Here is a 101,860-nt window from a genome sequence, read left to right as displayed (position 1 = left end):
CAAGTCCGGCGCCGGACAACTTTCTAAAACCACAACTGCAACCATGGGGACTGGCTCCCGCGACGCCAACCACCCAAGCCGCGAAAGCGCCCCAAACCACCCCCGAATCGCGGGTGCCGCCAGGGGGACTGGCTCCCGCGACAAAAACCACCCCAGCCGCGAAAGCGCCCCAAACCACCCCCGAATCGCGGGTGCCTGTACCCGCAGAAAAACGCCCCCCGCGCCACGCGATTCCACCCCCAGGGACTGCGGCGCCCCATCACCCCGGGAAGCAACAGCCCGCACGCGACCCAAAGCGCGCACAACCAACCCACAACACCGCCAACCGGCGCGGCTGTCCTGTCGCCAACCCAACCCGCCCCGCGCAAAACACCGCCCATCGACATTCCGCCCAATCCCCGCTATACTCTCGCCATGAGCCGCCACCCCACGCCCAACATACGCGCCCGCCGCCACACCCGGTCATCGCGCCTCTTGTGCGCGCTGGCGCTCGGCGTCCTCCTGTGGATGGCTCCCGCCTCATCACAAGCCCTCGATCCCGACATGCAAGCAACAATCCCACCCGCCCCACCAGACGACCCATCCGATCCCCGAACCCGAAATTGGTACTACTTCGTCGCCATGGTCAACGTCTACCCGCGCCTGGAATCAGAAGACCTGGTGGACAACCTCCTCGAACCGGTTCTGCGGGGCCTCTCGCCGGGCCACCCGGGCGTGCGCACCATCAGCGACCTGCGCGACGACCACCTGCTCTGGCCGCCCCACGTGGGCCTGGGCGTCAATTTGAACGACCACTGGTCCGTCTTTTTCGAAGCGGGCTATACCGCCGGAAAAGTGCGCACCCTCAAAGACCGCCCCAGCCTCATTCTGCTGCCGCTCCACACCGACTTCGAGATCAAGCGGAGCGGCCTGTTCGCCGGAATCGGGGTGGACTACTTCCCGTGGGGCATGCCGCCGCGGCAGGAATACACGGGATTTCGATCCCGCCTCGCGCACGCGCGCCCCTTTCTCGGCACCCGCCTCACCTGGACCCACGCGACCTACGAAGCGAAGGTAAAACTGGGCATCCACCCCTTCCCAAACTTTGTCAATCTCCATTTCGACGACGCCTGGACCCTCCCCAGCCTGACGGCGGTGGCCGGCGTCGATATCCCCCTGTCCCGCGACACCACGCTGGCCTTCAATGCCGGGTACAACCACTTCTGGGACCGCGCCTTCGACTTCGGGGGCCACGCCTTCACCATCCAGTGGCGCCGCTATTTCGGGGCCGCGCGGGACTAACGCGCCCTTAACATAACTATGCCATAATGACGCGCCCGGTCCGGGCCACATTAGACAAAGGCGCACCATGGCGAACGAAACCATACTGATAGTCGAAGACGAAGCCGATATCCTCGAATTGCTCCGCTACAACCTCAACCGGGAAGGCTACCACGTGCTCGAGGCGACCACCGGCGAGGCGGCCCTGGATATCATCCGGAAGTCCAGCCCCGATCTGGTCCTGCTCGACCTCATGCTCCCAAAAATCGATGGTCTCGAAGTCTGCCGCCGCGTACGCGGAAGCAATGACCACAAGACCCTTCCCGTCATCATTCTCACCGCAAAGGGCGAGGAAGCCGACGTCGTCGCTGGGCTCGAACTCGGCGCCGACGACTACATCACCAAGCCCTTCAGCCCGCGCGTCCTGCTCGCACGGCTGCGCGCCGTGCTCCGGCGCCAGTCCCTCGATATCCCCGGCGACGACGAGAGCGTGCAGATTCACAACATCGCCATCCACCCGGGCCGGCACGAAGTGCTGGTCGACGGGGAGGTGGTGAACCTGACCCGCACGGAGTTTCAAGTGCTCCACTACCTCGCGCGCCGGCCCGGCTGGGTGTTCACCCGCTACCAGATCGTCGATGCCGTCCACGGGGATGACTACGCCGTCACGGAGCGCAGCGTGGACGTGCAGATCGTCGGCCTGCGAAAAAAACTGGGCACGGCTGGGAAGCACATCGAAACCGTTCGCGGCGTCGGGTACCGCTTCGCGTCGCCCTGACCCCGGCCCGGCCGGCGATCCCATTCCGGCCAAAACGCACGCCCGGCGTGCACAAATAGAGCAATCCCCTTTTCATGGCGCGCACCCGATTCATCTGGCACATTTTTCCGCCCTTCCTGGCCGTTGTTCTCCTCACGCTCGGCCTCGTCTGGTACGTCGCCAGCCGTGAGGTGGAAGACGCGCTGCTGCGCCAGACCGAAGCCGATCTCGCCGGACGCGCCCGCATGCTCCGCGCCCTGGCGGCTCACCCGGAACTTCACGACAGCCCCGCGCTACTTCAGGAACGCTCCGAAGCCCTGGGCCTCGACAGCGATGCGCGAATCACGATTATCGAGCCCGACGGCACGGTCGTTGTCGACTCCGACGAGCCCCCGGCGCGGATGGACAACCACGCCAGCCGCCCGGAAGTCGCCGCCGCGCTCGAAGGCCGCCTGGGGCGCGCAATACGCCACAGCGACACCATCGCAACGCGCATGATGTATGTTGCGCTTCCGGAAAGAAACGAACCGGGCTCGCGCGTGTACCGGGTTGCGCTACCCCTTACCGCCATCGAGGAAACGCTGGACGCCATCCACCGCCGCCTGGGCCTGGCCATCGTCGGCGTGTCGCTTTTCGCCGCCCTGCTCAGCTGGATCGTTTCCCGGCGCATCATGCGGCCGCTCGCCGAAGTGAAAGCCGGCGCGGACCGATTCGCGCGCGGCGATCTCGCGCGCCCGCTCGCCGTGCCCGATACCGAGGAATTCGCCGGCCTCGCCGAAGCCATGAACGATATGGCGGCCCAGCTCGCGGATCGCATCGAAGCGGTGGAGAAGCAGCGCAATGAAATGGAGGCGGTATTTTCCAGCATGATCGAGAGCGTGCTCGCGGTCGACACGGAGCTCCGCATTATCAGCATCAACCAGGCCGCGATCGCCCTCCTCGGCGTACAGCCGAGCGCGGTGAAGGGACGCCCCATTCTCGAGGCGATCGGCAACCGCGCGCTCCAGCGATTCGCGCACGACGCCCTGCAAAGCGATGGCCTGCTGGAAACCGAATTGACCGTCGAGCACCAGGATGCGATCCTGCTGAAAGCCCAGGGAACCGTGCTGCGCGACGGCTCGGGCGCGGCGATGGGCGCCGTCATCGTGCTGCATGACATCACCCGGTTGCGCCGCCTGGAGGAAATGCGGCAGGACTTCGTCGCCAATGTGTCCCACGAGCTGAAAACCCCCATCACCTCGATCAAGGGCTTCGTGGAAACCCTGCTCGACGAATCCGACCCCAGCCCCCAGAATACCCGCCACTTCCTCCAGATCATCGAAAAACAGGCCAACCGGCTCGACGCCATCATCGAAGACCTGCTTTCGCTCTCGCGCCTGGAACAGACCCCGAACGCCTCGGCCCTGCAAACCGAGAGCGCGCCCGTCCTGCCGATCGTGGAGGCCGCCGCGGAGCTCTGCCAGCACCAGGCCGAGCTGCGCGGGATCCGCATCCAGATCGAATGCCCCGACGATCTCGCGGCCCCCGTCAATCCGCCCCTCCTGGAGCAGGGCCTCGTGAACCTCATCAACAACGCGGTTAAATACAGCGACGAGGGACAAACCGTCATCGTGCGCGCATTCCCCGAAAACACCGCGCTCGTGCTCGAGGTCGTGGACGAGGGCGCCGGCATTCCCGCCAACGAGCTGGAGCGCATCTTCGAACGGTTCTACCGCGTCGATCGCGCGCGAAGCCGCGAACTCGGCGGCACGGGCCTCGGCCTCTCCATCGTAAAGCACATCGCGCAGGCACACCGGGGCAACGTCACCGTCGCAAGCGCACTGGGCCGCGGTAGCACCTTCACCATGCGCGTGCCGGTCCGCTGACCGACCGCGTGGCGGGCCTGGACGAATTGCCGCCATTGCGCATAAGACTTGTTAGCAAATGGTGAGCAAAACGCGCAAGGGCGGCGCGGGCTATTCGCCCCTCAACGAACCCACCACCCCTGGAGAGGACGCAGGCCTGCCAAATACCCATAAACATAGTGCAAACAATAGGTTGTGACTATTATACGCACCCGGAATCCGGCTTCGGCCCGCGCGATCAGCGGGCGCGGGCCGGAATTTGACTCCAATCCCGCGCTTGTGTCCTAATCTTTCCCTAACATTGCCCGGTAGCCGCAACGGCAGTGCGCCACCCCGACCAGGTCGCGCTGGCGGTGCACCCCGAAACAGGCCCGTTACCACCGGCAATGGGTTCTTGTCGCGCGTTTCGCGGCGGTCGCCACCCGCGCGCTCGGGCCGGAAACAGCCCCCCGTAGTACGAAGGAATCGTTGTGCGTCATCCCACTGTTCGTTTCTGGGCCCTCGCCCTGTTTATTCTCCTCCCCGCAGCGGGTGCGCAGGAATTAACCCCGCGCGAAAAGGAAATGCTCGACCTTATCGAAGCGCTGAAGGAGCGGGTGACCGCGCTGGAAGAAACCGTGGAGCGTCTCGAAGCGGCCCCCACGGCGCCCCCCGAAACACCGACCGATACCCCCGCGAAATCGCAACCGACCACGGCGCCCGCGCCGGAGCCCGCAGCCCCCAACGATCTCCGGGTGTACTGGGACAGCGGGCTCAACTTCGAATCCCGCGACGGCCAGTTCGAGTTGAGCATCGGCGGGCGCCTTCACCACGACTGGTACTGGTTCGATCACCGGCACGGCCGCTTTGCCCTGCCGGATCAGGAAGACGGCACGGATTTCCGGCGCGCGCGTATCGATATCTCCGGAACCCTGTACGAGAACCTGTCCTTTGAGTTCGATTTGGACTTCGAGGACGGCGACGCCAGCTTCAAGGACGTCTTTCTGGAGTTGAACCACCTGCCGCTGGTTCAGAATCTGCGCGCCGGCCACTTCAGGGAGCCCTTCTCCCTCAACGAGCTGGAAAGCTCCAACGACATCACCTTCATGGAGCGCGCCCTGCCCAATGTCCTGGCGCCCTCCCGCAATGCCGGCGTCATGCTGCACGGGGCCTGGCTCGGCGAGCCCGGAAAAGCCCGCCTGACCGGCGCGGCGGGCATATTCCGCGCAACCGACGACTTCGGCTTCGACGCGAGCGACGGCGGCTACAGCGGCACGGTCCGCGTCACCGGACTGCCCTGGTACGCGGCGGACGGGCGGCGCCTGATTCATCTGGGCGCCGCCTACACCCACCGGAACCCGGAAGGGCTGCTCCAGCTTGCTCAGGCCCCGGAATCCGGCGGCGCGGACGACCTGCTCGACACGGGCGAATTCAACGCGGATCGCGTGCGGGCGACCGCGCTCGAAGCCGCCCTGGTGTACGGCCCGCTCTCGCTGCAGGGCGAATACCTCTGGAGCGACATCGACGCCAACCGCCCCGGCGATGGAAACGTTGACGGGTACTACCTCCAGGCCAGTTACCTGCTGACCGGCGAGCACCGCGCCTACAAACACGGCGCCGGCGTCCTGGGCGGAATCACTCCACACCGCAACTTCCGCCTCCACGGGCAGAATCGCGGCTGGGGCGCCTTCGAACTGGCGCTGCGTTATTCGCACCTGGACCTCAATGCGAGCCGAACCGACTTGTGGTCCCGGGTTTGGTACGGCGACACAGCCATTCGCGGCGGCGAGGCCTCAAACCTCACGCTGGGGCTGAACTGGTACCTCAACCCCGACACGCGGGTCATGTTGAACTGGGTCCGGTCGGACATCGAACGCGGAATCCGGGACGAAGAGCTCGATATCCTCCAGACGCGATTTCAAATCGGCTTTTAGCCTTCGGGTTGAACCGGCGCGGGATCGGCCCACATAATGGAGCCAATCGCGCGCATCCGGCGCGCGGCAATGCTCATTGCGTGAAGAGACAGGCCAGTTTTTCATGTCCAGAAAGGGATTCACACTCGTCGAGTTGCTGGTGGTCATCGCCGTGATCGGCATCATCGCCGCCGTATTGCTTCCGGCGCTAGCCCGCGCCCGCGAAGCCGCCCGCCGGGCCAATTGCCAGAACAATCTCAAGCAGCTCGGGCTGGCGTGCGCGATGTACGCGTCGGAATCAAACGGTTTCTTCCCGCCCCTCTCCCCCTGGGGCAGCGTGCGCCCCGACACGCGATCCAGCCCGCTCTGGAGCGCGCCGCAAGCCTCGTCCATCTACCCGGAGTATCTCACCGATTTGAATGTCGCGGCATGCCCCTCGGACAGCGGCGGGGATCCCGGCTGGTTGAGCGTGCTGGCGCGCGTGCCGGACGATGGCGGGGATTTTCGCTCGTGGCAGGAGGCCGCCCGCGCCGCGGAAGACGCCGAATCGCTGGACTACTACCAGACCGCCGAGTTGGGCCGCTCGTACGTGTACAAGGGCTACGTGACCTCCTCTATCCCGGAGTTTTACGGCTTCTGGGGCGCGTCGACCGTCAACGCAATCGTGGGTTCCGCTACGATCCTGAACCTGGGCCAGGTCCACGTGAAGGATTACTCGAAAGATCTTGCGCTGGATGCGGGGCCGTGGCCCGTGTGGGTGCCCGGGCCTCCCGCCGCCACCGGAACCTCGGGCGGCGATCGCGTCCTGCGCCTGAGGGATGGAATCGAGCGCTTCCTCGTCACCGACATCAACAATCCGGCCGCGGGCGCGCGGGCGCAATCCGAGTTGCCGGTGTTCTGGGACACCTTCGGCAGCAGCGAATTCTCGGACAACGAAGCCGGAACCGTGACCTTCAATCACCTCCCGGGCGGCTGCAACGTGCTCTACATGGACGGGCACGTCGAGTTCATCCGCTATCCCGGCCGCTTCCCCATCGTGGACGACGGCCAGGTCGTGAAGGAGAATAGCCACTACGGCCTCGGCTGAGCGCGCTGCGCGGCGGCGCATTCAGGTGGCTCAGGCGCCAGCGATTTCCAGGGGCTCAAGACCCAGCTTCGCGAACAGGGCCTTGTCCCGGTCTTCCCCGGGATTCGGCGTCGTCAGCAGTTTTTCGCCCGCGAAGACGGAATTGGCGCCCGCCAGGAAACAGAGCGCCTGCGTCTCGTCGGTCATGGCCGTCCGCCCCGCGCTGAGGCGAACCATGCTGGCCGGCATCGCAATGCGCGCGGTCGCGATCATGCGCACCATTTCGAGCGGATCGACCGGCGGCTGATCCTCAAGCGGCGTGCCCTCCACCGCCACCAGTGCATTGATCGGGACGCTCTCCGGATGCGGGTCGTGTCCCGCCAGCACCGCGAGCATCGCAATGCGATCCTCGATGCGCTCGCCCATGCCCACGATCCCGCCGCAGCACACGGTAACCCCCGCCTTCCGCACATGCTGGATTGTGCGGAGGCGGTCCTCATAGGTGCGCGTGGTGATGATCTCGTTGTAGTAGTCGGGGCCGGTGTCGAGGTTGTGGTTGTAGGCGTCCAGCCCCGCTTCCGCCAGACGGCGGGCCTGGTCCTCGGTGAGCATGCCCAGGGTGCAGCAGGCTTCGAGGCCCAACGCCTTCACCCCGCGGACCATATCCAGCACCTGATCGAACTGTTTGCCCTCGCGCACTTCACGCCAGGCCGCGCCCATGCAGAAACGCGTCGAACCGTTCGCCTTCGCCTCGCGCGCCGCCGCCAGCGCCGCATCCACGTCGATCAGCGCCTCCTTCTCCAGTTCCGTGTTGTGGTGCGCGCTCTGCGGGCAATAGGCGCAGTCTTCCGGGCAGGCGCCCGTCTTGATGCTCAGCAGCGTGCACTGCTGCACCTTGTTCGGCGCGTGGTATTGCCGGTGCACCGCCTGGGCCTGGAAGACCAGCTCGGTAAGCGGGAGATTGTGAATCGAAAGCAACTCGGCGTCCGTCCAGTCGTGGCGGATCGCGCCGAACGGGGAATCGGTGCGGCTCATATGATGTATAAACTCCTGATGCGAGATAAATGCGTTGGGGCGGCCCATAGGATAGAGCCTGCCCCACCATCACCATCTCTTCTGTCAGCTTCAATAGTTAGTCTGTAGTGGCGCCGTTATAGCGAAAATATTTTTCTATAAATAACAAAAAATGTGCCCTATAATTGGGTTGCACACAAGAGCCATGGTGGCTTTTGACCCCAATCAAGGACACGCGCACATGCTACCGTTTCAGAAGGAACTTTTTCCACTGCTTCCCCCCGTCGCGGGCAACAAGGATGTGAGGGAGCTTCGTGCGCTGCTCGACCGCGTGGACGAACTGCTGCACCAGAGCGGCCTTGAGACGGAGTACGTACTCAAGTTTCCCGAGGCCCGGCGCAATACGCCCAGGAAGGTTGGCCGTCTCGTCCGCGCCCTCCGGTGCACGTTGTTGCGGATGCTGTTCCAGCTGCCGTATGGCAGGGCGGCCCGCGAATTGGGCACGAATTACTTGTATCAAAAGTTTTGCGGGCTGATAAAAGTCGACGTAATTGAGTCGCCCTCGTCCTCCACGCTGGAGCGCTATGAGAAACTGGTTCCCGCCGACACCGTCCGGCGGCTGATCTGCCACCTCAACGGCGTGGCGGCCCTTGCGGCCGGCGCGCCCGAGTCGTCCGGCGCGCCCGAGTCGTCCGGCCTGGCCCTGAAAAAGCCGGTGGAGCTGGGCGCGGTTTATGCCGACTGCACGGCCTTCAAGGCCCGGGTGCACCATCCGGTGGACTGGCTTCTGCTGCGTGACGCGACGCGTACGCTGGTGCTGGCGATCGAGCAGGTGCGCAAGCGCGGCATCCGCAACCGCATGCCCCAGAAGCCCAAGGCCTATCTGCGCGCCATGAACAAGCTGTGCATCGAAATGACCCACGCCCGCCGGGCGAAGGATTCCCGGAAGGTGAGAAAGCGCGTTTTCCGTCGGATGAAGAAACTGATGCGCACGGTGGAGGGCCTGGCGCAGGGGCACCTTGAAAAGCTCCGCAAACAGGGCGCTTCCCGGGGCCTTGGCCTGATAACGCTGCGGATGCTCGAGGATAAGTTCACGGCTGTTCTCGGCCAGGTGGACGCCATCGTTCACCAGGCCCACGAGCGGATCATCGGAGAGCGGCGCGTAGCCAACAAGGACAAGACCCTGAGCCTCTACGAGCCCGACATGCACGTTATTGTCCGCGGCAAGACCGGCTCCGAGGTCGAATTCGGCAACACCCTGTTCCTTGCCGAACAGGCGGACGGGCTCATCGTCGACTGGCGCCTGTACAAGGAGCAAGCCCCCGCCGACAGCAAGATGGTCCCCGAGCACCTCGAGCGCATGGAAAAGGACTGCGGGATCGCCCTGGGCAAATTCACGGCCGACCGCGGCTTTGACAGCAAGGCCAACGGGGCGGCGCTGGAATACGCCAATACAGCCAACTACATCTGTCCCAGGGACCCGCAAGCGCTCGGGGAGCGCCTCAACGAGGACGACTTCCGCGAACACCAGACACGGCGCGCCCAAACCGAAGGGCGCATAGCCATCCTCACGCGCAACTTCACAGGCAGCCCCGCCCGCAAATGGGGACACGCCAACAAAGAGCGCCTCTGCGCCTGGGCCATCCTCGCGCACAACCTCTGGGTCCTGGCGCGCCTCCCCCGGCGCCCGGACGGCCTCGCCCTGGCCGCCTGAACGGACAAATTCCGAACATGTGCATAACCCTCAAGGGATTGATCTGTCTATGCAACAACAAATGCGCCGCACCCCGCCCAAAAGTGGCCGAAAAACCACCCGCGTGCGCCGCCCGGCCAGGTCGGTCCGAACCCAGCCCCGGGCCACTTGAACAAATCGGCGAAAATGGGGCAGGCTCTAGGATAGCACGATTCGGAGCGCTGGCGCCCCGTATCGGCTACGCGGCGCGTATGGCCTGTTCCAGCAGTTCGATCATCGCGCCCAGCTCCGCTTCCGTGCTGGTGAGCGGCGGCCAGAGATAAAGCGAGGCGCCCAGCGGGCGGATGAAGAGCCCCAGCTCGTTCGCCTTGAGACTGGCCCGGCGCGCCAGGGGAGCAGCGGCCATTTCACACATCCCGATCAGGCCGAGGCTCTTCTGAAAGCGGACGCCCGGCAGGGCCCCGATCCGGCGCATGCCCTCCGCCAGCTGCGCGTAGCGGGGTGCGCAGGACGCCGGCACGCCGAGCTCTTCCATGAGGTCCAGCGTCGCCAGCGCGGCGGCCGAGGTGATTGGATTGCCGCAATACGTGTGCCCGTCGAAGAAGATGCGCGCCGCCGCGTCGGGCCGGCGGAAGGCCCCGAAAACCCGGTCCGACGCCACCGCCACGCTCATCGGAAGGTAGCCGGCCGTCAACGCCTTGCCCAGGCACATGATATCCGGGACAATTCCGGCCTCCTCGCACGCGAACATGGATCCGGTCCGCGCGAAGCCCACGGCGATCTCGTCGGCGATCAACAGGACGTCGCACGCATCGCACAACACGCGGAGCCGTTGGAGATAGGACTTCGGATAGATGTGGATGCCCGCCGCGCCCTGGCACAACGGCTCCACGATCACGGCGGCGATGGTATCCTGATTCTCGCGGACGATGCGCTCCATCTCGTCGAACGCCCGATCCGCGGCGGCCTCCTCTTCGGGTTCGCCACTGTTGCACGGGGCGAAGGGCGAGGGCGCCCGCAGGGCGGGCTTCACCAGGGCGGCGTAGGGCTCGTGAAACCACGACACATACCCCGCGCCGATGGCCCCGAGCGTGTCGCCGTGGTAGCCCTCCTCCAGCCCGACAAACTGGGTCTTTTCCGGCCTGCCGTTGAAGGCCCAGTACTGCACCGCCATCTTCAGCGCGGCCTCGGTGGCGCTCGATCCGTCGCAGGCGAAATAGCTGTAGTTCAGATCGCCGGGGGTTATGTAGGCGAGCCGTTGCGCGAGCTCCACCGCCTTCGGATGGGACATGTTGCCGAGAATGCAGTGCTGCAGGACGCCCGCCTGCTCCCGCACCGCCGAGATGATCTTCGGGTGGCTGTGGCCGAAGCTCACCGCCCACCACGACGCGATGCCGTCATAGAGTTTGCGCCCGTCCGCCGTATAGAGATACACGCCCTCGGCCCGTTCAATGCAGGTGTAGGGCTCCTGCTCGAAGGTGACCGCGTCGGTGTAGGGATGCCATAAATGCCTGTTGTCCACTTGCCGCAATGCCGCGAGATTCATTCAATACTCCAATGGTTTAACATTAACACTACCAGCAATTCTGTAACAGCTTAACCGCTTTATGTACAGAAGATTTTCAACCACGAATGAACACAAATTCACACGAATAAGAGAGACTATTGACCGGGTTCGAAGACGCGGCAGGTCTGGAATGATAAGGGTACAGTTCTGATATTACCGATGAATTTCGCGCGCTATGAAGCGGGCCTTCAGCCCTCATCGCTTATTGGATCCCTTTGCCTGGGCCGATAGCCCAGGCTGGTTTGAAACAGGCCTTCGGCCCTGAATATCGTTTCTTCAGCGCCGGTAACACTTTGGCCGTACGAAATAGCGCCAGATCTTTTTTGTCATGCCGCGATATTACGACGAGAGTGCGCAAGGCTGGGAGCGCAGGCGGCCCCGCCTGCAATGCACCGGAGGTGCATGGCGTGTCTGCAGTATCGGAACGTCTCATCGGAGAGACGATTGGACCCGGACTGGCGCCGCTTATCCGATTCGCGCCTGCGGCGCGATGCGGGCGGGCCGCCCGCGCTCCCATTGGTCCGCACCTCCGTTGCGGCGCGGATTTGTGTCGTCGAGAAATCAAGCTAACGTCATTCCGCTAAAGTGTTACCAGCGCCGAAGGCGCCCGATCATATCAGCCTGGGCCGCAGGCCCAGGAAGAGTGACAGCGATTTTGGCCAGGGCTGAAAGCCCGTATCATAGCGGGTTTCCGGAGAAGTGCAAGAAATCGAGACTATTCTCACTTCCCCATTGTCTGGGCGCGGTACTATCAGAACTGCACCCAGTGATCATAGGTCCGCCCAATCAGCTCTCTTGTTGCTTGGATGCCTGGCTGTGGGCCCGGGAAAAGGCCGGATTCATGTACTGAATATCGGTTTTTTATTCGTACTACTGTCCGTCATTTTGTTGTTGTTTTGGCAAGTTTACTGGAAAGTCACGCGGCAATCCATTCTTTCAAATCAGGGTAGCACGTTAGCCATACGAAGCAGCCCCAATTCATTCTTGTCATGCCGAGATACTACGACGAGAGCGCGCCAGGCTGGGAGCGCAGGCGTCCCCGCCTGCAATGCACCGGAGGTGCATGGCGTGTTTGCAGTATCGGCGCCTTTGAGCGGGGAGACGACTGGACCCGGATCACAGCCGTGTATCCGATTCGCGCCTTCGGCGCGATGCGGGCGGGCCGCCCGCGCTCCCATTGGTCCGCACTTCCGTTGTGGCGCTGGTTTGTGTCGTCGAGAAATCAAGCCAACTTCACTCCGCTAAAGTGTTACAAATCAGGTTACGTGGCCGAAACGCGGTTTCGAAATTCGGCCCCATCTACCGGCGAAGTCTTGAGAAGACGCCCCAAAGGGGCACGGCAGCTTCGAGCCCCGGGCAACGCCCGGGGTTAACCGAATAAATTCCTGTAAGCCCAGAAAGGGCGGCGGAGTTCTTGCTCGTACGCTGAACTGCGCTGCCCTTTCAGGGCGAATAAAAACTGCACCACGCTTTTCCCTGGGCGTTGCCCAGGGCTCGAAGCTGCATTGGCCCTTCGGGCCGGAAGAGCGGGAATCCCGAGTCCACTACAGTCAATATCGACGCGCCTTGAAGCTCCAAATAATTCGCGTTCTTTCGTGGTCATTCGCGGTTCAAGTTTATTCGGTTGCCGCCTGAGGCTACCCTGTGTCCATTCGTGGTTCAACAGCTACTCAACTTCAGATAGCCAATGTGTTACAAAACGTTTATGATTCCCCGCCTGAATCGGCCCCCCGGCCAGGAAAAGGCATTGCGCCGCTCCGTGTTCCCGCCTACGATATCGGCAACCGGCTCCACTCAGCGCATGCGTCCCGCAGGGATGGCGGCAGCGGTTCCGTTTCCCCCGATGCGCAGCGGTCAAACAGGCGCTTGCCAAACTGGCCATGCGGCGCGCGCTTATCGTAACGGTGTTTGTAATCCGTGTCCTCGTCGGCATATTGCCCGTCCAGATAGGCAAACCACGTCTGAATGTTTCTTTTCGGCACAAAAACTGCCACGGGATCGCCGGGAGAACGGAGAAACTCCTGATCCAACTGGCGCTTCCGCTCGTTTGGGTCGTGGCGATCGCCATCGATCATGACAAGCAAGACTACGTTTCGTCCCTGGCCGTGCCTGCTCCGGAGCGTCCGCATCGTTTCGCCGTATCGCTGGCGAACCCATTGCTCGGCCGATTGTGCGGCCGGGGGACACGCCTCCTTCGAGATGATCTGGCGTTCCCGCCAACCCGCATGCGCACAGTACCCCTTAAGGAAGTGCAGATGCGCCTTGTCCTCGCAGAGGATCATGATCTGCGGGCGGCGCCTACTCATTCACCAGCCACCCGAGTTCCACCAGCTTGCTCGCGGGAAGGCCGCCGTTGTTGTCGAGCGTTACCGGCGCGATGCGCGTCGGAGACGCGGCGCCTTCGCGATAAAACCATTGGCCGGCGTCTCCGGCAAGGAGATTTATGAGGCGCGGGTGGTGCGAAATCAAAACGGCCTGCATGCTTCCGTCCAGAACCCGGCTCTCCAGGGAATCCAGCCAGAACTGAATCTCGGGAAGCGCGAGGAAATTCTCGGGTTCATCCAGGCAGAGCACAGCGCCCTGGCGCGGCAGGCAATACAGGAGCGCGTACAGAAGAATGAGCGTACGCTGCCCGTCCGACAGCTCGCTGAAACGGTACGAATCGGAGCCGCCATTTTCCCGGCGAAATTCGACGTTGAGCAGCTTCGACTCGCCCGCTGACACGAGATTCATGGAGTCGAAGCCCGGAAGAATCCCCCGCAGCCCCTCGGTGAACTCAAAGATCTGGCTTTGCCGGGTCTGTGAAAGGTGGCGATACCAGGCGGCAAAATTGGCCATGTTCTGGACCGGCATCTCATCTTCGCCCTGCGCTTCGGCGGATACCGCGGAAATGTCGAGCTTCACGACAAAAAGGGACTGAAGGCATGCGCGAAACCGCATCGGCTTCGAACTGCCGGGGCGCTCCTGCAATGCGGCAACCCCCGAGCGGGCCCTGTCGAACAGGAACTCGCCTCCGGGAGTGTAATCGTCCTGATACACCCTTGCGCGCGCCTGATCCTCGGCGTCTGTTGCAAATTTGTAAAGCGATTTTCCCTGGTGAAGAAGCTGCTCCGCGGCAACCCGGCATTTCTTCTCTCGCGGTGAATACTCAACACGCAACATGTATTGATACGTTTCGGCGGCATCTTCGAGCGTGAGTTCAAATTGCTGGTGGCGCTGACCCCCATCCCATCGGGTGATATCTTCGAATTGGAAGACCTCATCGGCGCGCGGATTGCTCTCCGACAGGAAGTTTCGAAGCTTATACAACACATCGAAGACCGAGCTCTTGCCCGAACCGTTCCCCCCCAGAAACAGGTTCATCTCCTGAAACTCGATGCTGAAATTCACCAGCGTTCGAAAATTGTGGACATAAAGCCGCCGAAGCATCGGCTGTCTCCTTGTTTTCCCGGGCGGCGCGGTGATCGCGCAATGCTCCGCGCCCATGCCCGCGCCGGATCCGGCGCGCGCCTCCAGCCGCAAGCCTATCAAGTCCGAAGCGTGATCGCAATCAAACGCGCGGCCTCCGCTCGCATACGGCCCTCACCCTTGGAAATAATGTTCGATGATATGGAGGCCGGACAGCCCCTCTTCGAAACGCTCCCAGGCCCCATCCGCCTCCAGGTCGCCCAGCCACGGGATGTTCCCCAACACCTCGACGCCGCCAAATCGGGCGACGGTATCCGGGTTGTCCCGCGCGATGAAGTCCTCGCCGGCGACGGGGGCGGCCGCGTTGAAAACCACGCCGGCAATCGGCACTTCCGCCTCGCGAAGCGCGTCGATTGTCAGCAGGCAGTGATTTACCGTGCCCAGGCCGATATGGGCCACGATCAGCACGGGAACCTGCAACTGGATGATGAGGCTGAGCAGCGTTTCGTCCTCATCCAGCGGCACGAGCAGGCCGCCCGCGCCCTCGATAAGCACGCCCTGGTGCGTTTCCCCGAGCTGGCGCGCGCAGGCGCAGCAGTGCTCGATGCTGGGATAGGCCCCGGCCATGCGCCCGGCGAGGTGGGGCGAGCAGGCCAGCTCGTAGACATACGGGCTCATGAGGGCGCGCTGCTCGGGCGTGATTGCCATGCCCGCCGCCTTCAGGTGCGCTTCCAGGTCGGGCGCCAGGAGGCCATCCGGCCCGGGCAGGCCGCCCGTCTGCACAGGTTTCATGGTGACGATATCGAGCCCGCGGCGCCGCAGCGCGCGCAAGATACCGGCGGTGACGAGGGTCTTGCCGACATCCGTGGACGTGCCGGTGACAAAGAGTCCGTTGTGCAAGGGTGTAACTTCCTTTGGTTGCAGGGGGCCGCCATGGTAGCGCACGGCGGGGCTCCGATGCGATCCGGCGATGTTTGTGAAAGGGATCAAACGCGCCGGGGCAGGTGGGGTTCGAGGGCCGATTCGAGCACGGCGACATCGTGGGGCGCGTAGCCGCCGTAGTGGTTGTTGACGTAGCCGTAGACGCGCAATTGCCGCTCCAGGGCGGCCTGGATCGGGGGGATCCACTCGCCCGTGCCTTCGTCGCGGTTTACAACGACTTCCTTCCACACCTTGGTCTTTTTTTCGATCGCGTAGCGGTCCCCGAGCCAGCGGATGTAGAGGAACGGCGCGGTGTGCAGATCAATCTGTCGGAACAACATGTTCGGACGGCTCATCCAGGGGTGGTCAATCAGCGCGAGCGCAATGTTGTGCGTCCCGAGGAGATCGAGCAGCGGCGCGCTGATCCAGGCCTTGTTGCGCACTTCGACCGCGAACTGAAAGCCGCTTTCCGGCAGCAACGGCAGGAATAGCGCCAGCTTTTCAAGAAACAGGTTGATATCCACGCCGGTCCGCTGGGCGAAGTACGGAAACTGGAAGAGCAGCGGCCCGCACTTGTCCCCCAGGATTTCCATGGCGGTGAGAAAATGCTTCAGTGCGGGCTCGCACCCCACGAGAAAGCGATCGTGCGTGATTTCCTTCGGGGCCTTGGCGGCGAAGAGGAAACCCGGCGGGGTCGCGTCTTGCCATTTCATCAGGGTCGTGTCGCGCGGCACGCCGTAGAAGCTCGCGTCGATCTCCACCGTCGAAAATCGCTCCGCATAGTGCGCGATATAGTCCGCCGCCTTCACGCCCGGCGGGTAGAAGGCCTCCTCCCAGCCCTTCGCGGTCCAGCTGCACGTCCCCAGACGGAGCAATCCGGCGTCCCAGGCCATCGGCTCAGGTCCTCGGCGGCCGCGCGAGGGGACGGATCTCCACCTCGCTGACGCAGTTGCCCTGGCGCGTGTTCAAGACGTCCAGGCAGGCCTGTCCGACTTCCTCCGGCGTGACTTTCCAACCGTGATCGGCTCCGGGGTCGTGCCGGTGCGAGGCGGAATCTACGGACCCCGGAAAAATCGTGGTGACCTTGATGCCGTAGTCGCGCACCTCCTGAAACAGGGACTGCGAGAAGCCGGTGCAGGCGTACTTGGTCGCCGCATAGGCGCTGCCGCCCGCCAGGGGAAACTTCCCGGAGATGGAGGAGATGTTGATGAGGTGGCCGAAGCCCTGCTCGCGCATGGGGCCCAGTACGGCCCGGGTGGCGTAAAAGAGGCCGTTGACGTTCGTCTCGACCAGCGCGTTCCATTCGTCGAGGCTCAGTTCAAAGCAGCTCTTGCGTATCACGAGGCCGGCGTTGTTGATGAGCGCGTCCACGCCGCCCAATTCCGCCAGGAGCGCGTCCATGGCGGCGGCCGTCGCGGCATGATCGCGAATATCGCAGGGCGCCACGGCATGGGGGCCGCCGTGCGCCGGCAGTTCCTCCCGCAGGCAGTTCAGCTCCGGCGCGGACCTCGCCAGCAGGCCGAGTTGATGGCCCGCCTCCGCGAGCCGGGTGGCGATTCCCCGGCCAATGCCCTTGCTTGCGCCCGTGATGATAACCCGCATGTCAGCCTCCCGTGGTTCTGCGCCCCCGCGTCAGGGACGGTACAGCGTCACCGGCGCGCCGGGCCGCAGTTGCAGCGCGCGCGCCGCGCTCTCCATCGACACCGCGATCTCCAGATAACCCGAGCTGCCAAAGAGCGCAACCAGCGCGCCCGGCGGCACATCGCCGTAGGTACGGTGAATGCGCGGTAGCGTTTTCGCGGCGACCTGCACGCGGTAGTCCGACTCCTCCGGCGCCATGTCGCGGCCGATGTTCGTGATGCAGTTTCCGAAGCGGTCCAGATGGATGATCACGCCGTGGATCTGGCCCTCCGCGTCCGTGTGCGGTTCGGGGATGTCAATGCGCCGCGGATCGCCCGCTTCCGGGCCGAATTCCTCCAGCGGGCGGCCAAGCGAAGCGTGGGCCGCGGCGGGGGCAAAGATATCGCGCCCATGGAAGGTCGCACTCGGATCGCGCAGCGTGAACGCGGGATTCTCAATGACGTGCGCGCGCGTAACCGTGCTCCGCCGGTCAAGCAGCGTGAGCAGTCCATTATCGGGCAGCACCAGCGTCTGTCCGGCGCATTCGGCGATCAGCGGCTTGCGGTCGGAACCAACGCCCGGATCCACGACCACGACATGGATAACGCCCTCGGGAAAGTACGGGACGGCGCCCGCCAGGAACAGCGCCCCTTCCAGGACATTCTGCGCGCCGATGCCGTGGGTGAGGTCCTCGATACGCGCCGCCGGATTGATGCGGTGGATCACGCCCTTCATGGCCGCGACCCACGGGTCGCGGGTGCCGAAGTCCGTGGTCAGCGTAACAAGGGGAGGACGGGCGTCGCCAGACACCGCGTCAGCCCTCGGCGGGCGGCGCCAGGCGCACGCAGTTGCGCCCGGCCGCCTTGGCCGCGTACAGGGCGCGGTCGGCGGAGGCGATCAGGGCTTCGGGCGTGCGCCCGTGGGCCGGAAACTCGGCGAGCCCCTGGCTAATCGTGACGCGGATGGGCTTGCCATCGTATTCAAAGGAATAGGATTCGATGCTCGCGCGAAGCTTCTCCGCGATGGCCGCCGCTTCGGCAAGGGCCGTATCGGGGAACAGGATGATGCCCTCGTCGCCGCCGTACAGGCCGGCGTAGTCCGTCGCGCGGACGGATTCGCGGATAATCCGGCCCATCGCGCCCACGACCATGCGGCCCGCCAGGTGCCCGTGTGTGTCGTTCACTTTTTTCAGGCCGTCCAGGTCGGTCATCGCGAGACAGAACGCCACGCCCGGCCGCGCCGCGCGGAGCGCCTCGTCCAGCCGGAGCCGGAACGCGTCCATGGCGAGGAGTCCGGTCAACTGATCGTAATGAATCAGGCGGTGCACATGCTGGTGAAAGCGCGCGTCGATTTCATCCTGGAGGACAAACTTGAAGAGCACGTCGCCCATCTTGACTTTGTCGCCATTTTGCAGGCGGGCCGAGGGCGTGCGCGTGTTGTTGACGTGCGTGCCGTTGCTGCTGCCGAGGTCGGTCACCCGGAAATAGCGTTCGCCGCCTTCTTCGACCAGGTCGATCTGGGCATGCTGCCGCGAAACCGACGGGGCGTTGACGCAGGTATCGCACTCCACCGAGCGGCCGAGGATCATGGACGCGGCCCCGACCTCGATTTCCTTGCCGATTTCCCATCCCGCAAGCACGATGAGGCTGGCTTTCGCCTGCGCCTGGCGCGCCGGGCCGAGATCGGCGGGATTGAGGAACATCGTCGCGTCCGCGCCGAGCGCGTCCGCCGGGTCCTGGGTGTCGTGATCGGTAAATGGGTCGTTCATGGGCGTTCAAACTCAGCTGGGCCAGAGGGTGCGGTTCGGGAAGGGCGATCGGCGCAGCCGCCGCTGCTGGACACGCCGCATCCGGGGTTATGATAGCAAGGCCTCCGGCGCAAGGCAATTTTGCCGTTCAGGCCCATTTCTCGCAGCCCCGGAACGGCATACAGGCGCCTTCGATGTACCGCGGCCGGGGATTGTACTCATTTACACCGGGAGGCGCGTCCCCCCGCAGGTGAAAGGCGCTCGGGTGGGGGCCGGGTTCGTCGCGCAGGATCCGGGTGCTGGTCGGAATGTAGCGGATGGTCAGAGCGCGCCGCCATTTGGGCGAGGTATTGGGGTTGGAGCCGTGAATCACGTTGGGATGGTGAACCGACACGTCCCCGGGCCCCAGAATACAATCGACCGCCGCCGATTCGTCCACCAGGCCCGCGTCCATGCCCGAGTTCAATACGTTGGGGACATCGTTCCGCTCGGCGAGGGCCTGCAAGTCCATGGTCTGGGTGCCGGGGATGACCCGCATGCACCCGTTCTCCGGCGTGGATTCCGTCAGGGCGAGCCACAAGGTGACCACGGACATCGGATCGAGCGGCCAGTAGCTGCCGTCCTGGTGCCAGAGCACGGCCTGGCCGTCGCGGGGCGGCTTGCAGATGTAGTGGGTGCCGTAGAGCGCGATGTCCGGACCGATGTACTCCTCCGCAATATCGAGGAGGCGCGGGTCGCTTACGAGGCGTATCCAGAAGGGGTCGTGCTGGCACAGGGTATGGTGCAGGTGCTCCGGGCGCAGATCGGGATGTTTCGCCAGGAGCCAGTCGACGTGCGCGTTGGCCTCGGCTATCAGGCCGGCGTCCAGCACCGCCCGATAAATGGCGAAGCCCGAGGCGTCATAAAGGTTGCGAGGGGACAGGTCCGTTTCCATGCAGCGTTCTCCGGTAGATATGCACGCCGTGCCGCGCGACGCGTCATGGTAGGCCAGCCGACCCCGGAAAGCAAGGATCCGCGGGGCGAAGTCCGGTATTGATTTCCCGTCGCGTGAACCGGGGCCGACAACTCCTCTATACTGTGGCGCCCGCGGACCCGCCGCCCCCCGCCCCATCTCGAAGCGCGCGGGGGCAGTCAGGTTCGCACATTCAACCGCCGGGTAGTATCGCGGAGTATCCCTATTCGTGTCTCAATCCCTCACGCTTTCCAGCCAGGCCCGGCTGGTGCTTGTGCTGAATGTCCTCTACAACGTGGCCGACGCCCTGTGCAGCGTGTTTGTGGGGGTGTACTTCTACGTCCACAGCATGCGGTTCGAGGTGGTCTGTTATCACTACCTCGCGCTCTACGCGGTGACCCCCGCCGTGTACCTGTTCTCCGGCTGGTGCGCCCAGCGCTTCGACCGCCTGCATGTGTTTCGCATTGGCGTGGGTTTCCACGCCCTTTACTACGGGGCGCTCTTGTGGATGCGGGAGGGCGCGACGGACCACCCGGTAGCGTTGGGCGCCTTGCTCGGGGTGGCGTGGGGTTTCTTCTGGGCGGGCAACAACACCTTCAACTACGACGCGGTGGAGGCGCCGCAGCGGGATTACTTCTTCGGATGGCTCAACGCGGTCACGGGCGCCTCGCGATTCGGCGCGCCGGCGGTGAGCGCACTGATAATGTGGCGGATCCCGGAGGAGGAGAAGGGCTACTATGTGCTCTTCGCCCTGGCCGTCGGGCTGTACCTGCTGAGCATCCTCGCCAGCGCCGGGATTACCCGCGACAGCCGGGGACGCCCCTTCAACCTGAGGCGGGCCCTGTTTCCCGGCCGCGACCAGCGGGACTGGCGGCTTGTCATGGCCGCGTCCGCGACCCAGGCCGGCTCTTTCCACATCTTCTACTTCGTGCTCGGCCTGGCCATGTACATGAAAACCGAGAATGCGGCGCTGGTGGGGGTCTACACGGCCCTGCAGTTTATGGCGGGCATCATCGTGTCGTATATGGTGGGCCGGACCGTTCGCCCGGAATCACGCCTGCGCTCGATGCGGATCTCGGTCACGCTGCTGATGGGGGCGGCGTTGATGATCGCCTCGCTGCTCAATGCGTGGACCCTGGTGCTGTTCGGCATTCTCCGGTCCATTGCGCTGCCCATGTTCATGATCCCCTATTCGAGCATCCGGCTGGATATTATTGACCGGAGCGCGAGCGAGCCGGCGGAGCGCATCGAGTACATGTGCGCGAGCGAGGTTCCGCTGGCGGGCGGGCGGGTGGTCATGATGGTGTTGCTGCTCGTCCTGGTGGGGGGGCTGGGCGAGCTCGGCATGCGGATCGGGCTGTTTCTCCTTTGCGCGAACAGTATTTTCTCCTACCTGCTCATCCGGCGGACCAGCGTGGTGCAAAGCGGCCCGCCGGTGGTATGATAGGAAGAGGTCTGGAGGGGCCTGACGGGTCATACAGGCGCGCGCGGGCGTGAAACATCGCCGCGGGCGCGGGAAGCAGCTTCCGGGCGCCGGACTTCGGGCCGGCGCGCGGACGCAGGGCGGTTTATGGCGACGAAACGGTCCACCATACAGCGGTACAGCGTTACCTGCAAGTGCGGCAATGTCATGCGCGTTCGGAAGCGGCATTTCGGGCGGATGTGCCGGTGCACCGTATGCGAATTCCCGATTTACGTGACGGTCAACAGCGTGACGCCGCCGGTTCACCCGGACGACAAAGTCACCTTCCACCACTACGACGCGGATTCCATACCGTTTGAGTGGGAAAAGGGCGATCTATTGATGGAGCTCTACGACGTGCGCGACGAGCTCGGGCGCGGCGGTATGGGCGTGGTGCACCGGGTGCATCACCGCGGCTGGGGCATCGATGTGGCGGTGAAGAGCCCCAAGGAACGCCTCGTTTCGGAAAAGGGCTGGGTATCGACCTTCGAGCACGAGTGCGAAACGTGGATCAACCTGCCGCCCCACCCGAACACGGTTATCTGCTATTGTGTGCGCCGCCTCGGCGGGATCCCCCGGGTGTTTGTCGAATATGTGGACGGGCCCGACCTGGGCAAGATGATCCGCGACCGCAGCCTCTACGCCGGCAGCCGCGACGATGTGCTCGACCGGATGTACGACATCCTCATCCAGACCGCCCTGGGGCTGCACCACGCGCACGTGAACGGCGTGGTCCACCAGGACGTCAAGCCGAAGAACATCCTCGTCGGCCCCACCGGCGAGGTGAAGGTGACGGACTTCGGCCTGGCCCGCGTCGGCGTAATGGAACGGGATTCGACCCCCGGAACACCCGGGCGCCTGGTGCGGTGGGGGCCGCTGGGCGGGACGCCGGTGTACAGCTCGCCGGATTACACGCGGCTGAACGAGGTCACCGCGCAGAGCGACGTCTGGAGCCTGGCGCTGGCTACGCTGGAGATGTTCGCCGGGGAGGTGTTCTGGCACGACGGGCGCGAGGCGCGCAAGGTGCTCAAGACCCTGCTCGAATACGGCGCGCGGTATCCGGAAGTCCCCCGCGTTCCCGATTCGCTCGTGCCGGTGCTGGAGCAGTGCTTTGCCGACGAGCCCAACGAGCGCCCGGACGGCATGCGCGGCCTGGTCGCGCTGCTGCAAGACTCCTACGTCCGGGAACTTGGCCGACCCTATGAGCGCAGCCGGCACGACATCGAGATCCGGAATTTCGATCTGATGAACAACCGCGCGGTGTCGCTGGCGGACCTGGGGCAGTCCCACGAGGCGGAAGTGCTGTGGACGGAGATCCGGGGGGCGGACCCGACGCATATCGAGGCGCGCTATAACCTGGCGCTGCACCAGTGGCGGACCGGGCGTATCTCGGACAACGAGGTGGTGGCGAAGCTCTACCGGATCTGCGCGCTGCACGAGGGAAACTGGATGCCGCCGTACCTGCTGGCCCGGGTGCTTGTCGAGCGGGGCGACGCGGCCAACGCGTGCACGGTGCTCGAGAACCTCGCGCCGGAGCACAAGCGGATCCGCGAGGTCGCCTTCGGGATCGCCGTATCGCACGAGCGGCTGCCCAAGGACCGCAAGCTGCTGTGGGAGGCGCTGGCCCATTCCTCCCCCGTGACGGCGGTGCACGCCTCGCGCGACGGCAGCCACCTGCTTTCCGGCTGCGAGGCGGGGAAGGTCCGGTGGTGGAAACGCGAGGAGCACCTGCTGATCCACACGCTGGAGGGGCACGAGGGCCGGGTGAACGCGTTCGCCTTGCGCCGCGCGGAGACGATCGCGCTGTCCGCCGGGGAAGACGGAGCGATACGCGCCTGGGATCTCGCGGGCGGGGCCTGCCTGCACGTGCTCCGGGGCCACGAGGGGCCCGTGTGGTGTCTCGATCTCTGTGACGAAGCGCGGACGCTGGTCTCGGGCGGCGCCGACGGCACGATACGCCACTGGAACCTGATCACGGGCGCCTGCGAGCACGCCATCGACACGAAGGCGTCCCCGGTGCGCAGCGTGGCGGTCAGTTCGAATGGGCTCTACGCCATCAGCGGGCACGAATCCGGGACGATCGGGGTCTGGGATATTCGGAAGGGGAAACGCCTCAAGGAATTCACGCAGAACAAGGGGCCCGTGCTGTCCATGGCCGTAAGCCACTCCCGACCGATTGTGGTCACCACCAGCGGGCAGAATATCCGCGTGTGGAACCTCGGGCGCGGGGAGATCCTGCATACCCTGCGCGGCCACAAGACGGACGTCACGAGCGTCTGCATCGACCAGATGAACCGTTTCGTCCTCTCCGGCTCGGCCCAGGGCACGCTGAAAATCTGGGACATCAAGACCGGCCAGTGCATCCGCAGCCTCCCCGGCACCGCGCCGCTCGCCCTGAGCCAGGACGGCCGCTTCTGCTTCACCGGGGACACCGGCGGGATCCTCAAGGCCTGGAGGGTCCACCTCGACGAAGCGCCCCTGATCGCGCCGTTTGTGATCTGCCGCGATTTCATGAAGAAGTCCGAGATACCCGAAGTCGAGGTTTGAGGGGCAGGCGGTGAGGGCGTATTGGGATTCCGGGCTTCCGCCGGGACAGGCAGGGATGCCTATCCTCCTGTTCGGCGCCTGTCCCAGATGGGGCCGCCAGGCGACGGGGGCGCTGGCAGTCTCGGATGAGTTCGATCCGCCGAGCGCGAGGACGATGATCGAATGACACCCGCACTCGAGCCGTGCGCTCGCTTGTCAGAACTTGAAACTCACGCCCAACATGGGGCCGGACAACGTGGAATCGTAGCGCCGGCTATCATCGCGGTAGTCGATGTCCACATGCCGGTAACCGACGTTTATCGCATAGCGGTTCGACAGGTCGTAGTGAAGATTCGTGGCGAACTGCCATGTCAAGCGGGACCCCGCGCCAAAACCACCAAAATCCAGGCGCCAGTCATAGCGCCATTTCTTCGCCAATTGCATCTGGTGGCGAACGCCGACAAGCGGCTCGACCCAGTGAAACGTATCCCGAAAACGCCCCGCAATCTGCACCTCCACATCGGAATTGAGGTGAAAGTAGCGAAAGCCGGCCAGAAGGTCGAGGCCATGCCGCTCGCCGCGGAACTGGCGAACGCCAGCCGCCTCGATCATGGCCTGGCGAATGTCTGAGTGAACGGCCAGCCCGTTTGAATGGGATTGATTTGAGAGCCGGACATACATCGCATCCGCGTAAAAAGCAAAGCGTTTGCGATGCGCCTCAAAGAACAGGAGGCCACCGTAGTCGAATTGGCCCAACGCGTCCTCAATGCTGGTGAACTCCGACTGGAGATAGGAGGCCGTGCCAATGGTTAAGTCGTTGGTCGGGAGCCACGCGTACGGGAGCAGGACAAATGTCCACGCGTCCTCTGGCCTCATCTCGGGCGCCACCGACTCTTCCGCCGACGCCGGGGAGACGTGGGAAAGCAGTATCAGCATCACGAGAATCAATTTGAATTCCACGCGACGAATACACAACGCGTAAACTGACCTGCTCAACACCATCCTCCTTCAATACGTGGATGCCGGGAGGCGTTTCACGCATTATGCGCCGCCCGCGCGCAGCGGCAGATGGAGTATAAAACTTTCTGTAAAAGGGGCTAGACAAAGATGGCCGTCATTTGCTCCAGTCTAGGTGTTTTTGGAAGAAGCCAAGACGAGGAGTAATGACAGCCATGAAGGATTTTGCGGATTATCTGAGCCAGATTCAAGAAGGAGGGGAGGTAGACATCATGAAGTTGATGCTGGAGACCATGGCGAAGGCGGTGATGGAGGCTGGTGTGGCCGAGCACGTGGGGGCGGACCGTCACGAGCGCTCGGAAGGCCGGAAAGGCCATCGGAACGGGTACAAGCCGCGCAAGCTCAAGACCCGGGTTGGCGAGCTTTCCCTGGATGTCCCCCAGGTGCGCGGCACGGAGCCGTATTCGCCGCTGTTCTTCGCCAAATGGGAGCGGAGCGAGCGAGCGCTTTTGACGGCCTGCGCGGAGATGTATTTCATGGGCGTATCCACCCGGAAAGTGAAGCACGTGCTGGAGAAGATGGGCGGTTTTAGCCTGTCGGCGAGCACGGTTTCCTGCGTGGCCCAGGAGCTGGACGAGAAGCTCGCGGAGTTCCGGGAGCGCCGTCTGGACGAGCGGGAATGGCCTGTACTGATGGTGGACGCGTGCTACGTCAAAGCCCGCTCTCACGGCCGGGTGCGCAAGCAGGCCGCTCTCGTGGTTGCGGGCATCAACGATGACGGGCGCCGGGAAATTCTCACCTGGCGTCTGGCGGATTTGGAAAGCGAGGCCACCTGGACCGAGGTGTTCCGCGAATTGCGCCAGCGTGGCGTCACGGGCGTTGAGCTGGTCGTCTCGGACGGGCACCTGGGCATACAGGCGGCGGTGGGCACGCAGTGGTCCCAGGCCACCTGGCAGCGTTGCTGGACCCACTTCCAGCGCAACGCGCTGGCCAAGGTGGGTCACAAGGATAAGAAGCCGCTGGCGCAGGAGCTGCGGGCCGCCCGGAAGATTGAAGACGTCAAGACAAGCCTGGCCGAAGCGGAGCGCGTCGCGGAGCGCTGGGAGAATCAATACCCGCAAGTCGCCACGCAAATACGGGAGCAGTTCGAGGAGACCCTTGCCACGCACGACCTGCCCGGCCCGTGCCGGCGGCGGGTGTACACGACGAACATGATCGAGCGGGTCATGGCTGAGATCAAGCGGCGAACGAATGTCGTGGGCATCTTCCCCAATGTGGCGTCCGCGGACAGGCTGATTGGCGCGCACCTGCTCGAACGCCATGAAAGCTGGGTCTGTGAGCGGGCGCGCTACCTTACGATGAACTGGGTGGACGAACGCAGGGCGAATACGAAGAAGCAGAAGCAGAACGCGGCATAACCAATACTAGTACAGTTTCCCCCTCCCCCCGGGGGGAGGGGGAAACTGAAAAACAACCCGAGGTCAAAACCTAAACCCAGGCTTCAACCAAGACACCAAGACAAATTACAGAAAGTTCTTGACACCAACCAGCGGCACAAGCGCAACGCAGTTGCTTCCGCGGGCGATTGGAAACGCCGGGGCAAGCATTCTCTCGCTGAGACGTCGCAAGGAGTGTTTGGGATTATCCGGGAACTCCTTCCCTTCAACGGTGTTCAACATCCCGAGAGCGCATGATCCTCGTTTAAATCGCAACCGTTTGTGATGTATCAGCGGTTGCGACGGGTTAATCTGGTCCGCAAATCTCGGGAACTCGCCATGAAAAGAAGAGAATTCCTGGTCGCGTCGGTTGGGTTGTTGGCTGGAAGCACGTGGGCTGAACTGCCTGGGGCGCGGTCGGACGGCGCGTTGCCACCGGGCGGCAGCGCTCCGGGACACTCCAAGCCGAATATCGTGGTTATTCTCGCGGACGACCTTGGGTACGCCGACCTGGGATGCCAGGGTTGCCGGGACATCCCCACTCCCCACACAGATTCATTGGCGACGAATGGCATTCGCTTCACGAACGGCTATTCAAATCACCCGGTTTGTTCGCCGTCACGGGCGGCGCTTCTGTCCGGGCGCTATCAACACCGGTTCGGCTTTGAACACAACTCCGGCCCGGAGGAGCACGCCGCCGAGAATTTTGGTCTGCCGCGCGAGGAGCTTACCCTGGCGGAACGCCTCAAGGGGCTGGGGTACGCGACAGGCATGGTGGGAAAGTGGCACGTGGGCTTCAACGAGGGGCTTCGACCACATGAGCGCGGATTCGATTATCATTTCGGCTTCCTGGGCGGCGCCCACAATTATCTGCCGGGAGGTAAATCGCGTGCGGCGCTGGTGCGCAATGGGGAGCGTGTTGAGGAGAGCGACTACCTCACCGATGTCTTCGCGCGCGAAGCGTCCGACTTCGTGGACCGCGGCAAGGACGGCCCGTTCTTCCTGTATCTCGCGTTCAACGCCGTTCACACGCCCTTGCAGGCCACCGGCAAGTATGAGGAACGGTTCGCCGACATCGCGGATCCGAAGCGGCGGACCTACGCGGGCATGCTGTCCGCGATGGACGATGCCGTGGGACGCGTGCTGGGTAAACTCCGGGAACACAACCTCGAAGAGGATACCCTGGTCTTCTTCTACAGCGACAACGGCGGTCCGACCCGGCAGACCACGTCGAGCAACGCGCCATTGCGCGGATACAAGGGCCAGGTGCTCGAAGGCGGCATCCGCGTTCCATTCCTCGCGCAATGGAAAGGCGCGCTCCCGGCGGGCGCCGTGTATCCGCATATGGTCATGGGCTTCGATGTGCATGCCACGGCGCTCGCGGCCGCGGGGGGCGCCATGCCCACGGAAAAGCCTCTGGATGGCGTGAACCTGCTTCCGTACCTTACGGGCAAAGAGGATGGCGCGCCGCACGAACGGCTTTTCTGGCGGGCGGGCCAGCAGCGCGCAGTGCGGGAGGGCAATTGGAAGCTGGTCCAGGTTGCAGGGGAGGAATCCCAGCTCTATAACCTCGGGGAGGACATCGGGGAGAGCCGTAATCTTGCCGAAGCGATGCCGGATATCGTCCAGAGGCTGCAATCGGTCTATGGAGACTGGGACAAGCAGATGAGCCCCGCGAAATGGGTGCGACAGGACGGGCGGTCTTCCCGTTCCGGCCGCCAGCCAGGGGAGAGACAGCCGAACGCCGAGCGCCGGGGAGCGCTGCAGGAGCGTTTCAACGAATACGACCGCGACCAGGACGGCAAAGTAACCGCGCAAGAGTTTCCCCGCGCGGATTTGTTCGAAGCCATGGACGCAAACAAGGACGGCGCCCTGACGCTTCAAGAAGCACAGAACTACAGCCGAAGCCGCAGGCAGGTGGAAGAGGAGTAGAGAATGTGCAAGCCGTTGGTGTTGGCAGTTCTTGCAGCCTCCACGCTGGTTATCGAGTCCGCCTTTTCCCAGGAAGGGGCTGGGTCGCGAGGCGTCTCCTTTGATCGCCTTGACAGAAACGGGGACGGCCGGATTGGGCGCGACGAGTATGAGGGGCCTCTATTCGAGCAAGTGGACACGGACAAGGACGGTTTTGTAACGCAAGCGGAGTTCCGTGGTTTCGTCGCGGGCCGGCGGGCCGGATCCCCGGACCGGGCCGAGTCGAGTCCAATTGCATCCCCCGCACCGGGAACTCTTACAGCAATTGAGACCGTTTTCGAACTTTGCGTGTATGACGCCGAGGCGCTTGTACGGTTCTATCGCGACGGTATCGGTATGCGCGAAATCGAGTCACCCGTCAAAGGCGCAGGCGCATTGCTGGAATGGGCCGGCTGTTACTTACGGCTTCGCGAAGTCGCCATTGAACCTTCTCCGCCCGCGACAGGTAGCCCCGTTCGGCAAATGCTGGCCTCCAATGGTTACCGCTGGTTTTCCCTGTGGTTCGCCGACGCGGCGGCCGTGGGCGAGCGCCTGGTCGCCGCGGGCTACCCAGCTCCCGTCAGGGGCGGCAACGTGTGGATGACGCGCGACCCGGAAGGCAACGTCGTCGAACTGATGGGGCTGCCGCGCGGCGTGACGGAAGAAACGTTTACGTGGGGAATGGCCGTCAGCGACGAGGCGGTCGCACGCGAGTTTTATGGGGGCGCCCTTGGCCTTCACGAGTTCGAACCCTGGACGCTGCCCCCACCGTTCAACGTTGAGATGTATCTCTTTGCGACCGGGGCCGGACGGGTCAAGTTTGCCGCGCCGCCGGGCGAACGCCCCAACGAAGCCGTGGCCGGTGATAACGCATTGGGACTGCGCAGCCTGACACTGCGGGAAGAAGACCTTGGCGCCGCACTCGACGGGCTGCGTAAGCGCGGCGTCTCGCTCGAAGAGGCGCGGGCCGCCGCCGGATCGCGCTGGCTTGTCCGAGATCCTGATGGCAACCGTATTTACCTTGAACAGGCGTCCGCGGAGGTAATCGCCGGGTCGAAGGCGAGGGCTTCCGCTTCTGAATCTCGGCCGCAGGTCGGGCGCGCTGTATCCCGCGACCGAGACGGCGCGGATTGGCAGGCGACCCGCGCACGACTGCTTGCCAACGCGCCGGAACCCGCACCGCACAACGAGGAAATCGTTGAGCAGCGTCCCGGCGAACCGCCGCTGAAGAAGATGCCCGAGGGCGACGCCGCACAGGATGCCACCGGCCGCGGTCAGCTTTTTGAGAGCATCTCTGTACCCGGCATCACCGATTTCCAGGAGGGCATGAACGGGTTTGCAACCGCCGATCTCAATGATGACGGGTTGCTTGACCTTTTGACCACGTTTTCACCGCGCCGGGGGACGGGGCAGCGCTTTGGCGCGGGCGAGAAGTTGCGTGTCTTTCTGAATGAGGGCGATTTCGTTTTCAAGCCGCACACGGTGACGCTGCTGGATTCGAAGGTGAGCCTGGACGACTTCGGGCGGGGCCAGGTTCCCGTGCTGGCCGACTTCAATCGCGACGGGCATCTCGACTTGTTCGTGACACGCCACGCCCCCATGTCAGGCGGAGTGAACCGGCGCGGCATCGAGTCCGTGGGCAATTCCCTGTTCGTTTCCGACGGCGCGTGGGACCGCTTGCGGGATGTCTCGGAGGCGATGGGCATTCGAAACGAACTCGCGTACAACCGGCAACCGTCGATCGGGGATGTGAATCGGGACGGCTGGCTCGACATCGCGATCGGCTGCGACAACATCAAGGATGCGCAGGGAGGCTTTCCGCACAGCCGGCTCTACATCTTCCGGCCGTCTGGCGAGCGGTTTGAGGACGGCCGATTCGAAGACATCGGGGGCACGGAACTGATCCCCGATTTCGGGGGCTTCCACCATGATCCGGCGAGGGACAAGGCCGGGCCCGACATCAATCTGTACGACCTCGACAACGATGGGGACCTGGATCTGGTCCAGACATTTCACGTTGACGTGATGGATCTCGAAGCGCCATATACGCCGGTGGAGTATCGTCAGGGCGTGTTTTGCTGGAAGAACATGTTGGTTGAGACGGGGCAATTCCGCTTCGAAAAAATCGTGGGGAACGGCCTGGCCTGTGAAGCGCGCTTGCGGTACGACCGCGAAGCAAAGACGCTGTCTCCGGAAGGAAGCGCGCCCGGCCTCCCCTATGTCTCGTTTGCCGACACCGACAATGATGGCGATCTCGACCTTCTCGCGGTTGGGCCCGGTATGCCCGGATGGGCGCCAAGAACGGAGTACGCCGGTGGACGTTTCTGGCGAAACCTCGGCGGATTCCTTTTTGAAGAGGCGACCGACGCCTCGGGATTGACCCCCGTAACTTGGACGTATGCGGAGTGGATGCATTTCTTCGACGCCCCGATTGCGAGCCGGTCCAGGGCGCGGATGAATGCCGACGAGCGAAAGCCCTACTATTCCGATGCCGTCTTCGGGGATTTCGACAACGATGGCTGGCAGGATGTCGTCGTGCTCGATCGCAGCGAATCCGCCAATATTTCCACGCGCGCGGCGCTCTTCATGAACCGTGGCCAGGGCGCCTTCGAACTTCAACCCACCACTTTCAGCGGGTTGGATGCGGGCGGCATCAGCGGGGAGGCGGCCGATCTCAACAACGACGGACTGCTGGACCTGGTGATAGCGAGCGATCCCGACAACAGCGGCATTCCTCTAAGCATGGCGCGCTACGAAAGCCGGGTTTACTGGAACACCGGTCTCCACGGCGCCCGCGAGAACCACTGGCTGCGGTTGCGTTTCTCCGGCCTGAATGACGCGGAGCTCATCGGCGCCCGCGTCGAGGTGCGTGATCCGGGATCGGGCAAGCTCCTGGGCGCGCGTTGGATACACCCCGCGCACGCCTACAAGTCCGGCGGGGCGCTGGAAGCGCACTTCGGACTTGGTGAACATGACGAAGTGGAGCTGATGTTGACCCTGCAAGGCGGCGAGACGCGCAGCTTCACCAAGGTCAACGTCGACAACATCCTTGACCTGGACTTTGCGACCGGGAATCTTTCGCGCGCAGAAGCAGGAACAGATCCTCGATGACTCGATGGCTCCTCCGCGCCTCGTTGCGTGGACTGCGCCTCGGTGGTTTGCGGTGGGACGCCCGCCCACGATTCCGCAAGGCGTACCCCCGTCGCAGCCCAACATGAATCAGGTGCAAACAGCGAATCGGCTCGGGGGCTCGTTTCGGGCGGGCCGGGTTGGGCATAATGGGGAACGGGCGCGCCTGGCTGGTTGGGCGCCGGAGGAATCCCGGGTTATGGAATACCGTTCTCTCCCCTTTCAGAAGATCCTGCTGGTTTGCACGAATTGCCGCGAGCCGGGTGAGCGGGTGTGCTGCGCGGAGCGCGGGAGCGCCGATCTGCATGCGGACCTGAAGCGGTGGGTCAAGGAACAGCGGCTGCAGCGCTATATCCGGGTGTGCAAGTCGGGGTGTATGGACCGATGTGAGTCGGGTCCGAACGTGCTTGTGATGCCGGATAATCAGTGGATATGTGGGCTGGACCATGCGGGGCTGGCGGCGTTGAAGGCGATGCTGGCGCGGGAGTTTGAGGCTGTGCTGGCAGATTCGGATTCGGCCTGAGCGGAGCGGGTAGTGGCGTGGGATTGGATGCGCGCCTTCGGCGCGATGGACAGCCGGGACGGCTATCCTACATTGGCGCCTTGCGGCGCTGAACACAGCCGGGACGGCTGTGCCACTTTCTTTTCGAGGTGGTTTTGGTGAGGGGCAGGGGAACTCTTGGAGCTTGGCTCACTTTGCCGCAGACAGGCCGAAGGTCCGCCGTGGCGGAAATGTCCGCGATCCTTTGCGCCTTTCGGCGCGATGCGGGCGGGCCGTCCACCACGGCGCATCTTCGACCCGCGCTCCCATTGGTCCACGTTTCGTTACTGGAATGGGGCGGCTATCCTGCGGTTGCGCCTTCGGCGCGATGGACAGCCGGGACGGCTATCCTACATTGGCGCCTGGCGGCGCTGAACACAGCCGGGACGGCTGTGCCACTTTCTTTTCGGGGTGATGATGTGGGGTTTGGGCGGGACGGCTATTCTCTGGCGGATTCGGCGGCGACGCGGCGGGCGAGGGCGACGGTGAAGTCGATCGCTTCCTCGATGGTTTTCTCTTCGACGGCGGTGAAACGGTCGCTGAGCTGGTTCCAGTGCGCGGGCAGGCCGGTATCGTCGAGCCCCATGAGGGTCAGGGCCTTCATCCCGCGCGACAGCGGGACGTGCGCGGCGGTGGGCACGGCGCGCAGGACGCCCGCGCGGACGGGGCGATCGGCGGCGATGGCGTTCGCGAGGCCGGTCATCTGTTTGTCGGCGCGAAGGGCGTAGAGGAAGCCCTCGGTCTTGAGGTAATGCAGGCGGCCGGCGCCGACGGCCTCCAGGTTGATGAACCAGGTCCGGTCGCGGGGCAGGCGGTGCGCGGGCAGGAAATGGCGCATGCCGCTCATCCAGGCCTCGTGGCTGCCGAGGGCCACCATCCAGACGTCGGCTTCTTCCACGGGGTTCCGGCGCAGGGCTTCGGCCACGCCGAGCAGGGCGGCCACGCCGGAGGCATTGTTGTTGGCGCCGCGGATGTCCTCGCCGCGCCCGGCCCCGAGGAAGAGCGCGAGCGCGCCGGCGCCGAGGGCCGCGATGGCGATCCAGCGGAGCCCGAGCCCCGGGTAGGGCGGGCCACCGGAGAGCGCGTCGGCGGCGCAGGTCGCCAGGACCAGGACCATGCACGAAAGCAGGAACAGGTGCATCGGGCGCAACAGCGGAATCCGGTTCGGCAGGGTCATCGGGGAGGCGCAGCCGCTGTCGTAGTAGGCGATGAAGACGATGGTGGCGCGGGGGCGCAGGCCGAGGAAGCGGGCGGTCACGTTCTGGGAGGGGTACTGCGGCATGAAGCGCGAGAGCCCGCGGTAGCCGGCGAATTCGGCGAGGTAGAGCGCGAAGACGCCGAGCCCGTAGCCAAAGGCGACCTCGGGCCAGAGGAACGCAATCGCCCCGACGATGAGAAACTCGGACATGTAGGAAGCGAAGAGGTAGGGGTAGTTTTCCGGCGCGTGGAACGGCTCGACGCTCACATCCGGCGTGTATTCACGCAGCCGGTCGGCGATATAGGCCGATGCCTCGCGCTCCTCCTCGCTCTGGGCGCTCCGGTGCGGCAGGCGGCCCGCCAGGTACATGAGGTCGTCGTGAATTTGTGTTAAACCCAAGCCACTTTCCTTCCGCGCGCGACCGTTTCCGTCCGCCCCAGTATAGCCGCGTGACGGGCGCCCGGGAAAGATCCGGAGGAACCAACGCGGGGTCCGTTGCCTATACGTCCAGGGCCTCGGCCACGGCGGCGGCGGCGTGGCGAAGGTCGTCCTCCGAATGGGCCCGGGTGACCGAGAATCGGAGCCGGGCCGTTCCCGGGGGCACGGTGGGCGGGCGGATGCCGGTGGCGATGATGTCGCGGTCCAGGAGGGCCGCGCCGAGGTCGACCGCGCGCTGGTTGTCCCCGACGGGGACGGGCACGATCTGGGTTTCGCTGGGCTGTACGGGAACGCCGCGCGCGCGCAGCTCGGCCTGAAACAGCGCGGATTGCGCGCGCAATTCGTCGCCCCAGCCCGGATGATCCGCGACGGCGCGCACGGCGGCGCGGGCGGCGGCGGCGTTCATCGGGGTGAGGCCGGTGCTGAAGATGAAACTGCGCGCCGTGTTGATCAGGAGGTCGCGGTAGGGGGCCGAGCCGGCCGCGAAGGCGCCGCCCGCGCCGAAGGCCTTTCCGAAGGTGCCGGTAATCAGGTCCGGCGTGACGCCCAGCGCGCGGCAGAGCCCCCCGCCCCCGCCCCAGACGCCGAGCGCGTGGGCCTCGTCGACCACCAGCACCGCGCCCGCGGATCGGGCGAGCCCGGCGATGGCTTCCAGCGGGGCCAGGTCGCCGTCCATGCTGAAGACGGAATCGGTCACGATGATTTTGCGTCCGGTGGGCGGCGCGGCGTCGAGCAGTTCGGCAAGGTGATCGGTGTCGGCGTGCCGGTAGACGTGGATCGCGGCGCGGGACAGGCGCGCGCCGTCGATGATGCTGGCGTGATTGAGGGCATCGGAGAAGATGGCGTCATCACGGCCGGCGAGGGCCTGGAGTACGCCCACGTTGGCCTGGTAGCCGCTGGGGAACACAAGCGCGGACGCCTGGCCGGTCAATTGGGCGATAGCCTGTTCCAGATTGCGGTGGATGTCCAGATCGCCCGACATGAGCCGGGAGGCCGTGGCGCCGCAGCCGTAGGCGTCGAGGGCCTCGCGGACCGCCTGCTTGAGCGCGGGCGCGTTGGCGAGGTCGAGGTAGTCGTTCGAGGAGAAATTGAGGAGACGGCGCCCGTCCTTATGAATGATGCCGCCGGCGCCGGGCCAACTGCGCAGCGCGCGCCAGCGGTGATCGTCGCGAATGGCCTGCAGGATGTGTTCGTAGGGGTGGGAAGACATGCCGGAATACCTGTGTGAATACGGGACTTCCGCAGCGCTGCGGCGGATGAATCTGGAAAGGCGAACCCCCTTTTGCGTATTATCCCCCGTACTGTCAGGCCAGATCCACAATCGCGGAGGGTTGAAACGCATGAAGCTGAATCCGAATATCTTTCGGGAATACGATATCCGTGGCGTCGCCGGGAAAGATCTTGATGAAAGCACGTATGAACTGCTCGGCAAGGCGTACTGCGCGTACATGCGCGGCAAGCGGAAGCACAACACGGTGGTCGTCGGCCGCGACGGACGCCTGACGGGCAAGGCCTACTCCCGCGCGCTCATTGATGGGCTCACGGCCTGCGGCATGAACGTGATCGATATCGGGGAGGTTCCAAGCCCGGTCCTGTATTTCGCGCTGAACACGCTGAAGGTGGACGGTGGCCTGATGCTGACGGCGAGCCACAACCCGAAGGATTACAACGGGCTGAAGATCGGCGTGGGAAAGACCACGATCTACGGGGACGAGATCCAGAAACTCCGCAAGATCGCGGAGGCGGGCAAGTTCCCGGAAGTGAACAAGACCACGACCATCACGCGAATGGATTTGGTTCCGAAGTATATCGCCCGGATTACGAAGGGGATCACGCTCAAGCGCAAGCTGAAGGTGGTGGTGGACGCGGCGAACGGCGTGGGCGGCGTGGTGGCCGTGCCGCTGTACGAAAAGCTCGGCTGCGAGGTCATTCCGCTGTTCTGCGATGTGGACGGGAACTTCCCGAACCACCACGCGGACCCGACGAAAGAAGAGAACCTCGCCGACATCAAGAAGGCGGTGAAGAAGCACCAGGCCGACCTGGGGATTGCGTTTGACGGCGACGTGGACCGGCTCGGCGGTTGCGACGAACTGGGCAACCCGCTCTGGGGCGATCGGCTGGTGGCCGTGTTTGCGGAGAACATCCTGAAGGACAAGCCGGGGTCGACGTTCATCGGCGAGGTGAAGTGCAGCCGCAGCATGTACGCGCACATTGAGAAGAAGGGCGGGAAGGCGATCATGTGGCGGACCGGCCACTCTCACCTGAAGGCGGCGCTGAAGCAGTTCCACGCGCAGCTGGCGGGTGAGATGAGCGGGCACATCTTCTTCAAGCACCGCTGGTATGGTTTCGACGACGCGATCTACTCGGGCGCGCGCCTGCTGGAGATTCTGGCGGCGGGCCGGAAGCCACTGAGCGCGCACTTTAAGCACATCCCGGTGCGCCCGATCACGCCGGAGCTCGAGTATGACTGCGAGGACGACCGGAAGTTTGACGTGATAGCCCAGGCGCGGGACTATTTCCAGAAGGACCTCGGGCTGGACGTGGTGACGATTGACGGCGCCCGCATCGAGTTCAAGGATGGCTGGGGCCTGCTGCGCGCGTCCAACACGTCGCCCAAGCTCGTGGTCCGCGTGGAGGCGGATACGGACAAGCGGAAGAAGGAGATTCTGGCGATGATCGAAGGCAAGCTCAAGGAGCTTGGCGTGAAGGTGAAGTAGTCCGTCCGTAGCGCTTATGATTCCGGGCCGCCGGCGATGCCGGCGGCCCGTTTTCGTCTCGAGTTACGAATGCGTGGCGCGGCGGTCCCGCCTACAACTTGGGCGTATTGGGTAGGCCGCCGGTGGCGATCGGCCCGACGATTTCCCGGGCCTTGTCCACCTTTTTCTCCAGGTCCTTGAGCTGTTTGGCCATTTCCTTGAGGTCGTCCCCGAAGCCGGCGGTGCGCGTCAGCGCCTTGTTGAGCGCGGCGATTTCGTCCAGCGCGCTCTTGAGATCCTTATCGCAGTTTTCGGCGTCTTTCATGGTGGACTCGACGTTCTTGCGAATGCCCGGTATTTTGGCCGAGATTTTCTTAAACGTTTTTTCCTGCTCCTCGATTTCGTCGGCCAGCGCCTTGACCTTCTTGGTGTCCTTCTCCTTCTTCAGCGCCTTCTGGTTGTCCTCAATTATTTTCTTGCCTTCCCAGAGGGCGCCGTTCAGGTTCTCGAACTCGGCATAGCGCTTCTTATTCTCCGTATTGATCTTACCGGCCTCTTTCACCAGGGCCTCGACCTTCTTCTCAAGTTTGGGGAGATCAGACTCAACATCAACCTTGGGCATATCTCTCTTCCTCCGAGGCGCGGCGCAAACGCACGCCCACTGTTTTCCCTGCTTATCCCTACCTGGACTCGACCACCGATACGCCGAAGCGGCCGGCGCGAAGGCCGTTCGTTCCGGAAGCCGGATTACGCTAGCACATGCCCCATGACAAAACAAGAGATTTTGTGACATTGAAGCCGGGTGAAGCAGCGGGCGGGCATGGCGCGCGGCGTATCCGCGATTCACGAGGTGGCGCGGTGGACAGCCGGGACGGCTATCCTACTTTTTTGCGGAACGGGTTTACGGATTCTTGTGTGGGGATTGTTCCGCTGAGCGGAACGGCATGCATTCCCACGGGGGACCGTGGGAACGAGTTTCGGGTGGTGAAGAGTGAAGGGGGAAGGGCGCTTTGGGTCTTGTGGCTTGTTTTGCCGCGGAATGTCCGCGATCCTGGCGCCTCGCGGCGCGATGCGGGCGGGCCGCCCGCGCTCCCATTGGTCCGCACTCCCGTTGTTGCGCGGGTTTGTGTCCTCGAGAAATCAATCCAACTTCATTCCGTAGAAGTGTTGCACGTTTTCGTGGTTTTTCCCGTCCAGGCAGGGCCCTGGAGCTAACAGAAATCTAACCGGATCCACGCACTTCCCGCAGGATGTTGTCGTAGAATTTCATTGGATAGCGGGCCACTCCAGGCCCCCTGTCCACGGCTGCAATTCCTGGAGTTTCAAGATGTTACTGCGCGGTATCCATGCCGCTTTCGGCCTGCTCTGCCTGGTCGCCTTTTTGCACGCTTGCTCGGCGGGGCCCACCGGCGGCTCCGGGGCTTCTCTCACCCGCCTTCAGGGCGCGGGGGCAAGTTTTCCCGCGCCGCTGTACATGAAGTGGTTCCGGGATTTTTCGGACCTTCGGGACGGCGTTCAGGTGGACTACCAGTCCGTTGGCAGCGGGAGTGGCGTCAAGAGCCTGATCGACCGGACCGTGGATTTTGCGGCGAGCGACGCCGCGATGACCGACGAGGAGCTGGCGCAGGTACCCGATGGGGTCGTGCTGCTTCCCATGACGGCCGGGAAGATCGTGCTGGCGTACAACGTGGAAGGGGTCGCCGGGCTGCGTCTTTCGCGGGCGGCCTATTCGGGTATCTTCCTGGGCGCCATCACGCGCTGGAACGATCCGGCCATCGTGGCGACGAACCCCGGCGTGGCGCTGCCTGATGCTCCTATCAACGTGGTGGTGCGGGCGGACAGCAGCGGGACATCGTACGTGTTCACGCAACACCTGAGCGCGATCAGTTCTGAATTCGCGGCGGGCCCGGGGACGAGCAAATCGCCGAACTGGCCGGTGGGCACGCGGGCGAAGGGCAATGAAGGGGTGACCGCGAGTCTGATGACGACGCCGGGGTCCATTGGCTACGTGGAATACGGGTACGCTTCGGGCCAGAAACTTCCGATGGCGCTGCTGGAGAACCGGTCCGGGGCCTATGTCGCGCCGACTCCGGCTTCGGGCCAGGCGGCATTGACGAGCGCGGCGCTGCCAGACAACCTGGTGGGCTGGATCCCGGATCCGGAAGGCGCGGACAGCTACCCGATCGTGTCGTACACCTGGCTTATCGGGTATCGCACCTACGGCGACGCCTCGAAGGCCGCGATCTTCCGCGAACTGGTGAATTTCTGCCTGGAGGCGGGACAGGCCGACAGCGAAGCGCTGGGGTATCTTCCGCTTCCCGCGGAGATCATCGCGCGGGTCCGGGCGGCCGCCGCCGAGATTCATTGAGGCGATCATGAGCCTGTCCAAACCGCCAACACGGGGGCAACGTACGGCGAACACCCTGCTTCGCGCCGCCAGCCGTTCGGCCGCGTGCGCGCTTTTGCTGCTCGTTATCGCCATCGCGCTCACGATTGGCGCCGAGGCATATCCGGCCATACGCCAACACGGTTTGGGCTTCCTGCTGGGTCGTGAGTGGGACGCGAACACGAACACCTACGGCATCCTTCCGGAGATCTGGGGCACGCTGTACAGTTCCCTGCTCGCGCTCGGGCTGGCGTCGGTTTCGGGCATCGCGGTGGCGATCTTCATCACCGAGGGCTATCTCGCGACCACGCTCACGGCTCTGCTCGTGCGATTCGGGGCGCGGGACAACGGGCTCTGGTCGGGCCTTCCGGCGCGCGCGGAGCATGTGCTGCGGACGCTTATCCAGCTGCTTGCGGCGATCCCCAGCGTGGTGTATGGCCTGTGGGGCATCTTTGTGGTTATTCCGGCCATCCGCCCCGCCTGCAATGCGATCCACGAAGCGATCGGGGGCATTCCGTTCTTTGGGACGCCGCTGAGCGGCCCGGGCATCCTGCCGGCCGCTATCGTGCTGTCCATTATGATTCTGCCGACCATCGCGGCCATCGCAACCGACGCGCTGCACGCCGTTCCGCGTCGGGTGCGCGAGGCGTCGCTGGGCCTCGGCGCGACGCGCTGGGAAACGCTGCTGCATGTGGTGCTGCCGAGCGCCTCCACGGGCCTTTTCGGTGCAGTGGTGCTGGCGTTCGGGCGCGCGCTGGGCGAGACGATGGCGCTGGCGATGCTGGTGGGGAACGCGAGCGCGATCAGCCTCTCTCTCTTCTCGCCGGCGAACACGCTCGCGGCGCTTCTGGCGAACAGCTTTCCGGAGGCGGGGGCAACGGAACTGCCGGCGCTGATGTACGCCGCGCTGGCGCTGCTTTGCATCACGCTGCTGGTCAACATGATGGGCACGGCGATCATGCAGCGCGCGACACGCTATGAGGGGAGCCGCGCATGAGCGCAATCACCGTGCACGATACCCGATGCCTGGAGCGATCGCTGGGGAGCCGACGCACGCTGGTGAACGCACTGCTGACTGGTTTGACGGCGCTGCTGACGGCGGCCGCGCTGACCCCACTGATGGCGGTGCTGATCATGCTGCTTTATCGCGGCAGCCAGCGCCTGGACCTGGCGGCGCTGACGCAGTTGCCCCCGCCGCCGATGCAGCCGGGCGGCGGTATTGGCAACGCGATCGCGGGTACCCTCGCGATGACCGGGCTCGCGGCGATGATCGCCGTTCCCGCCGGCATCCTGGGGGCGATCTACCTGGCGGAGATCGCGCCGGAGAGCCGCTTGGCGCGCACAACGCGATCCGCGGCGAAGGTCCTTTCCGGCCTGCCGGCCATTCTTGCCGGCGTGTTCACCTACGGCGCGTTTGTGCTGTTCACGGGCGGGTATTCGGCGGTGGCCGGCGGGATCGCGCTGGCGATTCTGATGCTTCCCACCGTGGTGCTGGCGGCGGAGGAGGCGCTGCGCGCTGTGCCGAACTCGATGAAACAGGCCGCGGCGGGGCTTGGCGCGACGCAGTTCCAGTATGTCTGGATGGTGCTGCTTCCGGCGGCGTGGCCCGGTGTGCTGACGGGGGTGATGCTTGCGGTGGCGCGGGCGGCGGGCGAGACGGCGCCGCTGCTGTTCACTGCGCTGTTCAGCAATTACTGGCTGGCGCCGGGCGGGCAACCCGACCTGATGCAGCCGACGGCCTCGCTTGCGGTACTGATTTACAACTTCTCCGGCGTGCCGTTTCAGAACCAGGTGGACCTGGCATGGACGGCGGCCCTGGTGCTCGTGCTGATCGTGCTTGCGGCCAACCTGGGGGCCCAGGCGATCGCGCGGCGCTACCGCCACTAGCGCGGCTGTGCTGGGACAGAGGAAGGAAGACGACGATGATACTCATGCGTGAATCACGGCCCGGCAGCGTGCTTACAGCGCGCACGGAGCGGGCGGAACGTGTGGTCGAGGCGTCCATCAACCGCCTGTACTACGGAACGTTCCTGGCGGTGCGCGACACGCACCTGGCGATAGAGAAGGGCGCGGTCACAGCGCTTATCGGGCCTTCGGGCTGCGGCAAGAGCACGGTGCTCCGCTGCCTGAACCGGATGAACGACCTGATTCCCGGATTCCGCCTGGAGGGAACGGTGCGCTTCCTCGGGCGGGACATCTACGAACCGGCGATCGATCCGGTCGCGGTGCGGCGGCACATCGGGATGATCTTCCAGCAGCCGAATCCCTTCGCGATGAGCATTTACAACAATGTCGCGTTCGGCCTGAAGATCAACCGCATCGGCGGCGACCGCGCGGAACGGGTGGAAATGGCGCTGCGCGGAGCGGCGCTGTGGGACGAGGTGAAGGACAAGCTGCACACGAGCGCGCTTTCGCTTTCCGGCGGCCAGCAGCAGCGGCTGTGCATCGCGCGGGCGATCGCGACGGAGCCGGAAGTGCTCCTGATGGATGAGCCGTGCTCCGCGCTGGACCCGATCGCCACGCGGCGCATCGAGGAGCTAATCGGCGAACTCAAGCGGCGCTATACGATTGTGATCGTGACGCACAACCTGCAGCAGGCGCGGCGGGTGGCGGACAAGACGGGCTTCCTGAACGTGGACACGAGCAGCGGCTGCCGCACCGGGTTCCTGGTGGAATTCGGGGACACCGAGCAACTGTTTCAAGACGCGCGGGATGCGCAGACGCAGGCCTACCTCCGCGGCGACTTCGGCTGAGGGCCTGTTCGCCGGGCGCCTGCAAAGTCGCGAGTGGCTATGGCCGTGTCAGGCGGACGGTGTTGGCGAGCCCGCTGAACAGGTCCCGCGCCTCCAGGACCCACGCGCCCCGAGGGTCATTCAGGGCGAACGGCAGGGCAACGGCGCCGCTACCCTCATCGGCGATCACGTGTCCGGGGGCCCACGTTGCGGTGGCGCCGTCCGGCTGGCGTAGCGCGAGTTGAATCGCCCGGGCGCCGCCGCCATTTGCCTGGATCACGATTCGGACCGGCGCATCCTGTTCCGCGCTTCCCTGCAATTCCAGCACGGGTGCGGCGGACTCCTCCGGCAGCAGCGCGTAGAAGCTGGCGCGCGCCTTGCGCAGCGCGGCTTTGAATTCCCGGACGTGGCCGAGGGCCTTTCCGGCGCGCAGGTCGTATACGAAGCGCGGCGCCGGGAGAGAGACCGTGACGTCTCGGTCCACATCATCCAGCAGGGCGATCAGTTCGACATCTCCGTCGCGCCAGCGGGTCACTTCCAGGCCCCGGGGATGAGGCAACTGCATCTCTTCGTTCCCCGGCGCGGTGGCGGGCGTCTGCTCCTGCTCGTCGAGGAGGCGGGCCACGGCGCGATCCGCGGATTCGCCCGACGCGGCACGGACGCGCACCGCCGGCTCCACGCCGCCCACGGCCAGCAGGCCCGGGAGCAGATCTTCCATCGGCGCATAGTACACGCCGAAATTCAGGAGGATCGCGCGCCCGTCGCCGTGATCGTTCACCACGGCGGCGGGATACTTCAGGCCGTGGTGAAAGTGGATCGGGAAATTCCAGCCGAGCGCCTCGCCGGTGGTCAGTTCAACGGCCGGGTCGGTGTGCATCTGGGGGTAGATGTCTTTCCCGTACCAGTTCCCCCACTCCATGTACAGCGGCGCGCCGTTCAATTCGCCCTGCACGCGCATGCGGTCCAGCTCGACCGCGTTCTGTTTTCCCGTACGCTTGACGCCGAACAGATCGTCCAGCGCGCCTTCCTCTCGGGGCTTGCAGCGGTCGTTGTAGAGCCCGGGGCGCAGGTCCGCGATGAGCGTCCCCCCGCCCTGGACGAAGGCGCGGATAACATCGGCTTCCTTGTCGCCAATGGCGAAAGCGAGTGGCAGAATGAGCACCTTGTACTTTGAGGCGTCAAACTCGCCGAGGCGCAACTGGCGGTCCGTGACATAGTCGAACTGGACGCCCGCGTTGTGGAGCGCCTCAATCCACCGCTCGTGGTCGCGCACGTAGAGCCCGTAGGACGGGTTGCCGTCGAAATGGGCGATATAGGTGGATGGCAGGCTGTAGAGCATCGCGACGCCGTCCGTCTCCATGGTGTAGCGCATGAGCAGGTCGCCGAGTCCCTCCCGCACGATTCGGGTGTCCTCGATGAGGGCGCGGGAGGTCGGGGAGGGCGCCAGGTCGGGCGCCAGGAAGCCGTGGTAGCCCTGGCCCACGTTGTCCAGGCGCCACCATTGAACCGCGTTAAAGCCGTTGGTGATCTGCCCCCAGTAGTAGCCGAGTTCAACGTCGGGATCCATGCTGTAGCCGATCCAGTTGCCGCGCGGGAAGGCTCCCTTCGCCAGCGAGCGGACCACCTCGCTGGCGGGGTCGTTGTAGGGGCCGAAGTACTCCATCTCGCGCATGAAGAGGTCGATATCCCCGCCCTGGCGCGAGCGCGTGGTCAGGCGGCGGATGCTGAAGCTGTCGGTGCCCTCAAATCCGGTGAGCGCGTGCGGGTCGATTTCCTTGAAGGCCTTCACGAAGCGCTTGCACCACTGCACGTAGGACCAGTTCTGGAAATCCTGCCGGTCGTACCAGCGCGCGAAATTCTCCCGTTGCAGCGCGCGCATTTCGTCGTTGATGTCGCCCATCTCAATCTGTTTTGCGCTGGTTACGTGGTCGTCGGTCTCGTTTTTCACGAGCCGTTGCGCGTAGAACTCCCGGAACCACGAGGGTGCGTCCGCGGCGGGCAGATCCCCCGCGGAATCGGCGTCGACTTCGTCGAAGGAGGCGAACCGCGTGCCCCAGGAGGCGTTCAGCGCCTCGATGCCGCCGTAGACCTCGTCGCGGAGGTAGTTCTGATACGCCACGCGGCAATGATCGCTCAGGCAGCCGGCGCGCACGGCGTTTTCGTCGCCCAGCGAGTAGACGAAGGTTCCCATTTTGCGTGCGTCGTCCGCGCGCGCGACGGTTTCCGCCACGAACTTCGCCATGCCTTCCTCGTCATGCACGCAACCGGACTTCAAGACGCCATTCTCGTCCAGCATGGCGAGCAGGGAGTGGCTGCTCGCGCGGAAACTTGCGGCATAGGGCACAAAGGCGAGATTCGCCGCCGACAGCGCCGGGAGCGGATTGTTCTGCAATACGGAGGTGACGCCGTAGCGCGCCATGGCCTGCGCGCCGTAGGGGGCGAGATCGGTGGTGTGCGCATTCCACAGGACGAAGTGGAACTGATCGCGTTTTCGGTTGGTGATGCGGACCATGGCGTGCGCGGTATCGAATTCGTATCCGCCGTTCGCCAGCACCGCCTCCACACGGACGAGCATGGGAAACCAGGCGGGCACTTCCACGGAAAATCTTGCCGCGCCCCCCGCTTCCAGCGTCGCGGGCGCCTCGCTCAGGAGCCGGTTGGCGCCATCATAGACGCGAACCACTACCGCATCACCGGCACGCATGTCATCCACCAGGATGGCGCCCTCGATGCGTTCGCCGATTTCGGCCCAGTCGCGGTCGAGATCGAGCGCGCCGATCTCCCGACCGGTCGTCACGAACAGATCGGCGCCCGCCCAGGTGAGCACACGGCCGTCCTTTTGCGCGCTCGTTTCGACGTAGTACGCACCACTGCGGAGCCATGGAATTTCCAACGGGAGAAGGCCCGTGCCTTCCGCCTCCTGCGTCACGATCTCGCGTTCATAGGAAACGCCGTCGCGGATACGCACCGTCAGCCGTGTCTCGGGCGGCAGTCCGCCCCAATGCAGGACCCATGGCACGTCGGGATTGAAGCGCCCGCCTGTGCCTTCGGGACCTATCGTTCTGGTGGGCTCTCCGGAGGCGCCGCTCGCGACAGAAAACCGCATCGCCTTGCGCGCGGCCTCGGCCATTTCCGGCGGGAGCATTTCGATGGGGTTGTTCCCGATACCGAGGAATCCCTGGGGGAGCTTGCCGGCAGCCCAGAGAAGCGCGCGCCCCTGGTGCTCCATCCGATAATCGAATCGTGCTTCCCAGCCGGCTTCATACGTGAGCGCCTCACGGGGAAACAAGTGGATGATTCGCGACTTCCCGTAGCTGTAGAGCCGCTTATACGCCAAGCCGGAAGGCATCCACTGCCGGTCCGCATCTGTTGGGAACTGGCCCGCTTGCAGGTTTCGCGCCTGGTCCTGCGGGGTAAAGGCATCCGCGCCCCAAGCTGCTTCCTCGCCAGTTCGCTCGTTGCCCACATACACCAGCCCGGTTCCCCGCTCCAGCGCCGCGAGCACGGCGGCTTTCGCCGTGTCGTTCAGCTTCGCCAGCGGAATCTGGTTCATGAAAATCACGTCGTACGGCGTTTCGAGGAGCCGCAGCAGGCGTTTCGTGGCCAGCTCCGGATCGCCATACCAGCGCGGATCGCCGTCGCCCACCAGGCGGTCGCCGGGCGGGAAGCAGTAGACCGCGTCGGCGTCCAGATCGAAGCGTTGCATCAGCTCGATCATTTCGCGGCATTCGGTCCCGCCCTGGTACCACGGCGCGAAGAAGAGCACGCGCGTCGTGCCTTGCGCGTAGGGCTTCGCCCACTTCGTATGCGGCGTTTCGAACTCCATGGAGAGGGCGTGCTCGGCGTCGAGCAGTTCGGGGCCGGGGGGTATGTCGGCGCGGGCGAAGAGGGTCAAGGCGAGCATAATCGAGGCTGCAAGGAATACCCAGAAATAACACTGTACCCGCGCTATGCGCCACTGCATGGCTGATCTCCCGACAACACATGAAAACCATTAAAGCCCGAAATAATGGAGCTTGAGTGTAGTGGAGTGCGGGCGCGCGTTCAAGCGGGTGGCGGGCTGTGAGCGTAAGACGTTGGCGGCGCGCCGCGCGTGTGAGGTGGCGCGGGAAAGGCGGGGTGGTGTTGCTCCAGGCACACGAACGCGCTGGGGCGCGATCGCGTGGCACGGCGTTGCGTTGGTTTGGGGTGATTGTGGTTGGGGGGCGTGATGGCTGTGCAGGGTGGTGGTTGACTTGCTGGTGGCGGGACTGGATTGCGGGGCGAAATGGAGTAGGGCGGGTTTTGACCGACCGCGTGGCGATGGCTATAGTCTTCTCATGCTGGTTTTGGGCCTGTTCGCTCCACTCGGGAGATCAATCTTGTACCCAATTGTCTCAAAGTCCCTGATATTCATCGCCCTGTTTCCTCCGCTGGCGTTCGCCGGCGCTGCGCCGGTGGAGTTTACGCGCGACGTGCTGCCGATTCTTGCGGCGAAGTGTTTCAATTGCCACGGGCCGGATGGCGAAATGCGCAAGGCGGGCCTGCGCCTGGATGAGCGGGCGGGCCTGTTTGAGCCGCTGAAGTCGGGGGCGGTGGCGGTGGCGCCGGGCGATCCGGCAGCGAGCCTGCTCCACGAGCGCATCACGGCGGCCGATCCCGAGGATCGAATGCCGCCGCCGGACGCGCCGAAGCCGCTGACGAAGGCCGAGATCGAGACCCTGGCGCGCTGGATTGCGGAGGGCGCGCCGTGGTCGGGCCACTGGGCCTTTGAGCCGCTTCGGGCGCCGCCGGTTCCTCAAATCGCGGGGGACACGTGGTCGCGCGGTCCGATTGACCGGTTCATCCGCGCGGCGCAGGAGGAGCGGGGCCTCTCGCCGGCGCCCGAGGCGGATCGGCGGACATTGATCCGGCGGCTTTCGTTTGATCTCCTGGGCCTCCCTCCCACCCCCGAGGAGGTGGAGGCGTTCGTGAACGACGAGCGGCCGGACGCGTACGAACGGCTGGTGGATACACTGCTGGCGTCGCCACGCTATGGCGAGCGCTGGGCGCGGCACTGGCTCGACGTGGCGCACTACGCGGACACACACGGTTACGACAAGGACAAGCGCCGGGAGCATGCCTGGCCGTACCGGGACTACGTGATCAACGCGCTGAACGCGGACAAGCCGTATGGCCAGTTTATCCGCGAGCAAATCGCAGGGGACGCGCTCTACCCGGCGGATCCGCAGGCGACGGTGGCGCTGGGCTTTCTCGCGGCGGGGCCGTGGGACTTTGTGGGGCACGTGGAATTGCGCGAGGGCACGATCGACAAGGCAATCACGCGGAATCTGGACCGGGACGACATGGTGAGCACGGCCATGGCGGCAATCAACAGCCTGACCGTGGGCTGCGCGCGCTGCCACGACCATAAGTTCGACCCCATCAGCCAGGAGGACTACTACAGTTTGCAGGCGGTGTTCGCGGGGGTGGAGCGGGCGGACCGGATCTATGACGAGGACCCGGCGGTCCACCAGCGGCGGCAGGCGATCATTGGAGAACGGGATCGTTTGCAGCAAGCCGACGCCGCCTACCGGAAACGCATTGACGCGCTGGAATCGCCGGAACTGGCGGCGCTGGCGGAGGCGCTGAAACCGATCGAGGAACGGCTGAACGCGCTGAAGAAGTCGGAGAGCCCGAGCAACGGCTACCACAGCGCCATCGAATCGAAGGCGGACGCTGTGAAATGGGTGCAGATCGACCTGGGCGCGCCGGTGGCGATCGATCGCATCCGGCTGATCGCGGCGCGGCCGGTGGACTTCACCGATACGCCGGGATTCGGGTTTCCGGTCCGCTTCAAGCTGGAAGCCGCGGACGAACCGGGCTTCACCGATCCGATCGTCCTGCTCGATCAGACCGCGGAGGACCATCCCGCGCGGACGGACCAGCCCTTTACGCTGGAAACCGGCGGCGTCAAGGCGCGCTACGTGCGGATGACCGCCACGCGGCTGTGGAAACGGCTGGAGGACTACGTTTTCGCGCTGGCGGAGCTGGAGGTCTACGGCGGCGGCGAGAATGTGGCCCGGGATAAGCCGGTGACAGCGCTGGACTCGATCGATCAGGGGCGCTGGCATACGGCGCACCTCGTGGACGGCTACGACAGCCACCGGCGCATCGGGGAACTAACCGAGGGCGACCCGCGCGGGGACGCCATCGCCGGGCTGGAGCGCGCGGCGGCCGCGCTGCGCGAAGAAAGCGAGGCGCTGCGGCTTGCGATGCTTCCGGAGGGCGATCGCGCGGCGTATCTGGAAAATCGGACGGCGCTGGCGGAGGTGAACGCGGCATGGGACGCGCTCCCGGAGCCGCGGCGGGTGTACGCGGCGGCGAACCGCTTCCCGCGCCAGGGCAACTTCACAGCGCCGGACGGCATGCGCGACATTCACCTGCTCCTGCGCGGGAGCGAGAAGACGCCGGGCCCGCTGGTGGGTCCCGGCGCGGTGGGGTGTCTGCCGGGCCTGGAGAGCCGCTTCGAACTGCCCGAGGGCCACGATGAATCCGAACGCCGCGCGGCGCTGGCGAAGTGGCTCACGCGCGAGGAGAACGCGCTGACCTGGCGGTCCATCGTCAACCGCGTGTGGCACTACCATTTCGGCCAGGGCATCGTGGCCACGCCGAACGACTTCGGGCGGATGGGCGCGCCGCCGACCCACCCGGAACTGCTGGACTGGCTGGCGCGCGGCTTTCTGGAAAATGGGCAGTCGCTGAAGTGGCTGCACCGGGAAATCGTGACGAGCGCGACGTATCGCCAGACCTCCGGGCACAATCCCGCCTTTGCGACCATCGACGGGAGCAACCAATACCTGTGGCGGATGAACCGGCGGCAGCTGGAGGCGGAGGCCCTGCGCGACGCCATCCTCGCCGCGAGCGGCGCGCTGGACCTCACCATGGGCGGCCCGGGCGTGGATTTCTTCGTGTTCGAGGACGATCACTCGCCGCGCTACAAGTATGCCGAATACGACCCGGCGGACCCGGCGGGCTACCGGCGATCGATCTACCGCTTCGTGGTGCGGAGCGTGCCCGACCCCTTCATGACGAGCATGGACTGCGCGGACCCGTCGCAAAGCGTGCCGGTGCGCAACGAGACGCTGACGGCCATCCAGGCGCTGGCGCTGCTGAACAACGCCGCGATCGTGCGGCAGGCGGCGATCTTCGCGGACCGGCTCGCGGCGGACGCGGACACCGTGCCCGCGCAGCTTGGCCGGGCCTTCCAGCTGGCGCTGAACCGGGCGCCGTCGGACAGCGAACTGGAAGTGCTCTCGCCCTACGCGGAGGAACACGGCCTGGCGGCGGCGTGCCGGGTGATCTTGAACAGCAATGAGTTTATGTTTGTGGATTGAGGGAGGAAGATATTTCACCACGAAGGGCACGAAGGACACGAAGAAGAGAAGAATGGAGAAGAATGAAGTAGAAACCTTGAATATCAGATGGCAAGTTGGGCCTGTGGGTTGCATTTCTGTCTCGGAAGAATTGAATAGATCGATACTTGCGATTATGGGGTAAGGTCATAACTTCGGGTGTCGGCAATCGTATGAGGTAACCGTTTACCTTACTTTCCCCATCACGCAGTTTACGTTCTTGTTATTGAGTATGGCGCAGAAAGCCGCACAAACACCCGGAAGAACCCATTGAAAGGGAGCACAATGGAATTTGATCAACTTTCGAGTCGCGTGATTGGTTGCGGAATCGAGGTCCACAAGGAACTTGGACCCGGGCTGCTGGAATCAACGTACAAGTTCTGCTTTTCGCATGAGCTGAGTTTGCAGGGCATCCCGCATCGCATCGAAGACCCCGTGACGGTCTATTACAAGGGAATCGAGGTGGAATGCGGCTACCGGATCGACATCCTGGTAGACGATACGCTGGTGGTAGAGTTGAAGAGTGTCTCTGAATTACTCCCAATTCACGAAGCCCAGTTGTTGACCTATATGCGGCTCGCGAAAAAGCCGGTAGGACTGCTAATGAATTTCAACGAAATCCGCTTGAAAGATGGCATTAAGCGCATGGTATTGTAGTATTTGTCTTTGGTTCCAGATTTCGCCTGATAGCCATCTTTGATAACCGAAAATCGTAGACTTCAATAATCTTCCAATCTTCGTGTTCTTCGTGCCCTTCGTGGTGAACATATTCTCTGACTCCATCAAAAGGGAGTTAACATCCCATGAAATACGACCCAAAACACCAGCCCCGGCGCCCGCTTTCCCGGCGCGAGTTTTTGTGGAAGTCCGGCGGCGGGCTGGGCGGCATCGCGCTGGCCCACCTGCTGAACCGGGAGGGCGCCTTTGCCCAGGGCGCACCGGGCCTGCCGGATGGCCCGCACCACCCGCCGCGGGCGAAGCGGGTTATCCAGCTGTTCATGTCGGGCGCGGCGAGCCAGTGCGATACGTTCGACTACAAGCCGCTGCTGGCCGAGCGCGCGGGACAGCCCTTTGATCCGGGCGGCAAGGTGGAGTTGTTTCAGAGCGAGCCGGGCGTGGTGATGCCGGCGCCGTGGGCGTGGAAGCAGCGGGGCGAGTGCGGCAAATGGGTGAGCGATCTGGTCCCCCACCTGGCGACCTGCGCCGACGATATGGCCTTTTTGCCCGCGATGGTGGCGAAGTCGAATGTGCACGGGCCCGCGACGTTCATGCAGACGACGGGGTTCCTGCTGCCGGGCTTTCCGAGCGTGGGGTCGTGGGTGACGTATGGGCTCGGGAGCGAGACGGACAACCTTCCGACCTTCGTGGTGCTTCCGGACGCGCGCGGATTCGGCCCGGGCGGACCGAAGAACTGGGGTGCGGGGTTTCTGCCGTCGAACTATCAGGGCACGCTGATCCATCCCGCGAAGCCCAATCCCATTGCGGATCTCTTTCCGCCGGAAGACGAGTTCGTGAAGCCGGAGAACGACGCGGCGGGCCTGGCCGCGCTGGAGCGCCTGAACCGCATACACCTGGCGGATCGCGCGGGCGATTCGCGGCTGGACGCGCGCATCGAGAGTTACGAGCTCGCGGCGCGGCTCCAGATCACCGCGCCGGAGGTGCTCGATCTGTCGGGCGAGACGGAGGCCACGAAGCGCCTCTATGGCCTGGCCAATCCGGTCACCGAGGACTTCGGGCGCAACTGTCTGCTCGCGCGCCGCATGCTGGAGCGGGGCGTGCGCTTTGTGCAGGTCTGGAGCGGCGCGGACAACGCGTTCCCCCGCCGCAACTGGGACTCACACGAGGACCTGGAGAAGGATCACGGGGAGATGGCGGCGAGCATGGACCAACCGGCGGCCGCGCTGCTGAAGGATCTGAAGGCGCGCGGCATGCTGGACGACACGATCGTCATCTGGACCACGGAGTTCGGGCGCATGCCGTGCAGCCAGGGCAGCGCGGGGCGCGACCACAACCCGTTTACGTTTACGTCGTGGCTGGCGGGCGGCGGGATCCGGGGCGGGGTGACGCACGGCGCGAGCGACGAGTGGTCCTACAAGGCGGTGGAGAATGTGACCTATGGGTACGACCTGCACGCCACGGTGTTGCACTTGCTCGGGATCGATCACCGGAAGTTGACGGTGCGGCATAATGGCATCGACCGGCGGCTGACGGACGTGCACGGGCATGTCATCCGAGAGATTCTGGCGTAGGCGGCTTCAGAGCAGGGTATTTCGGCATCGATTAGCCAATCTGAATGGTCTGCGTGCCGGCAAATTCGGATTCGAGCACCGGCTCACCGACTTCGAGAAGCAACTGAATGACTTCCGCCATGTTTTCGCGCAGTTCGTCCAGGGTCTCGCCCTGACTGTGGGCGCCGGGAAAGCCAGGAACGTACCCGATGTATAGATTGGTTTCCGGACAGCGCTCGACTATGAATGTATAGCTGTTCATCTACGTGCTCCATGCCGCCGCAGGCTGCTTCGCGAGGCGGATCCCTCTCATTATACACGAATGCCGTGGCGGCCCTGCCGGGGCGTTCTTTGCTATCGTTGCGTCCTTTGCGGTTAAATCCCTCCGAACCCGCTGGAGCGACGACATCGTGAAAATGCTACTCATCTTGCTGGCGCTGCTACCTGGCATCCTCGCCGGGGCCGAGCCCTCGCAGGACATCCCGGATCTGCCCGATCCGCTGGTCTTCCTCAATGGTGATCGTGTCACCGCAACCGCGCAGTGGCCGGCGCGCCGGGAGGAGATGCGCGCGCTGCTGCTGGAGCACGAATATGGCCGCGTCCCGCCGGCGCCGGGCAATGTGCGGCTGGAGGCCGAACTGGAACGCGGCGCGCGTTTCGATGGCGCGGCGGACTTTCGCGCGGTTCGCATCGCCTTTGGCCCGGATCATGGGCTGAGCACGACGGTCCACTGGTATCATCCCGCGGGGGCCACCGCGCCTGCGCCCGTTATGCTGCGCTTCGGGCTGGGCGGCGAACACGCGCCGGCGGCTCTGGCGCGCGGCTATGCGTTCGTGTGCTTCGAGCAGACCAGCCTGGATCCGGATACCGAGGGCTACGACGAGGCCGGCCCGGCCCAAGCGGCCTACCCGGACTGTGACTGGGGCAGCCTGGCCGTTTGGGCGTGGTGCGCGTCGCGCGTGATGGATTATATCGAAACGATCCCGGAAGTCGACTCGGCGAAGACGGTGATCACGGGCCACTCGCGCACGGGCAAGGCGGCGCTGCTTGCCGGGGCGCTGGACGAGCGTTTCGCGCTGGTCGCGCCGAACGGTTCCGGCGCGGGCGGGGCGGCGCTCTTCCGCCACAAGCCGAAGGGCATTGAAACGCTCGAACTGATCACCCGGCCGGACCGGTTCAAGAGCTGGTTCCACGCCGATTTCGGCCGGTTCGCGGACAACGAAGCGGAACTGCCCTTCGACCAGCATTTCCTGCGCGCGCTGGTCGCGCCGCGGGCGGTGCTCTCCACGGACGCCTACGGCGATCTGTGGGCGAATCCCGAGGGAACGCAACGCGCCTGGGCCGCGGCGCAACCGGTGTATGATTTTCTCGGCGTCCCGGATCGCAATCTGCTGCATGTCCGCGAGGGCGGACACGACCAGCTCCCGCCCGATTTCGCGGTGCTGCTCGATGTCGCGGATGCGATTTTCCGCGACGTCGCGACGCCCGAGGAGCTGCGGCGGCCTTACTTTCCCAGGGACCAAATGGTCGACAGGCGCGTTCCAAGCCCTGATGCATAGTGATTATTGAAAGGTTTAATGGGGCGCGCCTTGACAAGAATCGCGCCGGGACGGCACTTTTCCAGACGTGATGCGCGCGTGCATGCCTGATGGTCACGCGTCGCGATCGCGAACGAAGGAGCGCGTGTATGAGCGAACAGGAATACAGCCCCGGCCTGGCGGGCGTTATTGCGGGGGAAACCGCGATCGCCTGCGTCAACAACGGCAAGCTGCTGTACCGGGGCTACCCGATTCAGGAGCTGGCGGAGACGGTCACTTTCGAGGAAGTGGCGCATCTGCTGCTTTTTGGGGAGCTGCCGACGCCGGATGAACTGGACGCCCTTCAGAGCACACTCGACGATTACCGGCCACTGCCGGAGCCGCTGGTGCGCGCGCTCCGCGAGATCCCGCCGGAGGCCCCGATGATGGATGTGCTCCGGAGCATGGTCTCCTATGCGGGGCATTTCGACCCGGTCACGGGCGACGACGAGGAGGCGAACCGGCAGCGCGCGCTCTGGCTGACGGCGCAGATCGCGGGCATTATCGCGGCGCGCTTCCGGCTGTTGAACGGGCAGGAGCCCTTGCCGCCGCTTGTGGGCCTGGGCCATGCCGCGCAGATTCTCTATCAGTGCCACGGGGAAGTTCCAGATGAGCTTTCCGCCGAGCTGATCGATCTGACGCTGGTGCTTTACGCCGAGCACGACTTCAACGCGAGCACGTTTACGGCGCGGGTGATCTGTTCGACGGAGTCCGACATCGTTTCCGGGATCACGGGGGCCATTGGGGCGCTGAAGGGCCCGTTGCACGGGGGCGCCAACGAGGCGGCCATGGAAATGCTGACGCGCTTCTCGTCGGCGGAGGAGGCGGCCCAGTGGGTTCGGGAGGCGCTCGCGCGGAAAGAGAAGGTGATGGGCTTCGGGCACCGGGTGTACCGCACGGGCGACCACCGGGCGAAGATCCTGGAGGATAAGCTGCGCCAGCTCGCGGTGCGGAAGGGTGAGGACAACTGGATGGCGATCTATGACGCCATCAAGCAGCCCATGGTGGAGGAGAAGAAGATCTACCCGAACGTGGACTATCCCTGCGGTCTGGTGTACTACCTGCTCGGGCTTCCGCTGGACCTGTACACGCCGCTGTTTGTGGCGTCGCGGGTGACGGGCTGGTCGGCGCATATTCTGGAGCAGGGACACCACAACCGAATCTACCGCCCGCTGAGCATTTACCGGGGCCACCTGGAGCGTCCGGTTCCGCCGCTGAGCGAACGGTAGCGGTCGGGTTGCAGGGACAGCAGGGACAGCAGGGACCACAGGGACCACAGGGACCACAGGGACCACAGGGACCACAGGGGCCACAGGGAACCAAGGGACCACTGGGAACCAAGGGACTGAGCCGCGGAACCGGGCGCCCTGGAACGTCTTGCGCCTGGCGGATTAGATCCGGTTTCGGCTTTCACGAACACCGATAGCACGAACGCCGGGAGGATTGCTTTATCATCCTCCCGGCGTTTTCAAATACAGTGGCACGATATGCGTGCGATCAGGCGCCCTTGTTCAACAGAGAATCGAAGGTCGCGAAGTAGATGTTCGCGATGCCTTCGCCTTCGCTGAACTTGACAAACTCGGCGTGCCCGTCCATGAAGAGGATATTCGCGCCGCCGGGCACGTGATTGTAGTCGGCGACCTGGCGCCCGAGCCGGTCCCACATTACGAAGATTTCGCTTTGCGCCTGGGCCGAGGCGCCGGCATTGTTGATATCGGTTATCAGGAAGCGCTCGATACCTTCGCGCAGGCGCATGATGGTGTTTCCGCCGGCAGTCCCCGTACCCGCGGGAACGCTGATGTTTTCCTTGGTGAACTGATTGAACGCCTCCAGCTTTTGCTGGTTGGGCGCGCTTGAGAAGTCGATGTACAGCGGCACAAGCGTGTTAATAAGCTGCAGGATCATGGCGTTCGCCTGCACCGGAATCAGCAGGGTCGGGTCGTAGGGGTCGAAATTGTAGCCGCTGCTGTAATTTGCAAGTCCGGTGGCTTCCATCGTGGCGACCATGGTCGAGGCGGAAACGGTGGGGTCCGAAGACCCGATCTGGTCCATGATATAGCCGTAGTACGCGTAGCTCTGGTCGACCGCGCTTGCGCAGGAGCCCCCGTGGCTGCACCCGGCGCGTTCCGATTGGGCGCGCCGGTCCATGCTGCCGAAGAGGTTTTCGCCCGCCGTGGAAAAGCCGTTGTCGACCCCCGTCCAGCGGGAGGCGTTTCCTTCGATGTCCGACGGGCAGATGGCCGTATTGGGGTCGGTCAGGTAATCCGGGTAGATCTCCGGAACGGAAGGGCCGTAATTGGAGACGACATTGACACCAGCCGGGTCGCCGTCCTGCGGAATGTACGCCTTGATGAAGAGGCTCGGCCACTGCTCGCCCTGACTTTCGTTGGCAAACATTTTGAAGACGAGCCCGAATTGCTTGAGATTGTTCTGGCAACTTGCGCGCCGCGCGGCTTCGCGGGCGCGGGCGAGGGCGGGCAACAGAATTGCCGCGAGGATACCGATGATCGCGATGACCACCAGAAGCTCAATAAGTGTAAATCCCTTGTTCTTCATGGTAATGAATTCCTCGTTTTTCAGGGAGCTCCCTGAATGTTATCTGTTAAGTGTAATCCCGCCCGGACCTCCTTTCACCGTCGGGGGTTTCCGGAATCCCGAGCCGTGACGCACAGCCGGTCGCAAATACGGAACGTCCGCCGCGTACGTCCAGAGTGGATTCCTGCTACTGCCTTACCCCCATAGTGCCGCACTTTGCGCGCGGTGTCAACTATCTGGCACACCCTTGCTCCGGTTGCCGCGCCGCCTGGGAAGTATGCATACTCAACGATTAGCTGTATATCAGGCCAGGACTACGGCAGAGGAGCACTTCATGAATACCCACGCGGCCCGCACCAACCGGCTGTTGCGCTACACCCGACAACCGTCCGGACTACCCAACGCGGTGCGGCGCGCGCTGGACGCGGACACGCCAGAACAGAAGCCGGTATTGTTCGCGCTGGCCGATCTCGACGCGGAACTGAAACTGGGCGCGCTGTGGTGCGTGCTCACGGACCGGGCGTTGTTCCTGATCGAGGAAAGCGGCGGGCGCCGCTTCCGCGCTGATCGGGATTCCATTGTTGAAGCCCGCATCCAACAGGGATTGAGCTGTAGCCGGATGCTGCTGCTGGGCGCCGGTGGGGAGACCGCCCTGGCGTCGATCCAGTTCAGCCACCGGCAGCGCCCCGCCTTTGAGGCCATCAAATACCTGCTGGATCACCCCGAGGCCCGCCCGCCGGAGGGCGCCGCGGAGGACCTGTATCAGCAGAGCCTGCTCCGCCCCATCGAAACGGCCCAGGCATCGGTCTCGGAGGACAGCTCGGCGGTGCTGTGGCGTCTCATTTCGTATATGAAGCCGTACTGGCGGCGCGTATCGGCGGGGGTGCTTTCCGCGCTTGCGATTACCGCGCTGCAGCTCGTGCCGCCCTTCCTGACGGGGCATTTGATTGACACGCTCGTGCGACCGGTGCAGGATGGCTCGCGCGATGCGATGTCGGCCCGTCCGGAAGCCCTGTGGCTCATTGCGCTCCTCGGCGCGGCCTACTGCGGCGTGCAGTTTTTTGCGTGGGCGCGCATGCGCTCGATGGCCTTGCTGGGCGAATTCGTGGCGCGGGATCTCCGCCGCGAGGCGTACGACCACCTGCAAAGACTGAGCCTGAGTTTCTTCTCCGCCCGGCAGACCGGCAGCCTGATCAGCCGGGTCAGCTCGGACACCGATCGGCTCTGGGAATTCCTGGCATGGGGCTTTGTGGACTTCATCGTGGCGATCACCACGCTGTGCGGGCTGAGCGCCGTGCTGCTCTGGCTCGATTGGAAGCTCGGTCTCGTGATGACCCTGCCACTGCCGGTGCTGCTGTTTGTGCTGTTCCGCTACGGCCAGCGAATGCACCAGCTGTTTATCCGGGCGTGGCGCCGTTGGAGCGCGGTGACGGCGGTGCTTGCCGACGCTATCCCGGGGATCCGCGTGGTCAAGGCGTTCCACCAGGAAGACCGGGAGCGCACGCGATTCAACGCGAGCAACGACCTGGCCTGTGCGAGCTTCAACCAGATCCACCACACCTGGACGAGCTTCTGGCCGTTTTTGTGGCTTTCGGTGCAGGGGATGGCGCTGTCCGTGTGGATTTTCGCGATGCCGCGCCTCTTGGGCTACAGCCCGACCGCCGAACCGCTCCAGGTGGGCGTGTTTGTGTCGTTTGCGTTGTATGTGGGCATGTACATGCAGCCGATCGAGATTCTGGGGCGGATGACCTTTATTCTCAACCGCGCGACGAGCTCGGCCCACCGCGTCTTCGAGATCCTCGACACGGTTCCCGAGATCCGCGAGGCGGAGCGCCCGGTGCGGCTGGAGCCGGTCCAGGGGCGCGTTTGCTTCGACCAGGTGAGCTTCGGCTACGACGGCGTCCGGCACGTGCTGAAGAATGTCAGCTTTGATGTGGCTCCCGGCGAGATGATCGGCCTGGTGGGGCCCTCCGGCGCGGGCAAATCGACGATAACGAATCTGATCGCGCGTTTTTACGATGCGTCGCACGGCGCTATCCGCGTAGACGGCGTGGACGTACGCGAACTGGACCTGGGCCAGTACCGCCGGCAACTCGGCATCGTGTTGCAGGATCCCCATCTTTTTCATGGTTCGATCCTGGACAATATCCGCTATGGCATGCCGGAGGCGGATCTGTCGGCGGTGATTGCGGCGTCGCGGGCCGCGAACGCGCACGACTTCATCTGCCAGCTTCCCCAGGCCTACGACACGGTGGTGGGCGAGCGCGGCCACACGCTCTCGGGCGGCGAGCGGCAGCGCGTTTCGATTGCGCGGGCGATCCTGTGTAATCCGCGCATCCTGATCCTGGACGAGGCCACGAGCAGCGTGGACACCGAGACGGAACACAAGATCCAGGAAGCGCTGGACAAGCTGGTGGAGGGGCGGACGGTATTCGCGATCGCGCACCGGCTCTCGACGCTCCGGCGGGCGGATCGGCTGTTTGTGGTGGACGAGGGGCGGATTGTCGAAGAAGGCGGGCACGCCGAGCTCCTGCGGAAGAAAGACGGCGTCTACCAGCGCCTGGTGCGCATGCAACAGGAGTTGCATGAAATGTACGTGGCGTAAGAGCGAGGAAGAGCCATGATCGGAAACAAGAACTTCGAGCCGCCGGCTCCGGGCGCATTGCGGCTACACCGAGGGGCGGATGGGCGCACCGTGGCTTCGTGGGACGGCGAAACACGGGCCGTGCAGGCCCAACCGTGCTTTCCGTGGTCGGCGCCGGACAACTTTATATCCCTGCGCGACGATGACGGGCGCGAAGTGGCGCTTGTGTCCGATCCCGGCGCGCTGGACAGCGACAGCGCCGGGGTGCTGCGGCAGGCCCTGCGGGAGGCCGCGTTTGCGTTCGAGATCACGCGGGTGATCGCGGTGCGCAAGGAGTTTGAATTGCGGTACTGGGACGTGGTCTGCGCGGAAGGCGCGCGCGTATTTCAGACCGGCGTGGATGACTGGCCGCGGACTCTGCCGCCACGCCGGCTGCTGATCACGGACGTCGCGGGGGATGTTTACACCATTGCGGATTGGACGGCGCTCGACGCGCACAGCCAGAAGCAGCTTGCGATGTATATTGATTGAGGGAGGTGGAGATCGTAGAAGAACCCGGCGTGAGTGCCGGCATTCCGTCTACGGTGGATCGCTGACCCTGCCGGCATGGGCGGCTTCGCCGCCCGGGACAGCCGGGACGGCTATCCTACATTTGCGGCTTCGGCGCTGAACACAGCCGGGACGGCTATCCTACACTTGCGCCTTCGGCGCTGAACACAGCCGGGACGCCCGCCTCCGGCGCGTCATAGAGCTGTGCCACTTTCTTTTCGAGGTGGCTTTGCTGGGTTCAGGGGAACCCTTTTGGAGGTGGGCTCACCCTGCCGTGGACACTCCCGTCCGCGATCCTTGCCCCCACACTGCTTCGCGATTTCTCGGAACCGTTGACACGTGGAATGGCCACGAAATCGTGCTGAATTTCATTGCGGCGCTTGCGAAATCCGGAACTTGGTGGTAGCATTCCTGTTGTGCAGCAGTGACCAACTTTGACGGGAATCGGGCAGATGGATCGTGTCAAAAAAAAGAATATTCCGGAAAACGCCGGCTTCAGTCTCGTCGAATTGACTTTCGCCGCTGGCGTACTCGCCCTGGGCCTTTCCATGTTATTTGGATCGCTCCTGTCGCTGGCGCTGGTCGCCCGCCTGAACGAAGAGCGCGCCGTCGCCAATGCGCACTTGTCCAGCGTACTGGATCAGGTGCGCACGAAATCCGTCGATGATTTGATGGAATACCAGCCGCCCGCCCTGGACACCCCGGGCGTCCGGCGCGCGGTGACCCTGGTGTGCTTCGACGCGAATGGCGAGTCCATTCCACTGCCCCTGGAGCGCCCCGCCGGTTCGGTGCTGATCCGGCCCGCCCTGCCCGACCCGTTCGAAGTGCGCGCAACGCTGCTCTGGAGCAACGCGCGCGGCCAGGTGTTCGAGTCAAGCGCCACGACGCTGGTGAAGCAGTAGCATGGTGCGGGATCCGGCGCGATACAACGCGGGCGTAACGCTGCTTGAACTGGCCGTGGCGATGGGGATCTTCACGGCGCTGATGGGCGTGCTCTTTTCGGTATCCCTGAGCCTGGGCGATTCCGCGCGCGTGCATGACGTGAAGGTGAACGCCGGAGACGAAGCGCGCCGCGCCCTGCTCCTGCTCACGCCGCGCCTGCGCCAGGCCGCCGCCGGCAGCATCAATACGGAGCAGCTGCCCGGGGAGGTCCTGCGATTCCGGATGGCGGACGATCTGGACGGCAACGGCACGGCGGTGAATGCCGGAAACGCGCTTGAACTCGGGCCGGAAATCGCGGTCCTTCGAGACGACAACGACCTGAACGAAGACGGCCTGACGGCGTCGCAGCTCATCCTGATCGATGGCGATCGCGTGCGGGTGCTGGCCAACAACCTGGCCGCCCCGCGCACCGGCCCGGACGCGGGCTTTCTGGTGGAGGCGGTCGAGGGCCGCATTTCCGTCACCGTTCGCACCGAGGGCCACTCCCGCCGCGGCCACCCGATCAGCCAGTCCCTGACGCAGCTGGTCACACCGAGGAACTGACCCGATGCGGCCAACGAACGAAAAGACGAACGGCGGCATGGCGCTGCTTCTGGCCGTATTCTTCATCGGCGTCGCCGTCGTGGTGACGGGCGCGCTGATGGGCCGGATCTACCAGCAGCGCACCGCGGTCACCCATTTTGAGGACTACAACGCGGCGCTCTTCGGGCTCGATGCGGCCATCAGCCGTTCCGAGGCGAAACTGGAGGCGGGCGAGGACGGCTCCATCGGCATGGAGGATTGGGAGCCGGTCTGGAACGAGCGAAACGAACTCGTATTACCGGATTTCGATTCGGACGCGATCTCGCCGCAGCGCCTGCCGTCCATGGAATCCGTCGAATACGCCGCCTACGCGCATGCGTGGGAGGACGATGGGCGCGACAACAACGGCAACGGCCTGGCCGACGACGCCTCCGAGGAGGGGATGTACACGGTGTACGCCATGGCCCGTTCCGGGGCCGCCGTGCGCCGGGCGGAGGCGGTCTACAAGACCGATAATGTGAACGCGTGGCAGAACGCGATCTTCGCGGGCCCGGGCCTGAGCGGCGGCCTGATCAACGGCAGCGTGAACGCGGCGGGATCGGTCCACATGCTGGGCGACGGCCTGCTGGATGGCGCCATCGGGCTGGCCACGCTGGGGCTGGGCGGGACAACCCGCGTGCGCAACAACTACACCGGGATCCCCGATGCCCTCCTGCGGCACATTCCCGATCCGCCGCAAACCCTCTTTGAAGGCGAGATCGTCTCGACCCTCCGCGCCACGTTCCGATCGCGGAACGGCCTGATCAACCTCACCGCCGATTCCGCCCTCGGCGACGCGCAAGCCTTCGGAAACGCCGTGAAGGAGACGCTCGACGCGGTCTTTGTCACGGGTGGCTGGATCGGCGGCGGCGTGCTGCCCGATGGCGATCGCGGCGAACCGCAAAACGTGCACAGCGACAACGGCTGGGATGAACTTTACGACCTGGCGGACCGGGTGGTGTTCCCCAGGCTCTCGGACCCGTTTCAGGACGCGCAGGGGCGTCAGGTGGCGCGGGGGGACACCGGCGATCCCTACAAGCACGAAGAATACTTCGCGGAGGTACTGGTCGGCGATCCGGAAATCCCGAATGACGGCATCTACACCGGAAACATCACCTTCGACACCGCCGGCGCCCACTTTTACTGGAATGCGACGACGGGCGAGCAGATGTCGGGGTCGCTCCCGGCGGTCTCTCCCCCGAAAACGGATGATTATGTCCTCTTCAACCGCGACCGGGATGTCCTGGAGATCAACGGCCAGATCTACGTCACGGGCAACGTGAACTTCCGCGGGAAGGGTTCGCAGAAGAGCCTCTATTACACGGGAAGGGGCGCGATACTGGCCGGCGGCTCCGTGCAGATTGATTCGCACCTCCTCGCCTGCAACGGCGGCGATCCCTCGGATTTGGAGGGGAGCTTCCCGGTTGAAAACGCGATCGGGATCATGGCGCGGGAGAACATCGTGATCGGCGGATCCCTGCTCGACCTGATCTTTCGCTCCGATATCCACCTGATGGGGGCCTTCTACGCGGGCCGCCGCGTGACCTCGCTGAAAACGGCGAAGGTGGCCGGCACGATTGTGTCGAACTACTTCGATCTCACCCTGAACCCGCCCACGGTGTACCAGGTTCCGGAACTCGGTCGCAACCTGCCCGAGGGCATGGTCGGCGATTACCCCATCATCGCGGCGACCCAGATTTCCTGGCGGGAGCTCGGCCTGTGATCGCCGCGGCGCGCAACGGGATGCGGCGGTACGGCCTCAACGCGCTCCTTTTCGCGGCGATACTCGGCGCCCTCTGGGGGCCAGGCGGAAACAGCGCCGCCACAGACGCTGGCGCGGCGGATCCGGATCGCGCAATCGCCGCCACCCCGAATCCGGGCGGCGAGGAAGTCCAGGCGGCGCGGCGGGCCGCGCTCGAACGCGCGCTGGAGATGCAGGGGGAACGCGATCCCGGCACGGTCCCCGCGGAGCGCCAAATCGCGCAGCACCTCGATCAGTTGGCGCGTACGGGCGAACCCGGCGAACAGGCCGCGCGCCTGTGCGCCCTGGGCAACCTCCACATGCAACAGCGCGGTGATTTCGCCGCGGCCGCGGGGTATTACGAACGCGTCATTGAGGAACATCCCCAGTGGGAGGGCGCACACGCCGCCTACGGCCTGCTGCTGACCTGCTACAAGCGGCTCGGGGACGCCCCGCGCGAACGGATCCTCTACCGGAACCTGCTCGAACGCTTTCCCGACGACAGCCCGCCCGCCGAACTCGCGCGCAACGCCCTCGGCCTGGGCCCCGGCCCCATTCCCCCGCCCGACACGCGCCCCAAACACTACTTTGACTAGCATCGCGGAGGGAAGCCGCGCGGGCATTTCATTTTTGGGGACTGCTTCCGGCTGGTAAGTGGGCCAGAATCTGGAAACGGGTGCAATGCTCCAGCCGGTAGCTGTATACGCCTACGGCGCATCTGCGACCCCAAGAGCCGTTGGGAAGGAAGCGGGTGTTGGTTCGGTGTGCGTTTCGTGGGGTACCGCCTATCAGGACGCTTCGCGTCATCCAAGGATGAAAATGGACGGCGGCTTCGCCGCCTGGCAGGCGGGACGCCTGCGCTCCCAGCCTTGCACGCTTTCTTCGATGGCTTGCGATGTGACGTGGTTGGCATTTGGTAAATGTATGCCTCGGCGCCTCTGGGCGATTTCGAAACAATCTCACGGTTCTCGAAGTTGGTTCGCGGTGTAATAGGCGTCCGCATGAACCAGCGGCGCGCCTTCCGCACTCCGGACGCCTTCCGCGTGGATCTCGTGGATGTGGTACTGGCGGATGTCCGTCTCCAGCCGCACTTCCAGGCCGTCCTCGCTCACCGTCACCCGCCGGATCGCGTGGGGCTGGGTGTCCACCTCGGGGCTGCCGTAGTTCTTGTGGTACATGAGCGTGTAGCTGCTCATGGTGTAGGCGGCCGGGTCGCTCGCGGTCTCGGCATTCACCGGCTTGGTGAAGCGCAGGGTGAAGCCGTCGTGCTCAAGCCGCATTTCCTGAATCTCGAATGGCGTCTGCCGGTTCCAGGTTACGCGATCGATCCCGAATGACGCCGTGCCCACCGAGTTCCAGCCCCGGTTGCTCTCGCCGACGATCAGGGATCCGTCCCGGGCCCAGGTCATCCGCAGCACCGCGCTCTGGAAGCCGTCGAGGAAGTTGAAGCAGGCCCCCTGGTATTCGCCGTTGACCCGCTCCAGGAACACGCGCGATATGGCGGCGGTGGTGAAGTCGCCCACGAGCAGCTGGCCGCGAAATGGGCCTATCTGGTCATCGTTCTCGACCGCCAGAATGTCCGTAGTGCTCATCCCGACCTTCTTGTAGGGGAACCAGACGGCCGGCAGGCTGAGCATGGGAAACTCCGCCTTGGCCTGCGGCAGCGGGATGCCGGACGGGATCTTTTCCGGCCGCGCGAAGGGCGCGCCGGGGCGATCGCAGTGCTTGAGCGAACTGACGTGCCCGTAGAAGGCGCCAGCGCGCAGCTGGTGCAGGGATCCCGCCGGGATCCAGTCGCCCTGCTGGTCGGTGAAGAAGACATCGCCTTCGAGGTTCTCCCCCACGCCGGCTGGCGAGCGCATGCCCGCGCACTGCGGCTCCAGGCGGCCGTCGGGATACACCTTCAGCCCCCAGCCGCGCCACGCGTCCTGCTCGGGGTAGTTGGCCTTGCCCATGCCGATGTTCAGCGTGACCCAGAGGCCGCCGTCCGGGTCCGGCACGGGGCCGTAGGCGTATTCGTGGTAATTTCCGGTGATGCCCCAATCGCTGGTGACGGTGTTGTACTCGTCGATGACGTCGTCGCCGTCGGTGTCGCGAAGGTGGGTCAATTCCGGGCGCTGGGTGACGTACAGCCCGCCATCGCGGTGGAGCAGTCCCAGCGGCTCGTGCAGGGCCTCGGCGATCTTCTTGAACGTGATTTTCGCGGGGTCGTTCTCGTACAGCCCGCCGATCAGCCACACCTCGCCCATGCGCGTGGCGGCGGCGATGCGTCCGTCGGGCAGTGTCTCCAGCGCGCTCGCCTCGAAAGCGACGCCCGGCGGCGTGGGAATGGGTTCGATAGTGTAGGCGGAGGCGTTTTCGGCGTGGGTGATGTGGGCGAGGAGGATTGCGCTTAAGATTACAAGAAATCTGGCGAAAGGGCGTGTTGGCGATGACGTTGAAGTCTTTTCACCCACAAGCTGTTGGCCGCTTGAAGCGGCCCGCTTGAGGGTGGCACCCAACGAGTTCCTGGTGGCGCCCGACGTGTTCCTGGGGCCATCCGTCGTGTTTGTGATGGTTGCGGGTGTGAATTCTCGGGCGTACTCCGTTGGGCTTACCATGTGATCACCTGCTCGATGGTTGCGCCGGCTTCGGTTACGGCGACGGGCAACACCCAACCCACTTCCTCGGGGCCGGGCTGTCCGGGCGGGCCTTCGGCCACCCGCAGGGTTACTCGACCGATTTTGTAGGTGTTTCCGGCGCCTTCCACGGGATCGCCGATGCCGAGGCGCAGGAAAATGGTTTGCGGCGGGCCGGTGAAGGTCAGGCGGCGGACGAGGCCGACGCCCTCTTCGTTGGGGCGGAGGGCCTCTTCTATGTGGACCTCACCAAGGGTATAGCGGAAGACGGGCGTGCGGCTTGAATCGAGCCGGTAGCCCCGGTAACGGATTTCTTCGCTCCTGTCGGGCCACGTGCCTTCGAGCGTGCGGTCCAGGGGCGCGCCGGCGGGAAACGCAACCACATCGGTCCCCAGCGGCTTCACGAAGGGCACGTAGCGATCGGCCCAGGCCGACTCCGCGTCGATGAATCGTCCGCGCCAGGCGATGGCGGGCCGTGCGCCCCGCGCATCCCAGGCGAAGTTCAGCCCGCCAGGGAAGCCCACGGCGATGGCGTTCGGCCCGACGCCGTCGATAAACGTCCGGTGCACCAGCGGTCGGTCGGTCGGCCGCAATTCGTAGTCGGTGTCGTCCTCCATGCCCTCCGGCAGGCGGGTCTCCTCCACCTCGCGCAGGTAGATCCAGAGCGCCTCGATCTGCTTCCGGGCGTCGCCGCCGAACAGCTTGCTGTTGAGGCTCTTGTTGCCGTCGAAAAAGTCCGGCATGCGCGTCTGCGGGCGCAGGCTCGCGGGTTCGAGCATGTACTTGAGGAACCAGGCCGGCTGCAGGCGCGCCGGCACGTGCGCCAGGTCCACCGCCGGGATGCCGAGCGAACGGTGGCCATTGAGATCGTGGCAGGTCACGCAGCCGAGGCCGTTTACCCCCATCAATTCGCGCCCGTAGTGGTTGCGGTGGTGGTGCTCCAGGCCGCTCACATCCACCTCCATCGGTTCGGGGTCGCGGTCCGCCTCCAGCAGCGCTTCGGCCAGCGGTTCCACGAACTCCGCCGGAAAATGCGGCATCCGCGTCGCCATGTAGGGCCGTACGCGCCCCGCATCGGTCAGAATGTCGCGCAGCCAGCCCGGCGTCAGTTTCGCGCCCACGCCCGTCAGGCTCGGGGGCAGCCGCCCTTCGTCGCCCAGGTCCAGCGCCTCCGTTTCCGTGAAGTAGGCCGCCCGGCCCGGCTCCGGTCCGCCGGCGCCATCCCGATCGTGGCAGGCGTAGCAGTTCAGGGCGACCAGCGTGTGGTTGATCGCGGCCTCGGTGGAGACCTTCTCGTCCGCGGGCGCATCGCGCAGGGCCGCGAGCGCATTGCGCTGATTCTCCGCGAGGCCGAAGCGCGCCGCGCCGGCGGGCGGATCCTCGGCCAGGCATCCCGCGGTCCAGTTGGCCGCGCCATCCAGCCGGGGCGCGGCGTGCCGGTTTTCTACGCCATCCAGGGCGTGGCACGCGGCGCACCCGAGCGATTCGAAATGCGCGCGGCCGCGTTCCGCGCGCGCGGGGTCCACGGGGGCATCGTCACCACCGGGCGGGGCCGGGGAACGGTTCACGAGCCAGTGCGCGATGGCGGCAGCTTCGTCTTCCGCCAGTGTCATGTCCGGCATGCGACCGCCCGGCCGCGCGTGCGCGGGGTCCAGGAGGAAGGCCGCGAGCGCGGCCGCCGAGGTTTTCCGGCCCAGATGCGGCAGCGGTACGGAAGGAAGTTCAATTGGCGGCAGCTCCACCAGCCCCGAATCCGCGAAGGGATCGTCGCCGCCGCCCGTCTCCGGGGGTTGCGCCGGCGCGTGGCACGCGGCGCACCCGACGCTGTGGAAGAGGTGTGCGCCGCGCTCCAGGGTCTCTTGATCGGGCGCCGCGCCGTCCGCCTGAAATGGCCCGCCGAGGCTGCGGAGAAAATGCGCCAGGTCGCCCGCGATCGCCGCGCGATCCGCCGCGTCGTGTCCCGAAAGCAGATCGGGCATCGTGGACCCCGGCTTCACGTCGTGCGGCGCCGCGAGAAACGCCTCCAGGTAGGCCGGGCGAATACGTTCCGCCACGCCCAGCAAATCGGGCGCGGTGCGCGGGGGAAACGCCGACGCCCGGGGCCCGTGGCACGCGCCACACTGGAGTTCGTTGAAGAGCAGCGCGCCGCCCGACACCCCGGCGGGCCCGCCGCCATCCGCAAAACGGTCAAACCCCGGAACCACCGGCGCCGCGCCAACGTGGGCGGCTAGCGCGATGCACAATGCGATGCAGGCTGGTCTGAGCGGCACGGGTTGCTCCTGGTGGACTGGGTGGACTGGGTGGACTGGGTGGACTGAGTGGACTGAGTGGACTGAGTGGACTACGTGGCCTTGGCGCCTTCTCACCCTTTCCGCCTGCGGCGGACGTGCCGCACCTTCACCCCGCACCTTTCGCCCGCTCCGCCTTCAACGCCTCGATCCAGGGCTTCAGGTATACCCCGTTGTCATGGTACGTGCGCCCGCTGAACAAATTCCCATCCACGACGGACGCCTCGTTCACGAAGATGCCGCCGCACACCTCCAGATCGAATCGGCACTTCGGCACCGTCGCCATGCGCCGCCCGCGGACACAATCCGCATAGGCGGGGATTTCCACGCCGTGGCACACGGACGCGACCGGCTTGTTGTGTTCGAAGAAATGCTTCGTCACGCGCACCAGGTCCGAGTCATAGCGGATGTACTCCGGGGCGCGCCCGCCGGAGAAGAAGATACCCAGGTATTCCTCGGGCTGGATCTCCGAGAACGCGACGTCCGCCTGGAGCGTGTAGCCCTCCCACTCCTTCGTGATCGTCCAGCCCGGCTTCACCTCGTGCATGACCATCTGGTAGCGGTGGCGCTCCGGCCCGGCGACGACCGGCTGAAAGCCGTCTTCCTGCAGGCGGTAGTAGGGGTAGAGGGTGTCGAGCGTCTCCGACGCGTCGCCGATGATGATGAGGACTTTGTTCATATTCGTGGTACTCTCCAGTGATTACAGGGACAGCAGGGACTTCAGGGACGGCAGGTGTTTCGGTCTCTGCTGTCCCTGAAGTCCCTGCCGTCCCTGAACGCTTTTACGTCAACTTCCCCAGACAATCCTCCAGATACGCCCTGGATCGGTTCAATGCGGCGGTGGATTCCTCGATCGTGGGGAGGATCGGGATGCCGCGCGGGATCGGGTGCATGAAGACCGATGTCCAGCCGCTGTATTCGATCTCCTTGAAGGCCTGCAACACGGGGATGAAATCGAATTGCCCGAAGCCCGGGAGCTGCTGCATTTCGTGGGCCTTGGGGATTTCGCCGGTGCTGCCGAACCCGTGCTCCCACGCGTAGAAATGGCTGACCTTCGGGCCCAGGTCGCGGATGAGGCCGGCCTGCAGCGCGGGGTCCTGCGGCAGGTGATAGGGCGCGTACGCGATGCCGAGCGCCGGGCTCGTCGCCAGTTCCGCGAAATACCGCATGGAATCGGGGCTCTGGATCAGTGCGTTCCCGTGGTTCTCGATGCCCACGGTAACGCCCGCCTCTTCCGCCGCGTCCACGGTCGGCTTGATCTTCTCGATGAAGCCCTGGATGCGCCCCTTCAGATCGGGGCCCTCGCTGCCGCCGCCGCCGCTCGCGGCGATCACCAGCCGCGCGCCGATGCGGCCCGCGAGCTTGACCTCGTCCAGGAGTTTGTAGGGCCCCAGGTCGTAGCGCGTGAGGATGCCCGGCTTCACCTGGTGCTCCGCCAGCAGCGCCAGGAAGGCCTCCTCGCCCATTGCGTCGAGCTCTTCGCGCTGGCTGCCGTGCTTCTTCGGCCACAGGTCAATGTGCGTTGCCCCGGCCTTCGCCACTTCGGGAAGGATGTCCTTCAGCGGCAATTGCCCGTACAGGCTGGAGGCCAGGATGTAGTCGAGCTTGAAGGCGGCTTGGGCGCGCGCGGCGCCCAGCGGAAGGATCGCGGCGGCCGCGCCAGTGGCGGTGGCCTTCAAGAAATGACGGCGGGATACTGCCATGGGGCTTCTCCTCCGACGCCGGCCGGCTGCCCATGGGGCGGCGTCGTGTTGTATGCGCGCTGCGCAAGCGGCGGGCCGGACCGCGCCCGGTGCGGGGCGGCCCGGCCGTGTCATGCATCAATATTCTTCGAACGGGTTACGCGCCCAACTTCGCCCGCGCCACGTCGACCATCGACTCAAAGATCTCGCGCTGTTCCGTCAGCGCCGCGATACCGTCCTCGATCTCCGTGCGGCATTCGAGGCAGATCCAGCCCTTGTAGTCCATCGCGACGAACAGGTTCATGAGTTCCTGGTAGGGGTAGTCGCCCACGTTCAGCTCGCGGATGTGCGCCGTCGCGCCGAAGCGGTCCTTCACCAGGTTGAAGTTGTATTCGAGGCCCTCGCCCTGAAGGTCCTGGTCGTTCGAATTCCAGCACACGCCAACATTCGGGTTATCCGCCACGTCCATGATGGCCTTGATCGTGGGGAGTTCCGCGCACGAGCCATGGACCTCCAGCCGGATCTCCTGGCCAAAGTCGCCGGCGAACTTGCCCACCTCGTTGAGCGACTTGCCGATCTGCTCAATGGTCACTTCCCGCGGCACGCCCTCTTGAAAATGATCGGGCTTCACCTTGACGCCGCTCGCGCCGATGTCGTGGCTCAGGCGGATAAACTCGAAGGTCCCCTCGATGTTCTTGCGAAGCACAGCGGGATCCGGGGAGTCGTACTTCTGGTTCGTACCCGGGCCCAGGCAGATTACAGGGCTGTCCGCGAACTTCTTCTTGACCTCCGCCCGGGCCGCCTGGGAAATCTCCGGCTGCACGCCGTGCGCGTGCTCCGTGCGCAACTCCACCCCGAGTACGCCGCTCGCCGCACAGTTCTTGATGATGGTGTCCAGATCCCAATGCTGGCCCCAGAGGTAGGTCACCAGCCCGAGCTTCATCTGGCTGCCCGGAAGCGCCTTCGCCAGCGCCGCCGGCGAGATGGCCGCGGCCAGCGCGCCCGCGCCCGCCGCCTGCAGGAAGGTCCTGCGCGAAAAGTCGTTCATCTTGAAAGGCTCCATCGCGGCCGGCCCGAACGCCGCCGCCAATTTCCAAGGGGTTGCCCCGCGGCGCGACGCCGAACAGGGATACTCCGGCAAGGATAGGTAAAAAAAGGCTTCAAGATCCAACCCGCGCCAGGTTCCGGCGGGGCCCGCCGTACGATGGCGTTTTGCGGTTACGCGGCCCGGGCGCGGCCCGGGTGCTGGCTGGAACGGATAACATTATCGATAACTCTTTCTTTGTACACAAAGTCCAGATGCTGTTTCGAAGCGGGCGGCGCTCGTGCGGATATCCCATAACTTATTTGTTTGCATAGTTTTCCGGAGCCATATGTTTCTATGCCCGACCCCGGAGACTTCCCAGGGCCCTCGCGACTATTGACGCCACGTCCGGATAGTGGTACCATACTGGCGTTATCGGTAATTCAACGCTACGGCCAGCGCGGTCTCGATTCTCCGCGACCGCGGCCCGGCCCAGGTCGAGTAGGCTGAATTTGTGCGCGATATCGAAGATTGGTTCCCCCCATTGAAACGTTCCCTAAGCAATCACATCGAATTACTGGAGAGTTCCATGAAAAAGAGAGGTTTCACCCTTATCGAACTGCTGGTGGTCATCGCGATCATCGGCATTCTCGCGGCCATCCTGCTGCCGGCCCTGGCCCGCGCGCGGGAGGCCGCCCGCCGCTCAAGCTGCCAGAACAACCTCAAGCAGCTTGGACTCATGTTCAAGATGTACACCAATGAGAGCAAGGGCGAGACCTTCCCGTCCGTGTTCTTCAAGGCCGTTCCGCCGCCGGCGGGCAACCCCGACTACAACAGTGTAAAGGCGAACTTCGGCCCCTACGTCCTCGAGGTTTATCCCGAGTACATCGCGGATCCCAATGTCTTCACCTGCCCGTCGGACGCCGACGGCAACGCGGCCAACTGGACCGGCCAGAGCGGAGAGATTCTCTTCGGACGCACCGACTATGACGGCACACAGCCCCGCGCACAGAACGGCAAGGGCTGCAACCACGGCGGCACCTGCATGAACGCCGTCGACCAGAGCTACGCCTACCAGGGTTATATCTGGGATCGCGTCAGCAATGACGATCCGACCGCCCCGGTTGGACCGCTTACCACGGCGCTCCTGGGCGCGACCGGTTCCGGCCCGGCCCAGGCGGTCCTCTGGTTGGAAGGCATCCTCCAGCGTATCGTCCCCAATTTCCCGCCGAACGGCGATCCGGTCAAAGCCGAGGCGATCAACCGCGTCACCGAGGGCGATATCCCGGTTGCGGCGCCGAATGGCACCGGTGGCGGCAGCTCGATCCTGAAGCTGCGCGAAGGCATCGAGCGCTTCCTAGTGACGGACATCAACAACCCCGGCGCGAGCGCGCGTGCGCAGTCGGAGATCTTCATCATGTGGGACCGCATCAGCACGACCCCGGCCGACTTCAACCACGTGCCCGGCGGATCGAACGTCCTCTACATGGACGGCCACGTGGAATTCATCAAGTTCCCCGGTGAAGTCCCTGTGCAGAGTGGCTTTGCGGCCTTCGACGCCATGGTCAACGAAGGCAACTGATTCCACATCCCCGAATCCGCATTCCCGCGCCCGGTTCCCCACCAAAGGAGCCGGGCGCTTCTTTTATCCCACACCCCCCAGATTCCAGGCCGCCCCAGCGCCCGCAGCCCCCAGTAGGCCCTGGACGCCTAAAGACCTAAAGCCTCCAGCCTGAAGCCTGAGAAAACGGCGCGCGATAGTCCACCGCCTTGAGCAACTTGTCCGCCTCCGCGTCGCCCACGACCACTTCGTTCTCCGGGTCCCACTGGAGCCTGCGGCCCAGCGCCTCCGCCACGTAGCCCAGGTGGCCCGGCGTAATCGATCGATGCCCGACTTCCGCGGGCGCGATACAGGCCTCGCGCGTGCGCACGCCATCGAGAAAGTTCCCCACGTGGTCGTCGGACGCGTAGGCCTTTACCGGACCCGGATCAAAGTCGCGCGCGAACCAGGCCATGTCCGACCCGGTCTGATCGCCCCGGTTCGCCCAGATCCAGCCATCCTCCCCGATCCATTTCACCCCGCCCGCGTGCCGCGTGCTGATGCTGATGGTCATGCCATTCGCGTAATGGCTCCACACCTCGTAGTCCACGGGCGTGTCATAGCCCTCGAACCTGGACCAGGTCCACCTCCCGGGCGCGGTCACTTCCACGGGGCCGCTACGCTCCACGCCCGTGGCCCAGTGCGCGATGTCGTTGTGGTGCCCGATCCAGTCCATCAACTGCCCGCCGCCGTAGGCCCGATGCCAGCGCCAGGCGCGGTGGTGCCGCGCGCGCATGTAGGGCAGCAATTCGGACGGGCCGCACCAGAAATCGTAGTCCAGATTCTCCGGCGGGTCCGTAATCGAGGGGTCGCCCTGGGGCTCGTCGAAGCCGCGGGGCAGCCCCACCTCCACATGGACCACTCTGCCGATGCGCCCGTTCCGCACGAGCTCAACACAACGGCGGAAACCGCGATCCGAGCGCTGCTGCGATCCCACCTGGAAGATAGCCTGCTGTTTCGCCACTTCCGCAACCACGAGTTGACCCTCGCGGAAGAGGTGGGTCACGGGCTTCTCGCAATACACATCCTTGCCGTTCCGCATTGCCTCCAGACAGATATGCGCGTGCCAGTGATCCGGCGTGGCCACCACCACGACGTCGATGTCCTCCCGCGCGCAAAGCTCCCGAAAGTCGCGGTACGCATCGCACCCGGCATACGCGCCGCTCCGCATCTGCTCGCCGTAGAAGTCCTCCACCACCGCCTTCGCGGCGTCGCGCCCGCAGGGGCTGCGCTTCTCCCATTCCTGGTCGCGGTAGTGGAGCGCCTGCACATCGCACACGGCCACCACCTGCGTCCCCGACGCCTGCAGGAAGCGGCCCACATGCCCCATGCCGAGCCCGCCGAGGCCAATGACGCCCACAGTGATGCGCTCGCTGGGCGGTGGAACAACCTCATTGCCACGCGCCCGCGATGGAATTATCACCGGCGCGATCGACGCCGCCATCGCGGCCCGCGCAAACGTCCGGCGGGAAATCTTCATCATAAATCCCTTCACCCGGGACTCGTTCCCACGGTCCTCCGTGGGAACGCATACCGTTCCGCTCGGCGGAAAAACCCTTCACCCTTCACCCTTCACTCCACCACCGGATACGGCACATCGTAGCCCTTCACCGAATGCCACAGGATCCGGTTGAACAGGCCCTCGTCCGCGTTGTCGATGTCATCGAGCGGCATCTTCATCGACTGCTTCGCGTAGTACCGCTGGAGTCCGCGCGTCGCGCCGATCGGGGGATTCATCTCGTCCAGCGGGATGATGTTGGGCTTCACCTTGTACGGCGTCACTTCCGGCGTCTCCTGGAAACAGTCGTTCATCGGCAGGGCCGCCAGCGTAAGCTGGTTGACGGGGTCAAGCCCGAGGATCAGCTCGATCGTCCGCAGCATGCTGCTCTGGTTGTAGTGGGTGCTCACCACCGCGCCCCGCCGCGTGTAGGGGCTGATGCAGAACGCCACGGTCCGGTGCCCGTCCACGCTGTCCAGGCCCGCCTGCGGATCATCCTCCACCACGAAGATCGCCGTTTCCGGCCAGTACGAGCTGTGCGTGATCGCGTCCACAATCTGGCCCAGCGCGAGGTCGTTGTCCGCCACCGCGGCCCGGGGCGTCGGCATGCCTTCGCGCGTGCCCGAGGTGTGATCATTCGGCAGGAGCATCGTCATGAAATGGGGCAGGTTTCCATTCTTCTCGAACTCCGCGAACTCCTCCAGAAACACCTTCGCGCGGTACACATCCTGCACCACCCCCGGGAAGCCGATGAAGCGGGGATTCATGTTCGCCTGCAACGTCGGAATGTGGGAAGTCGCCTCGATTTGGATGGCGTCGCCGCCGTTCTGGTATTGCGCGTAGATCTGCGCCCAGGTTGCGTCCTTCGGGGTGATCTTCGCCTGCACCATTTCGCCGTAGTTCCGGAATGTCAGTCCCTTCGCGAGCACCTGGTCCCAGATAAACCCGGACGACGCATAGGCGAGCGCGTCATCGCCCGCGTAGGGGTAGCTGCGCGTGAACCCGCCGAACTGCTTCTCGATATAATCGGTCACATACCCCTCGGCCACCCACTGGTGCCCGTCGGCGCTGAGTACGCCGTTGCAGTAGAAGTTGTCCAGCAGCACAAACTCTTCCGCGAGCGCGTGGTGGTTCGGCGTCACGTCCCGGCCGAAGTGGACCAGGCTCGGATCGCCGTTCCCCTGCGGCAGATCGCCCAGGATCTGGTCGTAGGTCCGGTTCTCCTTGATGATGTAGAGCACGTGCTTGATCGGCGAGACCTCGCCCGGCCGCGTGGGCACGGGCGTCTCCCGCTTCTCGCGGGCCGGCTTCGCGCCCATCGCCGCTTCGATCTGCGGAAGCCGCATGTTGGTTGCGACGCGGTAGGTGAGTTCCTTCAGCTCGTCCCCCTCGGGCGTGGGGATAATCGACACACTCCCGCGGTGCGTGTGGGAGTTGTAGTACTCGCCCGGCGGCACCTCAACCGCCTGATAGTCCCCCACGCGCTTCGCAATGTGCTCGAACTCCTGATTCCGCGATCCCACGCCCTTGGTGTTGGCCACATACAGGACATTCGAGGCCGCATCAAACTGCACATCGCCCGGATACCAGCCGGTGGGAATGAGCCCCGTCACCTTGCCCGCCTCCAGGTCCACCACCGCGATGCAGTTGTTCCCGCCGAGCGCCGCGTACAACGAGGCGCCATCCGGGGAGACCGCCAGCGCATTGGGCGCGCTACCGAAAGGAAGGTTTGGCGCGGGTTTCACGACAAGATCGCCCTCCACCGCGACGAGCCCGGGCTGTACTGCCGACGTCGTCAGCACCGACACCGTATCGCTGTTGGCATTGGCGACATACAACCGGTCGCCATCCGGTGAAAAGGCCATCCCGCTCGGGTGCAAGCCGACTTCTACATCAAAGGACGTCCAGGCTCTGGCGGCGTTCATGGGCGTGACGTGGTGCTCCCGATCCGCGACCTGCGCCGCGCTCGCCCCTTCCGCCACCAACACCGCGGCGATGGACTGCAACTGGATGATGGATACGCTTCCCGTGTTCGCAATCCCGCGCGCATCCACCGATACGCGGCTTCCGGAAGTCGGGCCCGTGGCCGCGCCCTCGGCGGGACGGCTCCCGCCCCAATTGGTCACAAAGAGGTAGTCCCGATGCAGTTTCACGTCGTAGGGCGCGATGCCCACCGGGATTTCCTCCAGCACCTTCCTCTCCGCCAGGTCCACCACGCCGATGCTGTTGTTGCGGCTCAGGCAAATGTAGGCGAGCCCCCGGCGCTCATCGATTGCAATGCCGCCCGGCGCGGAGTCCCCCTGGCCGCCGGGCCCCGGAAGCCCGATCTCCGCATCCCACGCAAATGTCCCATCCGGTTGGCGCGCCCCCCGGTGCGCGTAGCGCTTTGCGGACGTCACCCAGAACGCGCCGCCGTCCGGCATCCACTCGAGCCCGCAAAAACTGGCGCCGTCGCGCGGCATGGGCAGGGTTTGGAGGATTGACCCGCTGGTCGCATCCAGCAGCAGCACATCCAGCCGGTTCTTCACCGCCAGCAGCGGCTCCGACGGATGCTTCGCAACCCCCACCGGCCGCCCGGGAAATTCCACCGTCAGGCCCGCGGGATCGATCAACTGGTTCGTGGGCACGATGTACGTCCCATCCCCCAACGGCCCGACCACGGCCTGATCAAGAAAGTCGGTGGGGCGTTGTGATACCGGATCCGCGCTCCGATCAGATTCCGATTCCCGCGTCGTGGCGCATCCCGACAGAACGGACAAAAGCAGCAGCCAATGAACGAAGCGCATGGTTCTTCCCTCCACATGTGCGATGCCCACTATAGCACACGATGGGAAAGACACGCGCCAAGGCCCACCCGCACGCCGGTCAATCGCATTTATACTTCCAGTTCGAGCCGAGCGCCATACGAACCACCTGAAATTTTAGAAAAGGGCGCGTGTTGGAGCGCTGGCATTTCGCCTGCGGCGAATCCCGGACCTTGCCGGCAGAGATGCCGGCGCTCCAACACGCCCACGTTCATTGATTCAAGGCCCCAAATCAACTCAACTTTACGCCCAAATGCCGCGATCGGGTTTAAATGCGATTGCCCTGCATCCGCGCGCTGATCACCCGCTATTTCGGCGCGACAACGGTCCCGTGCTGGACCAGATTCTGGGCGTAGCTCCGCAGCTCGTCCACCTCAATGGGTTTCCCGAGATAACACGTGACCCCGACATCCAGCAGATCGGCGATCTCGCTGACGCGCGCCAGGCCCGACGTGAGGATGACCGGCAGCTTCTTGAAGTTCTCCCGGCTCCGAAGCTCCCCGAGCAGGCGCCGTCCGTCCATGTTGGGCATGGAGATATCCGTCACCAGCAGGCGCGCGTCCGGGTTGTCCTCGAGCACGTGCAACGCCCGCTCGCCATCGCTGCACAGAATGGCGCAGTAGCCGAGCGACGCCATGACGCGCGCGATGAAGCGGGCGACATAGAGATCGTCATCGGCAACGACTACTTTTACGATGGATCCCATAAACGCTCCGGAGTAACTGCGTTACTTCTACTATATACCCCGGCGCACCCGGGCGCAACCGGTCAGGAGAGGCGCACGCTGTACATGTCGATGTCGTGGTAGGCGTCGTGCAGGAAAAGCGCGGCCCGCTCGCGCCCGGCGTGGGTGAAACCCGACGCCAGAAGAAAGTCGCCGAGGCCCGGATCCCCCGGTCCGGCCGCCGCAACGAGCGTGGAGAAGGCGTCATGGCGCGCCGCCTCGCCGAGAATGTGCCGGAAGCTCCGCCGCAGGCCGGGATCGGCATACTGCTGTGGGTTGCGCAGGTAAATCCACACGCGCGCCAGTTGCAGGCGGGGTTCGGGCCGGATCTTCAGCAACCCAATCGGATCGCCGCGGCGCGAGATAATGACCAGCTCCTGCTCGATGCCGCGTGGGTGCAACGAGTCCATTTCGCGGTCGTACCGGGTCGCGAGGAAGGTCCCGTATTCGTTGCCCAGAAAGTAGACCGATTCGCTCCAGTTCTCCCAGCGCGCAAGCAGGGGCGCGTCCGCCTCGGCAATGGGCCGGACGCCCGCCTTCAGCGTCATCGCCGCTTTCGCCGCCTGCCAGAGCGAGAGGCGGCCAGCGGGCTGTACGGACTGGTATATCCGGTCGAAGTTAACCCCCTGGGACGAAAGGAGGTTGAACGCGGCGATCGCCGACGCGAACCAGTCCCGCTGGCGATCGCACCAGGCCGGATCCGGGGTGCGGATGGCGCCGGTGCGCGCCGCGTGGATGGCGCTGTGGCCGCCCCCGCACAGGTTCCGCGCCCAGCAGGTATTACACGGCGATGTGCTGATGGCGCCGAGATCGTCGAACGGCGCCCGCCGGTCCTCGTCGATTCGCCCGTCCGCCAGATTCCCGAGCCGGAAGGCGTCCTGTCCGGCGAAATAGCGCGAGGGGTAGAGCTCACCCCGCGCATCGATCGCGAGCTCGTGTGTCCCGCTGGCGTCGGATCGCGGGCGCGGCGCGCCTTCGTAGATCTGGTGAAAGGTGGCCGCGATCGGCTCCAGACGAAAATGCTTTCCCGCGAGCAATTGCTGCGCGTAGTAGACCGCCGCCGCCCGCATCCCCTCCAGCACCGCGGCCGGGTCCAGGCCGGGATCGCGCTGATAGGCCGCCGACAGATCTATTTCGATCCGCGTGAAGCCCGCGCCGTGCAGATGAACGACGGCATCCCGGAACGCGCCCGACGCGGGGGTCAGGATGGCCGTGGCGCCCTCCAGGACGCCGGCCAGCCCCGAGAGGCCCTTTCCCAGCGCCGCGTCAAAAGCGCGCAGGGCGTCCGCGGGCGCGTCCGGCGCGACGCTCCAGGCGAGGGACAGCCCGTGCGGGCCCAAGGCGCGCGCATCGCGGCCGGACAGCGATACGGGCGCCTCCAGGACGATTTCGAGCGATTTTCCCGCGAGCCGCGCGTTGCGGAAGGCGGCATCGACCGATTCCAGCAGCCGCGAGGCCGGCCCGCCGGGATGGATGTGGAGCGCGATCGCATCCCGGTCGCGCGAGCGCCCGAGAAGCAACGCCATCGCCCCCTCGAGGACCACGCAGTCACCATCCGTCCAGACGTCCACCCGTTGCAGGGCGCGCGCCACCTCGAATTGCTTGAGCAGCTCCGCGGGGCTTCGCCGCGGCAGGATCGCTTTCGTGGATCGGAGCCATTCGAGTTCGCCTATCACCTCCTCCACCTCGCGGCGGGGGTGATCCTGCCCGACCAGGTGCGCGATGCGGTTCACCGGCGTTTCGGGATAGTGTTCGAGCACGGCCCACGACACCGCATCGCACTCGAAACAGAAGCAGGTCTCCGTGTCCACCACGAAACGCTTGCCGCCCTGCTCGAAGCGATGTAATGCCGGCGCGCCCATCAATAGGTCCCCAGCGTACCCTTCGCGCGGCTCCACGTTTCCATAAAGCGGAATACGGCCACGCCAAGCCCGAACCAGACCGCGCAATTGACAATCAGAAAGAACATCGACGGGTGCTGCAATACCGGGCGGTAGTTCTCGAAATTGTCACCCACGATGCCCTGGTTGGAGATAAGCGTCCACTTGAGCAGGATGGCGGCGTCGGTAATCGGCAGTATGTGCATGAAGGCCGCCATGATGAAGCCCCGGTTCAGCATCTCCTCGGTGGCGAAAATCGCAAGGGCGAACAGGCCCATGCGAATGAGAATGGCGACCTGCCCCACCTGCTTGAAGACCAGCACGAGCCCGCCCATCATGAATCCGAATCCGAGCAGATTTACGAAGGTAAGGCAGAGCAGAATCGGCACCGCAACCGGATCGAAGTGCAGCGTCCCGCCCACCGTGGCGGTGACCATCCAGACCATGAGCGACGAAGAGAAGATCGAGGTGACCGCCGTGACGATGGTGCGCGCGAGAAAGTTGGTCACGAGCCCGTGCGGGCTGAGGCAGAGCTGCTCCAGCACGCCGGTCCCGGCCATGCTCTGGATGCCCTGGGTAAACATGCCCACGATGCCGAACGCGAACATGCCAATGATGAATCCCAGGACGAAATTCGTCGCCTGGCCCGCGTCGCCGAAACGCCCGTCCATGGCGCTTGTCACTTCGTCACGGCTGACCATGAACCCCATGATCAACACCAGCAGCATGCCGTACCCCATAATCATGCCGGTCACCGTGCGGAACCAGTAGCGGCGCATGACGATGAGCGCGCGCACGATTTCGGCTTTCATGACGAGAAAGAAACTCATAAACTCAAACGCTCCTCCGCGGGCGCGGCCGCAGGTTATATGCTGCTCGTTGTAAGCTGGAGGAACACGCTCTCCAGATTCTGCTGGCGCTGGGAAATGCTCCAGAGCTCGTGGCCCGCATCGCGCAGGCCCGCCATCACCCCGTAGAGCGCCTCGGATCGGGCCGCCGGTTCCGGGGTGATGTTCACCACCAGCAGCGGCCCATCGGCCGACTGTTCCGTTACCGCGCTCAAGACGCCGGGTAGCGCCTCGAAGGCGGCCGTATCGACTTCGCGATCGGTCCGGAAGACGTAGACCTGATCGGAAAACAGGCCGATCAGTTCCGCCGTCGGCTTGCAGGCCACCAGCCCGCCCCTGTCGATGATGCCAATGTGATCGCAGAGCTCCTGCGCCACGTGCATATCGTGCGTGGTCACAAGAACACTCTTGCCATGTTCCCGCGTCATTTCAATGATTTTGTCCTTGATGGCGCGCGCGCTCTGCACGTCAAGCCCGGTCGTGGGCTCGTCCAACAGCAGCACCTTTGGATCCGCGATCATCGCAATGCAGATCGCCAGCTTCTGCTTCTGGCCGCGCGAGAGGTGGCGCACCTGCGTGTGTTTCTTTTCGCGCAGGCCGATGAAATCCAGGAGCTGGTGGGATCGCTCCTTGAGGATGCCGCCCGATACATTCTTCAGGTTGCCGTAGTACGCCAGGTTTTCCAGCGGCGTCAGCGGCCACATGCTCGTGCGCGTGCCTTCGAGCACCACCCCGACCTTTTCGAGGACCCTGCGGCGGTTCCGCTCGACTTCGAGCCCGTCGATGTACACGGCGCCCCGATCCGGCTTCACGAGGCCCGAGAGCATTTTTACCGTGGTCGTCTTTCCGGCGCCGTTGGGGCCCAGCAGGCCGAAGATTTCGCCGGGCTGGATATCGAAGCTGACTCCGGTGACCGCCTTCACTTCCTTGCGGACGTAGACGCGGCGCTTGCTGTCCTCCTCTTCCTTGTGGAAGAAGTGGCGGAGTATAAAGGTTTTTTCGAGGCCCTCCAGGCGAACCAGGGCTTCGGAAGATACGGCCATATCAGGTATCACTTTCCATGCATGGGGGAATAAACTGGCGCCCGCCACCGGGCGCCAATTGCCGCGCGCGGCGCGGGTTCCGCGGAGCCCGCACCGTCCGCGGGGTCCTTCGATTGGTCGAAATAGACAATTTCCAGATTGCGCACAGCGTGCACCAGCACCACCAGCGTAAGGCTTCCCGTCAGGTGGTAGAGCGCGCCGAGCAGGATGGAAAACGCCAGAAACTCGGCGGAATCCACCACGTGATTATAGAAGAAGTGCCGGTGCACCACCGAAAAGACCACCGCCGTAACCAGGATTGCGGCCCAGGCGTTGCCCGTCCAGGCCAGCAGCAAGCCCTGCGCGGCGACGCGGTACACCAACTCCTCGATCAGGCTCACGTCAATGCACGCGAAGACCTGCCGGGGCGATCGCGCCGCGTACGCCGAAACGGGGCGCGGATCGGCGATGTAGACGCCTATATCGCGCAGGCTTTCGAGCGAACGGTGGCTGAAGAGCAGCGATATCCCGAAGATGAGATGGCCGCCCGCCAGCCCCAGTATAACCCATTGCGGGTGAAAAAGTCCCCGGCCGAGGATCCCCTCCTCCCAGGCGTAGTACCCGGCCAGGACCAGCAGCACGGTCTGAAGCGCGCCGCCCGCCACGTAGAAGATTCGAAACGCCGCGCCGCCGCCATGCAATTCCAGATGCTTCCGTCGAAGCTGGTTGAGCATGACCAGCATGAGCAGCGCCCCAGCGGACGCCAGCACGGCCGGCGAATGGAGCCAGGCGGAAAGCCGCGCGCTCTCCAGCGCATGAACGGCGAGAAAAAGCGCAAAGGGCATGAGCGGGGCCGGCATGCCCCGGTGCAGGTGGGTCTCGGCGTCGGCCTCGGTTTCCGGTCCGCTGGCGCGGTGCAAGGCGATCGCGTGCACGAGATATGCGGCCAGCACGCCGAGAAAGAGCCCTGTCACGGCGCGGGCTCCGGATCCACCGCGCCGAGCATCTCGATCATCGCCTGGAGGGAGAAGCCCTCCGCCGCGACCGCGTGGCGCGCGCGCAACGCGTCGAATTCGGGCCGCAGCAGGCCATAACAATACAGATCGTGCGGCTGGCCATCCCGGACCACATGGTCCTTCAGCGTCAATTCGCGCCGGGCGCCAGTCTTCTCGAATATCCGCCACGAAGCCGTGTTGAAGCTGTAGATATAGGCCGTGATCCGGTGAAGATTCAGCTCGAAAAAGCAGTACTCAAGCGCCTGGTAAATGGCGCTGGCGGTGATGAGCTTGTTCCGGAGCTGGGCCTGGCCAAGATACAAATCAATGCTGCACGAACGGTTGCGCCAGCTGATGTTTTGCAGCGAAAGCAAACCGATCGGCCCGTGTTTCGCGCTGTCGACGATCAGGTAGATCCCGCCGGGCATCGTGTGGCCCGTGGCGCGCCCAAGCATGCCCACGATCTTCTCGCGCACCTGGCGGGGCGACCGCGCCGGATCCCCATACAGAAAGTACAGAAAATCGGGGCTTTCCATCCAGCGCACCACCGTGTCCAGATCGTCCCGCTCCGCGCGTCGGATAAAGGTCTCGGTCTTATAGGGCATGGTTCGGGGCGCCGATCTGCGTGGGTTCACTTTGGGGATTGCCGCGGTAGAGGGATTCCATATTGTGCCAGCGTCCCCGCGCGTGGAGCACATCGCGTTGCACGCCGGCGGAAACGAAGCCGTGCCGCGCCAGGTGGGCTCTAAACGCCGACTCGGATTCGAGGCACGTGGCGACCACCTTGCGGAGGCCCCAGCGCACAAACGCGCGCTCCAGCATGACGCCCGTCGCCTCGCCGGCCAGGGGATCCCCATAATCGGATTCGTCGAGGAACAGCAGGCTGTATTCGCAATGGCGGGCTTCCGGATTGAGGCCGCGTAGCGTGCAGAAGCCGCGAATGCCGCCCGTGCGGTCCTCTATGGTGTAGAAGGCGCTTTCGGCGAATTCCTTGCGGTTGAGGAACTCCGCGAGCTCCTCCAGGGTGGGCAGTATCGGTTCCCGGCGGCCATCCAGCAACCCGGCGCGCAACACGCCGTCGCGGTAGAGGGCCGCGAGCGCCGCCACGTCATCGTGTTCCGTGCCGCGAATGTAGCTGTAGGCGCCCGTGATCACCGCGTCCGTTCCCTATCCCCGCAGCGCGCGGCGCCCGCCAGGCAAACCAATCGGGGCCTGCGCCCGGGCGTCAGGCCCCGCTCGATTGCGTCTGGCTCAGCGGGGTCTCAGAACCCCGAAACCGCCTCGTCCGTCTTTGCGTTGCGGAATTCCACCCAGGCGCGGAAAAGCGCGTTGTAGAAATCCAGAAACGAGTCGGCCCGGGGGGTCGATACCGGCTTGATGTGCTTCATAGGTCCACTCCGTAGGTTCTCCAGTCCGCCCCTATTAGACCATATTTCGGCGGCGGCTACAAGTCAAAAAAACCGGCGGGACTCATTCCGGAGCCGGGTTGCTCGGATCCTTGTTCACGAACAGCGGAATAATGGCGGTCAGGCCGTCTTCAAGCGCCGGCCAGGCCCCCGCCGCGGCGACCAGGTCGCGCAGGGCGGTCAGCTTGACCTCGGGGGCCACGTCCTGCGCCTGGTGGGGGCGCCGCGAGATGAGGGCCAGCCGCCGCACGCCGCGTAGCCCTCACGCGCCCGACTGCGTGGGCGTCTTGGAGTCGGCGAACGCGGGAAACACGGTCTGGACCAGCTCCAGGAGGAAGCACAGCAACACGTGGTAGTCGTTCTGAAATCCCGAACACAGGGGACTCTGCGCTTTTTCGGGACGGCGGGAAAGGGTTTGAAGATGCTTCATGATGGTACCTCGGTAAGCGGGGCGAGCCACCGGCGACAATTTCCGGCGACCGCCCTGTGGTTCGGTCCGGCGGCTGCCGGCGGCCTAACGGCTCCCCCCCGGCAGCGGAATATTGGGAAAATCGGAGTTCTCTTTCGCGAGAACCGCTGTCGATACCGCGAAAAGGATGTTGGCGACGAGCGAGAATATCGCGGAAACGTTCACATTCGGCAGTTGCGCGGGCCGCGGGCGCCGGCTGATTACGGATAGATGTTTCACAAGAAAATCCCTGGATGTGTCTGTAGGCTCGATTCGAGGTGGCCGGCTGCCGGGGCGCGCCCCGGAAACGAACTAGCTCCCCGATCCCGCGCCCTCCTTGGTTTCAAAGAACGCCGCGATCGCGTCCGCGATGCCGGCCGCCAGCGCGAGCTTTTCTCCGGTGGTGAAACCATCCGCTTTTTCGGGCAATCGTGACAGATTCTGGAGGTGCTTCAACAATCTCGTCCTTCCTGGGTAGTGTAACGCAGGCGAAGCATAACACAGGGAGGCCGGGCCAGAAAACCGGCGCGCGCTGGTACCGCCCGCTCCTCCGATAGTACCGGCACGCCGCTTCCGCCGTTACACCTGTGGATACCATCCCCAGTGCAACGAAAAAAGTTCCCCGGAGGCTGACAAGAGCCCGCCTCCGGGGAAAAACGCCGATGATCGGCCGGGTCAGACCGGCACGCGGCCCCGAATGACGCTTTCATATCCGTGGCTGTCGCGATCATGTAGCGTCGATTCGCCCATGAGGTAGACGTCGATCGCGCGCGCGGCCTCGCGGCCCTCCAGAATCGCCCAGACCACCAGGGACTGGCCGCGCCGGGCGTCGCCCGCGACGAAGTATTTCTCGCGCGAGGACTTGTAGTCCGTCATGGTCGCTTTGATGGCCTGCCCGAAGCGGTTGCGCTCCATATCGAGCCCCAGATCCTTCACGAAGGTATCGGTTTCCGGCTGGGTGAAGCCCATGGCCAGCAGCACGAGGTCGGCGGGAAGGCGTTCCTCCGTGCCGGGCACTTCCTTCATGGCGCGGCGGCCGTTCTCGTCCGGCTCGCCCCATTCCAGCTGCACGGTGTGCAGCGCGGCCACGTGGCCGTTGCCATTGTCCTCAAAGTGCTTGGTGAGCACGCTGTAACGGCGCTCCCCGCCTTCCTTGTGGCTGGAGGAGGTCCGGTACACAAACGACCACTGCGGCCACGGGTTGTCTTCGGCCCGCGCCAGCGGGGGTTTGGGCATCAATTCCAGGTTGACGAGCGACTTGCACCCCTGGCGCAGGCTCGTGCCGACGCAGTCCGATCCCGTGTCGCCGCCGCCGATCACGATCACGTGCTTGTCCGTCGCCAGAATTTCCTCGTCCTTGACGGGTTTGCCGAGCACGCGCCGCGTCTGCTGCGGCAGGAAATCCATGGCGGGGTAGATGCCCTTCAGGTCCGATCCGGGGATATTCATCCCGTCGAAGGTTCGGCTCTTGGTGGAGCCGATGGTGATCAGCACCGCGTCGTACTGATCCAGCTTGCTCGTGGGCACGTCCACGCCCACTTCGGCGTTGCAGATGAATTCCACGCCCTCGGCGCGCATCTGGTCGACGCGGCGGCGCACGATGGCCTTTTCGAGCTTGAAATTGGGAATGCCGTAGAGCAGCAGGCCGCCGGGTTCGTCCGCCCGTTCATAGACGGACACGTGGTGGCCGGCGCGGTTCAACTGCTGGGCGGCGGCCAGGCCGGCGGGGCCGGATCCCACGATCGCCACGCGCTTGCCGGTCCGGTGTTCGGGCGGCTGCGGGACGATCCAGCCCTCGCGCCAGCCGCGATCCGCAATCTCGCGCTCGTTAATCTCGATGGTGACCGCCGGCTCGTTGATGCCCAGGACGCAGGCCGTCTCGCAGGGCGCCGGGCAGACGCGCCCCGTGAATTCCGGGAAGTTGTTCGTGGAATGAAGGACAAACAGGGCTTCTTCCCAGTCGTCGTCCTTCATGAGCTCGTTGAAGTCCGGGATCTGGTTGCCCAGCGGGCAGCCGCTGTGGCAGAACGGGATCCCGCAGTTCATGCAGCGGTACGCCTGTTCCTTGATCTTCTCCGGGGGCAGCGAGTGCGAAAACTCCCGGTAGTGCTGGAGGCGCTCCGCCGGATCGTCGTCGTGCGCGATCTCCCGGTCGAAAACCATAAATCCCTTGGCTTTATCAGGAAGCATGCGTCACCTCCGGTTGTTCCTGTTCCTGCTGCTTCAGTACGGCGGCGTAGTCGCGGGGCATCACACGGATAAATCGCTTCGTCTCCGCGTCCCAGTTGTCCAGGATCGCCCGGGCCGTTTCGCTTCCGGTGTAGTCCGCGTGGCGCTCCAGCATGCGCCGGAGTTCCGGCAGGCTCTTCTCGTGGAGCGGCTTCAGGTCCACGCTTTCCGTGTTGCAATGGATCGCGAAGTCGCCGTCACGGTCGTACACGTAGGCAATACCGCCGCTCATGCCGGCCGCGAAATTGCGGCCCGTGCGGCCCAGCACGGCCACGCGCCCGCCGGTCATGTACTCGCAAGCGTGGTCGCCCACGCCTTCGACCACCGCCCAGGCGCCGCTGTTACGCACGCCGAAGCGCTCGCCCGCCAACCCGCGGAAGTAGGCTTCGCCCTCGGTCGCGCCGTACAGGGCCACGTTGCCGATGATGATATTCTCGCCGGGCTTGCCGCGGAATTCCGGTGGCGGGGAAACGATAATCTTGCCGCCGGAAAGGCCTTTCCCAACATAGTCATTGGTCTCGCCGATGACGTTCAGGGTCATCCCCTTGATGATGAACGACCCAAAACTGTTCCCGCCGATCCCGTGGCAGTCGATCCAGACCGTGTCCTCGGGCAGGCTGCCGCCGTACATGCCGAGCTTGTGGCGCCGGGTCAGTTCGCTGGCGAGCATCGTGCCGACGGTCCGGTTTACGTTCCGGATCGTTTGCGTGAAGCGAACCGGCGCCTGGTTCTCCAGCGCGGGCTTTGCCTTCTCCATCAGCACATGGTCAAGCGCGCCTTCGATGCCGTGGTCCTGCGGCTTGCTCTGGTGCAGGGTCGATCCGTCCCACGCCTTCGCCATGTAGAGGATGCGGGAGAAGTCGAGGTGCCGCGCCTTCCAGTGTTCGGGCAGCGGCGAGAATTTCAGCATGTCCGCGCGGCCGATCATCTCGTCCATCGTGCGGAATCCGAGTTGCGCCATGATCTTCCGGCATTCCTCGGCCATGAAGAAGAAGTAATTGACCACGTGCTCGGGCTTGCCGTCGAATTTCTTGCGCAGTTCGGGGTCCTGCGTCGCGATACCCACGGGGCACGTGTTCAGGTGACACTTGCGCATCATGATGCACCCCGATACGATCAGCGGGGCCGTCGCAAAACCAAACTCGTCCGCGCCCAGGAGCGCGCCGATGGCCACATCGCGGCCGGTCTTCAGCTGGCCGTCGACCTGCACGCGGATGCGGTCGCGCAGGTCGTTTTCGACGAGGACTTGATGCGTTTCGGTGAGGCCGAGCTCCCAGGGCAGGCCGGCGTACTTGATCGACGTGAGCGGTGACGCGCCCGTGCCGCCGTCGTGCCCGCTGATGAGCACCAGGTCGGCCTTGCCCTTCGAAACGCCGGCCGCGATCGTGCCGACGCCCACCTCGGACACCAGCTTCACGGACACCTTGCCGTGGACGTTTGCGTTTTTCAGGTCGTGGATCAGCTGCGCCAGATCCTCGATCGAGTAGATATCGTGGTGGGGCGGCGGCGAAATCAGCTCCACGCCGGGCGTGGAATAGCGAACTTTCGCAATGTTGTCGAACACCTTGTGGCCCGGCAGCTGCCCGCCTTCGCCCGGCTTCGCGCCCTGCGCCATCTTGATCTGCAGCTCGTCCGAGTTGACCAGGTACTCGTTCGTCACGCCAAACCGGCCCGACGCCACCTGCTTGATGGCGCTGCGGCGCAGGTCGCCGTTCGCGTCCGGCTCGAAGCGCCGCGGGTCCTCCCCGCCTTCGCCGGTGTTGCTGCGCCCGCCGATCCGGTTCATCGCGATCGCCAGGTTTTCATGGGCCTCCGCGCTGATGGATCCGTAGGACATGGCGCCGGTGCAGAAGCGCTTCACGATTTCCGACGCGGGCTCCACCTGTTCCAGCGGGATCGGGTTCCCCTCGCGGAATTCGAGCAGGCCCCGCAGCGCCGCCAGCGACCGGTTGCGGTTGTTCACCTCCTCGGCGAATTCCTCGTAGGTCTTGGCGCTGTTCAGGCGCGTGGCGTGCTGCAGGCGCGCGACGGTTTCCGGGTTCCACATGTGGAACTCGCCCCGGCGCCGCCAGCGGTAGGATCCGCCCACGTCGAGGTCCGGGCGCCGCGCGGGCTTCTCGGGATAGGCCATGGCGTGGCGCATGAGCGACTCGATCGCCACTTCCTTCACGCCGATGCCCTCGATGCGGGTGGCCGTGCCGGAGAAGCAGCGCTGCACGAGCGCCGTGCTCAGGCCGACCGCCTCGAAAATCTGCGCGCAGCGGTAGCTGTGCTGCGTGGAGATGCCGATCTTGGACATCACCTTCAGCAGCCCCTTTTCCACCGCCTTGATGTAGTTTTTCTGGGCGTAGCCGGGCTTCGCTTCGACAACCAGCTCGCGGTTGCGGAGGTCGTCGAGCGTTTCCAGCGCGAGGTACGGGTTCACCGCGCCCGCGCCATAGCCCGTGAGCAGCGCGAAGTGCATCACCTCGCGCGCCTCGCCGGTCTCGATAATGAGCCCGCATTCCGATCGTTTGTGCTTGTGCACCAGGTGCTGGTGCACCGCGCCCACCGCCATCAGGCTCGGGATCGGCGCGTGCGTCTTGCTCACGCCCCGGTCCGAGAGGATGATCATGGTCTTGCCGCCCTGTACGGCCTCGACCGCTTCGCGGCAGATCCGGTGGAGCGCCTTGTCAAGCTCGCCGGGGCCCTTCTCCGCGTCAAACAGCGTCGAAATCACGGCGCTGCGGAAGCCGTCGCGGTCCAGGTTCCTGATGAAGGCAAGCTGCGCGTTCGTCAGAATGGGCGATTGCAGGTGCAGCTGGCGGCAGTCCTCGGGCTTCTCGGCAAGCAGGTTGCCTTCGCGGCCGATGTCCGTCTCGAGCGACATCACAATGTCTTCGCGGATCGGGTCGATGGGCGGGTTGGTCACCTGGGCGAAGAGCTGCTTGAAGTAATTGAAGAGCAGTTGCGGGCGCGGCGACAACACGGCCAGGGCGGCGTCATTGCCCATGGAGCCCGTGGGTTCCTTGCCTTCCTGCGCCATGGGGGCCAGGATGATCTCCAGGTCTTCCCGCGTGTAGCCAAACACCTGCTGGCGCTCCAGCAGGCTGGCGGGCTCCGGCGCCGGCGCGGGTTCCGCCAGGTCCGTCGGCAGCTCCACCCGGTGCGTGTCCAGCCATTCCCGGTAGGGATTCCGGCGCGCGAAGCTATCCTTGAGTTCGGCGTCGTCCACGATCCGGCCCTCTTCCATGTCCACGAGGAACATGCGGCCCGGTTCGAGGCGGCCCTTCTTGAGCACCTTCTCCTGCGGGATCGGCAGGACACCCGCTTCGGACGCCATGATCACCTGGTTGTCGCTGGTGACCCAGTAGCGCGAGGGGCGCAGGCCGTTCCGGTCAAGCACCGCGCCGATGCGCAGGCCGTCGGAGAAGGCCATGGACGCCGGGCCGTCCCACGGCTCCATCTTGCAGGAGTGGTACTCGTAGAACGCCTTTTTCTCATCCGGCATCGTCTCGTGCCCGCTCCACGGCTCCGGAATCATCATCGCCATCGCATGGGCCACGTCGCGACCGCCGCGAACCAGAAGCTCAAAGGCATTGTCGAAATTCGCGGAGTCGCTCGCGCCGGAGGAGAGGATCGGGAGGATTTTCTTGATATCGTCCCCGAAAAGCGGGCTCTCGAAGTGGTGTTCCCGCGAGTCCATCATATTCAGGTTGCCGCGCAGCGTGTTGATCTCGCCGTTGTGCGCCAGAAAGCGGAACGGCTGGGCCAGCGGCCACGCGGGCAGCGTGTTGGTGCTGTAACGCTGGTGCACCAGGGCCATGCCACTCTTCGTGCGCTCGTCCGCCAGGTCCAGGTAGTACTTGTCCATCGCCTCGGGGAGCATCAGCCCCTTGTACACAATCGTCCGGGCGGACATGCTGGGCACATAATACTCGGACTTCCCCGATATGACCGAGTTGCCGATCATGTGGGTCGCCGCCTTGCGGATGGTGTAGAGCTTCCGCTCGAAAGCCTCGACGGTCAGCCCCTCGCTCCGGCCTATGAACACCTGCCGGATAAAGGGCTCGTTCTCCCGGGCCAGCCAGCCGATGTTGCTTGAATCCCGGGGCACATCCCGCCAGCCCAGGAGTTCCTGATCCTCTTCCAGGATCGCTTTGTTCAAGATCTGTATGCAGGATTCGCGGGAATTGCGGTCCCGAGGCAGAAACACCATGCCTACGGCGTATTCGCCGGGCGCGGGCAGGTCAAACCCGTGCGCCCGGGCGCTCTCGGCGAACAACTCATGCGGTATGTGCAGCATGATGCCGCAGCCGTCCCCCGTCTCCGGGTCGCACCCGCACGCGCCGCGGTGCGTCAGATTCACCAGAATCTGGAGGCCGTCCTTGATTATGCTGTGCTGGCTGCGGCCGTCAATATTGCAGATAAAGCCAATGCCACACGCATCGTGCTCGTACGACGGCTCGTACAGCCCGCTTCGGGAGATAGATCGCTGAGACAAAATGGTTCCACCTTATTCACGGTTGTGCCTGGGAGGGGTAAGCAGCGCAGGCAAGGCAGGTATCGAATCCGCGCCCGGTCAGAGGCCGGTATCGCGCGGTTCATTCCAGCGGGTATGATACAAAACACGCGCACCTCATGTCAAATGAATTTGCAACTTGTTTATTTCCAGCTAGTTATAATCTCATTGATACATGGACAACCGCGCGCCCGCACGCCGACCCTTCATGATCGACCCCCTCATATCCTACCATTTGGTAGCTTTTTGAACCAGACCCCATGGCCCGGAGCGCCCGACGCGTGCTATAGTGGACTGCGGACACCCGCAATCCGAACCGTTCTACTGGAGTAAACAACCTCATGCGCACACTGCTTCCCATGCTTTGCATTTATTTCCTGCTCACCCCGTCCGCGCCCGCCGAGACGCCGCCCCGCCGCCTGCTGGAAGAGCCCGCCGCCTGGGAGACCATCGGTGGTACGGCGAAGTCCTTTGAGATTCGAGACGGCCAGCTACGCATCCAGCAGGGTGGCGGCGAACCCTCGGCGATAATAACCCGCGAAAACTACGAAAACTTCGTGCTCCGCTTCCGATTCAACTACCACAAGTGGGAGGAATCCGGACTCTTCATCCACGCGCCCGCCAACGGCGCCTGGCGCGCGGGCCTCGAAATTGAACTGGCCGACCACGCGGGCGACGCGCCGGATCCCTACCGCGCGGGCGCCATCTTCCGTCACGTCCCGCCGAAGGTCGTAGCGGTGAAAGAGCCGGGCGAATGGAATGACTGCACCGTCCACATGGACTGGCCCCACCTGCGCGTCACCATCAATGAACAGGTCGTGCAGGATCTCAACCTTGACGAACACCCGCGGCTGCGGCACACCCTGCGGCGCGGCCGGATCGGCTTTCAGAACAACCTCGGCTGGGGCATGCACATCGCCGATCTCGAACTCGTCCCCCTGCCGGACAGCCCCGGCCGGATCACGATGTTCAACGGCGAAACCCTGGATGGCTGGCGGCCGGTGCGCAACAAGCGCGCCTGGTGGACCGTGGAAGACGGCGTCCTGCGCGGCGCGGGCGGCAACGGCTACCTGCAATACGTCCGCGAATGCCAGGACGTCGCCCTCCAGCTCTATTACCGGTGCAGCTCCTCGGCCAATGGCGGCGTATTCTTCCGGTGGAAAGACGACGACAGCGACCGCGGCAACGAAGTGCAGCTTCTCGACGTCCCCGGGGCGGGCATGGTCTCCGGCAGCATCTACGGCCACGTCCGCGGCCGCGACGATCTGTTCCATCCCGGCGAGTGGAACCTGCTGCAGGTCTTCGTCGAAGGGAACCACGCCGTGACCTATATCAACGGCCAGAAGTCCGCCGAAACCAGCAGCCTCGACAAAATCTGGCCCGGCCACATCACCCTGCAAATGCACCGCGACGGCGCCGTGATCGAATGGAAGGAACTGGAGATGTGGGAGTAGGGGGTTAGGCTTTAGGCTTTAGGCTTTAGGCTGGAGGTGGAAGACGGCCTGGAATTGGGTTACGTAGTTCTTTTCGAGCGCAAGGCACGAATAAGGCCGTTCAGCACTTTCCCTGTCTCGTTGCAATGACGCTCCAATTCGAGGTTGATATCAGGCTCAAGATATCCAAGCCGATTCGATAGATCGAGCTGGTACTCGACTTCCTTGAGCGATCCGTATGCAATATCGAGGAACCTCAAGTACTCTATCTCGGAAGAACGTGCACACCCCTCGACGATGTTTGAGGCAATAGAGACCGCAGCGCGGCGCAATTGCGAGGTAAGCCCGAATTGTTCGTCCTTCGGAAACCGCTGTGTTACACGATACACTTGCAACACCAGCGCATCCGCCAGATCAAAGGCCCGAAGCTTTCGGTGATCCCGCATCGCTCCCTCGCTTTGCTATTCCCAATAGCCGCATCCAATGCAAGCACCCTGGATCGTAATCCTTACGAAAGTCTACAACCTACAGCCTGAAATCTCCACCCAACGGCCCCGCTCCCTACAGCCTACAGCCTAAAGCCTAAAGCCTAAAGCCTCCAGCCCAAAGCCTACAGCCCAAAGCCTCCAGCCTCCAGCCTACAGCCCAAAGCCTACAGCCCAAAGCCTAAAGCCTAAAGCCTAAAGCCTAAAGCCTAAACATGCTACAATACCGCCGCAAACAACCCGGGAGCCCGTATGCGCCATTTCGATGGGGACTATGTCGAGGATGTTGTGAGCCGGCTGGGCGCCATTCGCAAGGATGCCGTGCCCCGCTGGGGCGAACTCACGCGAGACCGGCTGATCGAGCACCTGATCTGGTCGCTCCGCCACGCCATGGGCCGCTCGCGTGCGGTGCCCTTCTTCGGAAACTGCCTCCACCGTTACGTGACCCGCCCGCTCGTTCTCGCCGGCGCCATCGCGTTGCCCAGGGACATGGGGCTCCCGGCCCACCTGCGCGCGCAGGGCATCGTCACCCGCGAACCCGGCGACCTGGAGACCCTGCAAGCCATCCTCGAGGAATACCTCAGCCTGGTCCAGGCCGATGAATTGCAGCCCGCCCCCCACCCCGCCTTCGGCCACCTCGGCATCGACGGCTGGGACCGCTTCCACGTGCTTCATTTCGATCACCACCTCCGCCAGTTCGAATAGCGGGGCCAGGGGACTGCATCGGGCCGGCAAGCCCCAGGGGACTGCATCGGGCCGGCAGTGGCAGCCCGACACCGGAGGCAAAACCCACAACCCGGCCCGAGGCTGTACCCCCAAAAAGCCCAGGGGACCGCATCGGGCCGGCAGTGGCAGCCCGACACCGGAGGCAAAACCCACAACCCGGCCCGAGGCTGTACCCGCAAAAAGGCCCAGGTGTCCGCATCGGACCGGCAGTGGCAGCCCAACACCGGAGGTAAAACCCACAATCCGGCCCGAGGCTGTACCCGCAAAAAGGCCCCTCCCACATTGCGCTCCACATCGCGCTCCAATTGACTTGCGGCCCGGCTGGTTCGTATCATACGCCCCCTGTATCCACCCCGAGACTCCGGCATAAAAATCGATAGGGCAACGCGTTGGGACGTGTGATCGCAATAGCCAACCAGAAGGGGGGCGTGGGCAAGACGACCACCGCCGTCAATCTGGCCGCGTGCATGGCGGCCGCGAAAAAAAAGACGCTGCTGGTCGATCTGGACCCCCAGGGCAACGCCACGCAGGGCCTCGGCATCGACAAGAACGCCCTGGAGGGCTCGGTGTATGACCTTCTCGTGGATGACACGCCCGCGGCGGATCTCGTGCTGGAAACGGAATGGGAACACCTGTATCTCCTGCCCTCGAACCGCGAACTGGTCGGCGCGGAAGTCGAGCTGATCGACGTCGAGAGGCGCGAATACCGGCTGAAGCAGGCGCTCGACGCTATCGCCGCGGACTACGACTTTATATTCATTGACTGCCCGCCCTCGCTCAGTATCCTGACCCTGAACGGGCTCGTGGCGGCGGGCGGCGTGCTGGTGACGCTCCAGTGCGAGTATTACGCGCTCGAAGGGCTCAGCGAACTCCTCCAGACGGTAATCCTCGTGCGCGACAACCTCAATCCGAGCCTGACGGTCTTCGGCGTGTTGCTGACGATGTACCAGCACACCAACCTCTGCAAACAGGTGATCGACGACGTGCGCGGGCACCTGGGCGACTCCGTGTTTCAGAACATCATCCCGCGCAATGTTACCCTGAGCGAGGCGCCGAGCTTCGGCAAGCCCGTCATCTACTACGATCTCAAGTGCGCGGGCGCGCAGGCCTATCTCGCGCTCGCCCGGGAGGTGATTGCCCGTGGCTAGCCCCAAGCGCAAGGGCCTCGGCAAGGGCCTGGGCGCCCTCATCGGCAACAACGCCTCCACCGCCCGCACGGCCCCGGCCCCCGAGAAGCCGGCAATCGCCGCCCCGGCGGAGCCCGCGGCCCTGCCCGATGGCGCGCGCCTGATCGCGCTCGACCCCTCGGAAATCCGCCCGAACCCGAAGCAGCCGCGGCGCGTCTTCAATGAAGAAGCCCTGGAGGAGCTTGCGGAGTCCATCCGGCGCGACGGCGTCCAGGAGCCGGTGCTGGTCCGCCAGGCGGGTGATCACTACGAGCTGATCAGCGGCGAGCGGCGCGTGCGCGCCAGCATCATGGCCGACCGGAAAACGATCCCCGCCATCTGCCGCGACGTATCCGACAAGGACATGCTCAAGCTGGGGTTGATCGAAAACCTCCAGCGCGAGGACCTCAACGCGATCGAACTCGCGCAGGGTTACCAGGATCTGATGGACGAGTTCCAGTGGACCCAGGAGGAAGTCGCGCAGGAAGTGGGCAAAAAGCGGGCCACGGTCGCGAACACGCTCCGGCTGCTCAATCTCCCCGAATCGGTCCAGGCGTGGGTGGCGGACGGCACGCTCTCCATGGGCCATGCCCGCGCGCTGCTCTCCATTGAATCCACGGCGGCGCAGATCAGCGCGGCCCGCAAGATAATCGCGCAGGGCCTGTCGGTGCGGCAGGCGGAAAAAATCGCGGCCGATCAGAAGGCCCAGAAAGACGCCCCCGCAAAGCCGAAGAAGGATCCGAACATCGCGCAACTCGAAGACGAACTGCGCCGGAGCCTCGGCACGAAGGTCCAGCTCAAGACCCAGGGCGGCGGCAAGGGACGCATCGAAATCGAGTACTTTTCGCACGATGAACTGGACCGGCTGCTGGAACTCCTGCGCGGATAAGCTCCGCGTGCGCATGGACCAGGGATCGGGAAAGTCTCGCGTATCTTGCAGGGGCTACAGGAACGGCAGCGACACAATCCACGTTGCAGATCCGTCGCTGCCGTCCCTCGTTAGATAGTAGTAACGTTTTAGCCGTCTGAAGCAGCGGCCCGCTGAAATGGCGCGAACTGTCCGCAAATAGCCGAGGAAGCGCGCCAAAGGATCGCGGACATTCGTGTCCGCGACAAATGGAGCTCGGGACATAAAGAGATGTGACTAATTTGGAATAGAAACCCGGCGCCCACGGAGCGGAACACATTGGGAACCTGTGTCTCTTCACATGCGCATCGATCGCGAGATCTCATGCGCTTTTTCTGCCGCGGACAGGAATGTCCGCGATCCTGCTATTCAAGCCCGTCCTGACTGAGGCTCGCCTTCAACGCGGCGGGTGCTTCATTCCGCGAAAGCGTTACAAATGATCATCGATCGTTTACATAATCATTAATCGCCAGCATATCCAAAAAGGCCCCAACATGCTTGACATTAAATTGATCCGCCAGGAACCCGAGGCCGTCGCCGCCGCACTCGCTAAACGCGGCGGCGCGTATCCTATAGACCACGTCTTAAGGCAAGACGCGAAACGCCGAAGCCTCACATACGACATGGAACTACTTCGCGCTGAACAGAACAAAGCCAGTGACGGTATTGCTGCTGCCAAGCGAGCCGGGGAAGACGCATCTCCGATCATTGAGGAAATGAGGCTGGTCAAAGACATGATCGCCATAAAAGAAGAAGAGATGCGGCAAGTTGAGACCAATCTCACGGATCACCTTCTCCGATTGCCCAACCTGCCCGACGCCAGCCTCCCCGAGGGGCAGGACGAATCGCACAACCGCGAAGAGCGCGCCTGGGGCGAGATCCCCCAATTCTCCTTTGAGCCGAAGGATCACGTTGCGCTGGGCGAGGCGCTCGGGATCCTCGATTTCGAGCGGGCGGCCAAGCTGACCGGCGCGCGCTTCTGCCTGAGCACGGGCCCCGGCGCGCGGCTGGAGCGGGCGCTCATCAACTTCATGCTCGACACCCACACGGAAAAGCACGGCTACACCGAGGCCCTGCCGCCCTTCATGGTCAATTCCCAGAGCATGCAGGGCACCGGCCAGCTCCCGAAATTCGCGGCGGATGGCTTCCGCGTGCAGGACACCGACTACTGGCTCATCCCGACCGCCGAAGTCCCCGTCACCAACATCCATCGGGACGAGATCCTGCGCGACGAGGAACTGCCGCGCTACTACGCCGCCTACACCCCGTGTTTCCGGAGTGAGGCCGGATCGCACGGCAAGGACACGCGGGGGATGATCCGCCAGCACCAGTTCAACAAGGTCGAAATGGTCAAGTTTGTGCGCCCGGAAGAGAGCTGGGACGAGTTGGAGAAGCTGACGCAGAACGCCGAGGCGATCCTGCGGGCCCTGGGACTCCCCTACCGCGTCATGACCCTGTGCACCGGCGATCTCGGCTTTTCCGCCGCAAAGACCTACGATCTCGAGGTCTGGCTCCCGGGCCAGAACGCCTACCGCGAAATCAGCTCCTGCTCCAATTTCACCGATTACCAGGCGCGCCGGGCGAACATCCGCTTCAAGCGCGACAAAAAGCCGGAATTCGTGCATACCCTGAACGGATCCGGACTCGCCGTGGGCCGCACGCTGGTGGCCATCCTCGAGAATTACCAGCGGGAAGACGGTTCGGTGCTCATTCCCGAGGCGCTCCGAGGCTATATGGGCGGCCTGGAGGTGATCCGGAACGCCTGAGGGCCCGCCGCGCGGGCGGATCGGCGATATGATCGCCCCGCAGTTGCGCGCCGCGCGGGTATTTTGCTACACTTCCCGCTCTGTGTGCGGGCGCGCGTACTTTCCGGTTGGAATGCCGCGCGCCCGGTGTATCTGCGGTCTCTTCGCGCGGGCCCCTGCCTGGCCGCCGCGCCGGAATCCGCCCCGGAAAGAATCCTGTATCGTGAACGAACGCACCTTTGTAATGGTTAAGCCCGATGGCGTGGGGCGCCGCCTCGTGGGCGAGTGCATCCGCCGATTCGAGCAACGCGGCCTGAAACTGGTTGGGCTGAAGATCCAGATCCTCGGCCAGGACATTGCCAAAGCGCACTACGACGAACACAAGGACAAGCCCTTCTTCGGCGATCTCGTCTCCTTCATCACCTCCGGCCCGACGGTCCAGATGGTGTGGGAAGGCCCCGACGCCGTGGCGCAGGTCCGGAAGATGAACGGCGCGACCAACTGCCTGAAGGCCGACGTGGGCACGATCCGCGGCGACTTCGGCCTGAGCATGCAGAACAACATCATTCACGCGTCGGACGCCCCCGAGACGGCCGAGCGCGAGATCAGTCTCTATTTCAACGACAGCGAACTCATAACCTATAGCCAGCCTGACGACCAGTGGTTGAACTGACCCGTCGCAGGACCCAGCGAGAAAAGCAATAAGCTTCAGGAGGATTTTCAGTGGCTGGAGGACGTAAAGCCCGCAAGGCGAAGATTAACAAGCACAAGCGCAAGAAGAAGCGGCGCGCGAACCGCCACAAGAACAAGAAGAGCTGATTTCCGGCTGCTTTTTGCACGCTTTTTTGACGCACTCCCGGCCCCGCCGTACACGGGGCCGGGATTGTGCGCTTTTCCCTTTCCCGAACCCAGGAGGCTCCCCCGATGAGCGAGGAAGAAAAGAAAATCTTTATCGACGAGGGGTGGAAAGCCCAGGTACAGCGGGAAAAGGAAGAAGCGGCCCGCAAGGCCGCGGCGGTCGAGGCGCCCGCGCAGGCGCAGGCGCCCGCCGAAGCGGACGAGCCCGCCCTGGAAGACGATCCCGACGCGGCGAGCTTCACCGCCCTGATCGGCTCCCTGGCGACCCAGGCCATGTTCGCCCTGGGCCTCGTGGCCGAGCCGGGCACGGGCCAGGTCATGGTCAATCTGGACGCCGCCCGCTACACGCTCGACCTGATGATCATGTTGCAGGAGAAAACCGCCGGCAACCTCACCCAGGACGAGTCGCAGGGGCTCGCCCAGGCCCTGGGCGAACTGGAGCAGGCCTTCGCCGTGCGCGTGCAGCAATTCGAGCAACAGGCCATGCGCCAGTCCGGCGTCGATCCGGCCAATCTCAAAGGCGCGCCCGAGGCCTGATCCAGCCGCGCGGTTTGACTCCAAAGGGAATCAATCAGTAGACTGGCGCCTGCGGAAACTTGGGCCCTCAGGTGTAACAACCGGCGCGTTTTTATCCACTCTCCTCCATAGAGCGGCGACGCCGGTCCGTCAGGCGGGCCCTGCGCGGGCGGGCCGCTTCGCGGAACCCTCGCATGGAGAATCGAATGCTGCGACCGATCGTTTTCACCCTGTTCCTGGCAAGCCTGCTCGCGCTCCCCTTCCGGGCAATCGCCCAGGAATCCGCGCCCCCCGCGATCGAGGAGGCCGAAACGCCCCTGGAATCCGTCCAGGCGCCGGAGTCGGATGACGCCCCCTTCCTCCCCACGCCCGCCAACGAACTGACGCTCCGCTACGGCGATCACCTGGACGGGCTCGACGGAGACATCAACCTCCGGGAGGAAATCAATATCGACCTGATCGATCTCGAGCCGCTGCGCCAGACCCTGCGCGCGGGCGCGGGCGCCGATCTCCTCCAGCTCGCGCTGCAAGAGTGCATCCTCATCGCGCTCGCCGAAAACCTCGATATCGCCGTAACCGAGTATGAGCCCCTCAAGGCCGATCAGGACATCTTTTCCGCGCGGGGCGAGTTCGATCCCATCCTCCAGAGCTCCGCCATCTATTCCCGATCGAACCAGTCCCAATCGCAGCAGACCGTGGCCTTCGGCGGCATCAGCAGCGTGGAATCCTGGGACACCGTCACCAACGCAACACTGGCCGGCCGGCTGCACCTGGGCACGCAATACAACATCTCCTGGGACATGCAGAAGTCGGAGTCGACCTTCAGCCGCTTCGTCGAGGAACACAGCGGCCAGCTCAACCTCCAGCTAACCCAGCCCCTTTTGCGCGGCTTCGGCCTGAAGTACAACCGCGTCCGTATCAACATCGCGCGGAACTCAAAACTCGCCACCCAGGAACAGCTCCGGCTCACCGTGCTCCAGACGGTATCGGAGGTCATTCGCGCGTACTGGGATCTCGTGGGCGCGGTCGAAAACCTCAAGGTGCGGTCCGAAGCGCTGGACAACGCCGAGCGCCTCCTCAAGGTCAACGAGACCCGCCAGGAAATCGGCACGGCCGCGGACATCGAGGTCTTGCAGGCCAAGGCCGGCGTGGCCACGCGCCAGAGCGACTTCATCGCGGCGCGCCAGAGCATCACGGACGCAAGCAACTACCTCAAGAGCCTGCTGAACCTGCGCGATGGCGACCGCTTCTCCAAAGCGCTGATAGTACCCATCGACCGGCCCGCGCCCGCGGAGCCCGGCGACTTCGACCCCCAGGCCTACGAGGCCCAGGTCTTCGCGAGTATCGACAAGGCGCTGGAAAACCGCCCGGAGATGACCATCCGCCAGCTCGAAATCGACAGCGCCGTGCTGGAGGAATACCGCACCCGGCGCGATCTGATGCCCCAGCTTGACCTGATCTACCGCTACACCTCCGGCGGGCGCGATCACAAACTGCGCGAGACACTCGAAGGCATCCGCGACCGGCAGGACTACGCCTACGCCTACGGGTTTCAGGCCTCGGTTCCGATTTTCAACCGCACCGCCCGCGGTTCCTTCAATCGCGCCCGCCTCACCCGCCGCCAGGCCGAGGTCAACCTGGAGCAGGCGCGCCAGCAGGTCATGCTCAATGTAAACCTCGCCACGAGCAAACTCGCCTCGAACGCCATGCTCGTGCAGAGCAACAAGCAGGCCACGCGCCTCCAGATCGCCAATGTCGCGGCCGAGGAAAAACGCCTCCAGCTCGGCGTCACCACCAGCTGGCAGGTCCTCCAGATCCAGCAGGACTTGACCGCCGCACAGGTGCAGGAACTGATCTCCAACATCGAGTACGAAAAGGCCCGGGTCGAACTGGAGCTCGCCGAAGGCGCCCTCCTGGACAACCTGGGCATCGAGCTGGATGCCCCCGAGGCCGAGGACAAGCCCGTCGGCTATTGGGAAGGCCTCCGGCCCCGCTGGGAGTAACCTCCCCCGCCCCGAGCCCGCCCGCGCCATCGTTCACCCAGGTAGTAACAGGAAAGAAGCATCATGTCACAATCCTTCTCCATCGCATTGCTTGAAGGCGACGGTATCGGCCCGGAACTCTCCGTGGAGGCCGTCAAGGTCCTGGAAGCCGTCGAGCGCATCAGCGACGTCAAGTTCGATATCCTCCGCGCCGATTTCGGCGGCGCCGCCTACTTCAAGCACGGCCACGCCTTCCCCGACGAGACAAAAGCCATCTGCGACAAGGCCGACGCCATCGTCAAGGGGCCCATCGGCCTGAGCTTCGAGGAATCGAAGAAAATCCCCGTGGACGAGCAGCCCGAGCGCGGCGCCCTGCTCCCCCTCCGCCGCCGCTACAACACCTTCGCCAATTTCCGTCCCGTCTACCTCCCGCCGGAACTCGCCCACTTCTCCCCGCTGAAGCCCCATGTCGTCGCGGGGGGCATCGACCTCATGATGATCCGCGAGCTCGTCGGCGGCCTCTACTTCGGCAAGAAGGAGACCGGCGTCAACGCCGAGGGCAAGCGCTTCGTCGACGAACACCTTGAATACGACGAGGACCAGATCGCCGCCATCATGCACGTCGCTTTCCAGGAGGCCATGGGCCGCAAGAAAGTCCTCCACAACGTCCACAAGAGCAACGTGCTCAAGTCGAGCGTGCTCTGGAACGAGATCCTCGGCGAGATCGCGCCCGAATACCCCGAAGTCGAGGTCAAGCAGATCATCGTCGACGCCGCCGCCACCGCCCTCGTGATCAACCCGCGCCAGTTTGACGTCATGGTCATGGAAAACATGTTCGGCGACATCCTCAGCGACCTCGGCGGCGGCATCCTCGGCTCCCTCGGCCTCATGCCCTCCGCCTGCGTCGGCCCCGACAAGGCCTACTACGAACCCTCCCACGGCTCCGCCCCCGACATCGCCGGCCAGGGCATCGCCAACCCCTACAGCATGATCGGGTCCGTCGCGCTGATGCTGGACAAGAGCTTCGGCCTCAAGACCCAGGCCCGAATGGTGTGGGACGCCATGCGCAGCGTCTTCGGGGCCGGCATCACCACCGCCGACCTCCGCGACCCCGAAGGCAAGCTGACCATCATGAAAACCAGCGAATTCGGCGACAAGGTCGTGGCGGCGCTGAAACAGTAGCGACCTTAGACTCGCGGGCCTCACGCATTCCTGGCTGAGATGAGGCCGCCCCTGTCAAACGAATCGCGGGCCCCCGGTCCGGGGGCCCGCGACGCAATTCGCTTGTATCTCCGCCGCCGTTACGCCTTCTTTTCCGGCTCCGGCGGGTATTTGATCTGGAGGTGGAGCTCTTCGAGCTGGATCGGCTTGACCTGGTTGGGCGCGGCCATGAGGAGGTCCTGCGCCTTCTGGTTGAGCGGGAAGGCGATGACCTCGCGGATGTTGGGCTCGTCGGCCAGAAGCATGACGATGCGGTCGAGGCCGGGCGCGATGCCGCCGTGGGGCGGGGCGCCGTAGTGGAAGGCCTTCCAGAGGGCGGGGAACTCGTTCTTCACCACGTCCTCGTTGTAGCCGGCGATCTCGAAGGCCTTGAGCATGATGTCCGGGCGGTGGTTACGGATGGCGCCGGAGCTGAGCTCGATGCCGTTGCACACGATGTCGTACTGGAAGGCGAGGACGTCGAGCGGATCCCGCGTTTCGAGCGCCTCCATGCCGCCCTGGGGCATCGAGAAGGGGTTGTGGCTGAAGTCGACCTTCTTGAGCTCCTCGTTCCACTCGAACATGGGGAAGTCCACGATCCAGCAGAAGGAGACGACGTTCTTGTCGATCAGGCCGAGCTCCGCGCCGAGCCACGTGCGGACCTTGCCCAGGAGCTCGTTGGTCTCCTGGCGCTTGCCCGCGCCGAAGAAGAGCGCGTCGCCCTCCTCCGCGCCCATGCGCGCCTTGAGCGCTTCCTTCTCCGTCTCGCTGAGGAACTTGACGATCGGCCCCTTCATTTCGCCGTCGCGCAGCGCGATCCACGCAAGCCCGCGGGCGCCCTGCGACTTCGCGTACTTCTCCGCGTCGTCGAAGAACTTCCGGGGCTGGCTCGCGGCGCCCTTCGCGTTGATCACCTTGACCGCGCCGCCGGTCTCCACCTGGCTTGCAAAGACCTTCAGCTCGCAGGCGCCGAAAAGGTCCGTGCAATCGACCATCTCCAGGCCAAAGCGGATGTCCGGCTTGTCGTTGCCGTACTTCTCCATCGCGTCGCGGAAGGGGATGCGCGGGAAGACCTCCGCCACGATCTGCTTGTTCGAGAGTTCCTTGAACAGCGTGCAGAGGAGGCCCTCCAGCTGCGTGAAGAGTTCGTCCTGCGTGATGAAGGACATCTCGATATCGATCTGGTAGAACTCGCCCGGGCTCCGGTCCGCGCGCGAGTCCTCGTCGCGGAAGCAGGGGGCGATCTGGAAGTAGCGGTCGAACCCCGAGACCATCAGCAGCTGCTTGAATTGCTGCGGCGCCTGCGGCAGCGCGTAGAAATGGCCCGGGTAGTGGCGGCTCGGCACGAGGTAGTCCCGCGCGCCCTCCGGCGACGAACTCGTCAGGATCGGCGTGTGGAACTCCGTGAAGCCGTGCTCCGTCATGTACTTCCGCACCAGCGCTGTCGTCTGGGAGCGGAGCAGGATGTTCTGGTGCATGTGCTCCCGGCGCAGATCCAGGAAGCGGTGCTCCAGGCGCATCTCCTCCGGGCAATCCAGCTCCTGGTTCACCGGGAACGGCAGAATCTCCGCCATCGACTCGATTTCCAGCGCGCGGCACACCACCTCGATTTCGCCCGTCGGCATGTTCGGGTTCACCGTCTCCGCCGTCCGCGGCACCACCTCCCCCGTCACCGTCAGCACGCTCTCATTCCGCGCCCGGTCCGCATCCGCAAAACCCGGGCTGTCCGGATTCACCACGACCTGCGTCAGGCCGTAGTGGTCCCGCAGGTCGATGAAAATAACGCCGCCATGGTCGCGCTTGCGGTGGACCCAGCCGGACAGGCGGACCTGTTCGCCGGCGTGATCCTTGCGCAGCGCGCCGCACGTGTGAGTTCTGAAAGGGTGCATGAAGGGCCTCAAGGGTTATACGGATCGCGAGCGAAAACACGGGGGATTGAAAGCGGATAGGATACTAAGCGCGGGCGGATCGGGTCAAATTTTGGGGGGCGGGG

At 64.5% G+C, this 101,860-nt stretch carries 76 protein-coding genes and 1 pseudogene; 38 read left to right on the top strand and 39 right to left on the bottom strand.

The features are described 5' to 3' along the window. The first annotated feature begins 543 nt into the window (after positions 1-543). The 5 genes from KF886_21625 (at position 544) to KF886_21605 (ending at position 6,840) form a co-directional block, all read left to right on the top strand. Positions 544-1,281: a hypothetical protein gene (locus KF886_21625; protein ID MBX3179960.1), complete on the top strand. Its 738-nt coding sequence runs from the start codon at positions 544-546 to the stop codon at positions 1,279-1,281. 67 nt (positions 1,282-1,348) lie between these two features. Beyond that, positions 1,349-2,038, top strand: coding sequence for a response regulator transcription factor (locus KF886_21620; protein ID MBX3179959.1), 690 nt, complete (start codon positions 1,349-1,351; stop codon positions 2,036-2,038). A gap of 74 nt (positions 2,039-2,112) precedes the next feature. Next, positions 2,113-3,882 carry a HAMP domain-containing protein gene (locus KF886_21615; GenBank protein MBX3179958.1) on the top strand — a complete coding sequence of 590 codons (1,770 nt, stop codon included), beginning with the start codon at positions 2,113-2,115 and terminating at the stop codon, positions 3,880-3,882. 449 nt (positions 3,883-4,331) lie between these two features. Then, positions 4,332-5,774, top strand: coding sequence for a hypothetical protein (locus KF886_21610; GenBank protein ID MBX3179957.1), 1,443 nt, complete (start codon positions 4,332-4,334; stop codon positions 5,772-5,774). A 316-nt stretch (positions 5,775-6,090) separates the two neighbouring features. After that, on the top strand, positions 6,091-6,840 hold the full coding sequence (locus tag KF886_21605; GenBank protein MBX3179956.1) for a hypothetical protein: 750 nt from the start codon (positions 6,091-6,093) through the stop codon (positions 6,838-6,840). A 30-nt stretch (positions 6,841-6,870) separates the two neighbouring features. Here KF886_21605 and bioB read toward each other — a convergent pair whose 3' ends face one another. Continuing rightward, positions 6,871-7,854, bottom strand: a complete 984-nt coding sequence (gene bioB / locus KF886_21600; protein ID MBX3179955.1) for a biotin synthase BioB — start codon at positions 7,852-7,854, stop codon at positions 6,871-6,873. Positions 7,855-8,074: 220 nt separating this feature from the next. On the opposite strand from bioB, the gene KF886_21595 reads away from it, so the two are divergent. Beyond that, a complete protein-coding gene (locus KF886_21595; GenBank protein MBX3179954.1) occupies positions 8,075-9,547 on the top strand; it encodes a hypothetical protein in 1,473 nt (490 codons plus the stop codon). 217 nt (positions 9,548-9,764) lie between these two features. Here KF886_21595 and bioA read toward each other — a convergent pair whose 3' ends face one another. From bioA to KF886_21550, 9 genes are all read right to left on the bottom strand, one after another. Beyond that, the gene (bioA, locus tag KF886_21590; protein MBX3179953.1) at positions 9,765-11,072 is read right to left on the bottom strand and encodes an adenosylmethionine--8-amino-7-oxononanoate transaminase; all 1,308 of its coding nucleotides are present in this window, start codon (positions 11,070-11,072) and stop codon (positions 9,765-9,767) included. Positions 11,073-12,862: 1,790 nt separating this feature from the next. Continuing rightward, positions 12,863-13,399 (bottom strand): hypothetical protein, encoded by a 537-nt coding sequence (locus KF886_21585; protein ID MBX3179952.1) that lies wholly within the window; start codon positions 13,397-13,399, stop codon positions 12,863-12,865. Next, positions 13,392-14,522 (bottom strand): AAA family ATPase, encoded by a 1,131-nt coding sequence (locus tag KF886_21580; GenBank protein ID MBX3179951.1) that lies wholly within the window; start codon positions 14,520-14,522, stop codon positions 13,392-13,394. Before KF886_21580 ends, KF886_21585 begins: the two co-directional genes overlap by 8 nt. Positions 14,523-14,675: 153 nt before the next feature. Then, on the bottom strand, positions 14,676-15,401 hold the full coding sequence (gene bioD, locus KF886_21575; protein MBX3179950.1) for a dethiobiotin synthase: 726 nt from the start codon (positions 15,399-15,401) through the stop codon (positions 14,676-14,678). Positions 15,402-15,487: 86 nt separating this feature from the next. Further along, positions 15,488-16,315: a DUF72 domain-containing protein gene (locus tag KF886_21570; protein ID MBX3179949.1), complete on the bottom strand. Its 828-nt coding sequence runs from the start codon at positions 16,313-16,315 to the stop codon at positions 15,488-15,490. A 4-nt stretch (positions 16,316-16,319) separates the two neighbouring features. Continuing rightward, a complete protein-coding gene (locus tag KF886_21565) occupies positions 16,320-17,024 on the bottom strand; it encodes an SDR family NAD(P)-dependent oxidoreductase (protein ID MBX3179948.1) in 705 nt (234 codons plus the stop codon). 30 nt (positions 17,025-17,054) lie between these two features. Beyond that, positions 17,055-17,852, bottom strand: coding sequence for an SAM-dependent chlorinase/fluorinase (locus tag KF886_21560; GenBank protein ID MBX3179947.1), 798 nt, complete (start codon positions 17,850-17,852; stop codon positions 17,055-17,057). 4 nt (positions 17,853-17,856) lie between these two features. Further along, positions 17,857-18,810, bottom strand: a complete 954-nt coding sequence (locus tag KF886_21555; GenBank protein ID MBX3179946.1) for a GGDEF domain-containing protein — start codon at positions 18,808-18,810, stop codon at positions 17,857-17,859. A 127-nt stretch (positions 18,811-18,937) separates the two neighbouring features. Beyond that, entirely contained in the window at positions 18,938-19,723 is a 786-nt protein-coding gene (locus tag KF886_21550) for a phytanoyl-CoA dioxygenase family protein (GenBank protein MBX3179945.1), read from the bottom strand. A gap of 247 nt (positions 19,724-19,970) precedes the next feature. On the opposite strand from KF886_21550, the gene KF886_21545 reads away from it, so the two are divergent. Next, positions 19,971-21,185 carry an MFS transporter gene (locus tag KF886_21545; protein MBX3179944.1) on the top strand — a complete coding sequence of 405 codons (1,215 nt, stop codon included), beginning with the start codon at positions 19,971-19,973 and terminating at the stop codon, positions 21,183-21,185. Between the two features lie 126 nt (positions 21,186-21,311). Continuing rightward, complete coding sequence (locus KF886_21540; protein ID MBX3179943.1) at positions 21,312-23,750, top strand: protein kinase; 2,439 nt, start codon at positions 21,312-21,314, stop codon at positions 23,748-23,750. 195 nt (positions 23,751-23,945) lie between these two features. Here KF886_21540 and KF886_21535 read toward each other — a convergent pair whose 3' ends face one another. Further along, positions 23,946-24,725, bottom strand: coding sequence for a hypothetical protein (locus tag KF886_21535; GenBank protein MBX3179942.1), 780 nt, complete (start codon positions 24,723-24,725; stop codon positions 23,946-23,948). A 176-nt stretch (positions 24,726-24,901) separates the two neighbouring features. On the opposite strand from KF886_21535, the gene KF886_21530 reads away from it, so the two are divergent. From KF886_21530 to KF886_21515, 4 genes are all read left to right on the top strand, one after another. Continuing rightward, positions 24,902-26,104: an IS256 family transposase gene (locus KF886_21530; protein ID MBX3179941.1), complete on the top strand. Its 1,203-nt coding sequence runs from the start codon at positions 24,902-24,904 to the stop codon at positions 26,102-26,104. A 357-nt stretch (positions 26,105-26,461) separates the two neighbouring features. Beyond that, a complete protein-coding gene (locus KF886_21525) occupies positions 26,462-28,054 on the top strand; it encodes a sulfatase-like hydrolase/transferase (protein MBX3179940.1) in 1,593 nt (530 codons plus the stop codon). Between the two features lie 3 nt (positions 28,055-28,057). Beyond that, on the top strand, positions 28,058-31,183 hold the full coding sequence (locus tag KF886_21520) for a VCBS repeat-containing protein (GenBank protein ID MBX3179939.1): 3,126 nt from the start codon (positions 28,058-28,060) through the stop codon (positions 31,181-31,183). A gap of 217 nt (positions 31,184-31,400) precedes the next feature. Next, positions 31,401-31,724 carry a (2Fe-2S) ferredoxin domain-containing protein gene (locus tag KF886_21515; GenBank protein MBX3179938.1) on the top strand — a complete coding sequence of 108 codons (324 nt, stop codon included), beginning with the start codon at positions 31,401-31,403 and terminating at the stop codon, positions 31,722-31,724. A gap of 457 nt (positions 31,725-32,181) precedes the next feature. Here the strand turns inward: KF886_21515 and KF886_21510 are convergent, their stop codons facing one another. Beyond that, positions 32,182-33,339 carry a M28 family peptidase gene (locus KF886_21510; GenBank protein MBX3179937.1) on the bottom strand — a complete coding sequence of 386 codons (1,158 nt, stop codon included), beginning with the start codon at positions 33,337-33,339 and terminating at the stop codon, positions 32,182-32,184. A 100-nt stretch (positions 33,340-33,439) separates the two neighbouring features. Next, on the bottom strand, positions 33,440-34,588 hold the full coding sequence (locus KF886_21505; protein MBX3179936.1) for an 8-amino-7-oxononanoate synthase: 1,149 nt from the start codon (positions 34,586-34,588) through the stop codon (positions 33,440-33,442). 130 nt (positions 34,589-34,718) lie between these two features. Here KF886_21505 and KF886_21500 point away from each other — a divergent pair, with 130 nt between their 5' ends. Further along, a complete protein-coding gene (locus KF886_21500) occupies positions 34,719-36,095 on the top strand; it encodes a phosphomannomutase/phosphoglucomutase (GenBank protein ID MBX3179935.1) in 1,377 nt (458 codons plus the stop codon). Between the two features lie 91 nt (positions 36,096-36,186). Here the strand turns inward: KF886_21500 and KF886_21495 are convergent, their stop codons facing one another. After that, complete coding sequence (locus tag KF886_21495; GenBank protein ID MBX3179934.1) at positions 36,187-36,696, bottom strand: hypothetical protein; 510 nt, start codon at positions 36,694-36,696, stop codon at positions 36,187-36,189. 705 nt (positions 36,697-37,401) lie between these two features. Here KF886_21495 and pstS point away from each other — a divergent pair. From pstS to pstB, 4 genes are read left to right on the top strand one after another with little or no spacing between them, the layout of a single operon-like run. Then, positions 37,402-38,442, top strand: a complete 1,041-nt coding sequence (gene pstS / locus KF886_21490; GenBank protein ID MBX3179933.1) for a phosphate ABC transporter substrate-binding protein PstS — start codon at positions 37,402-37,404, stop codon at positions 38,440-38,442. Between the two features lie 7 nt (positions 38,443-38,449). Continuing rightward, a complete protein-coding gene (pstC, locus tag KF886_21485) occupies positions 38,450-39,457 on the top strand; it encodes a phosphate ABC transporter permease subunit PstC (GenBank protein MBX3179932.1) in 1,008 nt (335 codons plus the stop codon). After that, positions 39,454-40,347: a phosphate ABC transporter permease PstA gene (gene pstA / locus KF886_21480; GenBank protein ID MBX3179931.1), complete on the top strand. Its 894-nt coding sequence runs from the start codon at positions 39,454-39,456 to the stop codon at positions 40,345-40,347. Before pstC ends, pstA begins: the two co-directional genes overlap by 4 nt. Positions 40,348-40,382: 35 nt before the next feature. Further along, a complete protein-coding gene (pstB, locus tag KF886_21475) occupies positions 40,383-41,213 on the top strand; it encodes a phosphate ABC transporter ATP-binding protein (GenBank protein MBX3179930.1) in 831 nt (276 codons plus the stop codon). 37 nt (positions 41,214-41,250) lie between these two features. Here the strand turns inward: pstB and KF886_21470 are convergent, their stop codons facing one another. Next, complete coding sequence (locus KF886_21470) at positions 41,251-45,156, bottom strand: beta-galactosidase trimerization domain-containing protein (protein MBX3179929.1); 3,906 nt, start codon at positions 45,154-45,156, stop codon at positions 41,251-41,253. Positions 45,157-45,511: 355 nt separating this feature from the next. Here KF886_21470 and KF886_21465 point away from each other — a divergent pair, with 355 nt between their 5' ends. The 3 genes from KF886_21465 (at position 45,512) to KF886_21455 (ending at position 50,814) form a co-directional block, all read left to right on the top strand. Next, the gene (locus KF886_21465; GenBank protein MBX3179928.1) at positions 45,512-48,547 is read left to right on the top strand and encodes a DUF1549 domain-containing protein; all 3,036 of its coding nucleotides are present in this window, start codon (positions 45,512-45,514) and stop codon (positions 48,545-48,547) included. Positions 48,548-48,850: 303 nt separating this feature from the next. Continuing rightward, the gene (locus KF886_21460) at positions 48,851-49,222 is read left to right on the top strand and encodes a GxxExxY protein (GenBank protein ID MBX3179927.1); all 372 of its coding nucleotides are present in this window, start codon (positions 48,851-48,853) and stop codon (positions 49,220-49,222) included. Positions 49,223-49,368: 146 nt separating this feature from the next. Further along, complete coding sequence (locus tag KF886_21455) at positions 49,369-50,814, top strand: DUF1501 domain-containing protein (protein ID MBX3179926.1); 1,446 nt, start codon at positions 49,369-49,371, stop codon at positions 50,812-50,814. A 31-nt stretch (positions 50,815-50,845) separates the two neighbouring features. Here KF886_21455 and KF886_21450 read toward each other — a convergent pair whose 3' ends face one another. Then, the gene (locus KF886_21450) at positions 50,846-51,055 is read right to left on the bottom strand and encodes a type II toxin-antitoxin system HicB family antitoxin (protein MBX3179925.1); all 210 of its coding nucleotides are present in this window, start codon (positions 51,053-51,055) and stop codon (positions 50,846-50,848) included. Between the two features lie 148 nt (positions 51,056-51,203). On the opposite strand from KF886_21450, the gene KF886_21445 reads away from it, so the two are divergent. Further along, entirely contained in the window at positions 51,204-52,352 is a 1,149-nt protein-coding gene (locus KF886_21445) for a hypothetical protein (GenBank protein ID MBX3179924.1), read from the top strand. Positions 52,353-52,480: 128 nt separating this feature from the next. Beyond that, on the top strand, positions 52,481-53,599 hold the full coding sequence (locus KF886_21440; GenBank protein ID MBX3179923.1) for a bifunctional 2-methylcitrate synthase/citrate synthase: 1,119 nt from the start codon (positions 52,481-52,483) through the stop codon (positions 53,597-53,599). Positions 53,600-53,867: 268 nt separating this feature from the next. Here KF886_21440 and KF886_21435 read toward each other — a convergent pair whose 3' ends face one another. Together KF886_21435 and KF886_21430 are read right to left on the bottom strand one after the other, a co-directional pair. Then, on the bottom strand, positions 53,868-54,767 hold the full coding sequence (locus tag KF886_21435) for a hypothetical protein (GenBank protein ID MBX3179922.1): 900 nt from the start codon (positions 54,765-54,767) through the stop codon (positions 53,868-53,870). Between the two features lie 18 nt (positions 54,768-54,785). Next, a pseudogene (locus KF886_21430) lies at positions 54,786-54,926 on the bottom strand (prepilin-type N-terminal cleavage/methylation domain-containing protein). A 313-nt stretch (positions 54,927-55,239) separates the two neighbouring features. On the opposite strand from KF886_21430, the gene KF886_21425 reads away from it, so the two are divergent. The 6 genes from KF886_21425 to KF886_21400 all read left to right on the top strand — a co-directional run bounded on the left by KF886_21425 (position 55,240) and on the right by KF886_21400 (position 61,878). Continuing rightward, positions 55,240-57,510: an ABC transporter ATP-binding protein gene (locus tag KF886_21425; protein ID MBX3179921.1), complete on the top strand. Its 2,271-nt coding sequence runs from the start codon at positions 55,240-55,242 to the stop codon at positions 57,508-57,510. A 15-nt stretch (positions 57,511-57,525) separates the two neighbouring features. After that, positions 57,526-58,020 (top strand): DUF1854 domain-containing protein, encoded by a 495-nt coding sequence (locus tag KF886_21420; protein MBX3179920.1) that lies wholly within the window; start codon positions 57,526-57,528, stop codon positions 58,018-58,020. A 470-nt stretch (positions 58,021-58,490) separates the two neighbouring features. After that, a complete protein-coding gene (locus KF886_21415; protein ID MBX3179919.1) occupies positions 58,491-58,940 on the top strand; it encodes a hypothetical protein in 450 nt (149 codons plus the stop codon). Position 58,941: 1 nt separating this feature from the next. Next, positions 58,942-59,523 carry a prepilin-type N-terminal cleavage/methylation domain-containing protein gene (locus KF886_21410; protein MBX3179918.1) on the top strand — a complete coding sequence of 194 codons (582 nt, stop codon included), beginning with the start codon at positions 58,942-58,944 and terminating at the stop codon, positions 59,521-59,523. Positions 59,524-59,527: 4 nt separating this feature from the next. Continuing rightward, positions 59,528-61,264 (top strand): hypothetical protein, encoded by a 1,737-nt coding sequence (locus KF886_21405; protein ID MBX3179917.1) that lies wholly within the window; start codon positions 59,528-59,530, stop codon positions 61,262-61,264. Next, the gene (locus KF886_21400; protein MBX3179916.1) at positions 61,261-61,878 is read left to right on the top strand and encodes a hypothetical protein; all 618 of its coding nucleotides are present in this window, start codon (positions 61,261-61,263) and stop codon (positions 61,876-61,878) included. Before KF886_21405 ends, KF886_21400 begins: the two co-directional genes overlap by 4 nt. A gap of 363 nt (positions 61,879-62,241) precedes the next feature. On the opposite strand, the gene KF886_21395 is transcribed toward KF886_21400, so the two are convergent. The 5 genes from KF886_21395 to KF886_21375 all read right to left on the bottom strand — a co-directional run bounded on the left by KF886_21395 (position 62,242) and on the right by KF886_21375 (position 68,918). Next, on the bottom strand, positions 62,242-63,738 hold the full coding sequence (locus tag KF886_21395) for a hypothetical protein (protein MBX3179915.1): 1,497 nt from the start codon (positions 63,736-63,738) through the stop codon (positions 62,242-62,244). A 137-nt stretch (positions 63,739-63,875) separates the two neighbouring features. Beyond that, a complete protein-coding gene (locus KF886_21390) occupies positions 63,876-66,170 on the bottom strand; it encodes a c-type cytochrome (GenBank protein ID MBX3179914.1) in 2,295 nt (764 codons plus the stop codon). 127 nt (positions 66,171-66,297) lie between these two features. Further along, on the bottom strand, positions 66,298-66,867 hold the full coding sequence (locus KF886_21385) for a DJ-1/PfpI family protein (GenBank protein ID MBX3179913.1): 570 nt from the start codon (positions 66,865-66,867) through the stop codon (positions 66,298-66,300). A 103-nt stretch (positions 66,868-66,970) separates the two neighbouring features. Beyond that, the gene (locus KF886_21380) at positions 66,971-67,891 is read right to left on the bottom strand and encodes a sugar phosphate isomerase/epimerase (GenBank protein ID MBX3179912.1); all 921 of its coding nucleotides are present in this window, start codon (positions 67,889-67,891) and stop codon (positions 66,971-66,973) included. A 136-nt stretch (positions 67,892-68,027) separates the two neighbouring features. Then, positions 68,028-68,918 carry a sugar phosphate isomerase/epimerase gene (locus tag KF886_21375; protein ID MBX3179911.1) on the bottom strand — a complete coding sequence of 297 codons (891 nt, stop codon included), beginning with the start codon at positions 68,916-68,918 and terminating at the stop codon, positions 68,028-68,030. A 565-nt stretch (positions 68,919-69,483) separates the two neighbouring features. Here KF886_21375 and KF886_21370 point away from each other — a divergent pair. After that, on the top strand, positions 69,484-70,476 hold the full coding sequence (locus KF886_21370) for a DUF1559 domain-containing protein (GenBank protein MBX3179910.1): 993 nt from the start codon (positions 69,484-69,486) through the stop codon (positions 70,474-70,476). Positions 70,477-70,612: 136 nt separating this feature from the next. On the opposite strand, the gene KF886_21365 is transcribed toward KF886_21370, so the two are convergent. The 14 genes from KF886_21365 to gltB form a co-directional block, all read right to left on the bottom strand. Then, positions 70,613-71,977 (bottom strand): Gfo/Idh/MocA family oxidoreductase, encoded by a 1,365-nt coding sequence (locus tag KF886_21365; protein ID MBX3179909.1) that lies wholly within the window; start codon positions 71,975-71,977, stop codon positions 70,613-70,615. An 89-nt stretch (positions 71,978-72,066) separates the two neighbouring features. Continuing rightward, a complete protein-coding gene (locus KF886_21360; protein MBX3179908.1) occupies positions 72,067-74,778 on the bottom strand; it encodes a bifunctional YncE family protein/alkaline phosphatase family protein in 2,712 nt (903 codons plus the stop codon). A 325-nt stretch (positions 74,779-75,103) separates the two neighbouring features. Beyond that, complete coding sequence (locus KF886_21355) at positions 75,104-75,502, bottom strand: response regulator (protein MBX3179907.1); 399 nt, start codon at positions 75,500-75,502, stop codon at positions 75,104-75,106. A gap of 62 nt (positions 75,503-75,564) precedes the next feature. Beyond that, positions 75,565-77,382 carry an SPASM domain-containing protein gene (locus KF886_21350; GenBank protein MBX3179906.1) on the bottom strand — a complete coding sequence of 606 codons (1,818 nt, stop codon included), beginning with the start codon at positions 77,380-77,382 and terminating at the stop codon, positions 75,565-75,567. Next, complete coding sequence (locus KF886_21345) at positions 77,382-78,230, bottom strand: ABC transporter permease (protein ID MBX3179905.1); 849 nt, start codon at positions 78,228-78,230, stop codon at positions 77,382-77,384. The genes KF886_21350 and KF886_21345 overlap by 1 nt, the downstream gene beginning before the upstream one ends. Positions 78,231-78,265: 35 nt before the next feature. Then, positions 78,266-79,291, bottom strand: coding sequence for an ABC transporter ATP-binding protein (locus KF886_21340; GenBank protein ID MBX3179904.1), 1,026 nt, complete (start codon positions 79,289-79,291; stop codon positions 78,266-78,268). Between the two features lie 8 nt (positions 79,292-79,299). Beyond that, complete coding sequence (locus KF886_21335) at positions 79,300-80,244, bottom strand: CPBP family intramembrane metalloprotease (protein MBX3179903.1); 945 nt, start codon at positions 80,242-80,244, stop codon at positions 79,300-79,302. Next, positions 80,241-80,870: a GNAT family N-acetyltransferase gene (locus KF886_21330; protein ID MBX3179902.1), complete on the bottom strand. Its 630-nt coding sequence runs from the start codon at positions 80,868-80,870 to the stop codon at positions 80,241-80,243. Before KF886_21330 ends, KF886_21335 begins: the two co-directional genes overlap by 4 nt. Beyond that, the gene (locus KF886_21325) at positions 80,860-81,420 is read right to left on the bottom strand and encodes a GNAT family N-acetyltransferase (GenBank protein ID MBX3179901.1); all 561 of its coding nucleotides are present in this window, start codon (positions 81,418-81,420) and stop codon (positions 80,860-80,862) included. Before KF886_21325 ends, KF886_21330 begins: the two co-directional genes overlap by 11 nt. Before the next feature lie 315 nt (positions 81,421-81,735). Continuing rightward, a complete protein-coding gene (locus KF886_21320) occupies positions 81,736-81,921 on the bottom strand; it encodes a hypothetical protein (protein ID MBX3179900.1) in 186 nt (61 codons plus the stop codon). A gap of 12 nt (positions 81,922-81,933) precedes the next feature. Further along, positions 81,934-82,101 (bottom strand): hypothetical protein, encoded by a 168-nt coding sequence (locus KF886_21315; protein MBX3179899.1) that lies wholly within the window; start codon positions 82,099-82,101, stop codon positions 81,934-81,936. Positions 82,102-82,431: 330 nt separating this feature from the next. Continuing rightward, on the bottom strand, positions 82,432-82,578 hold the full coding sequence (locus tag KF886_21310; protein ID MBX3179898.1) for a hypothetical protein: 147 nt from the start codon (positions 82,576-82,578) through the stop codon (positions 82,432-82,434). 216 nt (positions 82,579-82,794) lie between these two features. Further along, positions 82,795-84,309: a glutamate synthase subunit beta gene (locus KF886_21305; GenBank protein ID MBX3179897.1), complete on the bottom strand. Its 1,515-nt coding sequence runs from the start codon at positions 84,307-84,309 to the stop codon at positions 82,795-82,797. Further along, positions 84,299-88,831, bottom strand: coding sequence for a glutamate synthase large subunit (gltB, locus tag KF886_21300; GenBank protein MBX3179896.1), 4,533 nt, complete (start codon positions 88,829-88,831; stop codon positions 84,299-84,301). The genes KF886_21305 and gltB overlap by 11 nt, the downstream gene beginning before the upstream one ends. 359 nt (positions 88,832-89,190) lie before the next feature. Between gltB and KF886_21295 the strand changes: the two genes are divergently transcribed. Further along, a complete protein-coding gene (locus KF886_21295) occupies positions 89,191-90,303 on the top strand; it encodes a DUF1080 domain-containing protein (protein MBX3179895.1) in 1,113 nt (370 codons plus the stop codon). A gap of 59 nt (positions 90,304-90,362) precedes the next feature. Here the strand turns inward: KF886_21295 and KF886_21290 are convergent, their stop codons facing one another. Beyond that, on the bottom strand, positions 90,363-90,728 hold the full coding sequence (locus KF886_21290; GenBank protein MBX3179894.1) for a four helix bundle protein: 366 nt from the start codon (positions 90,726-90,728) through the stop codon (positions 90,363-90,365). Positions 90,729-91,019: 291 nt separating this feature from the next. On the opposite strand from KF886_21290, the gene KF886_21285 reads away from it, so the two are divergent. The 8 genes from KF886_21285 to KF886_21250 all read left to right on the top strand — a co-directional run bounded on the left by KF886_21285 (position 91,020) and on the right by KF886_21250 (position 99,849). Beyond that, positions 91,020-91,472 carry a DUF1569 domain-containing protein gene (locus KF886_21285; GenBank protein MBX3179893.1) on the top strand — a complete coding sequence of 151 codons (453 nt, stop codon included), beginning with the start codon at positions 91,020-91,022 and terminating at the stop codon, positions 91,470-91,472. A 410-nt stretch (positions 91,473-91,882) separates the two neighbouring features. Then, entirely contained in the window at positions 91,883-92,641 is a 759-nt protein-coding gene (locus KF886_21280) for a ParA family protein (protein MBX3179892.1), read from the top strand. Continuing rightward, positions 92,634-93,548: a ParB/RepB/Spo0J family partition protein gene (locus KF886_21275; GenBank protein MBX3179891.1), complete on the top strand. Its 915-nt coding sequence runs from the start codon at positions 92,634-92,636 to the stop codon at positions 93,546-93,548. The genes KF886_21280 and KF886_21275 overlap by 8 nt, the downstream gene beginning before the upstream one ends. 512 nt (positions 93,549-94,060) lie before the next feature. Then, positions 94,061-95,332, top strand: a complete 1,272-nt coding sequence (serS, locus tag KF886_21270) for a serine--tRNA ligase (protein ID MBX3179890.1) — start codon at positions 94,061-94,063, stop codon at positions 95,330-95,332. Positions 95,333-95,444: 112 nt separating this feature from the next. Continuing rightward, entirely contained in the window at positions 95,445-95,984 is a 540-nt protein-coding gene (gene ndk / locus KF886_21265) for a nucleoside-diphosphate kinase (protein ID MBX3179889.1), read from the top strand. A 251-nt stretch (positions 95,985-96,235) separates the two neighbouring features. Beyond that, positions 96,236-96,706 (top strand): DUF1844 domain-containing protein, encoded by a 471-nt coding sequence (locus KF886_21260; GenBank protein ID MBX3179888.1) that lies wholly within the window; start codon positions 96,236-96,238, stop codon positions 96,704-96,706. Between the two features lie 185 nt (positions 96,707-96,891). Beyond that, positions 96,892-98,688 carry a TolC family protein gene (locus KF886_21255; GenBank protein MBX3179887.1) on the top strand — a complete coding sequence of 599 codons (1,797 nt, stop codon included), beginning with the start codon at positions 96,892-96,894 and terminating at the stop codon, positions 98,686-98,688. A 63-nt stretch (positions 98,689-98,751) separates the two neighbouring features. Next, complete coding sequence (locus tag KF886_21250) at positions 98,752-99,849, top strand: 3-isopropylmalate dehydrogenase (GenBank protein ID MBX3179886.1); 1,098 nt, start codon at positions 98,752-98,754, stop codon at positions 99,847-99,849. A gap of 119 nt (positions 99,850-99,968) precedes the next feature. Here the strand turns inward: KF886_21250 and aspS are convergent, their stop codons facing one another. Further along, positions 99,969-101,756: an aspartate--tRNA ligase gene (aspS, locus tag KF886_21245; protein MBX3179885.1), complete on the bottom strand. Its 1,788-nt coding sequence runs from the start codon at positions 101,754-101,756 to the stop codon at positions 99,969-99,971. Between the last annotated feature and the right edge of the window lie 104 nt (positions 101,757-101,860).

The sequence above is a fragment of the Candidatus Hydrogenedentota bacterium genome, assembly GCA_019637335.1.
GTDB lineage: Bacteria > Hydrogenedentota > Hydrogenedentia > Hydrogenedentales > JAEUWI01 > JAEUWI01.
This window is presented reverse-complemented; position numbering and strand designations above follow the sequence as displayed.

Excerpts from the sequence above, each read along its gene's own strand:
- KF886_21625 (MBX3179960.1), top strand. The coding sequence starts at position 544 with ATGCAAGCAACAATCCCACCCGCCCCACCAGACGACCCATCCGATCCC.
- KF886_21620 (MBX3179959.1), top strand. The coding sequence starts at position 1,349 with ATGGCGAACGAAACCATACTGATAGTCGAAGACGAAGCCGATATCCTC.
- KF886_21615 (MBX3179958.1), top strand. The coding sequence starts at position 2,113 with ATGGCGCGCACCCGATTCATCTGGCACATTTTTCCGCCCTTCCTGGCC.
- bioB (MBX3179955.1), bottom strand. The coding sequence starts at position 7,854 with ATGAGCCGCACCGATTCCCCGTTCGGCGCGATCCGCCACGACTGGACG.
- KF886_21595 (MBX3179954.1), top strand. The coding sequence starts at position 8,075 with ATGCTACCGTTTCAGAAGGAACTTTTTCCACTGCTTCCCCCCGTCGCG.
- bioA (MBX3179953.1), bottom strand. The coding sequence starts at position 11,072 with ATGAATCTCGCGGCATTGCGGCAAGTGGACAACAGGCATTTATGGCAT.
- KF886_21585 (MBX3179952.1), bottom strand. The coding sequence starts at position 13,399 with ATGAGTAGGCGCCGCCCGCAGATCATGATCCTCTGCGAGGACAAGGCG.
- KF886_21580 (MBX3179951.1), bottom strand. The coding sequence starts at position 14,522 with ATGCTTCGGCGGCTTTATGTCCACAATTTTCGAACGCTGGTGAATTTC.
- KF886_21570 (MBX3179949.1), bottom strand. The coding sequence starts at position 16,315 with ATGGCCTGGGACGCCGGATTGCTCCGTCTGGGGACGTGCAGCTGGACC.
- KF886_21565 (MBX3179948.1), bottom strand. The coding sequence starts at position 17,024 with ATGCGGGTTATCATCACGGGCGCAAGCAAGGGCATTGGCCGGGGAATC.
- KF886_21555 (MBX3179946.1), bottom strand. The coding sequence starts at position 18,810 with ATGAACGACCCATTTACCGATCACGACACCCAGGACCCGGCGGACGCG.
- KF886_21550 (MBX3179945.1), bottom strand. The coding sequence starts at position 19,723 with ATGGAAACGGACCTGTCCCCTCGCAACCTTTATGACGCCTCGGGCTTC.
- KF886_21540 (MBX3179943.1), top strand. The coding sequence starts at position 21,312 with ATGGCGACGAAACGGTCCACCATACAGCGGTACAGCGTTACCTGCAAG.
- KF886_21530 (MBX3179941.1), top strand. The coding sequence starts at position 24,902 with ATGAAGGATTTTGCGGATTATCTGAGCCAGATTCAAGAAGGAGGGGAG.
- KF886_21525 (MBX3179940.1), top strand. The coding sequence starts at position 26,462 with ATGAAAAGAAGAGAATTCCTGGTCGCGTCGGTTGGGTTGTTGGCTGGA.
- KF886_21520 (MBX3179939.1), top strand. The coding sequence starts at position 28,058 with ATGTGCAAGCCGTTGGTGTTGGCAGTTCTTGCAGCCTCCACGCTGGTT.
- KF886_21515 (MBX3179938.1), top strand. The coding sequence starts at position 31,401 with ATGGAATACCGTTCTCTCCCCTTTCAGAAGATCCTGCTGGTTTGCACG.
- KF886_21505 (MBX3179936.1), bottom strand. The coding sequence starts at position 34,588 with ATGTCTTCCCACCCCTACGAACACATCCTGCAGGCCATTCGCGACGAT.
- KF886_21500 (MBX3179935.1), top strand. The coding sequence starts at position 34,719 with ATGAAGCTGAATCCGAATATCTTTCGGGAATACGATATCCGTGGCGTC.
- KF886_21495 (MBX3179934.1), bottom strand. The coding sequence starts at position 36,696 with ATGCCCAAGGTTGATGTTGAGTCTGATCTCCCCAAACTTGAGAAGAAG.
- pstS (MBX3179933.1), top strand. The coding sequence starts at position 37,402 with ATGTTACTGCGCGGTATCCATGCCGCTTTCGGCCTGCTCTGCCTGGTC.
- pstC (MBX3179932.1), top strand. The coding sequence starts at position 38,450 with ATGAGCCTGTCCAAACCGCCAACACGGGGGCAACGTACGGCGAACACC.
- pstA (MBX3179931.1), top strand. The coding sequence starts at position 39,454 with ATGAGCGCAATCACCGTGCACGATACCCGATGCCTGGAGCGATCGCTG.
- pstB (MBX3179930.1), top strand. The coding sequence starts at position 40,383 with ATGATACTCATGCGTGAATCACGGCCCGGCAGCGTGCTTACAGCGCGC.
- KF886_21470 (MBX3179929.1), bottom strand. The coding sequence starts at position 45,156 with ATGCAGTGGCGCATAGCGCGGGTACAGTGTTATTTCTGGGTATTCCTT.
- KF886_21465 (MBX3179928.1), top strand. The coding sequence starts at position 45,512 with ATGCTGGTTTTGGGCCTGTTCGCTCCACTCGGGAGATCAATCTTGTAC.
- KF886_21460 (MBX3179927.1), top strand. The coding sequence starts at position 48,851 with ATGGAATTTGATCAACTTTCGAGTCGCGTGATTGGTTGCGGAATCGAG.
- KF886_21455 (MBX3179926.1), top strand. The coding sequence starts at position 49,369 with ATGAAATACGACCCAAAACACCAGCCCCGGCGCCCGCTTTCCCGGCGC.
- KF886_21450 (MBX3179925.1), bottom strand. The coding sequence starts at position 51,055 with ATGAACAGCTATACATTCATAGTCGAGCGCTGTCCGGAAACCAATCTA.
- KF886_21440 (MBX3179923.1), top strand. The coding sequence starts at position 52,481 with ATGAGCGAACAGGAATACAGCCCCGGCCTGGCGGGCGTTATTGCGGGG.
- KF886_21435 (MBX3179922.1), bottom strand. The coding sequence starts at position 54,767 with ATGTTTGCCAACGAAAGTCAGGGCGAGCAGTGGCCGAGCCTCTTCATC.
- KF886_21425 (MBX3179921.1), top strand. The coding sequence starts at position 55,240 with ATGAATACCCACGCGGCCCGCACCAACCGGCTGTTGCGCTACACCCGA.
- KF886_21420 (MBX3179920.1), top strand. The coding sequence starts at position 57,526 with ATGATCGGAAACAAGAACTTCGAGCCGCCGGCTCCGGGCGCATTGCGG.
- KF886_21415 (MBX3179919.1), top strand. The coding sequence starts at position 58,491 with ATGGATCGTGTCAAAAAAAAGAATATTCCGGAAAACGCCGGCTTCAGT.
- KF886_21410 (MBX3179918.1), top strand. The coding sequence starts at position 58,942 with ATGGTGCGGGATCCGGCGCGATACAACGCGGGCGTAACGCTGCTTGAA.
- KF886_21405 (MBX3179917.1), top strand. The coding sequence starts at position 59,528 with ATGCGGCCAACGAACGAAAAGACGAACGGCGGCATGGCGCTGCTTCTG.
- KF886_21385 (MBX3179913.1), bottom strand. The coding sequence starts at position 66,867 with ATGAACAAAGTCCTCATCATCATCGGCGACGCGTCGGAGACGCTCGAC.
- KF886_21380 (MBX3179912.1), bottom strand. The coding sequence starts at position 67,891 with ATGGCAGTATCCCGCCGTCATTTCTTGAAGGCCACCGCCACTGGCGCG.
- KF886_21375 (MBX3179911.1), bottom strand. The coding sequence starts at position 68,918 with ATGAACGACTTTTCGCGCAGGACCTTCCTGCAGGCGGCGGGCGCGGGC.
- KF886_21370 (MBX3179910.1), top strand. The coding sequence starts at position 69,484 with ATGAAAAAGAGAGGTTTCACCCTTATCGAACTGCTGGTGGTCATCGCG.
- KF886_21365 (MBX3179909.1), bottom strand. The coding sequence starts at position 71,977 with ATGATGAAGATTTCCCGCCGGACGTTTGCGCGGGCCGCGATGGCGGCG.
- KF886_21360 (MBX3179908.1), bottom strand. The coding sequence starts at position 74,778 with ATGCGCTTCGTTCATTGGCTGCTGCTTTTGTCCGTTCTGTCGGGATGC.
- KF886_21355 (MBX3179907.1), bottom strand. The coding sequence starts at position 75,502 with ATGGGATCCATCGTAAAAGTAGTCGTTGCCGATGACGATCTCTATGTC.
- KF886_21350 (MBX3179906.1), bottom strand. The coding sequence starts at position 77,382 with ATGGGCGCGCCGGCATTACATCGCTTCGAGCAGGGCGGCAAGCGTTTC.
- KF886_21345 (MBX3179905.1), bottom strand. The coding sequence starts at position 78,230 with ATGAGTTTCTTTCTCGTCATGAAAGCCGAAATCGTGCGCGCGCTCATC.
- KF886_21340 (MBX3179904.1), bottom strand. The coding sequence starts at position 79,291 with ATGGCCGTATCTTCCGAAGCCCTGGTTCGCCTGGAGGGCCTCGAAAAA.
- KF886_21330 (MBX3179902.1), bottom strand. The coding sequence starts at position 80,870 with ATGCCCTATAAGACCGAGACCTTTATCCGACGCGCGGAGCGGGACGAT.
- KF886_21315 (MBX3179899.1), bottom strand. The coding sequence starts at position 82,101 with ATGAAGCATCTTCAAACCCTTTCCCGCCGTCCCGAAAAAGCGCAGAGT.
- KF886_21305 (MBX3179897.1), bottom strand. The coding sequence starts at position 84,309 with ATGCTTCCTGATAAAGCCAAGGGATTTATGGTTTTCGACCGGGAGATC.
- KF886_21295 (MBX3179895.1), top strand. The coding sequence starts at position 89,191 with ATGCGCACACTGCTTCCCATGCTTTGCATTTATTTCCTGCTCACCCCG.
- KF886_21290 (MBX3179894.1), bottom strand. The coding sequence starts at position 90,728 with ATGCGGGATCACCGAAAGCTTCGGGCCTTTGATCTGGCGGATGCGCTG.
- KF886_21285 (MBX3179893.1), top strand. The coding sequence starts at position 91,020 with ATGCGCCATTTCGATGGGGACTATGTCGAGGATGTTGTGAGCCGGCTG.
- serS (MBX3179890.1), top strand. The coding sequence starts at position 94,061 with ATGCTTGACATTAAATTGATCCGCCAGGAACCCGAGGCCGTCGCCGCC.
- ndk (MBX3179889.1), top strand. The coding sequence starts at position 95,445 with ATGCCGCGCGCCCGGTGTATCTGCGGTCTCTTCGCGCGGGCCCCTGCC.
- KF886_21260 (MBX3179888.1), top strand. The coding sequence starts at position 96,236 with ATGAGCGAGGAAGAAAAGAAAATCTTTATCGACGAGGGGTGGAAAGCC.
- KF886_21255 (MBX3179887.1), top strand. The coding sequence starts at position 96,892 with ATGCTGCGACCGATCGTTTTCACCCTGTTCCTGGCAAGCCTGCTCGCG.
- KF886_21250 (MBX3179886.1), top strand. The coding sequence starts at position 98,752 with ATGTCACAATCCTTCTCCATCGCATTGCTTGAAGGCGACGGTATCGGC.
- aspS (MBX3179885.1), bottom strand. The coding sequence starts at position 101,756 with ATGCACCCTTTCAGAACTCACACGTGCGGCGCGCTGCGCAAGGATCAC.